The organism is Arthrobacter zhangbolii, from assembly GCF_022869865.1.
Classification (GTDB): domain Bacteria; phylum Actinomycetota; class Actinomycetes; order Actinomycetales; family Micrococcaceae; genus Arthrobacter_B; species Arthrobacter_B zhangbolii.
The window spans coordinates 3,319,830-3,432,077 of sequence record NZ_CP094984.1; the positions used below are offsets into that span (position 1 = coordinate 3,319,830).

113 protein-coding genes and 1 tRNA gene (2 of these 114 running past the window's edge) are annotated in these 112,248 nt (G+C 66.0%); 43 read left to right on the forward strand and 71 right to left on the reverse strand.

All coding sequences use genetic code 11. The annotated features are described in order from the left end of the window. Together MUK71_RS15495 and ald are read left to right on the forward strand one after the other, a co-directional pair. Positions 1–230: the 3' portion of a helix-turn-helix domain-containing protein gene (locus MUK71_RS15495; protein WP_227902980.1), read on the forward strand. Its footprint begins 208 nt before the window's first position; 230 of the gene's 438 nt are visible here — the last part of the coding sequence; the start codon falls outside the window, past its left edge; the stop codon is at positions 228–230. A 108-nt stretch (positions 231–338) separates the two neighbouring features. After that, positions 339–1,457, forward strand: coding sequence for an alanine dehydrogenase (ald, locus tag MUK71_RS15500; RefSeq protein ID WP_227902981.1), 1,119 nt, complete (start codon positions 339–341; stop codon positions 1,455–1,457). Between the two features lie 64 nt (positions 1,458–1,521). On the opposite strand, the gene MUK71_RS15505 is transcribed toward ald, so the two are convergent. Next, the gene (locus MUK71_RS15505) at positions 1,522–2,856 is read right to left on the reverse strand and encodes an MFS transporter (protein WP_227902982.1); all 1,335 of its coding nucleotides are present in this window, start codon (positions 2,854–2,856) and stop codon (positions 1,522–1,524) included. A 423-nt stretch (positions 2,857–3,279) separates the two neighbouring features. On the opposite strand from MUK71_RS15505, the gene MUK71_RS15510 reads away from it, so the two are divergent. Further along, entirely contained in the window at positions 3,280–3,645 is a 366-nt protein-coding gene (locus MUK71_RS15510; protein ID WP_227902983.1) for a hypothetical protein, read from the forward strand. A 157-nt stretch (positions 3,646–3,802) separates the two neighbouring features. After that, on the forward strand, positions 3,803–4,360 hold the full coding sequence (locus MUK71_RS15515; protein WP_227902984.1) for an NADPH-dependent FMN reductase: 558 nt from the start codon (positions 3,803–3,805) through the stop codon (positions 4,358–4,360). 150 nt (positions 4,361–4,510) lie between these two features. Here MUK71_RS15515 and MUK71_RS15520 read toward each other — a convergent pair whose 3' ends face one another. Next, positions 4,511–4,699: a hypothetical protein gene (locus MUK71_RS15520; RefSeq protein WP_227902985.1), complete on the reverse strand. Its 189-nt coding sequence runs from the start codon at positions 4,697–4,699 to the stop codon at positions 4,511–4,513. Between the two features lie 31 nt (positions 4,700–4,730). Beyond that, complete coding sequence (locus tag MUK71_RS15525; protein ID WP_227902986.1) at positions 4,731–5,690, reverse strand: lantibiotic dehydratase C-terminal domain-containing protein; 960 nt, start codon at positions 5,688–5,690, stop codon at positions 4,731–4,733. 476 nt (positions 5,691–6,166) lie between these two features. On the opposite strand from MUK71_RS15525, the gene MUK71_RS15530 reads away from it, so the two are divergent. Together MUK71_RS15530 and MUK71_RS15535 are read left to right on the forward strand one after the other, a co-directional pair. Continuing rightward, positions 6,167–7,135, forward strand: a complete 969-nt coding sequence (locus MUK71_RS15530; protein WP_227902987.1) for a helix-turn-helix transcriptional regulator — start codon at positions 6,167–6,169, stop codon at positions 7,133–7,135. Positions 7,136–7,241: 106 nt separating this feature from the next. Further along, a complete protein-coding gene (locus tag MUK71_RS15535) occupies positions 7,242–8,546 on the forward strand; it encodes an aminotransferase-like domain-containing protein (RefSeq protein WP_227902988.1) in 1,305 nt (434 codons plus the stop codon). 14 nt (positions 8,547–8,560) lie between these two features. On the opposite strand, the gene MUK71_RS15540 is transcribed toward MUK71_RS15535, so the two are convergent. From MUK71_RS15540 to MUK71_RS15555, 4 genes are all read right to left on the reverse strand, one after another. Continuing rightward, entirely contained in the window at positions 8,561–10,030 is a 1,470-nt protein-coding gene (locus MUK71_RS15540) for a dihydrolipoamide acetyltransferase family protein (protein ID WP_227928253.1), read from the reverse strand. 72 nt (positions 10,031–10,102) lie between these two features. Continuing rightward, positions 10,103–11,080, reverse strand: coding sequence for an alpha-ketoacid dehydrogenase subunit beta (locus tag MUK71_RS15545; protein WP_227928251.1), 978 nt, complete (start codon positions 11,078–11,080; stop codon positions 10,103–10,105). Continuing rightward, positions 11,077–12,288, reverse strand: coding sequence for a pyruvate dehydrogenase (acetyl-transferring) E1 component subunit alpha (gene pdhA, locus MUK71_RS15550; RefSeq protein ID WP_227928249.1), 1,212 nt, complete (start codon positions 12,286–12,288; stop codon positions 11,077–11,079). The genes MUK71_RS15545 and pdhA overlap by 4 nt, the downstream gene beginning before the upstream one ends. Before the next feature lie 144 nt (positions 12,289–12,432). Further along, positions 12,433–13,572, reverse strand: a complete 1,140-nt coding sequence (locus tag MUK71_RS15555) for a histidinol-phosphate transaminase (RefSeq protein WP_227928248.1) — start codon at positions 13,570–13,572, stop codon at positions 12,433–12,435. Between the two features lie 41 nt (positions 13,573–13,613). Between MUK71_RS15555 and MUK71_RS15560 the strand changes: the two genes are divergently transcribed. Next, complete coding sequence (locus MUK71_RS15560) at positions 13,614–14,027, forward strand: phage holin family protein (RefSeq protein WP_227902993.1); 414 nt, start codon at positions 13,614–13,616, stop codon at positions 14,025–14,027. Positions 14,028–14,134: 107 nt separating this feature from the next. Here MUK71_RS15560 and MUK71_RS15565 read toward each other — a convergent pair whose 3' ends face one another. Beyond that, positions 14,135–15,580: a hypothetical protein gene (locus MUK71_RS15565; protein WP_227928247.1), complete on the reverse strand. Its 1,446-nt coding sequence runs from the start codon at positions 15,578–15,580 to the stop codon at positions 14,135–14,137. Beyond that, positions 15,564–15,815 carry a hypothetical protein gene (locus MUK71_RS15570; RefSeq protein ID WP_227928245.1) on the reverse strand — a complete coding sequence of 84 codons (252 nt, stop codon included), beginning with the start codon at positions 15,813–15,815 and terminating at the stop codon, positions 15,564–15,566. The genes MUK71_RS15565 and MUK71_RS15570 overlap by 17 nt, the downstream gene beginning before the upstream one ends. Before the next feature lie 258 nt (positions 15,816–16,073). Between MUK71_RS15570 and purB the strand changes: the two genes are divergently transcribed. Then, entirely contained in the window at positions 16,074–17,495 is a 1,422-nt protein-coding gene (gene purB, locus MUK71_RS15575) for an adenylosuccinate lyase (protein ID WP_227928243.1), read from the forward strand. Positions 17,496–17,645: 150 nt separating this feature from the next. Here purB and rlmN read toward each other — a convergent pair whose 3' ends face one another. After that, positions 17,646–18,890 (reverse strand): dual-specificity RNA methyltransferase RlmN, encoded by a 1,245-nt coding sequence (gene rlmN / locus MUK71_RS15580; RefSeq protein ID WP_227902997.1) that lies wholly within the window; start codon positions 18,888–18,890, stop codon positions 17,646–17,648. 246 nt (positions 18,891–19,136) lie between these two features. On the opposite strand from rlmN, the gene MUK71_RS15585 reads away from it, so the two are divergent. Further along, complete coding sequence (locus tag MUK71_RS15585) at positions 19,137–19,571, forward strand: GNAT family N-acetyltransferase (protein WP_227902998.1); 435 nt, start codon at positions 19,137–19,139, stop codon at positions 19,569–19,571. 20 nt (positions 19,572–19,591) lie between these two features. Here MUK71_RS15585 and MUK71_RS15590 read toward each other — a convergent pair whose 3' ends face one another. Together MUK71_RS15590 and soxR are read right to left on the reverse strand one after the other, a co-directional pair. Continuing rightward, the gene (locus tag MUK71_RS15590; RefSeq protein ID WP_269436317.1) at positions 19,592–20,077 is read right to left on the reverse strand and encodes a nucleoside deaminase; all 486 of its coding nucleotides are present in this window, start codon (positions 20,075–20,077) and stop codon (positions 19,592–19,594) included. 128 nt (positions 20,078–20,205) lie between these two features. Further along, positions 20,206–20,760, reverse strand: coding sequence for a redox-sensitive transcriptional activator SoxR (soxR, locus tag MUK71_RS15595; protein ID WP_227928241.1), 555 nt, complete (start codon positions 20,758–20,760; stop codon positions 20,206–20,208). A gap of 301 nt (positions 20,761–21,061) precedes the next feature. Here soxR and MUK71_RS15600 point away from each other — a divergent pair, with 301 nt between their 5' ends. Further along, entirely contained in the window at positions 21,062–21,535 is a 474-nt protein-coding gene (locus MUK71_RS15600) for a VOC family protein (RefSeq protein ID WP_227928239.1), read from the forward strand. A gap of 3 nt (positions 21,536–21,538) precedes the next feature. On the opposite strand, the gene MUK71_RS15605 is transcribed toward MUK71_RS15600, so the two are convergent. After that, positions 21,539–22,420 (reverse strand): alanyl-tRNA editing protein, encoded by an 882-nt coding sequence (locus MUK71_RS15605; protein WP_227928238.1) that lies wholly within the window; start codon positions 22,418–22,420, stop codon positions 21,539–21,541. Positions 22,421–22,512: 92 nt separating this feature from the next. On the opposite strand from MUK71_RS15605, the gene MUK71_RS15610 reads away from it, so the two are divergent. From MUK71_RS15610 to MUK71_RS15635, 6 genes are all read left to right on the forward strand, one after another. Beyond that, positions 22,513–22,589 (forward strand) — tRNA-Met (locus tag MUK71_RS15610). A gap of 154 nt (positions 22,590–22,743) precedes the next feature. Continuing rightward, on the forward strand, positions 22,744–23,364 hold the full coding sequence (locus MUK71_RS15615) for a (2Fe-2S)-binding protein (protein ID WP_227903002.1): 621 nt from the start codon (positions 22,744–22,746) through the stop codon (positions 23,362–23,364). Beyond that, on the forward strand, positions 23,361–24,440 hold the full coding sequence (locus tag MUK71_RS15620) for an FAD binding domain-containing protein (protein ID WP_227928236.1): 1,080 nt from the start codon (positions 23,361–23,363) through the stop codon (positions 24,438–24,440). The genes MUK71_RS15615 and MUK71_RS15620 overlap by 4 nt, the downstream gene beginning before the upstream one ends. After that, positions 24,437–26,521 carry a xanthine dehydrogenase family protein molybdopterin-binding subunit gene (locus MUK71_RS15625; RefSeq protein WP_227928235.1) on the forward strand — a complete coding sequence of 695 codons (2,085 nt, stop codon included), beginning with the start codon at positions 24,437–24,439 and terminating at the stop codon, positions 26,519–26,521. The genes MUK71_RS15620 and MUK71_RS15625 overlap by 4 nt, the downstream gene beginning before the upstream one ends. 51 nt (positions 26,522–26,572) lie before the next feature. Next, positions 26,573–27,220 (forward strand): GNAT family N-acetyltransferase, encoded by a 648-nt coding sequence (locus MUK71_RS15630; RefSeq protein WP_227928233.1) that lies wholly within the window; start codon positions 26,573–26,575, stop codon positions 27,218–27,220. A 59-nt stretch (positions 27,221–27,279) separates the two neighbouring features. After that, complete coding sequence (locus MUK71_RS15635; protein ID WP_227928232.1) at positions 27,280–28,437, forward strand: alpha-hydroxy-acid oxidizing protein; 1,158 nt, start codon at positions 27,280–27,282, stop codon at positions 28,435–28,437. On the opposite strand, the gene MUK71_RS15640 is transcribed toward MUK71_RS15635, so the two are convergent. The 3 genes from MUK71_RS15640 to MUK71_RS15650 all read right to left on the reverse strand — a co-directional run bounded on the left by MUK71_RS15640 (position 28,434) and on the right by MUK71_RS15650 (position 30,882). After that, entirely contained in the window at positions 28,434–29,135 is a 702-nt protein-coding gene (locus MUK71_RS15640) for a TetR/AcrR family transcriptional regulator (protein WP_227928230.1), read from the reverse strand. The genes MUK71_RS15635 and MUK71_RS15640 overlap by 4 nt on opposite strands. A gap of 99 nt (positions 29,136–29,234) precedes the next feature. Next, positions 29,235–29,969, reverse strand: a complete 735-nt coding sequence (locus MUK71_RS15645) for a glucose 1-dehydrogenase (RefSeq protein ID WP_227903008.1) — start codon at positions 29,967–29,969, stop codon at positions 29,235–29,237. A 97-nt stretch (positions 29,970–30,066) separates the two neighbouring features. Next, positions 30,067–30,882 (reverse strand): DUF1295 domain-containing protein, encoded by an 816-nt coding sequence (locus MUK71_RS15650; protein ID WP_227928228.1) that lies wholly within the window; start codon positions 30,880–30,882, stop codon positions 30,067–30,069. 132 nt (positions 30,883–31,014) lie between these two features. On the opposite strand from MUK71_RS15650, the gene MUK71_RS15655 reads away from it, so the two are divergent. Both MUK71_RS15655 and MUK71_RS15660 read left to right on the forward strand, forming a co-directional pair. Continuing rightward, a complete protein-coding gene (locus MUK71_RS15655; protein WP_227903010.1) occupies positions 31,015–31,542 on the forward strand; it encodes a GNAT family N-acetyltransferase in 528 nt (175 codons plus the stop codon). Between the two features lie 110 nt (positions 31,543–31,652). After that, the gene (locus MUK71_RS15660; protein WP_227928227.1) at positions 31,653–32,492 is read left to right on the forward strand and encodes a formate/nitrite transporter family protein; all 840 of its coding nucleotides are present in this window, start codon (positions 31,653–31,655) and stop codon (positions 32,490–32,492) included. Here the strand turns inward: MUK71_RS15660 and MUK71_RS15665 are convergent. Beyond that, entirely contained in the window at positions 32,489–33,652 is a 1,164-nt protein-coding gene (locus MUK71_RS15665; RefSeq protein WP_227928225.1) for an MFS transporter, read from the reverse strand. The two genes, MUK71_RS15660 and MUK71_RS15665, sit on opposite strands and share 4 nt — an antisense overlap. A 50-nt stretch (positions 33,653–33,702) precedes the next feature. Between MUK71_RS15665 and MUK71_RS15670 the strand changes: the two genes are divergently transcribed. The 4 genes from MUK71_RS15670 to MUK71_RS15685 all read left to right on the forward strand — a co-directional run bounded on the left by MUK71_RS15670 (position 33,703) and on the right by MUK71_RS15685 (position 38,022). After that, positions 33,703–34,281, forward strand: coding sequence for a TetR/AcrR family transcriptional regulator (locus tag MUK71_RS15670; protein WP_227928223.1), 579 nt, complete (start codon positions 33,703–33,705; stop codon positions 34,279–34,281). A 281-nt stretch (positions 34,282–34,562) separates the two neighbouring features. Beyond that, positions 34,563–35,075, forward strand: coding sequence for a CarD family transcriptional regulator (locus MUK71_RS15675; RefSeq protein ID WP_227903014.1), 513 nt, complete (start codon positions 34,563–34,565; stop codon positions 35,073–35,075). A 552-nt stretch (positions 35,076–35,627) separates the two neighbouring features. Continuing rightward, positions 35,628–36,989 carry a hemolysin family protein gene (locus MUK71_RS15680; RefSeq protein ID WP_227903015.1) on the forward strand — a complete coding sequence of 454 codons (1,362 nt, stop codon included), beginning with the start codon at positions 35,628–35,630 and terminating at the stop codon, positions 36,987–36,989. After that, positions 36,982–38,022, forward strand: a complete 1,041-nt coding sequence (locus MUK71_RS15685) for a hemolysin family protein (protein ID WP_227928222.1) — start codon at positions 36,982–36,984, stop codon at positions 38,020–38,022. The genes MUK71_RS15680 and MUK71_RS15685 overlap by 8 nt, the downstream gene beginning before the upstream one ends. A gap of 3 nt (positions 38,023–38,025) precedes the next feature. On the opposite strand, the gene MUK71_RS15690 is transcribed toward MUK71_RS15685, so the two are convergent. The 3 genes from MUK71_RS15690 to MUK71_RS15700 form a co-directional block, all read right to left on the reverse strand. After that, positions 38,026–38,616, reverse strand: a complete 591-nt coding sequence (locus tag MUK71_RS15690; protein ID WP_227928221.1) for a DnaJ family domain-containing protein — start codon at positions 38,614–38,616, stop codon at positions 38,026–38,028. Between the two features lie 90 nt (positions 38,617–38,706). Next, the gene (locus MUK71_RS15695; protein WP_227903018.1) at positions 38,707–39,282 is read right to left on the reverse strand and encodes a hypothetical protein; all 576 of its coding nucleotides are present in this window, start codon (positions 39,280–39,282) and stop codon (positions 38,707–38,709) included. Between the two features lie 15 nt (positions 39,283–39,297). Next, on the reverse strand, positions 39,298–40,443 hold the full coding sequence (locus MUK71_RS15700; protein ID WP_227903019.1) for a zinc-dependent alcohol dehydrogenase: 1,146 nt from the start codon (positions 40,441–40,443) through the stop codon (positions 39,298–39,300). Between the two features lie 462 nt (positions 40,444–40,905). Between MUK71_RS15700 and MUK71_RS15705 the strand changes: the two genes are divergently transcribed. Next, complete coding sequence (locus tag MUK71_RS15705; RefSeq protein ID WP_227928219.1) at positions 40,906–41,856, forward strand: lantibiotic dehydratase C-terminal domain-containing protein; 951 nt, start codon at positions 40,906–40,908, stop codon at positions 41,854–41,856. Between the two features lie 61 nt (positions 41,857–41,917). Further along, positions 41,918–42,649, forward strand: a complete 732-nt coding sequence (locus tag MUK71_RS15710) for a GAF and ANTAR domain-containing protein (RefSeq protein ID WP_227928218.1) — start codon at positions 41,918–41,920, stop codon at positions 42,647–42,649. 20 nt (positions 42,650–42,669) lie between these two features. On the opposite strand, the gene MUK71_RS15715 is transcribed toward MUK71_RS15710, so the two are convergent. Both MUK71_RS15715 and pstS read right to left on the reverse strand, forming a co-directional pair. Next, positions 42,670–42,870 (reverse strand): hypothetical protein, encoded by a 201-nt coding sequence (locus MUK71_RS15715; protein ID WP_227903022.1) that lies wholly within the window; start codon positions 42,868–42,870, stop codon positions 42,670–42,672. 123 nt (positions 42,871–42,993) lie between these two features. Next, positions 42,994–44,109, reverse strand: coding sequence for a phosphate ABC transporter substrate-binding protein PstS (gene pstS / locus MUK71_RS15720; protein ID WP_227928216.1), 1,116 nt, complete (start codon positions 44,107–44,109; stop codon positions 42,994–42,996). Positions 44,110–44,344: 235 nt separating this feature from the next. On the opposite strand from pstS, the gene MUK71_RS15725 reads away from it, so the two are divergent. Continuing rightward, complete coding sequence (locus MUK71_RS15725) at positions 44,345–44,728, forward strand: DUF1304 domain-containing protein (protein WP_227928214.1); 384 nt, start codon at positions 44,345–44,347, stop codon at positions 44,726–44,728. On the opposite strand, the gene MUK71_RS15730 is transcribed toward MUK71_RS15725, so the two are convergent. The 4 genes from MUK71_RS15730 to MUK71_RS15745 are packed head-to-tail and all read right to left on the reverse strand — an operon-like array spanning position 44,725 to position 47,480. Continuing rightward, positions 44,725–45,714, reverse strand: a complete 990-nt coding sequence (locus MUK71_RS15730) for a DNA-3-methyladenine glycosylase family protein (protein ID WP_227928213.1) — start codon at positions 45,712–45,714, stop codon at positions 44,725–44,727. The two genes, MUK71_RS15725 and MUK71_RS15730, sit on opposite strands and share 4 nt — an antisense overlap. Beyond that, positions 45,711–46,397 carry an alpha-ketoglutarate-dependent dioxygenase AlkB family protein gene (locus MUK71_RS15735; protein ID WP_227903026.1) on the reverse strand — a complete coding sequence of 229 codons (687 nt, stop codon included), beginning with the start codon at positions 46,395–46,397 and terminating at the stop codon, positions 45,711–45,713. The genes MUK71_RS15730 and MUK71_RS15735 overlap by 4 nt, the downstream gene beginning before the upstream one ends. Beyond that, positions 46,394–47,017, reverse strand: a complete 624-nt coding sequence (locus tag MUK71_RS15740; protein WP_227928211.1) for a methylated-DNA--[protein]-cysteine S-methyltransferase — start codon at positions 47,015–47,017, stop codon at positions 46,394–46,396. Before MUK71_RS15740 ends, MUK71_RS15735 begins: the two co-directional genes overlap by 4 nt. After that, positions 47,004–47,480, reverse strand: coding sequence for an RNA polymerase sigma factor (locus tag MUK71_RS15745; RefSeq protein ID WP_227903028.1), 477 nt, complete (start codon positions 47,478–47,480; stop codon positions 47,004–47,006). Before MUK71_RS15745 ends, MUK71_RS15740 begins: the two co-directional genes overlap by 14 nt. A gap of 121 nt (positions 47,481–47,601) precedes the next feature. Between MUK71_RS15745 and MUK71_RS15750 the strand changes: the two genes are divergently transcribed. Continuing rightward, complete coding sequence (locus MUK71_RS15750; RefSeq protein ID WP_227928210.1) at positions 47,602–49,152, forward strand: long-chain-fatty-acid--CoA ligase; 1,551 nt, start codon at positions 47,602–47,604, stop codon at positions 49,150–49,152. Positions 49,153–49,176: 24 nt separating this feature from the next. On the opposite strand, the gene MUK71_RS15755 is transcribed toward MUK71_RS15750, so the two are convergent. Then, a complete protein-coding gene (locus tag MUK71_RS15755; RefSeq protein ID WP_244802799.1) occupies positions 49,177–50,157 on the reverse strand; it encodes an EamA family transporter in 981 nt (326 codons plus the stop codon). Between the two features lie 392 nt (positions 50,158–50,549). On the opposite strand from MUK71_RS15755, the gene MUK71_RS15760 reads away from it, so the two are divergent. The 3 genes from MUK71_RS15760 (at position 50,550) to MUK71_RS15770 (ending at position 54,213) form a co-directional block, all read left to right on the forward strand. Further along, a complete protein-coding gene (locus MUK71_RS15760; protein WP_227928209.1) occupies positions 50,550–52,985 on the forward strand; it encodes a trypsin-like serine protease in 2,436 nt (811 codons plus the stop codon). 85 nt (positions 52,986–53,070) lie between these two features. Further along, positions 53,071–53,715 (forward strand): hypothetical protein, encoded by a 645-nt coding sequence (locus MUK71_RS15765; RefSeq protein WP_227928208.1) that lies wholly within the window; start codon positions 53,071–53,073, stop codon positions 53,713–53,715. Between the two features lie 99 nt (positions 53,716–53,814). Next, entirely contained in the window at positions 53,815–54,213 is a 399-nt protein-coding gene (locus tag MUK71_RS15770) for a hypothetical protein (RefSeq protein ID WP_227928207.1), read from the forward strand. Here the strand turns inward: MUK71_RS15770 and MUK71_RS15775 are convergent. From MUK71_RS15775 to gap, 4 genes are all read right to left on the reverse strand, one after another. Then, a complete protein-coding gene (locus MUK71_RS15775) occupies positions 54,160–54,474 on the reverse strand; it encodes a helix-turn-helix domain-containing protein (protein ID WP_227928206.1) in 315 nt (104 codons plus the stop codon). The two genes, MUK71_RS15770 and MUK71_RS15775, sit on opposite strands and share 54 nt — an antisense overlap. Then, positions 54,474–54,965, reverse strand: a complete 492-nt coding sequence (locus tag MUK71_RS15780; RefSeq protein ID WP_227928205.1) for a DUF2975 domain-containing protein — start codon at positions 54,963–54,965, stop codon at positions 54,474–54,476. The genes MUK71_RS15775 and MUK71_RS15780 overlap by 1 nt, the downstream gene beginning before the upstream one ends. Before the next feature lie 197 nt (positions 54,966–55,162). Continuing rightward, positions 55,163–55,330, reverse strand: a complete 168-nt coding sequence (locus tag MUK71_RS15785) for a hypothetical protein (protein ID WP_227903035.1) — start codon at positions 55,328–55,330, stop codon at positions 55,163–55,165. A 148-nt stretch (positions 55,331–55,478) separates the two neighbouring features. Continuing rightward, positions 55,479–56,486, reverse strand: coding sequence for a type I glyceraldehyde-3-phosphate dehydrogenase (gene gap, locus MUK71_RS15790; RefSeq protein WP_227928203.1), 1,008 nt, complete (start codon positions 56,484–56,486; stop codon positions 55,479–55,481). A 98-nt stretch (positions 56,487–56,584) separates the two neighbouring features. Between gap and MUK71_RS15795 the strand changes: the two genes are divergently transcribed. Further along, positions 56,585–57,787, forward strand: a complete 1,203-nt coding sequence (locus MUK71_RS15795) for an ROK family protein (protein ID WP_227928202.1) — start codon at positions 56,585–56,587, stop codon at positions 57,785–57,787. A 133-nt stretch (positions 57,788–57,920) separates the two neighbouring features. On the opposite strand, the gene MUK71_RS15800 is transcribed toward MUK71_RS15795, so the two are convergent. From MUK71_RS15800 to MUK71_RS15815, 4 genes are all read right to left on the reverse strand, one after another. Continuing rightward, positions 57,921–58,442: a hypothetical protein gene (locus tag MUK71_RS15800; RefSeq protein ID WP_227928201.1), complete on the reverse strand. Its 522-nt coding sequence runs from the start codon at positions 58,440–58,442 to the stop codon at positions 57,921–57,923. Between the two features lie 75 nt (positions 58,443–58,517). After that, positions 58,518–59,810, reverse strand: a complete 1,293-nt coding sequence (locus MUK71_RS15805; protein ID WP_227928200.1) for a sensor histidine kinase — start codon at positions 59,808–59,810, stop codon at positions 58,518–58,520. Then, complete coding sequence (locus MUK71_RS15810) at positions 59,807–60,475, reverse strand: response regulator transcription factor (protein ID WP_227928198.1); 669 nt, start codon at positions 60,473–60,475, stop codon at positions 59,807–59,809. Before MUK71_RS15810 ends, MUK71_RS15805 begins: the two co-directional genes overlap by 4 nt. A gap of 92 nt (positions 60,476–60,567) precedes the next feature. Beyond that, positions 60,568–60,795: a hexameric tyrosine-coordinated heme protein gene (locus MUK71_RS15815; RefSeq protein WP_227903041.1), complete on the reverse strand. Its 228-nt coding sequence runs from the start codon at positions 60,793–60,795 to the stop codon at positions 60,568–60,570. 198 nt (positions 60,796–60,993) lie between these two features. On the opposite strand from MUK71_RS15815, the gene MUK71_RS15820 reads away from it, so the two are divergent. Together MUK71_RS15820 and MUK71_RS15825 are read left to right on the forward strand one after the other, a co-directional pair. Next, on the forward strand, positions 60,994–62,499 hold the full coding sequence (locus MUK71_RS15820; protein ID WP_227928196.1) for an acyl-CoA synthetase: 1,506 nt from the start codon (positions 60,994–60,996) through the stop codon (positions 62,497–62,499). A gap of 36 nt (positions 62,500–62,535) precedes the next feature. Then, complete coding sequence (locus MUK71_RS15825) at positions 62,536–63,879, forward strand: MFS transporter (protein WP_227928195.1); 1,344 nt, start codon at positions 62,536–62,538, stop codon at positions 63,877–63,879. Between the two features lie 63 nt (positions 63,880–63,942). Here MUK71_RS15825 and MUK71_RS15830 read toward each other — a convergent pair whose 3' ends face one another. Next, the gene (locus MUK71_RS15830; protein WP_227928194.1) at positions 63,943–64,395 is read right to left on the reverse strand and encodes a MarR family winged helix-turn-helix transcriptional regulator; all 453 of its coding nucleotides are present in this window, start codon (positions 64,393–64,395) and stop codon (positions 63,943–63,945) included. Positions 64,396–64,567: 172 nt separating this feature from the next. On the opposite strand from MUK71_RS15830, the gene MUK71_RS15835 reads away from it, so the two are divergent. The 4 genes from MUK71_RS15835 to MUK71_RS15850 are packed head-to-tail and all read left to right on the forward strand — an operon-like array spanning position 64,568 to position 68,186. Beyond that, on the forward strand, positions 64,568–65,518 hold the full coding sequence (locus tag MUK71_RS15835; RefSeq protein WP_227928193.1) for an SDR family NAD(P)-dependent oxidoreductase: 951 nt from the start codon (positions 64,568–64,570) through the stop codon (positions 65,516–65,518). Between the two features lie 17 nt (positions 65,519–65,535). Beyond that, on the forward strand, positions 65,536–66,477 hold the full coding sequence (locus tag MUK71_RS15840) for an amidohydrolase family protein (RefSeq protein ID WP_227928191.1): 942 nt from the start codon (positions 65,536–65,538) through the stop codon (positions 66,475–66,477). After that, positions 66,474–67,670: an acyl-CoA dehydrogenase family protein gene (locus MUK71_RS15845; protein ID WP_227928189.1), complete on the forward strand. Its 1,197-nt coding sequence runs from the start codon at positions 66,474–66,476 to the stop codon at positions 67,668–67,670. Before MUK71_RS15840 ends, MUK71_RS15845 begins: the two co-directional genes overlap by 4 nt. Positions 67,671–67,709: 39 nt before the next feature. Then, positions 67,710–68,186 carry a MaoC family dehydratase gene (locus MUK71_RS15850; RefSeq protein ID WP_227928188.1) on the forward strand — a complete coding sequence of 159 codons (477 nt, stop codon included), beginning with the start codon at positions 67,710–67,712 and terminating at the stop codon, positions 68,184–68,186. Positions 68,187–68,226: 40 nt separating this feature from the next. Here MUK71_RS15850 and MUK71_RS15855 read toward each other — a convergent pair whose 3' ends face one another. Further along, a complete protein-coding gene (locus tag MUK71_RS15855; protein ID WP_227928186.1) occupies positions 68,227–68,784 on the reverse strand; it encodes a hypothetical protein in 558 nt (185 codons plus the stop codon). 116 nt (positions 68,785–68,900) lie between these two features. Between MUK71_RS15855 and MUK71_RS15860 the strand changes: the two genes are divergently transcribed. The 3 genes from MUK71_RS15860 to MUK71_RS15870 all read left to right on the forward strand — a co-directional run bounded on the left by MUK71_RS15860 (position 68,901) and on the right by MUK71_RS15870 (position 73,268). Then, the gene (locus tag MUK71_RS15860; protein ID WP_227903043.1) at positions 68,901–69,770 is read left to right on the forward strand and encodes an SDR family NAD(P)-dependent oxidoreductase; all 870 of its coding nucleotides are present in this window, start codon (positions 68,901–68,903) and stop codon (positions 69,768–69,770) included. Positions 69,771–69,831: 61 nt separating this feature from the next. Beyond that, the gene (locus MUK71_RS15865; RefSeq protein WP_227903044.1) at positions 69,832–71,001 is read left to right on the forward strand and encodes a serine hydrolase domain-containing protein; all 1,170 of its coding nucleotides are present in this window, start codon (positions 69,832–69,834) and stop codon (positions 70,999–71,001) included. A 23-nt stretch (positions 71,002–71,024) separates the two neighbouring features. Then, on the forward strand, positions 71,025–73,268 hold the full coding sequence (locus MUK71_RS15870; RefSeq protein ID WP_227928185.1) for a cytochrome P450: 2,244 nt from the start codon (positions 71,025–71,027) through the stop codon (positions 73,266–73,268). A gap of 38 nt (positions 73,269–73,306) precedes the next feature. On the opposite strand, the gene MUK71_RS15875 is transcribed toward MUK71_RS15870, so the two are convergent. From MUK71_RS15875 to MUK71_RS15920, 10 genes are all read right to left on the reverse strand, one after another. Continuing rightward, positions 73,307–73,891: a TetR family transcriptional regulator gene (locus MUK71_RS15875; RefSeq protein WP_244802801.1), complete on the reverse strand. Its 585-nt coding sequence runs from the start codon at positions 73,889–73,891 to the stop codon at positions 73,307–73,309. A 104-nt stretch (positions 73,892–73,995) separates the two neighbouring features. Further along, positions 73,996–74,778 (reverse strand): ABC transporter permease, encoded by a 783-nt coding sequence (locus tag MUK71_RS15880; protein ID WP_227903060.1) that lies wholly within the window; start codon positions 74,776–74,778, stop codon positions 73,996–73,998. After that, positions 74,778–75,596 (reverse strand): ABC transporter permease, encoded by an 819-nt coding sequence (locus tag MUK71_RS15885; protein WP_227903061.1) that lies wholly within the window; start codon positions 75,594–75,596, stop codon positions 74,778–74,780. Before MUK71_RS15885 ends, MUK71_RS15880 begins: the two co-directional genes overlap by 1 nt. Then, complete coding sequence (locus MUK71_RS15890; RefSeq protein ID WP_227928175.1) at positions 75,593–76,408, reverse strand: ABC transporter ATP-binding protein; 816 nt, start codon at positions 76,406–76,408, stop codon at positions 75,593–75,595. The genes MUK71_RS15885 and MUK71_RS15890 overlap by 4 nt, the downstream gene beginning before the upstream one ends. After that, a complete protein-coding gene (locus MUK71_RS15895; protein ID WP_227903063.1) occupies positions 76,409–77,482 on the reverse strand; it encodes an ABC transporter substrate-binding protein in 1,074 nt (357 codons plus the stop codon). Between the two features lie 131 nt (positions 77,483–77,613). Then, entirely contained in the window at positions 77,614–77,985 is a 372-nt protein-coding gene (locus tag MUK71_RS15900) for a hypothetical protein (protein WP_227903064.1), read from the reverse strand. 60 nt (positions 77,986–78,045) lie between these two features. Next, positions 78,046–78,621: a DUF308 domain-containing protein gene (locus MUK71_RS15905; RefSeq protein ID WP_227928173.1), complete on the reverse strand. Its 576-nt coding sequence runs from the start codon at positions 78,619–78,621 to the stop codon at positions 78,046–78,048. A 58-nt stretch (positions 78,622–78,679) separates the two neighbouring features. Further along, on the reverse strand, positions 78,680–80,047 hold the full coding sequence (locus tag MUK71_RS15910; protein ID WP_231709861.1) for an MATE family efflux transporter: 1,368 nt from the start codon (positions 80,045–80,047) through the stop codon (positions 78,680–78,682). A gap of 1 nt (position 80,048) precedes the next feature. After that, positions 80,049–81,311, reverse strand: a complete 1,263-nt coding sequence (locus tag MUK71_RS15915; protein WP_227903067.1) for an MFS transporter — start codon at positions 81,309–81,311, stop codon at positions 80,049–80,051. Then, positions 81,308–82,252 carry a DUF4031 domain-containing protein gene (locus tag MUK71_RS15920; RefSeq protein WP_227928171.1) on the reverse strand — a complete coding sequence of 315 codons (945 nt, stop codon included), beginning with the start codon at positions 82,250–82,252 and terminating at the stop codon, positions 81,308–81,310. The genes MUK71_RS15915 and MUK71_RS15920 overlap by 4 nt, the downstream gene beginning before the upstream one ends. 178 nt (positions 82,253–82,430) lie before the next feature. Here MUK71_RS15920 and MUK71_RS15925 point away from each other — a divergent pair, with 178 nt between their 5' ends. Together MUK71_RS15925 and MUK71_RS15930 are read left to right on the forward strand one after the other, a co-directional pair. Then, positions 82,431–83,534 (forward strand): WD40/YVTN/BNR-like repeat-containing protein, encoded by a 1,104-nt coding sequence (locus tag MUK71_RS15925; protein ID WP_227928170.1) that lies wholly within the window; start codon positions 82,431–82,433, stop codon positions 83,532–83,534. Then, entirely contained in the window at positions 83,524–83,901 is a 378-nt protein-coding gene (locus MUK71_RS15930; RefSeq protein WP_227903070.1) for a MoaD/ThiS family protein, read from the forward strand. The genes MUK71_RS15925 and MUK71_RS15930 overlap by 11 nt, the downstream gene beginning before the upstream one ends. A 102-nt stretch (positions 83,902–84,003) precedes the next feature. Here the strand turns inward: MUK71_RS15930 and MUK71_RS15935 are convergent, their stop codons facing one another. The 8 genes from MUK71_RS15935 to MUK71_RS15970 form a co-directional block, all read right to left on the reverse strand. Beyond that, complete coding sequence (locus MUK71_RS15935) at positions 84,004–84,732, reverse strand: transglycosylase family protein (RefSeq protein WP_227903071.1); 729 nt, start codon at positions 84,730–84,732, stop codon at positions 84,004–84,006. A gap of 487 nt (positions 84,733–85,219) precedes the next feature. Then, positions 85,220–86,470 carry a multiple monosaccharide ABC transporter permease gene (mmsB, locus tag MUK71_RS15940; RefSeq protein ID WP_227928168.1) on the reverse strand — a complete coding sequence of 417 codons (1,251 nt, stop codon included), beginning with the start codon at positions 86,468–86,470 and terminating at the stop codon, positions 85,220–85,222. A 2-nt stretch (positions 86,471–86,472) separates the two neighbouring features. After that, complete coding sequence (gene mmsA / locus MUK71_RS15945; RefSeq protein WP_231709860.1) at positions 86,473–87,981, reverse strand: multiple monosaccharide ABC transporter ATP-binding protein; 1,509 nt, start codon at positions 87,979–87,981, stop codon at positions 86,473–86,475. A gap of 94 nt (positions 87,982–88,075) precedes the next feature. Continuing rightward, positions 88,076–89,197, reverse strand: coding sequence for a multiple monosaccharide ABC transporter substrate-binding protein (gene chvE, locus MUK71_RS15950; RefSeq protein WP_227903074.1), 1,122 nt, complete (start codon positions 89,195–89,197; stop codon positions 88,076–88,078). A 41-nt stretch (positions 89,198–89,238) separates the two neighbouring features. Further along, positions 89,239–90,753, reverse strand: a complete 1,515-nt coding sequence (gene araA / locus MUK71_RS15955; RefSeq protein WP_227928164.1) for an L-arabinose isomerase — start codon at positions 90,751–90,753, stop codon at positions 89,239–89,241. Between the two features lies 1 nt (position 90,754). Further along, positions 90,755–91,480, reverse strand: a complete 726-nt coding sequence (locus MUK71_RS15960) for an L-ribulose-5-phosphate 4-epimerase (RefSeq protein WP_227928162.1) — start codon at positions 91,478–91,480, stop codon at positions 90,755–90,757. Next, positions 91,477–93,162: a ribulokinase gene (gene araB / locus MUK71_RS15965; RefSeq protein ID WP_227928161.1), complete on the reverse strand. Its 1,686-nt coding sequence runs from the start codon at positions 93,160–93,162 to the stop codon at positions 91,477–91,479. The genes MUK71_RS15960 and araB overlap by 4 nt, the downstream gene beginning before the upstream one ends. A 166-nt stretch (positions 93,163–93,328) precedes the next feature. Further along, entirely contained in the window at positions 93,329–94,369 is a 1,041-nt protein-coding gene (locus MUK71_RS15970; protein WP_227928159.1) for a LacI family DNA-binding transcriptional regulator, read from the reverse strand. Between the two features lie 201 nt (positions 94,370–94,570). Between MUK71_RS15970 and MUK71_RS15975 the strand changes: the two genes are divergently transcribed. Then, complete coding sequence (locus tag MUK71_RS15975) at positions 94,571–96,574, forward strand: APC family permease (protein ID WP_227903079.1); 2,004 nt, start codon at positions 94,571–94,573, stop codon at positions 96,572–96,574. A 96-nt stretch (positions 96,575–96,670) separates the two neighbouring features. On the opposite strand, the gene MUK71_RS15980 is transcribed toward MUK71_RS15975, so the two are convergent. From MUK71_RS15980 to MUK71_RS16045, 14 genes are all read right to left on the reverse strand, one after another. Further along, positions 96,671–97,312, reverse strand: coding sequence for a cell division protein CrgA (locus MUK71_RS15980; RefSeq protein ID WP_227928158.1), 642 nt, complete (start codon positions 97,310–97,312; stop codon positions 96,671–96,673). 56 nt (positions 97,313–97,368) lie between these two features. Continuing rightward, positions 97,369–98,751, reverse strand: coding sequence for a replicative DNA helicase (gene dnaB, locus MUK71_RS15985; RefSeq protein WP_227903081.1), 1,383 nt, complete (start codon positions 98,749–98,751; stop codon positions 97,369–97,371). Positions 98,752–99,359: 608 nt separating this feature from the next. Then, complete coding sequence (gene rplI, locus MUK71_RS15990; protein ID WP_227903082.1) at positions 99,360–99,809, reverse strand: 50S ribosomal protein L9; 450 nt, start codon at positions 99,807–99,809, stop codon at positions 99,360–99,362. An 18-nt stretch (positions 99,810–99,827) separates the two neighbouring features. Continuing rightward, entirely contained in the window at positions 99,828–100,067 is a 240-nt protein-coding gene (gene rpsR / locus MUK71_RS15995; RefSeq protein ID WP_007269381.1) for a 30S ribosomal protein S18, read from the reverse strand. 149 nt (positions 100,068–100,216) lie between these two features. Then, entirely contained in the window at positions 100,217–100,777 is a 561-nt protein-coding gene (locus tag MUK71_RS16000) for a single-stranded DNA-binding protein (RefSeq protein WP_227903083.1), read from the reverse strand. A gap of 36 nt (positions 100,778–100,813) precedes the next feature. Beyond that, on the reverse strand, positions 100,814–101,164 hold the full coding sequence (gene rpsF, locus MUK71_RS16005; protein ID WP_227903084.1) for a 30S ribosomal protein S6: 351 nt from the start codon (positions 101,162–101,164) through the stop codon (positions 100,814–100,816). A gap of 201 nt (positions 101,165–101,365) precedes the next feature. Next, entirely contained in the window at positions 101,366–102,646 is a 1,281-nt protein-coding gene (locus MUK71_RS16010; protein ID WP_227928157.1) for a M18 family aminopeptidase, read from the reverse strand. 157 nt (positions 102,647–102,803) lie between these two features. After that, positions 102,804–103,679 carry an ABC-2 transporter permease gene (locus MUK71_RS16015; RefSeq protein ID WP_227903086.1) on the reverse strand — a complete coding sequence of 292 codons (876 nt, stop codon included), beginning with the start codon at positions 103,677–103,679 and terminating at the stop codon, positions 102,804–102,806. A 4-nt stretch (positions 103,680–103,683) separates the two neighbouring features. After that, positions 103,684–104,637, reverse strand: coding sequence for an ABC transporter ATP-binding protein (locus MUK71_RS16020; RefSeq protein ID WP_227903087.1), 954 nt, complete (start codon positions 104,635–104,637; stop codon positions 103,684–103,686). Between the two features lie 115 nt (positions 104,638–104,752). After that, positions 104,753–105,742 (reverse strand): ABC transporter ATP-binding protein, encoded by a 990-nt coding sequence (locus tag MUK71_RS16025; protein WP_227928156.1) that lies wholly within the window; start codon positions 105,740–105,742, stop codon positions 104,753–104,755. Between the two features lie 15 nt (positions 105,743–105,757). Then, positions 105,758–106,603 carry an ABC transporter permease gene (locus tag MUK71_RS16030; protein WP_227903089.1) on the reverse strand — a complete coding sequence of 282 codons (846 nt, stop codon included), beginning with the start codon at positions 106,601–106,603 and terminating at the stop codon, positions 105,758–105,760. Further along, positions 106,600–107,667, reverse strand: coding sequence for an ATP-binding cassette domain-containing protein (locus tag MUK71_RS16035; protein ID WP_227928155.1), 1,068 nt, complete (start codon positions 107,665–107,667; stop codon positions 106,600–106,602). The genes MUK71_RS16030 and MUK71_RS16035 overlap by 4 nt, the downstream gene beginning before the upstream one ends. Positions 107,668–107,734: 67 nt before the next feature. Continuing rightward, positions 107,735–108,952, reverse strand: coding sequence for an MFS transporter (locus MUK71_RS16040; RefSeq protein ID WP_227928154.1), 1,218 nt, complete (start codon positions 108,950–108,952; stop codon positions 107,735–107,737). Positions 108,953–108,966: 14 nt separating this feature from the next. Further along, a complete protein-coding gene (locus tag MUK71_RS16045; protein WP_227928153.1) occupies positions 108,967–110,649 on the reverse strand; it encodes an ABC-F family ATP-binding cassette domain-containing protein in 1,683 nt (560 codons plus the stop codon). Positions 110,650–110,734: 85 nt separating this feature from the next. Between MUK71_RS16045 and MUK71_RS16050 the strand changes: the two genes are divergently transcribed. Next, a complete protein-coding gene (locus MUK71_RS16050) occupies positions 110,735–111,055 on the forward strand; it encodes a putative quinol monooxygenase (protein ID WP_227903093.1) in 321 nt (106 codons plus the stop codon). 2 nt (positions 111,056–111,057) lie between these two features. Here the strand turns inward: MUK71_RS16050 and MUK71_RS16055 are convergent, their stop codons facing one another. Both MUK71_RS16055 and MUK71_RS16060 read right to left on the reverse strand, forming a co-directional pair. Next, complete coding sequence (locus tag MUK71_RS16055; RefSeq protein WP_227903094.1) at positions 111,058–111,327, reverse strand: hypothetical protein; 270 nt, start codon at positions 111,325–111,327, stop codon at positions 111,058–111,060. Between the two features lie 61 nt (positions 111,328–111,388). After that, positions 111,389–112,248: the 3' portion of a hypothetical protein gene (locus MUK71_RS16060; protein ID WP_227928150.1), read on the reverse strand. Its footprint extends 376 nt past the window's final position; the window shows 860 of its 1,236 coding nt (coding positions 377–1,236); its start codon lies beyond the right edge, outside the window; its stop codon occupies positions 111,389–111,391.

Below are 112,248 nucleotides of genomic sequence, written 5' to 3' on the forward strand. Positions count from 1 at the left end.
CGCCCCTTCCTGCCGGGCCGGTGCCGCTGCTGACCACCTCGCAGGCCGCCGCCGCCGCCGGAATTTCACACACCTACCTGCGGAACCTGACCGACGCCGGCATCATCCCGGTGCAGTACCGCGGTTCGCACCGCCGCATCCGGATGGAAGACATCCAGGCCTGGCTTGAATCCCAAAGTGCCGCCAAAGCGGCGCGCGAAACCGCCGGCCCGGGCGGAACGGACAGCTGAGCCGCCAACCGGCAGCGGACGCATATGCCCGCAACGGTGCCCGGGGATCTATGCTGGGGCTGTGTCGGCGGACACCCCGCCGGCTGACCCTACTGACGGAGCAATACTGTGATCATCGGTATCCCCAAGGAAATCAAGAACAATGAATTCCGCGTAGCAATCACTGCCTCGGGAGTGCACGAGCTCCTTACCCACGGCCATGAGGTGCTGGTACAAAGCGGTGCCGGCACCGGTTCAAATATTTCCGACGCGGAGTATGCCGCGGCCGGAGCGCGGATCCTGGACTCAGCCGACGACGTCTGGTCCCAGGCCGCCATGATCCTCAAGGTGAAGGAACCCATCGCCTCCGAATACCGCCATTTCCGGCCGGGCCTCATTCTCTTCACCTACCTGCACCTCGCTGCGGAGGCGGAACTGACCTCTGTCCTGCTGGAATCCGGTGTCACCGCCATTGCGTATGAAACCGTGCAGCGCGGCAGGGCCCTGCCACTGCTTGCCCCCATGTCCGAAGTTGCCGGGCGGCTCTCGGTCCAGGTCGGAGCCCAGTCCCTGATGGCTCCCGCCGGCGGTCCCGGGCTGCTGCTGGGCGGCGTGCCGGGAGTCCGTCCCGCCAAGGTGGTGGTGCTGGGCGCCGGAGTCGCCGGCACCAATGCCGCTGCGGCCGCCGTCGGCGCCCATGCCGACGTCACCGTGCTGGACATCAATATTGACCGGTTGCGCGAACTTGATGCCCAGTACGCCGGGCGGATCAAAACCGTGGCATCCAACGCGTTTGAAATCGAGCGTGCCGTGCTGGACGCGGACCTCGTGATCGGCTCCGTGCTGATCCCCGGTGCCAAGGCCCCCAAGCTGGTCACCAATGCCATGGTGGCACGGATGAAACCCGGCAGTGTCCTGGTGGATATCGCCGTGGACCAGGGCGGCTGCTTCGAGGACAGCCACCCCACCACACACGAGGAACCGACGTTCCGGGTGCACGGATCGCTGTTCTACTGCGTGGCAAATATGCCCGGCGCAGTGCCGAACACGTCCACCTATGCCCTGACCAATGTGACGCTGCCCTACGCAGTGGCCCTGGCTGACCGCGGCGTCACCGGCGCTTTCGAGCGGTATCCCGAGCTGGCCCACGGCCTGAATATCGCCGGCGGACGGGTCACCCACTCCTCCGTGTCCGCGGCACATGGCCTTGAGCTGGCTTCGGACTGGCCTGAACTGGTCAACTCCTAGGCTCCGCCGCACGGTTCTGCTTCCGTCCCGGAAACAGAACCGTGCGGCGCCTTCGCGTGCGGCCTTAGTGGACCGGGATGTCCGCCTTGGCGGCGGGTCCGCGCAGCACCGGCTTGCCCAGCAGCGAGATGACGACGGCGCCCAGCGCCATGGGAATCACGAACAGGAAGTACAGGTCGCCGGGGGTCCAGCCGCCGTCGATCAGGGCACCGGCCAGGATCGGGGACACGATGGCACCCACCCGACCCATACCAATCACCAGTCCCAGCGCAGTGCCGCGCACGTCACTGGTGTAGTAGGTGGGGCTGATGGCCAGCATGCCGGCGATGGGCGCATTGGACCCGAAGCCCACCAGCGCCGCGGCAAACAGTGCCCAGCCGAGTGAACCGGTAGTGGAATTGGCGAACACCACAAACGTTGCCGCACCGATCACGAAGAAGACGGCCAGCACCTTCCGCATGGGGAAGCGGGCCCCAAACAGGCCCAGCATGACCGCGCCCACGATGGCGCCCACGCTGAAGAGAATGCCGGCATTGATCCCGTCCTGGGCCGAGAAGCCGCTGGCGGTGATCAGTTTAGGCGTCCACGAGTTCGCGAAGTAGAAGCTGGCCATCAGGATGAAGTAGGCCAGCGCCAGCAGGATGGTGCGCCGGGCGTTGTAACCGGTGAGGATGTCCGCAAAGCGGGACTTGTGATGCTGCTGGTGCACCCGTTCGGGCAGCACGTCCACGGCGGGCTGGCCAATGGCACGCAGGCTCCGGTTGACCCGTTCCAAGGCACCGGCCGGGCGCCGTACCAGCAGATAGTCCACGGATTCCGGGAAGACCTTCATCACCAGCGGAATCATCAGGAAGGTCACGACGGCGCCGAACATAAACGCTGACCGCCAGCCGTACTGGCTGATCAGCACCCCGGTGACTATGCCGCCAAGAACACCGCCGATCGGCTGGCCGATGCTGACAATGGCCAGCGCCGTGGAGCGGCGCTTGGCGTTGGAGAACTCGGAGGCAAAAACATTGATGGTTGCCTGCAGGGTTCCAATGGCTATGCCGGTCACAAAACGCAGGGCCACCAGCACGGCATAGCTGGGGGCAAAGAAGGAGGCCAGCATGCCGAGGGCAACGATGCAGACGCCGATCAGCAGGGTCTTCTGCCGGCCGATAATGTCGGCCACGGTCGAGACGAAGATCGACCCGACGGCCATTCCCACCAGTGCGGCGCTCAGCAGGTAGCCCAGTTGCGCGCCGTTCAGCCCCCACTCCGCCTCCACGTGGCTGGCAGTGAATGCCATGACCAGAACGTCAAATCCGTCGATCATGTACAGCATGGTGCAGATGGCAATGATGGCCACCTGCCGGGGACTCATCCGGGCTTCTTCGATCCGGTCCTTGATGTGCATCAGATAACGCTAACTGAGAGAAGGGCCACATACAGATTCGATGTCAATCTGTGTCAGTTTCCGCCGCTGCGGCCCGGATGGAGCGATTGGCGGGGAGAGCGGTTTCGCTCTACTATTTCCCTTGGTCAAGACGTGGCCGAAGGTCTTTGCCTCTCCCGTACCCTGCCTTCACGAGGAATCCGTGCCGTACTCCCACGTCTGCCCTGCTGACGCACCCCGAAGGTTTCTTCCCGGTGCATTTCCCGCCCCGGCCTGCCCCGCCGGCCACCGCACCCGGTTACGGGCACTGTGAACAACGAACCGGGCACCGCGTCGGGCACCGCTCCGGACAACGAGCCGCAGATGCCGGACACTGATGGTCCCGCGCAGGACCCCGCACCCGCTCCCGGATACTTTCCTCGCCTACTGTCGGCAGCTGCCCACGTGACCCATCTAGCCTCCGACAGTGTGCTGGAACGGTTTGACCTCACCCGCGACCGGTATTCCCTGCTCAACCGCCTCGCCCTGTCCACAGCCGATGACACCGCCCTTGCCGCCACCACCGGGCAGCCGGCTTCCCTGGACAGTGACCTGGCGTCCCTGCATTCCTCGGGGTACGCCTCGCGTAACGGGCAGGGCCTGTGGTGCATCACTGACGCAGGCCGTCAGGTCATTGAGTGCGCAAAGCTGGCGGAGGCCGAAATAACACTCGACGCCGAGGACAGCCAGGAGCTGCGCAAGGCGCTTCGCTCCCTGATTTCCTCCCTGCGGCTCGACCGGCCGGACGGGACCGGGAACCGCCGGCCCTAGCCCGGCGTCCCACCCGGTCGGGACTTCCCGTCACCCTTCGTGCGGTAAATGCAAGCCCTTTCGGGAATAAATTTCCGTGCTGGCCCGTTTAGGGGGTTGAAACGTTATTCGTGTCCGCGCCCCAGTCAGAGTGCGCGGCCAGACAGGAGTTCCAACCTTGAGCACCACAATCTTGACCCTCGTCGGCAGCCTGCGCGCCGGTTCCGTTAACCGCCAGCTCGCCGAAACTGCCGCAGCGGGCGCCCCGGAAGGCGTCGAGGTTCAGATCTTTGACCGGCTTGGCGAGATCCCCTTCTACAACGAAGACATTGACGCCGAGGGAACTATTCCCGAGACGGCACAGGCCCTTCGCAACGCTGCCGCCGCCTCCGACGGCCTGCTGCTGATCAGCCCCGAGTACAACGGGACCATGCCGGCCGTCCTCAAGAACGCCATCGACTGGCTGTCCCGTCCGTTTGGCGCCAGCCCCATCTCCGGAATGCCCACCGCGGTTATCGGCGCTGCCTTCGGCCAGTACGGCGGCGTTTGGGCCCAGGATGATGCCCGCAAGTCGGTGGGAATCGCCGGCGCCCGCGTGGTCGAGGAAGTACGCCTGGCCATCGGCAGCTCGGTAACCCGTTACGCCGAACTGCACCCGAAGGACGATGCAGAGACCGTGGCCCAGCTGGACGAAGCCCTCCGCGTGCTGGCCGACGCCTCTGTTTCCGCCGTCTAGTTTCCGCCGTCTAGTTCCCGCCGTCCAGGAGAATCCCGGCGGAGAGCAGTCAGCACCCGCACAACAGGGAAGGGACGGACCGGTACCGGTCCGTCCCTTCCCTGTTCTACGTTCTACCTTCTACGCGTTGCCCCGCCTAGTACCAGGCCCTTAGTACCAGACCTGGTCGGCCCAGGCTGCGTCGCGCAGGTACTCCCGCGCCGGGCCGACATTCCATGCCTCCCCAAAGGGTTCAAGGACGCCGCTGTCCCTCATATCGGCAAGTACATCTTCGGAACAGCCCAGCACTGAGCCCAGCTCATGGGCCTGCGCAACAACTACCTCTTCTTGATCGGCCACGGTACGGGCCCCCTTCCCTTGATGCGCCGGATCAGCGCTTGTCGAGCAGAACCGATTCGCGTTCAGGGCTCCATGTGCGTGCGTACAGTCCCATGGCAGCTTCCTCGCGCAGGCTCAGACCGAGCCGGTTCAGGAGCATGTGTGCCTGATAGACAGTCAGGTGCTGTGCGCTTCGGCTAAGCCGGGCCTTGTCCGCCCGGTACAGGTAGGTATCGATTCCCCGGAACCAGCGGCGCCGCCAGTTTTCGACGGCCGATTCCGCCGCCGTCGCCGCCATCAGCCGGTGGGTCGGCATCACCTTGGCGCCCACCTGCACCGACATTGCCTGGCGCACACCCGCTGCGCGCGGGCCGAATCCGGCGGTGCAGCTACGCAGGTGGCTGTCCCAGTAGTAGTCCCAGGAGAGCCTCCGGCGGTCCGGCCAGGCCGATGCCCGCGGGCCCTTCATCATGCTCCGCGCTGCATCGAAAAGCAGCAGTGACCCGAGGGCCCAGCGGTTCTGGACCTTGGGAAAGCGTGCCGTTGCCCAGCTGGCCAGATCCGAGGAAAGCTCAAAAACCTCTTCGGCGAGGGACAGGCCCTCCACGCCGCCGTACTTGGCCAGGTCCGCCTCCACGCGGGGGTCCTGCGGTTCACCGCCGCCGGGGCTCAACCGGTCCGTAGCGGGTTCGGTGATCTGGTGGCTGGTTTCCAGATGGCCCAGAACACCGCTGGACTGGTCCTGCAGCGCCGCCAACAGCGACTGCAGCCGGTCCAGGGTGTCCATGCCGGCCAACACTTTCAGCTTTACGTGAGCGTGGGCCGGGTCGGCACATCGGGTGTAATACCAGCGCTGCGCGCCCAGGATCTGGGCCTGAGCCGCCAGCGGGGTAACCAGCTCTCCAATGATGCCGTCCGCTACATCGAAGCCCCCGGTGTGGATGGAGAGAGACCACCAATGAGTGCCGGTTTGCGTCCGTGAGGCTGGTCGAACTGCAGCTAGCTGACTCATAAGCGTCTTTCCCCTCGGGGTATTGGTTACCGCCGCTGGAGCGGCCTTGCATTGTTGTTATCTGTGGTCAGCCCAATTGGGGCCGACGGTTAGAACCAATCCCAGCTCTTCATCATGATGGCTATCCCCCTTGTGTCTCTTCTGGCTGAAGCTCAGCCGGCGCCTTGATTGACTCCGAAAGCTTCCCCCGCGGTCACGCGGACTGTAAATACCCTCCGGTGCCCGGTTCCGGACATGTCCGCTTCCGGCACACGGGTCAGCCGTTTTTTCTCCGATTTCTGTGGCAGTGCGGCGTATTAGCGGCCCTCCTGCGGATGGACGAGCCGGGTGCGTATGGTGGCATTAACCGGCCATGTCCAACATTTCCTAGTGTGTTGTAGACACAAAACACTTTCGTCACGAGCGGCCCACACTTGCCGCCCGCTGGGTAGGGTGTGCATGGGGGAGGTCAGCTTGCTGCATTGAAAGGATCCGCCGTGCTGTCTCATGCTTCTCTGGATGTTTACCGATTTGCCGTCAGCCGTCCGGGGTGGACGGCTGAAGAGGCATCGGAAGCCCTGGGGTATACGAGCCGGGTCATCGATGCCGCAATAGCGGAGCTCACCTCGCGCTGCCTGCTGCTCAAGCAGGCTGCGGACTGCCCCAGCTACACGGCCGTTTCCCCGGAGGTGGCCCTTGCTGAACTGGTGGATCCGGACGAGCGGGCGCTGTTGGAACTACGCGGAAGAATCAATGCCCGACGCCGGGAAATGGCCGCACTGACGCCGGCCTATGCCGAGGCCCGCAAGCGTCTTGCCGCGGATTCCTCGGTGGAAGTGGTGGAGGACCAGGAGAAGGTCCAGCGCGTGCTCATCGAATACGGTCGCAGTGCCACGGACCGCGTTCTGATTGCGCGCCCGGGGCAGGGCGCCAATGCCGACATTCACGAGGACAGTGTGCAAAAGGACCTGGATCTGCTGCGCAGCGGCGTCCGGCGCCAGACGCTTTACCATTCCAGCACCCGGGACCACGTTCCCACCCGCAAGGCCGTGGAAACCATCACCGAAGCGGGCGGACAATTCCGCACGCTGCCCTATATGCCCCTGCGCACCCTGATCTTCGATGAAAAAGTGGCAGTGGTGGCCCGGCAGCTCCATCCCGGCGACATGGCAGGGCTGGTAGTACGGGATCCCAACCTGATCCGCATTTTCAGCCTGCTCTTTGAGTTCGCCTGGGGGCTGGCGGAGCCCTTCCTCACCGAAAGCCCGGGCCGGGAGGAACTCACCAGCACGCAGCGCTCGGTTCTCACCGCCCTGGCCGCGGGGCATTCGGACGAGGCCATTGCGCGCCGGGTCGGCATCAGCGTCCGGACCTGCCGCCGGCACATCGCCTGGATGCTGGAGGAACTGGGCGCCGAAAGCCGGTTCCAGGCCGGGATCAAGGCACACAAAGCGGGCTGGATTTAGTCGGTCCTGCCGGAGGTGGCACCTTTTATGGGCCGGTCCGACACCCCTGCTCGATTAGGCAACAGCTGTTGCCTAACAGTTAACCCGCAGGGTTAGCATTGAGGGCATGACCCGCGAGGAATTCTCCAATGCAGTAGAACTACCCGTTGACACCATGGCCGCACTGGAGCGTGCCGCCGAATCCCACCGGCACGAAATGCTCTTTTCAAACCGCGCCTTCCACATCAAGCAGTCGGCGGTGCGGGATGTCTTCGACATCTCCATCCAACCCGGCCTGATTTCCCTGGCCGGCGGCAGCCCGTACCTGAAGTCGCTGCCGCTGGAGGACCTGGGCAGGACGGCCCAGCGGATCATCAGCGACCACGGCCTGGAGGCGCTGCAGTACGGCGGCGGCCAGGGCATGGAGGAACTGCGCCGGCAGGCCTGCGAGGTCATGGCCGCAGAAGGGATTACCGACGCCGATCCGGCGGACATTGTCATCACCACAGGCTCCCAGTCAGCGCAGGACGTCGCAGCCAAGGTGTTCTGCGATCCCGGGGACGTCATTCTCTGCGAAGATCCCACATACGTCGGCGCCCTCAACGCCTTTGAAGCCTACGAAGTGGACGTCCGCACCGTCCCGATGGACGCCGACGGCCTGGTTCCGGAGGCCCTGGAGCAACAGATCCGCGCGCTGCAGGCGGAGGGCAAGACCATCAAGCTGCTGTACACCATCCCCAGCTTCAACAACCCCAGCGGGGTAACCCTCACCGAGGCCCGGCGCCAGGCCGTGGTGGATATCTGCAGCCGCAACAACATCCTCATCCTCGAAGACAATCCGTACGGGCTGCTCCGCTTTGACGGCCGGCCACTGCGGCCCATGCGCGCATCAAACCCACAGGACGTGCTGTACCTTGGGTCCTTCTCCAAGATCTTTGCGCCCGGAGTCCGGCTGGGCTGGGCACTGGTGCCGCGGCACCTGTACCGGCGCTTCTACCTGGCCTGCGAGGCGGTGGTCCTGTGCCCCTCCCCGCTGACCCAGATGCTGGTATCCGCATACCTGCGCGAGTATGACTGGATGGGCCATATCCGGGACTCCCGGGAGCTCTATGCCGAACGCTGCTCCACGATGCTCGCCGCACTGGAGGAACATCTGCCCGGGGACGTTTCCTGGACCCGCCCCGAGGGCGGCTTCTTCATCTGGGTGACCCTGCCGGACGGGGTGGACACCTATCCCCTGCTCTACGAGGCGATCGACGCCGGCACCGTCTTTATCCCCGGCGCGGCCTTCACACCCGGTGAAGGGCCCTCAAACAAGCTGCGGCTGGCCTTCAGCGCCGTGTCGCCGGAGGACATCCGGGAGGGTGTCCGCAGGCTGGCACCGATACTGAGGGCCGCCGTCGACAAGGCCAAGGTGCGCCGCGCCGGTTAAGGACGCGGGCCCGGCTAATCCAGGAGCAGGGCCGGTTCCTCGAGAATTGCCGCCACGTCGGCCATGAACCGTGCGGAGAGATCGCCGTCGACCACGCGGTGGTCAAAGGAGCCGCCGAGTGTGGTGATCCAGCGCGGAACCACTTCCCCGTCCACCACCCACGGTTTCTGCTTGATGGTGCCAAAGGCGACAATCGCCACTTCGCCGGGATTGATGATGGGGGTGCCGGTATCAATGCCCAGCGAACCGATGTTCGTGATGGTCAGGGTTCCACCCTGCATGTCCGCCGGCGGCGTCCTGCCTTCCCGCGCGGTGGAGGCCAGGGAGTTCAGGGCAACCGCGAGTTCCTTCAGTGAGAGATCCTGCGCGTCCTTGATGTTGGGCACCATCAGGCCGCGGGGCGTTGCCGCGGCGATGCCGAGGTTCATAAAGTGCTTGATCAGGATTTCGTCGCCCGCCCAGGACGCGTTGACGGAGGGGTTGCGGGCTGCGGCCCAGATGACCGCCCGGGCCAGGATCAGCAGCGGGGAGACCCTGATGCCCTCAAAATCCTTGGATGTCTTCAGCCGCTTGACGAACTCCATGGTGCGGGAGGCATCCACGTCCACAAAGATGCTCACGTGCGGTGCACTGAAGGCGCTGGACACCATGGCCTTGGCCGTAGCCCGGCGGACCCCCTTCACGGGAATCCGCTCAATCCGGGACTCCTTTGCTCCCGCTCCGGGAGTCCAGAACTGTGGCGCTGATTCCCGCTCCGCCTCCCGCTGGGCCTGATAGCTGATGAGGTCCTGCTTGGTCACCTCACCGCCGGCCCCGGTCGCGGGGACGTCCGCCAGGTTGATGCCCAGGTCCTTGGCGGCCTTCCGCACCGGCGGCTTGGCCAGTACCCGCTGGATCAGCCGGTTCACCCGGTCCTGGACAGCAGCCGCTGCTGCGGCTGCCGGGGTTGGTTCCGGGCCGGCCTGCGGTGTCCGGGACGGCTGCGTCCGCTCCGGGGACGCTGCTCCCGGGGTCTGAGTCCGGGGTGCAGCCGGGGCGTCGGCGGCGGGTGTAGACGGTGCTGCATCCGCCGGCACGGTGGAACGACGCCGCGGGCGGCGTTTGACGGCGTCCGGCTTGGGTCCGGTGCCGGTCAGGGACGCGGACGGCGCTTCGGGCGAGGAGTCCGCGGGAGTCTGTTCCGGTGTCCGTGCCGCGGGAAGCGCATCATCAGTGCCATCGCGGTCAGCGCCGGCCGCCCCGCCGTCGACCGCCACGCTGATGATGGGCGTGCCGACGTCGACGGTTTCGCCCTCGCGGACCAGGAGTGATGCCACCGTACCGGCGTAGGGAGAGGGCAGCTCAACCAGGGACTTTGCGGTTTCAATTTCGACGATGACGTCATTGACGGCAACTGTGTCGCCCGCCTTGACCTTCCACTCGACGATGTCGGCTTCGGTCAGGCCTTCGCCCACGTCCGGCAGGTTGAATGTCTTTTCAGTCATGGCTTCTCGATCTTCAGGGCTCTGGATGGGGACGGTGGGCAAACGGCGGGGCCGCGCTCAGGCGAAGGACGCTCAGTAGGCGAAGGAACGGTCCAGCGCCTCGAGCAGCCGGTCAATGTCCGGCAGGTAGTGTTCTTCGACCTTGGCCACCGGATAGGGCATATGGAAGCCGCCGACACGCAGCACCGGCGCTTCCAGCGACAGGAACGCCCGCTCGGCCACTCGGGCGGCAATCTCGCCGCCAATGCCGCCGAACGTCGGTGCCTCATGCGTCACGATCAACCGGCCCGTTTTCTTCACCGAGTCCGTGATGGTGTCGAAGTCGATGGGCGATATGGACCGCAGGTCCACTACCTCCACGGACCGGCCGTCCTCCTCCGCGGCAGCTGCTGCGGCCAGGGCCACGGGCACCAGGGGCCCGTAGGTCACGATGGTGGCATCGGTGCCTTCGCGGACAATCTGCGCGGAGAACGGATCCGAGGTGGGTGCCGAGGTGTCGACGTCGCCCTTGAGCCAGTACCGGCGCTTGGGTTCAAAAACGATCACCGGGTCCTTGCAGGCCACGGCCTGCTGGATCATCCAGTAGGCGTCCTGCGGGTTCGACGGCGTGATGATGCGCAGTCCGGCCGTGTGGGCAAAGAGCGCCTCGGGCGATTCGGAATGGTGTTCGATGGAACCGATGCCGCCGCCGTAGGGAATCCTGATGACCACCGGGGCACTGAGGTTGCCCTCGCTGCGCGAGTGCATCTTGGCCAGCTGCGTGGTGATCTGGTTGAACCCCGGGAAGACAAAGCCGTCGAACTGGATTTCACACACCGGCAGGTAGCCGCGCAGGGCCAGTCCGATGGCAGTTCCGATGATGCCGGATTCGGCCAGCGGGGTGTCCATCACGCGGTCGGCGCCAAAATCTGCCTTCAGCCCTTCGGTGACCCGGTAAACGCCGCCGAGGGAACCGATGTCCTCGCCCATCAGCAGCGAGTTCGGATGGGATTCCAACGCTGCGCGCAGGCCGGCGTTGATGGCCTTGGCCATGGTCATGGTGGTGCTCATGCAGTGTGCTCCCGGGAAGCGGCGGTGGGATCGGCGTCGGAATCGGCAAACCCGGCCTCGTACGCGCGGTGGGCGTTCAGCTCCTCGCGGACCAGCGGGTGGGCTTCGGCGTAGACATCCGTGAAGGCGTCCTCAAACCCGGGCGCTTCCATGGCCTGGACGTTCTCGCGCAGCCGGACCGCCATGTTGCGGCCTTCCTCGCGAAGATCCTCAAAGAACGCATCGTCCACCAGATCCCGGCTCCGCAGGTGTTTTTCCAGCCGGAGCAGCGGATCCCGGTCCAGCCAGGCTTCCTCGTCGGCACTGAGACGGTACTTGGTGGGGTCATCCGCGGTGGTGTGCGCGCTCATCCGGTAGGTAAACGCCTCGATGAGTACCGGGCCGCCGCCGGAGCGGGCGTGTTCGAGCGCCCACCGGGTCACGGCATGCACTGCCAGCACGTCATTGCCGTCCACCCGGATTCCGGGGAATCCGTAGCCCCGGGCGCGGTTGGCCAGCGGAACCCTCGACTGGACCTCGGTGGGAACGGAGATGGCCCAGTGATTGTTCTGGCAGAAGAAGACCACCGGCGCGTTGTAGGAGGCGGCGAAGACCATGCCTTCGTGTACGTCGCCTTCGGAGCTGGCACCGTCACCGAAGTAGGCCACCGTGGCGGCTTCCGGAAGCTTCGGGTTCACCAGCCGGTCCCGGGCCATTCCCATCGCGTAGCCGACGGCGTGCGGAACCTGGGCGGCAAGGACCAGGGTGTAGAGGTGGAAATTCGCTTCCCTGGGATCCCAGCCACCGTGGGAGATACCGCGGAAACGCCGCAGCAGATGCGAGAGCTCGAGTCCGCGGGTGTAGGCCACGCCGTGTTCACGGTAGGTGGGGAAAACGTAGTCCTGCGGCATAAGTGCCCGGCCCGAGGCAATCTGGGCGCCCTCCTGGCCGGTCATCGGCACCCACATCACCAGCTCGCCCTGCCGTTGCAGCGCCGTCGCTTCCTCATCGAACCGGCGGACCAGGAACATGTCCCGGTAGAACCCGCGCAGCTCATCTGCCGTCAGGTCCGCGACGTAGCTGCTGTAGGTCGGGTCATGACGGACTTCCCCGTCGATGGTGAGCAGCTGGACCATGTCGGGGACAGGGTTCTCCTCGGGAGACCCCATCAGGGTCTGCTCGAATCCGGCCGAGTCGAATTCACTGGCCGGCAGGTGTCCTACGTCCATGCCTACTCCTCGCCCGGGCGGCCAAAGGCCACTCCGGCGCTAGAAATATGCCTTGCGGGGAATACATTCCCCGTTCCGCATATATGTGGAAGTTACTTTCCACAGCCTAACGACGGCGCGGCCTTCGGCCCTACCTAGGACACGCTAGGAAACCCGCGGGCCTTTTGTATAAGTCGCACATATTGACAGGAAACGGGTGTTCGCTTCCTCCTCACCAATGGTGACTCTCACACCTTCGGTGCCGAAGGCCCTCACAGCCAGGGCCTTCTGCTCCGCCAGCGCCGCAAACTCGGGGGTGTTCTCCCCCAGAGCCAGCCAGACGAAGTTCCCCTGCGCGTCCGGAACGAACCAGCCCAGTGCCTCCAGTCCCTCCACCACGCGGGTCCGTTCGGTCACCAGTGCTTGTATTCTCTCCACAAGTTCGTCGTGATGGCGCAGGGATGCCACCGCCGCCTGTTCGGCGATGGTGGATACGGCGAACGGCACAGCTGCCACCCGCAGGTACTGGGTGATCGGCGGATGCGACACCGAATAGCCGACCCGGAGACCGGCGAGGCCGGCACCCTTGGAGAAGGTACGCAGGACAACCACGTTGGGGTGCTTCCGGTACATCTCGATGCCGTTGACCGCGTCCGGATCGCGGACGAAGTCCTCATACGCCTCGTCGATCACCACGATGACGCGGGAGGGGACCTTGGCCAGGAAGTCTTCCACCTGAGCGGTGGTCAGCGCCGGGCCGGTGGGGTTGTTCGGAGTGCAGAGCAGGATGACCTTGGTCCGCCCCGTGACCGCAGCGGCCATGGCGTCCAGATCATGGGTGCCGTCAGCCCGGAGCGGGACCTTGACGCTTTCCGCCCCGGCGAGGCCAACGCTGATGGGGTAAGCCTCGAAGGACCGCCAGGGGTAAATGACCTCATCCGCGGTTCCGTCCGCATTCCGGCCGGCATAGGTGGCCAGCAGCTGGTTCAGCGCGCCCAGGCTTCCCCCGCCAGTCACGATGTCTTCGGCGGGCACGTCCAGGAAAGCGGAGAGCTCAGTGCGCAGCGCGGTGGAAAGCGGGTCCGGATACCGGTTGACGGTCGCGTGGTCCGCGATAGCCTTCACTACCGAAGGGAGCGGCGGATAGGGGTTCTCGTTGGAGGACAGTTTGTAGCTTTGCAGGCCGTCGATAACCACCGGAGGCTTGCCCGCCCTGTAGCGGGGCATTTCATCCAGAGCGGGTCTGGAGGAAATGCCGGGAGCGGGAACTTCAGCTGCGTTGGTGTCATTCACGGGTATGGTCATGGCGTTAACACTAAACGCCGCGTTTCTGCCAGCATGGGAGCATGCTCTCATTTGTCCTGCGGATTGCCGTCAACGCGATTGCCCTGTGGGTAGCCGGCTGGCTTCTGCCAGGGCTCACACTGACCAGCTCCACCGGGTCCATGACCGGCAACCCGACACTGGATACCGTCCTTGCGTATCTGTTTATCGGGTTGATTTTCGGTATTGTCAACGCCCTTGTCCGGCCCATCGCCCAAGGCCTGACGCTGCCTTTGGCCATTCTCACGCTGGGGCTATTCCGGATCATTATCAATGCGGCCATGCTGGAGCTCACTGCCTGGCTCAGCAGCTACACACCTATTCAGTTCGAGGTTGAGTCCTTCTTCTGGACAGCCATTCTGGGTGCGGTAATTATCAGCCTTGTGTCCATGGTTCTGGACGGTGTCACCGGCAGCCGCAGGCGAAGCCGGCAATAAACGGACCCCACGCCGCAGGACCTCCGGGACCTCCTCCCCCGGCACGCTATGGCAGGGGCAGCCCGCTGTTTACGAGGCACTCCTCTGTCAGCGGTCCGGGCCTGCCGTCAGCGGGGCAGCGGGTCGGTGCAAACGGCCCGGCGGGCGCTGGGTTCCACGTCCGGAACCACCGGAGCCCCTGCTCCGGCCACCGGACGGAATCCGGGAGCCACGGGCAGCGAGGGCCCCGCTTTAGCTACAGGCATTGACGGCCCGGCGTGGCGCAACGGCACCTGCGTCAGCGGTTCCCGGCTGAACCGGTACAGGTGCCGGGTGGCCACCGTTGCCGTACCAATGGCCGCGCCGAGGGAACCCAGTACCGTCCGCAGGGAGGCATCGTCACTGGCATCGGCCATCGCCGCAGCCTGCTGGTAGTGGTCCAGCCGGTGCCCCGGGCCGAGGCCCACATCCTCTCCGGCGGGCGTGGTCACCGGGTCAAGCCGGGTCAGGGTCACCCGGTCCGCAGTGTCCGGATTCGCGATGCTGTCTATACCCGGCACCCAATCCTGGACATGCTCCAGATGCAGTGCCGGCAGGCCGGGAGGCAGGTCGGTTGCACCCGTGGGGCTGCCGGCGGTCAGCAGGAAATCCACGTCGTATTCACTGTCCCTGCCCAGTTCCGCCGCAACGTTGGCGGCATGGTCACCGCCCTGACTGTAACCGGACAAGATGACGGAGTCCCCGGCCTCCGCTTCCGCCTGGCGCAGCGCCTCCGCCACCCCTGCGGCGACGTAGCGGCTTTCCTCCAGCCGCGATTCTCCGTTTCCGGTGAATCCGAAGGGGTTGGATCCGTTTGCGCCGTCCTGGGTGCCGGGGATAGTGACCACAAAAATGCTCTTCCCTGCCTCGTCTATGCGCAGGATCTCCACCACCCCCTCACGGTTCTCACGTTTCAGCACCTCGGAACGGGACAGGATGGAGCGTGCCGTTCCCTCCACCTGCACCAGCTCGGGTTTGCCCGGCAGGGCCGTGACCGTCACCGGGCGCGGTTTCCCGAACCCCATTTTCCGAACCACCCACATGGCCGCTGCCATGGCCCGCTCATCCGCCGGAGAGGCCAAAGCGGACTCGGTCTGCGGCAGGGTGGGAAACCCGCCGGCCCTGGGCCCGGGAATGATCCAGGGGGCCAGCGGAAGGGGGCCGAGGGAGGGCAGCATCAACTGGATCCGGCCTTCGGTTGCAGCGTACTGCCGCGCGCTTTCCCGAACACCGTCTACCAGCCGGTCCAGCGCGGCGGCACAGAGCGCGAGATTGCCAACCGCACCGGCCAGGTGCACCCTGATCCGGTCCGCCGGGAGGCTGGTTCCGACGCCGGGCTCCTGCCAAAGCTCCGCGGCCTGTTCCCGCAGGCTGTGGAGGCGCTCCGCAGCCAGCTCCATCCGGCCGGCAATCCGGACAAGGTCCTCGTACTGCACCAGGAGACCCGCGGCCCCGCCGGCCACAATGTAGACGGGCTTGTCCCCTGCCGTGTCGGCCGCACCCAAGGCTCCCACGATGTCAGCTTCCTGCAGCACAAATAAGCGGAATCGCCCGCAATTCCCCTACCGCGGCATGCAGGTGGCGGACGGCAGGCGGGAGGTCCGCTATCGCTGCGATAAGACCGTGCCGGAAGGCATCGGCGGCCGGAGACTCCCACTGGACATTTGTCGCACTGGCGACCTCCGCCTCGATTTCGTCAATTTCCGCGGCCAACGCAAGAAGCGAGCGTTCCATCTGCTCAGCGCGCGCAGCGGTCAGCAATTGATCCACGGATTCCTCCCTAGGAATGTCGTTTGTCCAAATCTACGCAGGTGAGGCCGTAAGGCCAGATCTCCGTTCCAGCCGGCCGTCAACCGCGGCTCTCTGTCCCTGTCAACGTAGTTCAGGGCGGGCCGGGCACGGTCAGCGCGTTAAAGCTTGGTGGACGGATAGTTCCGCCCGCTGTGGGGAACCGCACTGTGGAGGGGCAGTGACCCAGCAGGAAAGTCACACACGCGGCGGCAGGCGGCGGCATGAAAGAATTGCCGCATGGCCGAATCCGCATCTGCTCCCCGTGTCTCCCTCGCCTCCGTGACCCCCGCCATCGCGCTGGGCCCCCTGGACGGCCGCTACCGCAGCGCCACCGCCCCGCTGGTGGATTACCTCTCCGAAGCCGCCCTGAACCGGGACCGGACCCACGTGGAGGTGGAGTGGCTGATCCACCTGACCTCCAACTCGGTCCTGCCCGGCACCAAGCCCCTGAGTGAACAGCAGCAGCACCAGCTCCGGGAGATCGTCAGCAGCTTTGACGGAAACTCCGTTGCTGAACTCGGCGAGATTGAAAAGCGCACGGTGCATGATGTGAAGGCCGTGGAGTACTACATCGCCGACCGGCTGGCCGCCATCGGGATCGAGGACCTGAAGGCCCTGGTCCACTTCGGCTGCACCTCGGAAGACGTTAACAACCTCTCCTACGCGCTGGGCATCAAGGGTGCCGTGGAGAACGTGTGGCTCCCGGCAGCACAGGACCTCGTGAACCGGATCGCTGCCATGGCGGAGGAAACCCGCCACGTTCCCATGCTCTCCCGCACCCACGGCCAGCCTGCCACGCCCACCACGCTGGGCAAGGAACTGGCGGTCACCGTTCACCGCCTCTCCCGCCAGCTGCGCCACATCCGCAACACCGAATTCCTGGGCAAGATCAACGGGGCCACCGGCACCTATGCAGCACACTACGCGGCTGTGCCGCAGGCGGACTGGCAGCAGGTGGCCCGCAGTTTCGTCGAGGGACTGGGCCTGACCTGGAACCCGCTCACTACGCAGATTGAATCCCACGACTGGCAGGCGGAGCTTTACGCCGATATGGCCCGCTTCAACCGGATTCTGCACAACTTCTGCACCGATGTGTGGAGTTACATCTCCATTGGCTACTTCGCGCAGGTTCCCGTCGAAGGTGCCACCGGCTCCTCCACCATGCCGCACAAGGTCAATCCGATCCGGTTCGAGAACGCCGAAGCAAACCTGGAGATTTCCAACGGCCTGCTGGACACGCTCGCCTCCACCCTGGTGACCTCCCGGTGGCAGCGGGACCTCACCGACTCCTCCTCCCAGCGCAACATCGGCGTTGCCGTCGGCCATTCACTGCTCGCCATCTCCAACGTGGCCAAGGGCCTTGAACGCCTGGATGTGGCCGAGTCCGTGCTGGCCGCGGATCTGGACACCAACTGGGAGGTTCTTGGCGAAGCCATCCAGATGGTGATGCGCGCCGAGGCCGTCGCCGGCACCCCCGGCATGGAAAACCCCTACGAGCGGCTCAAGGACCTCACCCGCGGCCACCGCGTAGACGCCGCACGGATGCAGGAGTTCATCGCCGGGCTCGGCCTGCCGACCGAAGCGGAAGCACGCCTCCAGGCGCTCACGCCCGGAAGGTACACGGGCATCGCGGACGAACTGGTGGACCACCTGAAGTAGCCGCAGCATCCCTGCCGGTGAGTCGGCGGTGCCGGGAGCAGTCCTCCCGGCACCCCCGGCTGCCGGCACCGGACCGGCACCCATAAACGACGACGGCGGGAGGCGGGCACACAGCCCGGCCTCCCGCCGTCGTCGTTTGTGGTGGGAAAACTAGTCGGCGGCGGCCAGCTGGCCGCAGGCACCGTCAATTTCCTTGCCGCGGGTGTCACGGACCGTAGTGGGCACACCGGCGTCGATCAGGTGGTTGATAAACTCCTGGATGACCTCCGGTTCCGGGGAGGTCCAGATGGAACCGGGCGTGGGGTTCAGCGGGATCGGGTTGACGTGCACCCAGCCGCGGCCGCGGGAGTTCAGCTTCTTGGCCAGCAGGTCCGCACGCCAGGCGTGGTCATTCATGTCCTTGATCAGGGCATATTCGATGGACACACGCCGTCCGGTGACCCGGTAGTAGTTGTACGCAGCGTCCAGCGCCTCGTCCACCTTCCAGCGGCTGTTGACCGGAATCAGCTCGTCGCGCAGCTCGTCATCCGGGGCGTGCAGGCTCAGGGCGAAGGTCACCGGGATGTTTTCCTCGGCCAGCTTCTTGATGGCCGGCACCAGTCCCACCGTGGAAACGGTGATGTTGCGGGCACTCATGCCGAGGCCTTCGGGGACGTCGGCGGCCATCCGGTGCACGGCATTCATCACCCGCTTGTAGTTGGCCAGCGGCTCACCCATGCCCATAAACACGATGTTGGTGACGCGCTCGGCGTCGTGGCCGCCGTCGCGCCGCTTGCCGCCGAGGCCGCCTTCCTTGATGACGCGGTTGGCCTGGACAATCTGGTCCAGGATTTCCGCGGCGGACATGTTCCGGGTCAGGCCGGCCTGGCCGGTGGCACAGAACGGGCAGTTCATGCCGCAGCCGCACTGACTGGAGACGCACAGCGTGATCCGGCCGGGATAGCGCATCAGCACGGACTCCACCAGGGAGCCGTCAAAGAGGCGCCAGAGGAACTTGATGGTGTCGCCGTTATCCGTGGTCAGGCGCTTGACCTCGGTGAGCAGTGTGGGGAACATCTCGGCGGCAAGCTCGGCACGGCGTTCCTTGGGCAGGTCGCTCATGGCCTCGGGGTCCGTGGTGTAGTGCTGGAAATAATGCACGGAGAGCTGCTTGGCGCGGAAGGCGGGCAGGCCCAGGGACTTCACCTTCTCCTGGCGTTCGGCCAGCGTCATATCGGCCAGGTGGACCGGCGGCTGGGATACGCGCGGAGACTTGAACTGCAGCAGCGGGCGGCCGTCCGGCTCCTTGGCCTGCTCCCACCCCTCCGTGGCAGGGCGGACCTGCGGTGCGGTGGCAGACGGAAGCGTGCGGGCGGTACGCGGCTTTTTGGCGGGGGGAGTATCGAGGGTTGACATCGCCACTATTCTCGCACGGTTCGCACGTCCGGAACATTCCTTTTGCGCCGCTGCCACACCGCTGAAACACCGCGGAAACCCGCCGCCCGTAGCGTGGAGGCACACTCCCCGCCCACTGGAGGCAGCATGTCGGATTTGCGACCTTTTTCCGGAGTTTCCGGAGTTTCCGGAGTTTCCGGAGTTTCCGGATTCCGTCCGTACTCAACCCCGCACCTGATCATCCGTGAAGTCCCGTGGAGCAACCCCGTGGGCGCGGATCTGCGTGAGGCACAGCAGGCTGAACTGGATGCCCGCTACGGGACCGTACATCACGACCCGCATCCGCCGCAGGCTGCGGAATCCGCCGTGTTTCTGATCGCCTACGAGCGCAGCAACGGACAGCCGCTGGGCTGCGGCGGCCTGCGCCGGCTGGATACCTCGACGGCGGAGATCAAACGGGTCTATGTGCTCCCCTATGCCCGCGGGTCAGGGGTGGCCACGGCCATCCTTGCGGCGTTGGAGGCAAGGGCACGGCAGATGGGTTTCGCCGTCCTGACCGCGGAGGCAGGCTCCGCCCAACCGGACGGGCACCGGTTCTATGAGAACGGCGGCTACAAGGTGGTGCCCAACTTCGGCCCGTACATCACTGCCGCCGGCTCCACCTGCTATTCAAAAACCATCGGCGCCGCCCTGCCGCTGTAGGACGGGTGCCGTGGGGCAGCCTAATAGTCGGTGCGGTTGGCGTCCGAGGTCCAGGCATCAAACGGCGCCATGCTCGGGGTGCCGTCCACGGAAAGCTGGGTGACCTGCATGGACCGCTCTTCCAGCGGGGTTTCGAAGTACTCATAGAACACGGCGTCGTCGAACCCCGCACTGGCCGCGTCGTGCCGGTCGGCGGCGAACACCACCCGGTCCACCCGCGCCCAGAGTGAGGAGGCCAGGCACATGGGGCACGGTTCGCAGCTGGTGTACAGGACGGCGCCGGTGAGGTCGAAAGTACCCAGGGCGGCGCAGGCGTTGCGGATTGCCGTCACTTCGGCGTGCGCAGTGGGATCGTTGTTGGCCGTCACCCGGTTCACGCCCTCGAAGGCGGCACCCTCGGCAGTGACAACGACGGCGCCGAACGGGCCGCCGTCTGCCGCGACGTTTTCGGTGGCGAGGCGAATGGCCTGGGCCAGGTAGGTGCTGTCCATATCCGAGGTGCTCATTGGCTTCTCCCTTGGTTCCCGATGCAGTGTTGTTGCAGGTGTGCCAGGTAGATGACCGGTGCATTTCCGGCCCGCCTTCGCAGCAGCGAGGTTAGCAGTTTTTCCGGCCACAACGAATATGGGCCACGTCACGAAGGGACATTGCCGGCTGCGGAGATTTCCCGTGCGCGGCGTTCCCACCGCGAGCCGGGGCCTTCAGCAGCGGCCTCATCCCCGGCGTTGAAGATCCCGCACCGGTCCAGTGACAGGCAGCCGCAGCCGATGGAGCTGTCCAGGGACTGCTGCAGTGCCTGCAACCCGCGGATCCTTCCCGCCACCATGGCGGACCAGTCTGCGCTCATGGCCGACCATTCGGCCCGGGTGGGCGCCCGGTCCGCAGGCAGCACGGCGAGGGCATCCCCCACTTCCCGGAGCGAAAGGCCCATCCGTTGTCCGGCGGAGATAACGGCCAGCCGGCGCAGGACATGGCGAGGAAAGCGGCGCTGGTTGGCGCTTGAGCGCTGGGACCGGATGAGCCCGCGCTCCTCGTAATAGCGGACGGCCGGCACGGAGATGCCGGCACGTTCGGCTACCTCACCAATGGCGAGCAGGTTGCGCGGTTGGGCAGGTTCAGTGACTAGTTCAGTGTCGCAGCGCGCACGTCGCGGCCGGTGACTGTGACGCGTATTTGACCTCCAGCGCACTTGAGCACGTTTGCTCAGTGCAGGGGCTGCCATCCGGGCGCCCGGAGGAAAGGACCGCACATGTTCCGCAGGCAGGCAGCACGGGAAACACTGGAAAACCGCTGGAACCTTACCGGGGCGGCGGGGAGCGCAGGTGCGCCCCGGCGTTCTTCCCCAAACGCCGGAAATACCCTGGCATCAATGCTCCCGGAGACCGCACACCTGTTCTTTCCGCCCCGCTGAGAAGCGCTTCCGGCTACCCATTGTCACCGGCCCGCCGCGGTGGGAACGTAAAAACCATCCGTCTTTGAAAGGACCAGCCATGGAACGCATGATCTTCCCGAATCTTCCGGTTGCGGACCTGAAAGCGGCCGAAAGGTTCTACCTGGGCCTTGGCTTCACCAAGGATCCGCAGTTCAGCAATGATGACGCCGCTGCGATGGTTATCTCCGACAGCATTGTGGTGATGCTCCTGCAGCAGGACTTTTACCAGGGGTTCCTGCCCCAGGGCGACACCCCGCATCTGGGGTCCTCCGGCAAGGAAGTCCTGAACTGCATAAGCTGCGAGAGCCGTGACGAGGTGGACCGGATATTGGCTGCCTGCCAGACGGGCGGCGGCGCCGTTTACGCTCCTGCCGAAGAACGCATGCCCGGCATGTACAGCGGTTCCGCCACCGACCCGGACGGTCACGTCTGGGAATTTATGTGGATGGACCCGGCCGGCGTCGAGGAGCCGGAACGGACATTCGAGGTATCCTCCAACGCCACCGTGCAGGAGCAGAACCAGGCACTCTGACGGTTACCCGGCAGGAGCACCCGAGGTTTCCATCACCATTTCAGCAGCCCCGTCGGCGGTTTTGAGGCTCAGCCGGACCTGGATGCCGGAGAACCGGGCCAGGGAATCCGAATGGGTGCCGCCACAGGGAATGCTGACAGTGCCGTCGGGCAGGTCGCAGACCCACCGGCGCATCCCGGTCAGCAGTTCCGAGTCCCGCTCAATGCGGACCGCGGCGCCGGAGGCCACCCAGCCGGCCAGGGTCCGGTTCACAGCCTCCTCCACGACCTCAGGTGAGGCCAGCAGGGCATCCGGCAGGAACCCCTTGCGGCGCAGGGACTTACCCAGCCGGTAGAGGTCCCGGGAACCGAATTCGGAAATGGTGGACGTCTCGATGGCCAGCGCATCAAAATTGGGATTGCCGGCGGCGTCGGCCTGAACGTCCTTTTTCCAGGCCTCGGCCAGCGCCTTGTTCAGCGCCAGGGATGCCAGGTGGCAGGCAGTGTGCCCGGCGGAAAGGGCTGCCCGGTAGCCGTTATCCACCTGGAACCGCACCTCGGAGCCCTCGGCCGGGACGGTCCCGGCGGGCAGGACGTGGACCACGGTAAAGACCCACCCCTCTGTGCCTTTTCGGACCGGGATGTCCCGGCCCAGGAAAAGCGAGCTGCCGTCCGTAGCGCCGACAACGCAGTCTTCCACGGGCACTTCGGTACCGTCCGCGGTGGTCAGCGTGGCCCGGTCCGCCCCCTGGTCCGGCCATCCCGCGTCCACCGGATGCACCGGGGTGCTGTCGGTCAGTACCGCCGGGCGTCCGTCCGGAAGCGTCTGCGTGTAAAGGACAGTTCCGGTGCCGGCAACGGCGCCTGCGGGGTAGGTAACGGTGGTATCGACGGTAGGCAGGCTCATCCGCCCACCCTACCGAAACCGGAGCATGGAACTGTGACGGGGGCCACGGGATTACACTGCGGGGAAGATCTGCGGTAAAGTCGTAATCACGCCGCGGGGTGGAGCAGTTCGGTAGCTCGCTGGGCTCATAACCCAGAGGTCGCAAGTTCAAATCTTGCCCCCGCAACCACGTAGAAGAATCCCGATCCGGATCACCGGATCGGGATTTTTTGTGCGCTCCCACCCTGCCGGCAATGCCCGATGACAGCCTGCTTAGTTGTTTCCTCCATGCCTCCTCCGATAAGTTGCGAGGACCAACCGGCAATGGAGAGGTGGCCTGATTCATGGAAGCCCGAATATCCCTGCAGGTGGACGGGGCCCAGCGCACCCTCACCGTCGACACCCGCACCACGGTCCTGGACGCCCTGCGGGACCGGCTGGGCGTGACCAGCCCCAAGAAGGGTTGCGACCACGGCCAGTGCGGCGCCTGCACGGTACTCCTGGACGGCCGGCGTGCGAATTCCTGTCTGACGCTGGCGGTGGCGCACGACGGCGCGGAGATCGTCACGGCGGAGGGATTGGCGGGCGGCACGGCGGACGGGGAACTGCACCCGGTCCAGCGCGCCTTCCTGGAACAGGACGGTTTCCAGTGCGGCTACTGCACCCCGGGCCAGGTCTGTTCCGCGGCCGGAATCATTGAGGAAGCCGCCGCCGGGCACCCTTCGGCCGCCACCGGCGATCTGCAGGCGGAGGGCGGAATCGACCTGACGGATGCGGAAATCCGCGAGCGCATGAGCGGAAACCTGTGCCGCTGCGGGGCGTACGCCAACATTGTGGCCGCAGTGCGTCAGGCCGCCGTCGCAGCAGCAGCCCGGCGCGGCGGTGCGGCTGATCCGGAGGAACCGGAAGTCGAGGACTCACCCACAGCGGAATCCATGCCGTCGCACCCGGAGGAACGCCCATGATCCCCTTTGATTACCGGCGGGCCGAGGACGCGGCGTCGGCTGTTGCACTGGTTTCCGGCAATCCGGACGCCGCTTATCTGGCCGGGGGCACCAACCTGGTGGACCGGATGAAGCTCGGGGTGGCTAAACCCGCCATGCTCGTTGATATCAGCCGGCTACCGCTGGACGCCGTCGAGGTCGAAGATGACGGCCGGGTGCGGATCGGAACCAACGTCCGCAACGCCGATCTGGCCGCCAACACGTTCATCCGCCGCCGCTACCCTGCGCTGTCCCAGGCGCTGCTCGCCGGAGCATCCGGACAGCTGCGCAACCTCGCCACCACGGGCGGAAACCTGCTCCAGCGCACCCGCTGCGTGTACTTCCAAAACCCCACCACGCCCTGCAACAAACGCGAACCCGGTACCGGCTGCTCCGCCCTGGACGGGTACACCCGCTACCACGCGATCCTCGGCGCCTCCGAGGACTGCGTGGCCACCCATCCATCGGACATGGCCGTCGCCCTCGCTGCCCTGGACGCCTCCGTAGTGGTGCTGGGCCCGGCTGGGGAACGGATCATCCCGGTCAGTGACTTCCACCGGCTGCCCGGCAGCGAGCCGCAACGTGACACCGTGCTTGAGCACGGCGAACTCATCACCGCCGTCGAACTCCCCCCGGCGCCGGCCCGATCCGCCTACCGCAAGGTCCGGGACCGTGCGTCCTATGCCTTTGCGCTGGTTTCCGTAGCGGCAGCCGTGGAGCTGGAGGACGACGGCGCTAATCCCCCGGTGATCCGGGACGTACGCATTGCCCTGGGCGGGGTGGCGCACAAACCCTGGCGCGCACTGCAGGCCGAAGCGGTACTGCGCGGCGCCCCCGCCACCGAGGAGAACTTCCGCGCCGCCGCCGACGCCGAGCTGCTCTCCGCCCGGGCCCTGAGGGAAAACGGCTTCAAGATCCCCATGGTCCGCAACACGCTGGTGGCGGTCCTCCGTGACCTCACCGGCTCGCCGTCGCCGGACGCGAGCGCCGAAGGAACAGATCACCCCGAGGGTCCGGACGGACCCGCGGATGCCGGCTGGGAGGAACTGGACTCATGAGCAACCTGCTGCCTGCTTCGGCTATCGGCACCGCATTCGAACGGCTCGATGGCGAACTCAAGGTCACCGGAACCGCTCCGTACGCGTATGAGCAGCCGGTGGACCACCCCGTTTACCTGTATCCGGTGCTCTCCACCATTGCCCGCGGGGCCGTGGAACGCGTGGACACCGCCGATGCTGAAGCCATCGAGGGTGTCCTGACCGTCCTGACCGCGGAAACCGCGCCGCGGCTGGCGGATGCCTCGGACCGGGAACTGGCCGTGCTGCAGGACACCACGGTGGGATACCGCGGGCAGATCGTGGCAGCCATCCTGGCCGAGACGCCGGAGATTGCCCGGCAGGCAGCGGATACGGTCCGGGTGAGCTATGCGGAGGAACCTTTTGCCGCCCAGCTCCGTGCCGACGATCCCGCCCTCTACGCCCCGGAGGAGCTGAATGCCGGCACCCCTACGGACAGCAGCCAGGGGAACGCGGACGCGGCCTTCGACACTGCCGCACTGAAGATCGAACAGACCTATTCCACCCCCGCCGAGCACAACAATCCGCTGGAACCCCATGCCACCGTGGCGCAGTGGGACGGCTCCGTGCTGACCCTGTGGGACTCCACCCAGGGTGTGCATGCCGTCAAGGGCACCCTGGCCCAGGTGCTCGGACTGGAGCAGGAGCAGGTACGGGTGATAGCCCCGCACGTGGGTGGCGGGTTCGGCTCCAAGGGCATGCCGCACGTACACGTGGTGATGGCGGCCCTCGCCGCACAGTGCACCGACGGGCGGCCGGTGAAGTTCCCGGTCAGCCGCCAGCAGATGTACAGCCTCACCAGCCACCGCACCCCCACCATCCAGCGCATCCGGCTGGGCGCCGCCGACGACGGCCGGCTGACCGCCATGTCCCTGGACATTGTGGAACACACCTCCCGCATCAAGGAGTTCGCCGAACAGACGCCCGCGCCGTTCCGGATGATGTATGCCTCCCCCAACCGGAGCACCACCACCCGGCTGGCTCCTCTGGATATTCCGGTGCCGTCCTGGATGCGGGCGCCGGGTGAGTGCCCGGGCATGTTCGGTCCCGAGGTGGCCATGGATGAACTGGCCGCCGCTGCCGGGCTGGACCCCATCGAACTGCGCCGCCGGAACGAACCGGTGGCGGATCCGGAGACCGGCAAACCCTGGTCCAGCCGGCACCTGATGGAGTGCTTCGATCTGGGCGCCGAACGGTTCGGCTGGGACCGGCGGGTCACCCGGCCGCGCTCGGTGCAGCAGGACGGCTGGTTGGTAGGCCTGGGCACGGCCAGCGCCGTGTATCCCTTTATGCGCCAGCCCGCCAATACGGCGCGGATCAGCTATGAACAGGACGGGATCTACTCAGTGCAGATCGGCGCCGCGGACATTGGCACCGGTGCGTGGACGTCCCTGACACAGATCGCCGCCGATGCGCTACGGGTTCCGGCGAACCGGATCCGGCTCGGCATCGGCGATACCCGGTTCCCCGCGGCCAGCGTGGCCGGCGGGTCCTCCGGCACGGCCAGCTGGGGTGGCACCATCATTGCTGCAGCCAAAGCCTTCCGGGCCGACCACGGTGAACACCCCTCCCCCGGCGCCACCACCGAAGCGGACGCACCCGAAGACGCCGAAGCGCAGAACTTCGCCCTCTACTCCTTCGGTGCACACTTCGCCGAGGTGCATATCTCTGCCGATACCGGGGAGATCCGGGTGGCCCGGATGCTCGGGGTCTTTTCCGCAGGGCGGATCATCAACCCGCGGACCGCCCGTTCCCAGTTCCTTGGCGGAATGACCATGGGCCTGGGCATGGCCCTGCACGAGCAGAGTGTCCTGGATCCGCGGTTCGGGATCTTCGTCAACCACGATCTGGCCGAATACCATGTCCCCACCAATGCGGACGTGCTGGACATGGATGCCGTGTGGATTGAGGACCGGGACGAGCACGCGGGGCCGCTGGGCGCCCGCGGCATCGGGGAAATCGGAATTGTGGGCAGTGCCGCAGCCATTGCCAATGCTGCCTACAACGCCTCGGGTATCCGGGTGCGGGACCTGCCACTGACCCCGGACAAGTTCCTGGCGTAACGAAGCGTTCCAGCACGGGGCGGACGGTTCCGGATGTGCAAAACTGGCGCCATGACCGCCGTGCGCCCTCTTCCCGCCGTCCTGACCGGCCGGTGGGTCCGGCTTGAACCGCTCACCGCTGACCTGCTGCCGGAACTGCACCGGGCCATCGCCGTCCCCGAGGTATTTGCGGGCGGCTACGGTGGCGGACCCGCGGGGCTCCGGGAGGACCTTTTCGGGTTCACCGAGTGGGCGCGGACGTACTACCGGTGGAACGAACTGCCGTTTGCTGTCCGCCTGCTGACCGGGGAGGACGCCGGTCCTGTGGTAGGCACCAGCAGCCTGGCTGATCTGGACCCGGGAACCGAATCGGCCCAGCTGGGCTGGACTGCGTATGCCCCCTCGGTCTGGGGTACCGCCGTGAACGCAGAGACCAAGCTCCTGCTGCTGGGCCATGCGTTCGCCTCCGGGATCGGCCGGATCACCATCCAGGCGGATTCCCGCAACGAGCGGTCCCGGGCCGCGATCCTCGGCATCGGCGCGGTTTTTGAGGGCATCCGCCGCCGTGACAGGCGCCGGGCGGACGGCAGCTGGCGGGACACAGCGGTGTACTCGGTCCTCTCGGAGGAATGGCCACAGGTCCGGGCACTCCTCGAACACAGGGTGGCGGGGTTCGCGGCCCCAGCGGGTCGCGGCGCAGCGAAGATGACCCGGGAGTAGCATTTCGCCCACAGGTATCCCGGCGACGGCGCCGGGAACAGGAAGGAACGGGGACCAACATGGGCGCGAACTTCGGGGATTACCAGCTGGGCATCTACATGAACGGAGCCCAAGGCGTGGTCCCTGAACTGCCGATGGGCTTTGCCGCCACGGAGGAGTTGGCGCAAACCGTGATGGACCCCCGGGTCCTGGGTTACGTGGCCGGCGGCGCCGGCAACGAACACACCCAGCGGGCCAATGCCGCTGCCTTTGACCGGTTGGGCATCATGCCGAGAATGCTGGTCGGTGCGGCACAGCGCGATCTGGGAATCGACATGTTTGGCCACCGGATGCCGTCGCCCCTCTTCTTCGCCCCCGTGGGCGTGCTGGGCGCAGTGGCGGACGACGGCGACCTGGCCACCGCGGCGTCGTCGTCCGAGCTGGGCGTACCCATGGTGGCGTCCACGCTGGCCTCCGCCCCGTTGGAGCAGGTCCGCGCATCGGCCGGCGGAACGCCCGGGTTTTTCCAGCTCTACCCGCCGGCGGACCGTGAACTGACGGAATCCCTGGTGCACCGCGCCGAAGCGGCCGGTTACACGGGCATAGTCATCACCCTGGATACCTGGGTGAACGGCTGGCGCCCTCGGGACCTCAGCGCCGCCTACCTGCCCATGCTCTCCGGGCAATGCCTGGCCAATTACCTGACCGATGACCGTTTCCGGAAGCTGCTGGCCGAGCAGGGCTCCACCGACCCGGCGGCCGTGGTGATGCTCTGGGCCTCACTGTTCGGGAATCCCACCATGACCTGGGAGGACCTGGCCTGGTTCCGGTCCCTGACCAGCCTGCCCATCCTGCTCAAGGGCATCTGCTCCCCCGAAGACACCCGGCGCGCCCTGGACGGCGGGATGGACGGGATCTACTGCTCCAACCACGGCGGCCGGCAGGCCAACGGCGGCATTCCCGCCATCGATTGCCTGCCCGGCGTGGTGGAAGCGGCCGACGGCGCGCCGGTGCTTTTCGATTCAGGGGTGCGTTCCGGCGTGGACGCGCTGCGGGCACTGGCCCTCGGGGCCACCGCGGTGGGGATCGGACGGCCCTACGTGTACGGGCTGGCCGTGGGCGGGCAGGCCGGGGTGTCCCATGTGATGCGCAGCCTGCTTGCCGAGGCGGACCTGACCATGGCGGTCAACGGCTATCCGGACCTGGCCTCGCTGCGGGGAGCCCTGCACCGGCTCTAAGACTGTCCGGGCTCTAGGGCTTCCGTGCTTCGGGCCCCCGCCGCGCCGGATCCGCGTCCGGGGACCGGCTGGGGTGCGGGCGGAAAACCTTCCCTTGGCCACCAAACGGGAAGAAGGTTCCGCAGCGAACCGAGCCAGGCTTCGACGTCGTCGTCGTCACTGATGACCCACTGCTCGAACCAGGACGCGTAAGCGCCGCCCAGGTACCCGGCGGTAGCCTCCGGATCAAGGTCCGGCAGCACTCCGTGCGCCTGCCACACATCCATGGCCAGCACAAAGCGCATCCGCAGGTCCTCGACCAGGACGCCGAGGAACGCTTCGGTGTGGAACAGGGCCCGGTACACCCGCTGCTCGTCCTTGGTGTGCTGCAGGATCTGCCGGATGGATTCAACGTAGAGTTCGCCGATTTCGGCGACGGTACGCCCCGTCCCCCGCTGGTCCAGGTCCACGGTGCCCAGCCGGTCCACGAGTCCGGCGTAGACGGAGGCTGCGAAGTCGAAAATGTTCCGGTGATGCCCGTAGAAGGTGGTCCGGTGCACTCCGGCCACCTTGCAGAGCGCGGAGACGCTGATTTCCGCCAGTTCATGCTCACGCAGGAGCTCCCATAGTCCGGCTTCGAGGGCTTCCCGGGTCCGGGCAGTCCGGGGTTCCTCCGGAGAGGGGCGCCGTGGCGGCTTGGGCTCTTCCGGTGCAGACATAAACCTAATCTTCGCAGATACACGAAAGGACCCCGCCGAAGCGGAGTCCTTTCATGCCGCGGCGCAGGGGGACGCCGCAAGCTTGTATGCGCAGGGGCCTTAGTGGTTGGCCAGGCCTGCGGTTTCGCCGCCGTCAACAACGAACTCGGCTCCGGTGGAGAAGCTGGAATCGTCGCTCGCGAGGAAGAGGACCATCCGGGACACTTCCTCCGCCTCACCCATGCGGTGCAGGGCGACGTGGTTCATGGGGTTCTCCATGCCCTCGGTCATCGGCGTCTTGATGACGCCCGGGTGCACCGAGTTCACGCGGATGCCGTACTTGCCCAGATCCAGGGCCACGGACTTGCTCAGGCCGCGCACCGCGTACTTGGTGGCGGTGTAGCCCGGCAGTTCCACGAAGCCCTGCAGGCCGGCAGTGGAGGAGATGTTGATGATCGAGCCGCCCTTGGATTCCTTCAGTGCCGGAATCGCTGACTTGATACCCAGGAAGACGCCGTTGAGGTTGATGTTTACAATCGCATTCCACTGCTCAACGCTGTAATCCTCGATGTGCCCGAAGTTCGCGATGCCCGCATTGTTGACCAGCACGTCCAGGCCGCCGAATTCGGTGACGGCGGTCCGCACCGCAGCTTCCCAGTCTTCTGCCTTGGTCACATCCAGGTGGACGTAACGGGCGTTGTCGCCCAGCTCCGCGGCGGTCTGCCGGCCGTCGTCGTCGAGAATGTCGCCAATAACGACCATGGCACCTTCTTCGACCAGCAGGCGGGCATGCGAGGCACCCATGCCCCGTGCACCTCCGCTGATCAGTGCCACTTTGCCGCTCACGCGTCCCATTACGTTCCCTTCGTTGTGATTACATCCTGCCCTATTCAACACATGTAGAAGAACTCGGCATTCCGAAAACACGGAAATGTGACGCGGCGAACATTTATCAGAGGGGCTGCTCCTGCTGCCGGCGCGGCGGCAGCGGGATGATCGGGGAGGTGTGCTGTTCATACCGGCGGTAATCCGGATACCTGCTCCGGGAGATGCTCTCGGTAAAAACAGTGGAACCGATAAACAACAGCGTCAGGAGCACCGGTCCGGCCAGGGTCCAGTGCAGCCACGCGCCGGATGCCGTGATGGCAAACCCGTAGAAGAGCCACCACTGGACCTGCTCGAAGAAAAAGTTCGGATGCCGCGAGAACCGGAACAGCCCCGTGTGGACAAACCCCGGCGCCGGGGTTCGCCCGGCAGCGCGCTGGGCCTTTTTCCACTGTTGAAAGTTCCACTGCTCCTGATCCGCCAGCGTCTCTCCGGCCAGGGCCGCAAGGAACAGTACCGCCAGCAGCCAGTCCCCCGGGGTCAGCGGGCCCGGGTGTTGGTACACAGTAAGCACCGGCAGGGTGATCAGCCAGATAATGGCGTTCTGGTACACGCTAATGAACCCGAGGTTGAAGAGCTGGAACTGCCAGGGCCGCAGCCGCTGCTGCAGTATCCCCCACCGGTAATCCTCCCCGCCCGGCCGGTACCCGCCCTTCCGGGCGAAATTGAACGTCAGCCGGGCGCCCCACAGCGACACAAGGACCGCCATCAGCACTATCCGCGGCTCACCCCCGGACGCGGCGGCAAAGACCCAGAGATAAACCACCGGGGTCACTGACCAGATCCGGTCGGTCCATGAGTACTCCCGCGTCAGGAGCGAAAAAACCCACGTTCCGGCGGCAGTGGCAAGGAAAATCCAGAAGCAGGTGCGAACCGGGTCCATTCTTGTCAGGATACGGACGCCTGTTTCCAAGCGGGAGCCCTCCGGCCCGAAGCCGGGACACACGGGCAGACCCCGTGCCACACAGCCCGGCAAATAAAGGGCCCGTCGCCTACGCAGGCATAGTATGTCCGGATGGCCACCCTGATCACCCCGCATGCCCGTTTCCGTGAAAGCTGGCTTGCCGCCGCCGAAGAGTTCGGCGGCGAGCACATGGACGGTTCCGGCGTGTACGGCGGGAACCCGCTCAAGCGGATCCGTACGGAAATAGCCGCGGATTTCCCCGGTTTTGTCGACGGGCTGGTGGCGGAGCGGCTGCCGGAGACGCCCCGACCGCCTGAGTTTGTGCCCTGCACATATCTTTGGCTGGCCGAAGAGGATGAATTCCTCGGGTCCCTGGCCATCCGGCACACCCTGAACGACTTCCTGTTCGAACAGGGCGGGCACATCGGTTACAGCGTGCGGCCCTCGGCCCGCCGGCAGGGACACGCCGTCCGTGCCCTGCATGATGCCCTGCCGGTTGCCCGCGGGCTGGGAATCGAGCGGGTGCTCGTCACCTGCGCCGAGGACAACACCGGCTCCCGGACGATCATCGAGAAAAACGGCGGCGTGTATGAGGACTCACGGGAAGGTGCCCGGCGGTACTGGATCGAGTTGCCCTAACCGGGCGTTTCCCTGCGGCAGGATGGCAACCTGCCTACCCCTGATGGTCAGCAGGCTTATGGTTCTTATGGTTACTTGTCACACCATCAAGCAGCGCCGAAGGGGACGCCATGAGCGAGGAACGCCGCAGGGAAATCGGCCAGTCCGATGCACCCGTTGAAGACGAACTTCACGAATCATTTGAGAATACGATCACCGAAGGCGGGGAACGGCTGCACCGGACGGGTCGCACCATTCTGATCACCGGCTTTTTCGGCGGCCTCGAAGTGGGACTCGGTGTGATGGCCTACTTGGCGGTTATGCATGAAACGGGCGACCACCTGCTGGCCGGCATTGCCTTCAGCGTCGGGTTGATCGCCCTGTTCCTTGCCCACAGTGAGCTCTTCACCGAGAACTTCCTTATGCCCGTTGCCGCAGTTGCCGCCAAAGAAGGCAGCGTTAAGCAGTTGGGCAAACTGTGGGGCGGAACCCTGGTGGCCAACCTTGCTGGCGGCTGGGTCTTTATGTGGATTGTCATGCAGGCGTTTCCGCAATGGGAGCCAACGGTGGCGGAATCGGCACGGCACTTCACCGACGCGCCGTTTTCCCTCCAGACTGTTGCCCTGGCCATTCTGGGCGGCAGCACCATCACCCTCATGAGCCGTATGCAGCAGGGCACCACCTCTGACCCGGCCAAGATCGTGGCTACGGTAATCGGCGGGTTCCTCCTCGCCGGCCTGCAACTGTTCCACTCAATCCTGGATTCCCTGCTCGTGTTCGGCGCCATCCAGTCCGGCGCCGGGATCAGTTACCTGCAATGGCTGGGGTGGTTCGGATACACCCTGCTGTTCAACATGATCGGCGGCCTGGTCCTGGTGACGGCGCTGCGTCTGCTGCGCACCAAGGAACTGGTGGCCCAGCGGCGCAGGGAGGCACCTGATGACCCGGACGCCGCCCGCAAGGATGCCTAGGGACTCCGACGGGCCAGGCCGGCCAGGCCGCCGGCGGCACACAGGGCGGCAGCCAGAGCCGCCGGGAGCGCCGGACCCCAGAGGTCCAGTGCCACGCCGAAGCCCGCCGATCCGGCAGCCTGCCCGGTAGCCAGGGCAATAAAGAGCATGGAAGTGCCCGCCCCGGCATGGTACGGCCAGACGGACCGTGCCCATAGGATGAGCACGGCCGACATACCCATGTATCCGGCGCCGAAGACGGCCAGCCCGGCATAGGCGGCCCAGGGATTGCCCGTTACGGCGGATAATCCGACGGCGGCTGTCGCCACGGCCAGAGACCCGGCGCAGAGGACCCATCCCGCCCGGAGGCCAATGCGGTTCACCAGCTTCCCGGTCAGCGTGCCAAACAGGCCGCCGGCCCCGAGCACGATCCAGAGCCACCCCACTTGCCCCCCGGCCACCGCTCCGCCCTGGCTGACCAGCAGCGGACCGAAGGTCCACGCAAGGGCGGAGCCGGCACCGACAACCACCGCAGCAGCACTGGGAATACCCAGAAGCTTCCAGGAAGCTGCACCCGGAGACCGGGCGGCTGGGCGACGGGCGCCGGAGAGTGCGGCCGGATGGCGGACGGGGTACCAGGCAGCAGCTGCGGCCGCGGCACAGATCAACGCCATGAGCAGCCAGGCGAAACCGACCGAGGGCGCCGCGAAGGCTATGCCGCCGGCTCCGATGACTCCCACCGCGGTCCCGGCATTGGCAACGGACTGTGCCGTGCCCGCGGATCCCGGGTCCGTCACCGCGTCAATGACCGGCACCAGGGCCGGGGAGGCAAAGCCGCCGCCCATGCCACCGATCAGGACGGCCAGCACGAACATCAGCGGTTCCGTTGCCACGGCCACCCCGATGCAGCCGGCCGTTGCCGTGGCCCCGGCCAGCAGCAGTCCGGTACGCGGGTGCCGATCCACGAGCCGGGCGGCGGCAAGCGCCGCCAGGGAATAGGACGTGAACTGCGCCGCTGCGGCCCAACCCAGGGCTCCAACCAGCTCCGGACGGACGGCCGCCAGCGCGGGGGCAAACAGACCCACCCCAAACCGGGCCATCCCGTACGTGGCGGCGATGAGCAGCATGCCGGCAACAGCGATCCCCGGACCTGCGGCGGAGCTGAGGCGTGTCTGGCTCATGACCACCTGCTTAACGATCGTTTCACTGTAACGAACGTTACACTATAGGCATGGCACCCCCGCAGGACACCCAAACCCGGCTGCTCGATTCGGCGGAAAAGCTGTTTTTCCAGAACGGCATCGCCGTTTCGGGGGTGGACTCCGTGGCGGCCGACGCCGGCGTCTCGGTGGTGACCCTCTATAAACACTTCAAGTCCAAGGACAACCTCCTCCGCCAAGTCCTCGCGCGCAGGCTCAGCGACTGGACGGGACACTGGGATGCCGCCATAGCCGCTGCCCCGTCGCCCGCCGACCGCCTGCTGGCGGTTTTCGATGCGGTTGAGACCTTCCGCGCGGCATCCGGTCCCACCCAGTGGTGTTGCTTCCTTGCCACCGCCTCGGAGCGTCCCATCCCGGCCGCGGGGGCATCCGACCCGGTGCAGGCACTGCTGGAGACGGACAGCCGGCTGGTCAGTGAACGGCTCGGGGAACTGGCCCGGGCGGCTGGCTGCCGGCAGCCTGCTGCCACTGCCTCGGCCCTGCTGCTGATCTACAACGGCGTTCTGGCCAGCCTGCTGCGCGGCCTGCCGGCGGACCCGCTTGTCAGCGCCCGCGCAGCGGCCCGGGCGCTGGTGCGGGCCGAAGCATAGGGACTCTCCGGCCCCGTTCACGGACCGCACGCCGTGGCGGAGCCGGGAGCACTTGCCCCGGGAGGATATGCTGACGGCACAGCGTGGGACTGCGGAACCGCTGGCGGCGGTTGCTACCGGCGCCAGGCACTATCCACACACCCCGCGCCTGGGACTTGACTCCTTCTCTATTGCCCGCGGTCCAAACTGCCACGGCCGTGCGTGAGCGGCCTGTGCAGGTCAGTGCGGTCTTTGGGAGCCCCGCTTCCGAAGCATGCCTACCTGAACAGAGGGACGTCATTTTGAAATTCACCGTCGGCCAGACCCTGGTATATCCGCACCACGGCGCCGTCACAGTCACAGATATCTCCCCCATGACCATCAAGGGGGTTGAGCGGGAAACCCTTACCTTCCGCGTGCACGCCACGGAGCTGACCATCAAGCTCCCCGCGGACAATGCCGAGGACGTGGGGGTGCGCAGCGTCATTAACGACGACGGCGTTCAGGCCGTGTTCTCCGTGCTGCGCGGCCCGGCAGGCCTCGAACCGGACAACTGGTCCCGCAGGTTCAAAGCCAATGAGGGCAAGATGAGCACCGGCGAGCTCCACCTGATTGCCGAAGTTGTCCGCGACCTGTGGTCCCGGGAACGGACCCATCCGCTGTCCACCGGCGAAAAACGGATGCTCCTCAAAGCCCGGCAGCTGCTGGTTTCCGAACTTGCCCTGGCCCGCCAGGCCACGGCGGAAGAGGCAGGTGAACTCCTGGACTCCGTGCTGATGGAGGCCGCCGGGGAACCGGAGCTGGCCAGCAGCTGACCCCGCCGCCGGGTTCCCTGCCGGACCGCAGCGGCGCAGGGAATCCGGGGGTCCCGGCAGGCCCGTTTCGGCCCCGGGACACCGTTTTGAAACCGGGCAGCCCTGCGTTGTATCACGGTATATAGGACGGTTCCAGCCCCCGGGGCAGGCACCGTCCAACGGATCAAAGAGAACTTCGAGGGCCTTGATGCCTGGGCCCGGAAAGGCGCCCGTGAACTTCCCCTGCACCTGCTTTTACCAGCCTGTGCCCGGAACGGGCCGGCTGGGCATTGAAATGTATGATCCGTTCTGCCTGGTGCGGCAGCACCGGGTCGCCGGGTCCACTAACCGTGAACCCACCTATGGGCACGGCAGACGCTAATCCGTCCGGGCAAGGGGGCCTCTGCCCTCGGCTGGGAGAATCCTTGGAAGCGGCTTCAGGCAGGTCATGTATTATCTCTTGGACTATGGATGACCCTCCCTCACATAAACCCTTGCCCCTCCCCGTCCTGACCGACGTGCAGTCCGTGTTTACCCCGGCTGCACCGGCTATCACGAGAGAGGGGCAGCCCCATGTATGAATGGCTCATGGTCGGCGTAGGCTTGCTCCTCACCGTCGGCACCGGACTGTTCGTCGCCTCCGAGTTTTCACTCGTCAACCTGGACCGCACGGAGCTTGAAGCCCGGCGTGACCGTGGTGAGAAGCGGCTGAACCCCACGATCAACGCACTGAAGATCACGTCCACGCATCTTTCCAGTGCCCAGCTCGGCATTACGCTAACCACGCTGCTGACCGGCTACACCTTTGAACCCGCAATCAGCTCAATGCTGAGTTCCCCGCTTACCGCCCTGGGCGTTCCCGAGGCAGTAGTGCCGGGCGTCGGCGCGGTGATCGGCATCTTCCTGGCAACCATCTTCTCCATGATCATCGGTGAACTGGTTCCCAAGAACTTTGCCCTGGCCCTCCCCCTGGCCACCGCCAAACTGGTGGTTCCCTTCCAGTCGGTGTTCACCACCGTGTTCAAACCCGTCATTCTGCTGTTCAACAACACGGCCAACGCGATCATCCGGTCCTTCGGCATTGAGCCCAAGGAAGAGCTTTCCGGTGCCCGCAGCGCAGAGGAACTCAGTTCCCTCGTACGCCGCTCCGCACTGGAAGGCCTGCTGGATCTGGACCACGCGGTCCTCCTGAACCGCACCCTGCGGTTCGCTGACCATTCGGCCGCAGACGTTATGACGCCCCGTGTGCGGATGAAGACCGTCCATGAGGCGGATACTTCCGAACAGGTGGTGGCCCTGGCCACCTCCACCGGCTATTCCCGGTTCCCTGTGATCGGCCGGGATTCCGATGACATCCTGGGTGTCCTGCACGTCAAGCAGGCCTTTGCAGTGCCTTTGGCCTCCCGCGGCTCAGTAACCGCTGCCGAGCTGATGGTTGAACCGCTGCACGTGCCCGAGTCCATGGGCGTGGATACCCTGCTGGGACTGCTGCGCGCCCAGGGCCTGCAGGTGGCCATTGTCTCCGACGAGCACGGCGGCACAGCGGGCATCGTCACCCTCGAAGACCTCGTGGAAGAGATTGTGGGCGAGCTGGAGGACGAGCATGACCGCGCCCGGGTGGGTGTGGTCCGCACAGGCCGCGCCATCACCTTCGACGCCGCACTGCGGCCCGACGAACTCCTGGACCGCACGGGCGTAACCGTTCCGGACGGCGAGGAATATGACACCATTGCCGGGTTTGTCACCGACGAGCTGGACCGCATTCCGGAACTGGGCGACGAGGTGGAGATCAACGGCGGCACGCTCCGGGTGGAGCGTGTGGTCCGCAACCACATTGAACGCCTCCGGTTCACACCTTCCGGCACCTCGGAAGCTCCGAAGAGCGCCCATGACCGCATTGTTGACTCTCTGACCAAGGAACTGACCCATGAGTGAATACCTGCCCGGAATCATCTGGCTCGTAGTGCTGCTGGCGGTCAACGCGTTTTTTGTCGGCGCTGAATTCGCGGTCATCTCGGCCCGGCGGTCACAGATTGAGCCGAAGGCGGAAGCCGGGAGCAAGGCTGCGAAAACCACACTGTGGGCCATGGAACACGCCACGCTGATGCTGGCCACGGCCCAGCTGGGTATCACTGTCTGCTCGCTGGTCATCCTGAATGTCTCGGAGCCGGCCATCCACCACCTGCTCGAGATACCACTGGCACTGACGCGGCTGTCTCCGGACGCCATTGGTGTTATTGCCTTTATCGTGGCGCTGCTGCTGGTGACCTTCCTGCACGTGGTGGTGGGCGAAATGGTGCCGAAGAATATTTCCTTCTCGGTGCCCACCCGCGCCGCCCTGCTGCTCGCGCCGCCCCTGGTGCTGGTTTCCCGTATTGTCCGTCCGGTGATCTGGTCCCTGAACGGGATAGCCAACAGCGTACTGCGCCTGTTCAAGGTGGAACCCAAGGATGAGGCGACCAGTGCGTACACCCTGGACGAAGTGGCCACCATTGTTGAGCAGTCCACCCGTGAGGGTGTACTGACCGACCGCAGCGGAACACTGACGGCCGCTTTCGAATTCACCGAGAAGAGAGTGGCCGACGTCGAGGTTCCCATTGCCCGGATGGTGCTGTTGCCGGAAACCGCCTCGCCGGCGGACCTGCAGCAGGCCGTGGATATCCATGGCTACTCGCGGTACATCCTGACCAACGAGGCCGGGGATCCCGACGGTTACCTGCACCTGAAGGACGTTATGGACCTGACCTCCCCGGATGAGTTCACCGCACCCGTGCCGGCCAAGCGCATCCGCCGCCTGGCCTCGGCCTACCGCGAAAGCGAACTGGAGGATGCACTGGCCACCATGCGCCGCACCGGCGCCCACGTGGCGCGGGTCTTCGATGCCGAAGGCAATACCACCGGCGTGCTGTTCCTCGAGGACATCATCGAAGAGCTGGTGGGCGAAGTCCAGGACGCCACTACCGTCTAGGGCCTAGCGTTTCCGTCTCCACCATGGCCGCCGCCGCTCCTCTTCCGGGGCGGCGGCGGCTGTGCTTTGCGCCGCCGCTTTCCGTTCCCGCCAGCGTTGCAGCTCCAGTTCCACGTCCCGGGTGGGGGTGATGACCGGAGGGCCGCCCTCGAGCTGGCGCCGGGCGTCGATCACCCGGGCATTGAAGTCCTCGAGGATTTCCCGCACCTGCCTCTCGCTCCACCGGGTGTCCAATCTGGCATCCAGTTCCGCGTCCTCGGTACGCAACAGGATGGCCCTGGGACCCAGGCCGGTGACGTTTTCCCGCTGGAGCAGGCCCTTGATCCACCAGTCCGGATCATGGGCATCACCCAGTCCGGGAATGGGTTTGCCGGCGTACTTCAGGTTGTCGAACTCGCCGCGGGCCATCGCATCACGGACAAGGTAATCCGCCCGCGCAGCGTCGTCGAACTGGCGGCGCTGGTGCTGCAGCTCTTCCTCCGCCGCCACGGCCCTGGCATCTTCAGCGTCGAGTTCCCCGCCGGCCGCGGCCGCCCTGAGCCGGGCTGCCCGTTCCATCCGGCGCCGATACTGCTCCACTCCCCTGCCGTCCATGCCCGGCCACCGCCTTACCTGCCTTGCTTTCGCATCCGACTCCACCAGTATTCCCACCGCCTGGGGCGGCCTGCAACGCACTCACGGTTTTTACTTCCGCAGCCGCCGGGCCGCTGCGCCAATGGCCGTGGCCAGGCCCGCACCGGCAAGCAGCCACGGGCCGCCCACCAGGAGGGGATCAATCCACTGATGATTGGTGTCCGCCCGTTTCCTGCCGGCGCGGGACGCGTACCCGTGCCGGGAAAATTCGCTGAGCACCCCTGTCTCGGTGACCGGATTGTCCGGACGCAGGCTCACGAAGGATGCCAGGTGGCTTTCCACCGCATCCACCCGGTCCGCCGCCAGCAGGATCAGCCAGTGCGCAGCCCGGGCCTCACTGTAACGGCTGTAGGCATAGCGTCGCATCACGCCCGATAATCCCTTCGGCGGACAGGAGGTGCCGAAAACGGGAGTGAGGAACTTGTGCTCCATGGACCGTTCCCGCGGATACTTTTCCTCCTGGCGTTCCGGAAACTCCCAGTGGGCGCCGCTGAGCGTCGGATCGAACTGCAGTTTGGGCACTGCGGGCCGGTCCTTCGGGTCCAGGTCCGCGCCCCATCCCGGGATCCGTGCACGCAGCTCCTCACTGCTCGGCGTCAGGGCGGGCTTCTGCGGTGTGTAGGCCATGACCGTGTCCTTTCTTTAGGATCCGGGGACAATGACGGGCTTGATGCAGTTATCCAGCTTCGCCGAGAACATGTGATAGCCCTCAGCGATGTGTTCCAGGGGGATCCGGTGCGTGATGATTTCACTGGGCTTCAGGTACCCGGCACGGATATGTTCAAAGAGCCGCGGCCACTGCCGCTTCATCGGAGCCTGGTTCATATTCAGGGTCAGGCCCTTATTCATGGCGTCGCCGAACTTCACGGCACTGAACATGGGGCCGTAGGCGCCCATCACCGAGACAGTCCCCGCCTTCCGTACCGAGTCGATCGCCCAGTTCAGGGCCACCGGGGATCCGCCCTGCAGCTTGAGCTTGGCCCCGGTGACGTGCTGCAGGAAATTACCGTCAGCTTCCGCCCCCACCGCGTCGATGGCTACGTCGGCACCGAGATGGTCGGTGATCTGCTTCATGTGCACCACGATGTCCTGATGCTCGGTGAAGTTGTAGGTTTCCGCATGTGCGAAGGTGCGCGCCTTTTCGAGCCGGTAATCCAGGTGGTCTATCACGATGACCCGCCCGGCGCCCATCAGCCAGGCCGACTTGGCAGCGTAGAGGCCCACGGGGCCTGCTCCAAAGACCACCACGGTATCGCCCTCGACAATGTCTCCGAGCTGCGCGCCAAAGTATCCCGTCGCCAGGGCGTCGGTGCACATCAGTGCGTCTTCCTCGTCCATCCAGTCGGGGATCACGGAGGGCCCGACGTCGGCAAACGGCACGCGCACATACTCGGCCTGGCCGCCGTCGTACCCGCCGGTGGTGTGCGAATACCCGTACAGGCTCCCGACGGCGGTGGCGTTCGGGTTCACGTTGTGGCAGTTCGAGTACATTCCGCGGGCGCAGAAGTAACAGGAACCGCAGTAAATGTTGGCGGGAACCATCACCCGGTCCCCGACCTTCAGGTTCTGCACCGAGGGGCCTACCTCTTCCACCACTCCAATGAATTCGTGGCCGAAGGTGTGCCCGATCCGGGTGTCCGGCATCAGCCCGTGGTACAGGTGCAGGTCGGAGCCGCAGATCGCAGCCAGGGTGACCCGGATGATGGCATCGTTGGGATGCTCTATGGGCGGGCGGTCCTTTTCCTCAACCCGCACCTTGTAGGGTCCTCGGTACACCATCGCTCGCACAGGCCTGCCTCCTCGTCTCCGCGGATTCCGGGTCCGGGCGGGGCCCCCGGACGACCCTGCCCGGCGAGGCCCTCACCCCAAGTCCCTTAACCATAAGCAGACTTAGTAACTTTGCAAATGTTGCAGGTCCGGCGGGTGCGCCGATCAGCGGCGCAATCGGCGCCGATTATGGCACTGCCCGGACCATTGCGGAAGTGCAGCAGCAGGCCTGGATCCCCTCCAAGGGAACCCTCCCGGGACGGGCCGAATGCCAAGGGATAGTACTCCACTTCGGCAGGATGGCGAGGTCTTCCGACAACCTTTCCGAACAGGTTCCGGGGACGGTGGACACGGCCGTTTGACTGGGGAAGACTTCCTACCCGGGACGCCCTGAAAAAGGGCATTCCGGACGGGGTGGTCCAGCATGAGCAGTCCTGAGTGGAATCACGAGTTATCCCGCACAGACAGCACGAAAGGATGGCTATGAGCCAGCCAACCACACTTCGCACCCCGTTCCGTTCCGCCCCGCATCCGGTGTGGTGGAACCTGTCCGTAGAGGCCGGCGGTTTTGAGCTGGCGGACCGCATTATCGGGGAATTGGTCACCCCGCTTGTTGCACAGGCTCGCAGATGGGGGGCCCAGCGATGGTTCTATACCCGGCGAATGCAGCCCGCGAACGCCCAGGTGCGGCTCAGGGTCCTCGCCCCGTCGGAAACCCTGGACAGGCTTAAACCCCTGCTGGGGGCGCTGCAGGACCAGTCCGGGGACCCGGTGCGCAGCATGCCGGTGGGGCATGAGTTCAGCGACCCGGTCCTGGACCGCACTGTGGGAACCGATCCGCTGCTGCCCTGGGTCGAAGCCGACCTGGCGCGGTATGGCGGCGTGGAAGGCCTGAGCCTCGCGGAAGAGGTCTTCGAGCTTTCCTCTGATTTGTGCCTGTGGGCAACAGCCCGGTTTCCCAAGGCACAAAACCGGTCCGCGCTGGCCTCGCTGCTGCTCTTCGATTCCGCCTACGCGATGATGAAGGGGCCGCGCGCCTCCACGTGGCCGGACCGGCGCCGGGTGTCCTGGGAATACTACTGGGACAGCCACCTGCACAGCTGCACCGCCTCGGATCCCCGGGCGGCCGGCGTGCAGAAAGCCACCGGCGCACAGGCACAGGCCCAGCTGATGCCGGTCCACCGCCTGATGATGGCCACCGCCTCCGAGTCGGCGGTAGCAAACTGGCGACGGCGCTGGCTGCGGGCCATAGACACCTATTTGTACCGGGCGGACAAGGCAGGGGCGAGCCGCAGCGCACAGCACCTCACCGTCTACCAGGCGCACGGATTGCTCAACCGGCTCGGGTTCACGCTCCGGCAGGAAGCCCTGATCGGGGTCTACGCCAGGACGTGGAGCCGGGAGAAGGAAACGGAACTCACAGACTCGCTTTAAGTCCGTCCGGCCGGCGCCGCCGAACCAGCGGGAACGGCGGCGTCGGCGATAGACTCGCATCATGAAACTTGCCCCGCAGCAGCATTCGGTCGCAGCCGAACTGCAGGCGTTAATCCTCGAGACCGAATCGATGGAGTACTTCCTGGAGGCGTTTGCGGCCCGTGCCGCCGAGCTTTTCAGTACGGACGCAGACATCCTGGTGGGCGTGACCCTGCTCCGCAATAAGCAGGGCGCCACGGTCGCCAGCAGCAGTGACGCCGCCCGGGTGCTGGATGAGGTCCAGTACGGTTACGGCGACGGCCCGTGCCTGCGTGCGGCGCGAACGGGAAAAACGGTGCTGATCCAGGATGTGAGCACCGACCCCCGCTGGCCGGAATACGCGGACGTTATACGCGACCGCGGTTTCCATTCCATCCTCGGCGTACCCCTGGTTCTCGGCAACGACGGCGGGGCGGGGCTAAATCTCTATGCCCCTGAAGCGGAGTACTTCACTGAAGAGCGGATCGCGGCGGCGGAAGCCTTTGCCGGTGAGGCCAGCTCAGCACTGCAGCTGGCCGTGGAGATTGCCCGGCACAAGAACACGGCAGAGCACCTGCGGGCGGCCATGGAGGCTCGAACCACCATCGACCTTGCCGTGGGCATTGTCATGGCGCAAAACAAGTGCAGCCAGGACGCGGCCTTCGAGATCCTGCGGCGGGCCTCCAGCAACCGGAACGTGAAGCTGCGGGACCTCGCGGAGCGTGTGGTGGGCTCGATTACCTCGGAGTCCGTGGAAACGCATTTCGTGAACTAGTCGCGTTCACGGAGGTTCGATCACTCGACAGTCTGGGAGTCCAACTCGATGAAGGCCCAGTCGGGTTCGTTCAGAATGGGATCCATGACCGGCCCGCCGGCCTCCGCAATCCGGTCCTGCACCCTGGGCGGCAGGCCGTCCTGGCGCAGGTTGTGCCTCAGCCAATCCTTGGCCGAACCGTCCAGGTACGGCCACCATCGTTCGATTCGGATAGGTTCCACAGCAGCCCCCTTCAGCGTCGCGTAAATCCACGGTGACACCGGTGTGCAGGCGGCGCAAGAGTGCGCCCAAAGAGCGGCAACCGAAGATGCAGCTAACTGCAGACCGCCTCGATTGCAGTACGCCTAGTCGCGCACGGTAATGGATTTCACCGCGGCGAGGGTATCTTCGGCAAGTGCCGGCGGGATCGGTGCGCTCTTCGCGGCATCGGCGGAGGCGGCCTGTCCGGCCTCGCTGACCACGTACTCCCCGAAGGCCTTGACGCGTTCCACCAGGGCGGCGTCGTCGTAGGAGCTGCAGTAGATCTGGTAGGAGACCAGGACCAGCGGGTAGGCACCGGGTTCGGTGGTCTTCCGGTCCAGGTGCAGCGCAATATCGTGCTCGCTGCGCCCCGGTACCCGGGTGGACTGTTCGACGGCGGTGCTCGCCGCTTCGGCGCTGATCGGGACGAATTCCTCCCCGACCAGCAGGTTGGCGGTGCCCATGGATTCGTCGATCACCGAATCATCGGCGTAGGTCACGGCGCCTTCGGTCCGCGTGACGGTGCTGACTACACCGGAGTTACCCTGTGCGTTCTCACCTTCGAGGCCTCCCGGCCAGGTTCCCGACGGCGCATCGGGCCATGCGTCCGGTGCCACCTCGTGCAGGTACTCAGTGAAGTTTTCCGTGGTGCCCGAGTCATCGGCGCGGCTCACGGGGGTGACGCGGGTGGATGGCAACGCGACCCCGGGATTCAGGGCAGCAATGGCCGGATCATCCCAGGTTTCAATGCTGCCGCGGAAAATGGCCGCGATGGTCGCAGCGTCCAGATTCAGTGATTCGAAGCCTGGCAGATTAAACGCCACGGCAATCGGTGAAATGTAGGCCGGGATGTCCAGTGCGCCCTCCGGTCCGCAGACTTCCCGGGCAGCAGCCATTTCCTCTTCCTGCAGGTACGCATCCGACCCGGCGAAATCCACGGCGCCGGCCAGCAGCGCGCTGCGCCCGGCACCCGATCCGTCCGGAGAGTACTGCAGCTGCACCTTCGGATGCAGCGTCCCGAACCCGGCGATCCACGCGTCCATGGCGGGACCCTGGGCACTTGATCCGGCCCCGGACAGCACACCGCTGAGGGTCGAGTTGCTGTTTTCGGCGGCCTCGCGCTGGGCGTCGCCAAGAGGATAGTCGGATCCGCAGGCGGTGAGGGCAAGGGATGCCAGCACCACCATGGCCAGGGAACGGGCGGGGCGGATTGGGCGCAATGGGTTTCCTTCCGGGAAAGCGGCAGCGGCGTCCAACGCCGGTAGGGTGAGGGCCGGTACAACGGCCGCTCATTCAAGGCTAGCTCGCTTTTGGCCGCGCCCGCCAACCGAAACAGACACGCGGCCTTGAGGGCGGGACCGTGGGCTGTCAGGATTGACCGCACCGGCGGAGGTTACCGTCCCCGGCGCGGCAGTGCCGGACGGCTCTGCCCGGGCAATGCCAAGGGAGCCCCCCGTGCTGATAATCGCAGCCATCCTTGCCGTGGTCGCCGCTGCTGTGGCCTTCTACCTTTTTATGCTCGAATCCCTGAGATGGACGGACCCGGGGACCGTTGCGATCTTTCAGCTTCGGGGTACAAGTTCCGCAGCGGCGACGGCACAGCTGGCCTACAACCTGGGTTTCCACAACCTGTTCCTCGCCGTGGGTGCCTGCCTCGGCGTGGTGCTGCTGATCGCCGGCAACGCGGTGGCAGGCCTGACGCTTATGAGCTTCAGCACGGCGTGCATGCTGCTGGCCGCCGTCGTCCTGGTGCTTAGCGACCGCAGGCTCGGCCGGCTGGCCGCGGTGCAGGGAGGCCCGGCAGGCGTCTCGCTGATGTTCTCCCTGCTGGGAGCCTAACCCGCGGCTTTGCCGACGGCGGCCTTCCCGACGGGAGCGTACGCAGCGGCGGTCCAGAGGTGGAACAGGGCATAGGACCGCCAGGGACGCCACGGCTGGGAAAGCAGTGCGGCCTCCCGTCCGGTACCGACGCCCAGCGCACGCTTGAGCACCAGGTCATCCGCCGGATAGGCGTCGCGGTCCCCGAGCACGCGGACAGCCAGGTAGTCCGCGGTCCAGGGACCGATCCCCGGGAGCGCCAGCAGTTCCCGCCGTGCCGTATTCCGGTCAGCGCCGGGGTGCAGTGCCAGCCCTTCCGCGGCAGCCCGGGCCACTGCGGATACCGTGCGTGCGCGGGCGTGGGGAATCCGGACGGCAGCCTGGATATCTTCGGCAGGCACGGCGGCCAGAGACTCAGGTGTCGGGAAGGTGGAAAGTCCGGCCGGCCCGGGGCGGCCGAAGGAGGCAACCAGGCGCGCCCCGAAGGTCCGGGCAGCGGCGAGGGTTACCTGCTGTCCCAGGACGGTGAGTACGGCAGTTTCGAAACCGTCAGTGGTACCCGGTACCCGCAGCCCGGGATGGCACCGCACCAGCGGTTCCAGGAGGTCAAAGCGGGACAGGAACGGATCAATCACCGTGTGGTCCGCCTCCAGGTCCAACCAGGAACGGACCCTTGCGGTCAGTTCGGCGTCCTCCGCGTCCGGCAGTTGCGGACGGGCCAGCACCACCTCGCCGTCCGAACGGAAACGGACGGCGATCTCCACGGGACCGGAGGGCAACGTCAGAAGCCGTTCCACCGCGGCGCCGTCGCTGCCGCGCGTGACCCGTTCCAGTCCGGGCACGGCGTGGGCGGCGAGGGCGTTGACCAGCGGCTCCCGCGCCAGCGGCCCCCGGTATGCCAGGGAGTCCTGCCGCACGGCACCGCCGCCGGCTCGGGGCACCGCGCCGTTTTGGACAACTGCGCCGTTTTGGACATCGGGCACTGCGCCGGGGCCGCTCGGGCTCATCCGCTCAGGCCGGTCATCCGGAGGGTGATGTTGATGCGGCCGGTGGCCAGCCCGCCCGCCGGGTCCGCGGTACCGGCATGGGTACGGGGTACTCCGTGATAGGCAAAGCGTGAGGGCCCGCCGAAGACAAACAGGTCCCCTCCCTCCAGTTCAAGATCCGTATACGGCCGGTTCCGCGTTTCCGGGTTGCCGAAACGGAACACGCATGTGTCACCAATACTGATGGATACCACTGGGGCGCTGGATTTCTCGTCCTTGTCCTGGTGCATGCCCATATGGGCGCCCTCGGCGTAGTAGTTGATCAGTGCAGTGTCCGGCGTGTAGTTTTCCGGCCGGTAGTCATCCCGCTCATAGCTGCCGTCCGGCCGGCGGTACGCAGCACGCAGCGCATCGCGTCCCAGTTCGACCAGCCACTCGGGCACGTCCGCGACGCGGCCACCACCGACGTCGTCGGCGGTTCGCGTGTACTTGTACGGCTGCCAGTGCCAGCCCAGGCAGACGGTCTGGACGGACATCGGGTGCCCGCCGGGCAGCACCGCCGATCGCATGGGAACCGGCCCAACGGCCCACTGCCGGCAGGCATCCACTATCTCGCGCTGGCGCTGCGCGGGCAGCCAGCCGGGAACATGCACGGCCCCCACGGCCGGTTCTGTCCGTTCGCGGGGAAAGAGGGAGTTGCTCATGCTGCGGCTTCCAGATCGAGGAGAATCTTTTTCGCGGCCGGTCCTCCGCGGTACCCGCCGGTGGTTCCGTCCGAGCGCAGGACCCGGTGGCAGGGAATCACCAGCGGCAGCGGATTGCGGCCGCAGGCGGTGCCCACCGCCCGCACGGCACCGGGGTTGCCGGTGAGTGCGGCTATGCCTGCATAGGTCACCGTGTGTCCGTAGCCGATCCCCTGCAGGACCTGGACCACGGTGCGCCGGTAACCGGATGTCAGGCGGAGATCCAGGTCCAGGTCGAAGCTGTGCCGGGCGCCGTCGAAATACTCCTGCAGCTGCGCCACGGGAACGGCAAGCCGCTCCGGCGCCTCCAGGATCCGCGGGCTGATCCGGTCGCTGAGCACCTGCAGCACCTCGTCGACTCCCTCACATTCGAAGGCCACCCTGACCAGGCCGGCGTCCGTTGCGGCCAGGATCAGCCTGCCCACCGGGCTGTCCATCACCGTATACGCGAGGTCCAGGACTCCGGCGGACCCGGCGTCGGCGGCCAGGCGGGAATGCAGCCGCGCCAGGACCGCTGCGTCCGGCTCTCCGGCCGCCATGCCGGCCAGGAGGCCCGCTTCGGAAAGATCAAAGGATGGCATTGCGGTCCTCCCTGTACAGCGTCCGTAGTTTCTTCATGCCATCTGCCGCCGAGCGCCGGCAGGCCGCTTCGCTACCGCCCAGCAACAGTGCCACCTCGGCGTACGGCAGCCCTGCCAGATGGTGGTACGCCAAGGCCTCACGCTGACGCACGGGCAGGGTTTTCAGCGCATGCCAGAGTCCGTCCAGCTCGGCGGCTCCCCCGGCAGGGGGCGGTTCCGGCAGCTGCTCCACCGGCAGCGGATTCCTGGCTGCTGACCGGTGCTGGTCGATCGCTTTCCGTTTGGCAATGGTGACCAGCCAGGCCTGGATGTTGGCACCCTCCGGCAGAGCAGGGTAGGCGCGCAGCGCGGCCAGGAATGTTTCCGACCACGCGTCTTCCGCGTCCTGCGGACCGAGCACGGCACGGCAGACCCTCAGCACGGCCGGGCCGTGCTCCTGCACAATCTGCTCAAAGGGTTTCACTTCCACATACGGTAGACGGTTTTGGGGAAACGTTCGTGAGCCGGTCCGGCAAAAAAGCTCGGCAGCACCCGTCCGCTGTGGCTAGACTGCCCACAACGTTGCACGATCAAAGGAGATCCCCATGGCCAACCTCGCCCGCGTCCTTACCGACACAGTTGCCCGTGTTCCGGAGCGGACCGCTCTGAAACTGGATGAGACCGTAGTGACGTACGCGGCGCTGGAGGCCATGAGCGCAAAAGTGGCGGGTGTCCTGGCTGCACGGGGCGTGGCTCCCGGCGACCGCGTGGGGCTGGTGATGCCGAACATTCCGCAGATGCCGTTCATCTATTACGGTGCGCTGCGGTACGGAGCCGTTGTGGTGCCTATGAATCCGCTGCTGAAGGCCCGGGAGATTGCCTATCACCTGCAGGATTCCGGGGCACGGATTGTTTTCGCCTGGGAAGGGGTGGCTGCGGAGGTAACCGCCGGAGCCGAAGAGGCCGGGAATGTGGACGTAGTTTCCGTGGACTCGGTGGAGTTCCTCCAGCTGCTGGCTGCCGCGGATTCCCGCCTTGAGGTTGCCGACGTAGATGATGAAGACATCGCGGTAATCCTCTACACCTCCGGGACCACCGGCCGCCCCAAGGGTGCGGCGCTCACCCACTGGAACCTGCTGAGCAATGCCCAGGTCTCACGCTCCCTGCTGGACACCCTCGAGACCGACGTCATCTTCGGCGGACTGCCGTTCTTCCACGTGTTCGGCCAGACCGCCGCCCTCAATTCCGCCGTTCTTGCCGGTGCATCCATCAGCTTGCTGCCCCGGTTTGATGCCGGCAAGGCACTGCAGATTATTGAGCGTGACGGCGTGACCATTTTTGAGGGGGTCCCCACCATGTACGTGGCGATGCTGCGCCACCCGGACGTGAAAACCACCGATCTGTCCTCGCTTCGCGGTGCCATCACCGGCGGCTCCGCCATGCCGCTGGAAATCCTGCATGAGTTCGAGGACGTTTTCGGAACCTACCTGCTGGAGGGGTACGGGCTCTCCGAAACCTCGCCGATTGTTTCCTTCAACCTTCCGGGCGGCGAGCGGAAGGCGGGGTCCATCGGCCGGCCGGTTGACGGCATGGAGGTGCGGATACTGGATCCCGAAGGCAGGGACGTGCCAACCGGTGAGATCGGAGAGCTCTCCATCCGCGGCGAAGGCGTGATGAAGGGGTACTGGCACAACGATGACGCCACGGCTGCCGCCATTCCGGACGGCTGGTTCCGCAGCGGGGACCTTGCCCGCCTGGATGAGGAGGGCAACATCTACATTGTGGACCGGAAGAAGGACATGATCCTGCGCGGCGGGTACAACGTGTATCCCCGCGAGGTCGAGGAGGTGCTCTACGGGCATCCGGCAGTGGCTGAAGCGGCGGTGATCGGTGTCCCCGATGACCTGCACGGCGAGGAAATCGTGGCCGTGGTGGGCCTGCGTGAAGAATCCCGGCCGGCTGATGACAGCGCCCGGGACCAGCTGGTGGCGGAGATTGCCCAGTTCGCCAAGGACCGTCTGGCGGCCTACAAATATCCCCGCCGGATCCAGCTGACCGATGCCCTGCCCAAGGGGCCTACGGGCAAGATCCTGAAGCGGGAAATAACGGTGGAGCCGGTGGAAGCGCCGCTGGTAGGCGAGGCTCCGGGCGCCTGAGCGGCGCACCGGCGTCGGACCCGCTCAGGCGTAGGGTTCGACGTCGGCCGCTGCCTCGCCGGGCAGTCCCGCCGGCTCATCGGAGCGGACCAGCACCACCCCTGCCACAATCAGGGCTCCGCCCGCCAGCTGCACCGGACGCGGCAGCTCTGCAAGCAGCAGCCACGCCCACAGAACCGCGAAGAGGACTTCCGTCAGCGAGACAAAGGACGCCACGCGTGAGCCCAGGCCGCGGGCAGCGATGATCCCGGTGACGTAGGCCAGAACGGTGGAGAACAGCACCAGGCCGGCCACCGGCACCCACCACGGGGTCCGCCAGCCGCCAAGATCCACATCGGCGGCGCTGAACCCCAGCGGCAGAATGCCCGTGAGGCCCAGAACCGCCATTGTTGCTCCGCCAACCAGCATGCCTCCGGTGGCCAGCACCAGCGGCGGCAGGGAATCATTCTGTTTGGCGGTAATAAAGAAGTACATGGCCAGGCACACGGCTGCCGCCAGGCCCCACAGCACGCCGATCGGATCAATCCGGGTGCTGCCGCCAAGGTCAAGCACCAGGACCAGCCCGGCAATTGCCGCCAAAGTCCCCAGCACGGTCCGCAGGCCGGGCCGGCGCCGGGTGGCTGCCCAGATCCAGAGCACCATCAGCACGGGGGCCAGGAACTCCAGCAGCAGCGCCACTCCCACGGAAAGACGCTCCACTGCGTTGAAGTAGAAGAACTGGCATCCGGCCACGCCGATAAACCCGAAGAGTGCGATGGTGCGCCAGTTGTCCCGCACCTGGTGCCAGCGGCCGCGAAGTGCGATCGCGGCGGGAACCGCGAGGACCAGCGCTGCACCAAGCATCCGAACCGCCACGGCTCCGGTGCTGGTCCATCCGGTCTCCAGCAGCGACTTGGCAAACGAACCGGAGAGGCCGAACACTGCCGAGGACGCGAGCGCCACCAAAATTCCCCCGGCCCCTGCCTGTGCCGCGCCGGAACCGGCACCTGTACGCCCTCGTCCCACGTTTCTCCTTGGATCCGGGGCAGCGTGCGCGCCGTGGCTGGCATTGTCAATGTGACGCTACCCGGGCCGTGCGGCGGGATCAATATGTGTCCCCCGGCTCTGCCCGTCCACCCTTGCTATCTCCTCCCGGGGCCGCTATTCTCTCGAGTGCCTCCCCGTATGATCTATGTCATTAACATTTTTGGGCGTGGGAACCGCGGCGGGCAGGAGTTATTCGGTACTATCACTGGCGTTTTTTTAATCAGTTCACTGAGTAAAACCCGGCTACGGGCAGTTTCCGCATCACTCGCAGTAAACATTTGCAGTTCACAGTCTTGTCCCCTCCGCACTTCCAGCACCGCATTAGCGCCCGCATGGAAAGCCGGAGGCCAACGTCTATGGGGGAAAATTTCATGCAGGAAAGTCCACGCCCGCTCTACGCACGGGCAGGTGCCCTTGGCGCCGCCGCCCTTCTGGCGGTGAGCGGCGCCTTTATCGCCGGACCGGCGATGGCAACCACGGGGGAAACCCCGCAGCCGGCCGCCACGGAGGCACCGGCCGTTCCGGCTGTTGAAGGCACCGAAGCGCCTGTCGAGGACGGTGCGGCAACACTGGCCCCCGGCCTGAGCGAAGCGCTCCAGCGCGATCTGGGAATGACGGTCGAGGAGTTCCTGGCGGCCGGCGAGCTCGGCAAGAAGGCCTCCGACGCACTTGACCGGCTCAAGGCCACCGATGGCTTTGTCAGCATCGAGCTCGTTGACGGCGCCCTGGTCATCACCGGCAGCGGCGAGGACCTGCAGACGCTGGCCACTGAACTGGATGCCACGGTGGTGGATCCCGCCCCGGCAACCGAAGCACCGGCCGAAGAAGCGCCGGCCGAGGAAGCACCGGTTGAGGAAGCGCCGGCACCGGAGCAGACCGAAGCTCCGGCACCCGCTGAGAACACCACTGAAGCCCCCGAGGAGGAAGCCGCTGCACCCCTGAAGCGCGCCTCCGACCTGCGGAGCCTCCTGAAGGATTACGCTGACGCCACTGGTGCCGCTGACAAGCTGCAGTCCGTGACCGGGAACGCAGGCAGCGGCTTCGTGCTGACCGTCGGTGAGCCGGCTACGGAGCTCGGCGGAGCCCAGGCCCGCGCCATGGCTCCGTCCACGATCGCAGAGGAATTCGCCGCCACGTACGAGAACGTGAGTGTCGAATCTGCCACGGGTATGCCGGAGAACTTCGCGGAGACCGATATCCCGAACGGTTCCGGTTACCTCTTCGAGAGCGGCGACGGCCTGGCTGCCGCCTGCTCCATTGGCTTCAACGGCTTCAATGCCACCGGCGACGACGCTGTGATCAGCGCCGGTCACTGTGCAGAGGGAGCGGCCGGCCCGCTCACCATCCTTGAGCACGCCGACTACGAGTTGGGCATGTTCGGCACGTACTCCTTCGAGGGCACCGAAGCTAACCCGGGCACGGACATTTCCGTGATCGACAACATCAACCCCGAGCTGACCCTGCTGCCGGAAACCCTGCAGTGGGCGAATGAAGAGGACCTGGAAGCAACCACAGTCCAGATCACCGGCTCCACCACCCCGGTGGTTGGCGCGCCGATCTGCAAGTCCGGCCGGACCTCCTTCTGGACCTGCGGATTCATCCTCGAGTCCGATGTCCTCTTCAACGCTGAAGGCACCTGGACTGAAGGTTTCCAGGCTGAGCTGGACGCCGCTCCCGGCGACTCCGGCGGCAGCATGATCTCCGGCAGCCTGGCCGTCGGCCTCATCAGCGCCGGCGTCCCCGGATCCGGCAAGGTTTACGGCGTGGACCTGGCCCGCTCCATGGCTGCCATTCCCGGCTACTCCGTGGCGATCCACCTGGCCGCTCCGGCACTGACCAGCCCGGCGGACGGCGGCACGGTGGAAACCGATGCGCCCATCACCGGAACGGCTCCGGCCGGCAGCACCGTACAGCTCTCGCTCAACGGCGAAGAGTCCGAGGTAGTGGCAGGTCCCGACGGGATCTGGTCCACCAAGGCTCCTACGCTGGTTCCCGAGGGCGCGAAGCTGGAAATCACGGCACAGGCCGTGAACGGTTTCAACAAGTCGACCGTCAGCGAATTCGAGCTGACTGTCAAGGAAGCACCGCTGCCCGTTCCGGTGTTCACCACTCCCGCCACGGTCCTGAACTCCCTCAGCAGCATTGAAGGCACCGGCGTAGCCGGGGCCACGGTGTCGGTGTCCATTCCGGATGACCAGGTGGAGAACTTCGCCACCCGCACCGTAGAGGTTGATGAGGAAGGCAACTGGGCGTACACGCTCGAAGAGCCGCTGAGCTACGGCGTCTACGAAGTAACTGCCCGCCAAGGCGGCATTGAAGGCAAGGAAGATTCCGCTGCCGCCGAGCTGAACCTGACGGTTGCTCCGGAAGCACCGGTCATCACCAACCCGGCCGACGGCTCGGAGTTCACGCAGAGCGAGCTTCCCGACACCGTAACCGGCACGGCCAAGCCCGGCGCCCTGGTGCTGGTCAGCTTCGACGGCCAGCCGGCCGTGGAACTGCAGGCTGACGACAACGGCAACTGGTCCGCCCCCATGGGCGACCTGGCGGTCAGCAGCCACGGCGTGGAGGTCACGCAGGTATACCAGGGCGCTCCTTCTGCAGCTGCCTTCGTCTCCTTCATTGTCAACGCTGATCCGGCGCCTGTCGCACCGGTCGCACCGGCAGGAAACCCGGGAACGGGCGGACTGCCTGACACCGGTGCTTCCAACATCGCACTGCTGGCCGGAGGCGGAGCTACCCTGCTCGCCGCCGGTGCTGCTGCAGTGCTCTACACCAAGCGCCGCCGGGTACTCGCGGACGCGTAAGTGCACTAGCGAATAGTGGAACGGGTCCCGGCCAGCGGCCGGGACCCGTTCCGGTTTAGGCTACAGTCACGCCGAGGAGGGAACCATGGAACCGAACACCCGTCAGCTCCACCCCAAAGCACGGTCACTGGCCGCGGCCGTCCTGGCAGTAGCAGTCCTCACCGCACTTGGCGGCTGCGGAACGGATTCCGGCACGCGCCCCGACAACGCCCCTACGGCCGATCCGTCCGCGGCTTCATCATCCGCTGCGGCGTCCCCCGGTATCGGGGCAACACCGGCGGGCCCCGCCACCGGACCGGAAGGAAATATGGCCACGGACGAATACACCACACAGCTGCTCCTGCTGCATGAGCAGCTCAAAACCCAGCTGGGCCCGGCGTACTCGGATGCCTGGGTCGACGGCGGTGTGCTGCACGTAGCGGTCACGGATTCCGCAGCGGAAGCCACCGTCCGCGACGCCGGTGCCGTTCCGGTGCTGGTGGGCTTCAACAGCACCGAGCTGCAGCAAGCCAAGGCGCAGGTCCGGACCTGGCTGGCCCAACAGCCGCTGCCGGCTTTGGAGGTCCATGCCATCGCAGCCAGCGGCCGTGACGGTGCAGTGATCGTCGAAGTACCGGCAGATCAGGTGACTGCCCTCCAGTCGGCAGCCGCTGATCAGGCGCCGGCCGGAGAGGTTCCGGTAATTGTGAAGGAATCCCCCGGAATGGCAACCCCCTACTCCACGAAGTAGGGACAACCTCCGCAGAACCGCAAGCGGGCCCCGTGAATGGCCTAGGGTTGGTGCGTCGAGAAGACGGCACCTTCCTCCTTTCGCCCAGGAACATTCACCATGGAGCAAAAGATCCTCTCCTTCGTCAGCCCCCGAACGGCCTGGATTGTCCTTGCCGGCTGCGTGGCCTTCTGGCTGGCCTCAGCCGCCGACCTTTTGGAGGCGCCGCCGGGCACCCCGCCGACCATGACGTTCCTCTGGCTCTACGCCAACCTGATGCTCGCTCTGGCCAGCACTCTGGTTGCCGTCGGAGCGGTGGCGGTCCTGGTGCTGCACCGGAGGGCTGCGGCCGGAAACCAGCCGACTGTAAATATCCCGGCTGACGAGGATGCTGAGCCGTCAGATTCAGCGGACGCCCCCTCCGCAGTGCAAGCGGCCGTCCTGCCCGCTGGAGAGCACACCCCGTCAGCGCCTTTTCGCCTCGCCTCCCGCCTCAGGGACAGGGCCCAGCGCCGCTGAACCGGGCGCGACGCCCTCGGGGGCTCCATCGGCTGCCGGCTGATGGCTCCCGTTCGGATCCGGCTCCCAGCGCAGCAGGTCTCCGGGTTGGCACTCCAGCACTTCACACAGCGCAGCCAAGGTGGTGAACCGTACTGCCTTCGCGCGACCGTTTTTGAGCACTGCCAGGTTCGCCGGGGTAATTCCGATGCGCTCCGCCAGCATCCCTACGGGCATTTTCCGTTTTGCCAGCATCACGTCGATGTCCACGATGATCGGCATCAGATCACGCCGCCGAGTTCGTTGCGCAGCTGGTGCGCTTCCGCTGCAGTGGCGACGGCGGAGGCCAACAGCGCCCGCATCACCAGGACCAGCAGCGCGCCGGCGGCGACTGTCACACCCATGCCGCCGATGAGCAGGACAACGCCGGGTGCCACGCTTTCGCCCGGGGCCAGCACGGCTCCGAGGGCGAACAGCAGCAGCGCGGCTGCAGACAGCGCTCCGATGACGACGTCCACGTAGCGGAAGGCTCCGGCGGAGAACACGGTCCCCCGCCGGACCAAGGTCAGCAGGCACCAGACGCACACCAGGCAGACCTGGAAGGCGAGGATACCGAGCACCACTATGGCAAGCACTGGCACCCGCACCGGCTGCGCACCGGCCTCTGCCAGGTCGATGGCGAACAACGGCACCAGGACCGCTTGGACAAACAGGGTGCCCAGGAGCACCAGGACCAGCACTATCCGTAACGCCAGAACGGCTGCATTTCCCATGGCACACTCCCTGAGGGACCTCGACCCCCACCTGCTTCTATCGACGGACAGTCAATACTTATCGACAATCGAGAGGCCTTGCAAGGGGTTCCCGAAACCAGGAGCAGAACTTCCCACGCACTGTGACTGCTGTTTCAGAAGGGACCACACTGGCAACACAGGTATCAAAGCGTGGGAACTCCCGCCCGCAGGTTCCCCTAGGGTGCCGAATCCACCACCGAGGTGGTGACGGCGGTCCAGCAGACGGCTGACCCGGCCGGGATGCTGCCCTGGTCCTCGAGCAGGATTTCCCGTTCGCCGATCAGCTGGCCGGTGGAAGGGTCAATGATCAGCTCCTTCCGGGCCTTGTACCCTGGGGTCTCCATCCCCAAGGAGATGCCTGTCCGGCCGTCCAAAGCAGCTTCCCGATCCATCACGGTGACCGTGTTCAGTGGACACCGCATTAAACGACGACGGCGCCGCCCGGACTCGCAGGGAGTCCGGCGCGGCGCCGTCGGGCGGTTTTTCCGAAGACTAGAGCTTGGAGGCAACCAGGCCGGTGAGGTCCACCAGGCGGTTGGAGTAGCCCCACTCGTTGTCGTACCAGGCAACAACCTTGACCTCGTTGCCCATCACGCGGGTCAGGCCTGAGTCGAAGATGCTCGAGGCCGGATCGCCCACGATGTCGGAGGAAACAATCGGATCCTCGGTGTAGGTGAGGATGCCTTCCCAGCGGGGATCCTGTGCAGCCTTGGCGTAGGCGGCGTTGATCTCCTCAACCGTGGCTTCCTTTTCCAGCGTGACCGTCAGATCGGTGACGGAACCGGTGGGCACGGGGACGCGGATGGCGAAGCCGTCCAGCTTGCCCTTCAGCTCCGGGAGCACCAGGCCGATGGCCTTGGCGGCACCGGTGGAGGTGGGCACCATGTTCAGGGCTGCGGCGCGGGCGCGGCGCAGGTCCTTGTGCGGGCCGTCCTGCAGGTTCTGGTCTGCGGTGTAGGCGTGCACGGTGGTCATCAGGCCCTTTTCGATGCCGAAGGCGTCGTTCAGGACCTTGGCCAGCGGGCCCAGGCAGTTGGTGGTGCAGGACGCGTTGGAGATGATGTCGTGCTTCTCGGCGTCGTAGTCGCCGTCGTTCACGCCCATGACCACGGTGAATGCGTCGCCCTTGGCCGGTGCGGAGACCAGGACCTTCTTGGCGCCGGCGGTGATGTGCTTGCGGGCATCCTCGGCGTTGGTGAAGAAGCCGGTGGATTCAATCACGATGTCCACGTTCAGGTCAGCCCACGGCAGGTTGGCGGGATCCCGCTCTGCAAACACCTTGACGGTGTGCTCACCGATGATGAGGTTGCCGTCTTCCACGGTGACCTTCTCCGCCAGGCGTCCGGCAACGGAGTCGTATTTGAGCAGGTGGGCCAGCTGCGCGGGATCGGCGAGGTCGTTGATGGCAACTATCTCAAAGCCTTCACCGTGCTGCAGGGCCGCCCGCAGGTAATTGCGGCCAATCCGACCAAAACCATTGATTCCGACGCGTACCGTCACTGCGGCCTCCTAGAAGCTAGAGTAAATTTAGAGACTAAATTTAATGTCTTCTACAATTATTATGCTGTTATTGCCGCCACACGTCAAAGGCCACTTCCATGGACGCCTCCGCAAACACCCCGCAGCTGCTGCGCCGAACCAATCTGCGCGCCGTGCTCGAAGTGCTGCGCTCCGTCCCGTCCGTCACCGGCACGGACCTGATCAATGCCACCGGACTGACCCGCGCAACGGTCATTGCGGTCTGCGATGACCTGATTGCCCGCGGCTGGGCCCGCGAAACCCCCTCCCTGCGCACTGACCGGCAAAAGGGGCGGCCCGCCCGGCGGTTTGAGTTCAACGAAAGTGCCGGGTACGTCCTCGGTCTCGACGTCGGCATTGCCACTGTCCGTGTGCTGGCCGCCGATCTCTCCGGCGCCGTCGTCGGCGGATCCGAGGCACGGTTCCCGCGCCACGGGGGACAGCCGGAGGAGCGCCGGGACGTGGTTACGGCCGCCGTCGACGCCGCACTTGCCGACGCCGGGATTGAGGCTTCGGCGGTCCTCTGCACCGGAATGGGGATCGCCGCGCAGGTCACGGGAAACGGCGACGTCGCCCCGGGGCAGGAAGTGGCACCCATGTTCGATTTGGGGCTGAGCCGGGAATTCGGCGACACGAGGGGGTGGCCCCTGCTGGTGGAAAACGATGCCAAGCTCGCGGCTCTGGCAGAACGCTGGCGCGGAGTGGGTGCCGGGGAGGAGAACCTTGCCGTGATCCTGGCCGGCGAGCGCCTCGGCAGCGGCATCATTGAGTCCGGCCGGCTGCTGCATGGCGCCTCGGGGGGCACCGGCGGCATGGGTGCCCTGCAGCTGGTGGAGGGCGTGGGCAACGAGGACGGCATAGCCAAGCTGGCCCGGCTGTGGGGCAGCGCCGCCCTCAGGGACGGGCACAACGGCAGAATCCGGGAGCTTGTGGGACCGGATACCAACCGGGCCTCGGCACGCCTGGTATTCGAAGCAGCAGCCGCGGGAGATCCGGTGGCCGTGGAGATCCTGAACCGCATAGCGGCCCGCATGGCCCGGGTGCTGGCGCTGGTGTCCTCCTTCTTCGATCCGCGGCTGATTGTCATCGGCGGTGCCGTTGCGGCATCGGCCACCGCCCTGCTGCCGGCCATGACGCGGGAACTTGCACACTATGTGGCGGAGCCGCCGCGGCTGGCTGTCTCGGACCTGGGCAAAATGCTGGTCCCCACGGGCGCGGTCCGCCTGGCCCTGGATTACGTGGAGACCCACCTGCTGAACCTGGTTCCCGAGCCAAAACGCTAACGAGGGTGCTCCGCCGGCGTTGAACCGGAAGGGCGGCCGCTGACAGGAAAGGGCCGGGCGCGTATGCGCCCGGCCCTTTCACCTCCGGTTCCGGTGCGGAGTCCGCTCCGGGGCCGGCTAGGACCCTGCAGGATTATCCGTCGGTTTCGCCGTCTGCGGTGTCCCCGTCGGCGGCGTCGTCCCCATCCCGGGGACCATCGTGCCGTTCATCGTGATGATCCCCGCGTCCGCGGTCCTCCCGTTCGGGCCGGCCTTCACGTCCGTCGCGGTCCTGGTCATCCTGGTCCTGGCCGCTCTGGTTCGGGTCATCCTGGTTCTGGCCGTCCTGGTCCTGGCCGTCCCGACTCTCATCATCTGGACCCTCGCCGTTGTGCCCCGGGCCCTTATGCTCCCGAGCCTCCCGGCCATCCTGGTCCTGATCCTGGTCCTGACCCTGATCCCGGTCCTGATCCCGGTCCTGGTCCTGCAGCTCCCTGCCGTCCCGGTCTTCGGCGTCCCGGGTGTTTTCCTGTTGCGTCGTGGAACCTGCCTGCTCCAAAGCATCGTCCCCGCCAACGGCGGTACCGGCGAAAAAGCTGCCAACCAGCAGTCCGGCTCCGGCAAGGGCACCGGCGGTCCAGATCACGACCCGCTTGGCCTTGCTACCCAAAGCCATGGGTGTCTTCACCTCCATCAAGTGGTTTGCTGATAATTCAATCCTGACGCCGGATTCTTCGAGATTTCTTAGAAGTTATGCCTGGGAGCCAGGCGCGGACAGCGGCAGCCGGACCCTCAGGGATGTCCCGGCCCCCGGGCTTGATTCGGCCCGGATGGACCCGCCGAACCGGGCCGCGATTTCCGCCGCCAATGCCAGGCCCAGACCGTAATGCCGCTGGGGGCCGGCTCCCTCCGCCGGGTCCACCGGACTGGCTGCGCGGACGGATGAGAACCGCTCGAACAGGCGTCCTTCAAGTTCCGGCGGCAGGCCGGGTCCGTCGTCGGCCACCGTCAGCACCGCCTCCCGGCCGACCGGCTCCACGGTCAGCCGCACCGCCGATCCGGCGTAATCCACCGCGTTAGCCAGCAGGGAGGTCACCAGCCGCTGGAACGCCGCCCGCACACCGCGGACGGCCACCGGACCCTGAGGTGCCCGCACCTCCAGCTGAAGACCGCGCTCCCCCGCCATCGATTCGAAACTATCCGCAACGTCGCGGACGACGGCGGTCAGATCCACGGGTTCCACGGTTTCATTCCTGCGCGGGTCAGCGGAGACCAGCAGGTCCTCCAGGATGCCGGTCAGCACGCCGGCATCGGAGACGATTTCCGCCAGCCCGTCCTGCAGCCACTTTTCCGGCTCCGGGCCTGTCCCGGTCCCGGCCCCGATTCCGGCACCCGAACCTCCCCCACTGCTCCCGCGGTCCAGACGCCGGCGCAGCAACTGTGCGCGGGTGCTAAGCAGGGTCAGCGGGGTACGCAGTTCATGACTCGCATCGGCAACGAAACGCCGCTGCAGCGCCAGCGCCCGCGCGAGAGGCCTGATGGCCGCACGTGCCGCCAGCACGGAGAAGGCCGCAGCGATCACCGCCGCGCCCAGGATGGTTCCCACCAGCACCAGCACCAGCCGCTGCAGTTCATTGCGGGATTCGCGGGTATCCACTGCCGCCTGAACCACGTCATTGCCCCGGCGGACGGTGAGCACCTGGTACGTTGCACCGCCCACCGAGACCGTCTCCTCACGGCTTCCGCCGCCGGCGGAAACCTCGGCGAGGGCGTCTTCAACCGGCAGCCCGGCGGGCATGTCACGCGAAACCGCCAGCCTGCCCCGGTCATAAACGGCCAGGAAAACATCAAGCGGAGCGTCCCGGGCATTCGAGAGGTCGACGGCGTCCTCCAGTGTTTCGCGCGCGGCAGCGGTGGATCCCGCGGCAGCGAGCGAATACACCAGCACCCCCACAAGGGAAAGGAGGACCACGATGAAGGCGGTGAATTGAAGGGAAAGCCGGATGGTCGCCCTCTGCAGTTCGGAGCTGTCCCGCCGGCTCATGGGCTCCTGCCCAGCCGGTAGCCCACCCCGCGCACCGTCATCACCACGGGGCGGCCGAGTTTCCGGCGCAGATAATGCACATAGGTGTCCACCACGCCGTCGTCGTCCGCGTCCGGGAACACCAGGTCCTGGAGCTCCACGCGGGGGTAGATCCGGCCCGGATGCCGGGCCAGGACCTCCAGTAGTTCCGCCTCGCGTTCGGACAGCTGGACGGCCTTGCCGGTATCCGCGGACACCGTCCTGGCTTCCGGGTCAAAGGTCCCGCCGGGAACGGGGAGCACCGGAATACGTTCCAGAGTGCGCCGGCGCAGGGCCCGCAGCCGGGCCAGGAGTTCGTCCATGTCGAAGGGTTTGGCCAGATAGTCCTCGGCACCGCGGTCCAGCCCCTCCACCCGGTCCGATGGGTTGCCCAGCGCCGAGAGCACCAGCACGGGGGTCAGCACGCCGCGGCTGCGCAGCCGGGCCATAACGTCGAGGCCCTCGATGGCGGGCAGCCCACGGTCCAGCAGCAGCACGTCGAAGTTCCCGGTGAGTCCCTCATGCAGTGCCCGCTGCCCGTCGTGGGCGAGAGTGACGGCATAGCCTTCGTCTTCCAGGATTTCAGCCAGCATCCCGGCCAGGCGCCGGTCATCCTCCACCACCAGGATCCGGGGTTGGTCCTCCATCCGTGAAGTATAGGACCGCGCGGGCGGGACGCTCCCGGAGGGGAACCGAATCTGAACCCCAAAGGGGAGATTCAGCTCACCGTCATCGCACCTTAGCGCCAGTAGTCATTGGCCGCGGCAATGGTCGCAAATTCGGTGGCCACCACCTGCGAGGCGGCAAGCAGGTCTTCCGGATTGTTCGCGTACGTAGTGCGGATAATCTCCTGGACGTGTTCGTCCGGCTGCATGGCAAAGGACGTCTGCAGCGCCAGGCTGATCGCCAGCCGGCGGCCGTCCTCAGGAGTGGTGCATTTCAGGGAATTGTTGGGAACAAGCTCCATGATGTCCGTCCTATCGACTGCGTCGCGGGCCGGCGCCCGTCCGGGCCGCCAGTTTCATTGTGGGCAGGGCATATTCCCGGCACAACCCCTGCACGCAACCGGAACTACCCGTGACATCTATAACCATTGACTTTGTCAATAGAACGCTGTTTCAATGGTTATAGAAAATGTGAAGTGCATCACGACAGAGGAGTCACGGTGAATCTCGGAATCGGTTCCTGGCCGGCACGGCGCGCAAAGGTGCGGCCGGACGATACTGCCATCACCTTCGAGAACCGGGAATGGACCTACGCCGAGGTGGACCGGCGCGTCCTGCGCCTGGCCAACGCCCTCCGCGACGCCGGCATCCGCAGTGGTGACCGGGTGGCCTACGCCGGTTTCAACCACCCTGCACTGCTGGAGACCTTCTTCGCCGCCGGACTCATCGGGGCGGCCTGCGTGCTGGTAAACCCGCGGCTGCGCGCTGCCGAGGTGGACTACATCCTGCGCGACTGCGGAGCGCGCGCCGTGGTCTTCACCGAAGAGCAGCGGCCAAATGCCGAACAGCTTTCCACCGGACTCGACGGCATCCAATGGCTCAGTGTCGACGGCGGCGGACCGGGCACGCTATTTGAGGATTTCCTGGCCGGCGGCAGCACGGCGCCGGTGACCGATGAGGTGGATCTGGAAGACCTCGCGCTGATCATGTACACCTCGGGCACCACCGGGCGGCCCAAGGGTGCAATGCTCTCCCACCGCAACCTCTTCTACCAGTACGTCAACGCCCTGATCGGCCAGGACCTGCGCCAGGATGAGGTCCATCTGGCCGTTGCGCCGCTGTTCCACATCGCCGGGCTGAACATGGTCACCCTTCCCACCTTCACCCTGGGCGGGCGGATCATCATCCACCGGTCCTTCTCGCCGGACACCGTGCTGCGCGAAATCGCCGAATCCGGTGTCACCTCCGCCTTTATGGTTCCCGCCATGCTGGATGCCCTCAGCCAGCATCCCGGATTTGCATCCGCGGACCTGGGCTCCCTCCGCGGGCTGATGGTGGGCGGCTCACCCCTGCCGGAACGCACCATCCGCACCTGGGCGGAAAAGGATGTGGCCATCATGCAGGGCTTCGGCATGACCGAAACGGCACCCGGCGTGTGCATGCTCGAGTCCCGGGACGGACTTGCCAAGGCGGGCTCGGCCGGGCGGCCGCACTTCTTCACCGAATACCGGCTCGTGGATCTGGACGGCAAGGACGTTCCCCCCGGCGTCGCCGGCGAAGTGGTGATTCAGGGCCCCAATGTGATGTCCGGGTACTGGAACAAGCCCGAGGAATCCGCAAAGGCGCTCGACGGCGGCTGGTACCACTCCGGCGACGTCGCGCTCCGGGACGAGGACGGTTACCTGTACATCAAGGACCGGATCAAGGACATGTACATCTCCGGCGGAGAGAACGTCTACCCCGCCGAAGTGGAAAACGCCCTGTTGAACATTCCGGGCGTGCTCGACGCCGCCGTCATCGGCGTCCCCGACGAAAAGTGGGGAGAGACCGGGCAGGCCTTTATCACCCTCGCCGAAGGGGACCCCCGCGGCGGCGAGGATTTCCGCGCCCTGCTGCGGGAACGCCTGGCAACCTACAAGCTTCCGCGCGAGATCCAGGTGGTGCGCGAACTTCCCCGCACCGCCACCGGCAAGATCCAGAAACACATCCTCCGCTCCGGCGCCTAGGCACCGATTCCCATCACCCACCCTCAAGGAACCGCCATGTCCGTAACACCCGACGCCCCCGCGCCATCGGGGCAGCGCACCCAAAGGAATGAAGCCCGACGGGTCATTCTTTCCAGCTACCTTGGCTCCACCATTGAGTTCTACGACTTCCTGCTTTATGCCTCGGCCGCAGCCCTGGTCTTTCCGCACGTCTTCTTCACCGATCTCGATCCATTGGCGGGGGCGATCGCCTCCTACGGCACGTTCGCCGCCGGCTACCTCGCGCGCCCCTTGGGCGGCGCCATCTTTGGACACTTCGGAGACCGGCTGGGCCGGAAGAAGATGCTGATCCTCTCCATGCTGATCATGGGCATTGCCTCAACACTTATCGGCCTGATCCCGGGCGCGGACATTATCGGATCCTGGGGCGCCGTCATCCTGATCCTGCTGCGCGTCTGCCAGGGCATCGCCGTCGGCGGCGAATGGGGCGGGGCCGCACTGATGGCCCTGGAGCACTCCGCAAAGGGCAACCGCGGGTTCGCTGCCTCGTTCACCAACGCGGGCGCTCCCACCGGCGCCGCCCTGGGTACCTTCATTCTGGGGCTTTTCGCCGCCATGCCTGAGGATCAGTTCCTGGCCTGGGGCTGGCGGATACCGTTCCTGCTCTCGGCACTGCTGCTGGGCGTCGGCATCTTCGTGCGCTCCAAGGTCTCGGAAAGCCCCATCTTCAAGGAAGCCGTGGAGCGGGAGGAAGCCAACAAGGCTGCCAACAGGACCAAGCCCAAACTGCCCATCCTGCAGGTCCTCCGCCGCCCGAAGGCACTGATCTTCACCATGCTGGCCGGAGCCTCAGGCTTCGCCCTCCAGGTTTTCCTGGCTACCTTCGCGGTGAGTTACGCAGTGGAAAACGGTGCTGAGCGACAGGCTGTGCTGTATACCTTCGCGATTGCCTCCATCCTCAGCGTGGCCTTCGTAGTGGGCATGGGCAGGCTTTCGGACCGGCTGGGACGCCGCCCGGTGATGCTGGCCGGCCTGGCGCTGTTCATCGCGCTGATCTTCCCGATGTTCAGCTGGCTCGCCACCGCCAACTCCTGGCTGATTTTCACCACTTTTATGGTGGGCCTGCTCTGCCACGCGGCAATCTACGGCCCGCTGGCCGCGTTCATTTCGGAGCAGTTCGGCACGTCCTCCCGTTACACCGGAGCGTCCCTGGGCTACCAGTTTGCCACTCTGCTCGGAGCCGGATTCACGCCGAGCATCCTGTCCTCCATCTACGCCTCCAGCGACCGGTCCACCGGTCCTGTGGTCTGGTACCTGGCCGGGATGGCACTGGTCAGCGCCATCTTTATCCTGCTGACCCGCGAGTCCAAGGACTACGATCTGGCGACCCACGAGCACTGACGGAACGGCGCGTTGTGGCCGCTTCGGATTCCCGCAGATCCGAAGCGGCCACTGGCGTAAGCGCTAGAAAGCCACCCGCTGCAGCAGCCGGGACAGTTCCTGCCGCTCCGCCGCGGAGAGCGCTGCCAGGGAGGATTCAGTGGCTCCTGCCACCAGTTTTCGCGCCTGTGCGTAGAGCTCCCGGCCCCCTCCGGTGGGCATGATGACCTTGGAACGGCGGTCCCTCGGGTCCGTCCGGCGCTCGACGGCGCCGCGCTGTTCCAGTTCATCCACGATGGCCACAATCTGGCTGGGGTCCAGCACCAGGAACTGGCTCAGCTCCCGCTGCGTGGGCGCTCCGCCGCTGCAGGCCAGCGAGAGTACCGAATAGTGCCGCACTTTCAGTCCCAGCTCGGCAAGGCTCCGGTTAGCCTGCGCGGATCCGATCGAGGCCGCGCGGGCCATCAGGAACACCGGTTCCGCACCGAGGTCGGATTCCGTGAAACGCACGGCGGGGCCATCAGGGGTGGTGGTCATGGGGAGGTGTCCTTCGGCGGAGTTGGATATGGGCCCACAGCGGCTGTTGCCCCCAGTATAGGTGAGAAACATAACCGTTGACATTTTCAACGATATGGCGTGGAATAGGAGCACGTCGCCGCCAACGTGGCCGGAGTCACAACAGGCCCCGGCCCAGCAGAAGGAGCAACACATGAGCAACGAATCCGCAGGTGCACTGGCCGGCAAGGTCGCCGTCGTCACCGGATCCGGACAGGGCCTCGGCCTGGCCTACGCACAGGAACTGGCCCGCCACGGGGCGGCCGTAGTGATCAACGACGTTGTGCAGGAGACCGCCGAACGTGCCGTTGAGGCCATCACCGCCGCCGGCGGCCGGGCGGTTGCCGTGGTGGCCCCGGTCGGAAGCACTGAAGCTGCCACCGCACTCGTCGAGGGCGCCGTCGCCGCCTTCGGACGCCTCGACATCCTGGTCACCAATGCCGGCGTACTGCGTGATAAGTCGATACTGAAGATGACCGATGAAGACTTCGACCTGGTCATTCAGGTACACCTTCGCGGCACCTTTACCTGCGCCCGGGAGGCATACCGCCACTTCAAGGAAAACAACGTGGCCGGGCGCATCATCACCATCGGCTCCCCCACCGGACAGTACGGCAACTTCGGGCAGACCAATTACGCCGCCGCCAAGGCCGGCATCGTGGGCATGGTCCGCACCTGGGCACTGGAAATGAAGAAGGCCGGCGTCACTGCCAACGCCGTCATTCCGGTAGCGGCTACGGCCATGACCGAAACCGTGCCGTTCTTCCGCAGCGCGGTGGAGGCGGACCGCCGGGGCGAACCCATGCCGGACTTCTTCCGCAAGGACCTCGGTTTCGGCACCGCGAACGACGTCGCCGGCCTAATCGCCTACCTGGCTTCCGACGAAGCCGCAGATATCACCGGCCAGGCCATCGGCGTCGGCGGAGACCGTCTGCAGATCTTCTCCCACCCGCAGCCTGTCGTGACCGAATACCGGGACGGCGGCTGGGATTTCGACAGCCTGCGCGAACAGTTCCCGGCCGCCGCCGAAGGAAACCTGCAGCGCGTGGGCGAGAAACTGCCGCCGCTGCCCGAGGAACTCCAGACCGCACCGCAGGCACGGTAGGAAAAGGGAAAATTCACATGGTTTACGAATACGGGCTGGATCTGGCCACCCTGGATGCGATCGACATGCACGTCCACATCGAGTGTTCCGACCACGGACATGCCTCCCTGCCCCCGGCCCTGACCGAGGCATCGGCCAAGTACTTCAAGTCAGAGGACCGCAGTCCGTCCCTGGACACCATTGCCGAACGCTACCGCGAATGGCGCATGGCCGCCGTCGTGTTCACCGTGGACGCCACCACCGCACTTGGCCACGAGCCGAACCCCATCGAGGAGATCGCCGAGGGGGCAGCCCGCAACAATGACGTGCTTATCCCCTTTGGATCGGTTGATCCGCTGCAGGGTGCCAGGGCCGTGGACCGTGCCCGGATGCTGGTGGAGGACTACGGCGTAAAGGGCTTCAAGTTCCACCCCTCCCTGCAGGGTTTCGACCCGTCGGATCCGCAGTTCTATCCGATCTATGAGGCCATCCAGTCCCTGGGCGTACCTGCCCTCTTCCACACCGGGCAGAACGGCATGGGCGCCGGGCTGCCGGGCGGGTACGGCATTAAGCTCGCCTACTCCAACCCGATGCTGCTCGACGCCGTCGCTGCAGACTTTCCCGAACTCCAGGTGATAATGGCCCACCCCTCCGTCCCATGGCAGGACGAGGCGAACTCCATTGCCACCCACAAGGCCAACGTGTGGATTGATCTGTCCGGGTGGTCCCCTAAATACTTCCCCGAGTCCCTGGTCCGCGCCTCAAACTCGATGCTGCAGGACAAGGTCCTCTTCGGCACGGACTATCCGCTGATCTCCCCGCAGAAGTGGCTCGGGGCCTTTGAACAGCAGAGCTTCAAGGACGAGGTCCGGCCCAAGATCCTCAAGGAGAACGCCATCCGCCTGCTCGGACTGGATGCACTCCCCGGGCCGGCCGCCCCGCAGGACGCACTGGGCACGGCAGGCGGTCCGGTGGCATGACGGCCCTAACCACAGATGAACGGCTATACCCGGACTGCGACCCCCTGAATGTCGAAGGCCGGCTGACCGAGGAGGAAAAGGCCCCGCTGCGCCGCCTGCGCCGGATGCTCGACGAGACGGCACGGCCCCTGCTGGAGGAGTATTGGGAAGCGGGGGAATTTCCCCACCAGCTGGACGGCCCGCTGCGGGATTTGAACCTCATGGCACCGGAGGAGCTCACCGTCGGCGGCGGCGAGCCCCGCGCCCTGTACCACGGCTTCCGGATCTTCGAGCTGGCCCGCACGGATGCTTCACTGGCCACGTACTACACCGCGCAGGCCGGGCTGTTCCGCACCGCCTGCCGGGTGGGGGGAACGGCCGAACAGTTCGCGGCCTGGGATCCCGCCATTACCACCTTCGAGATGACCGGCGTCTTCTGTCTGACCGAGCCGGAGCACGGCTCCGACATTGCCGGCGGCCTGGCGACCTCTGCCCGCCGTGAGGGAGACGAATGGATTCTGGATGGTGCCAAACGCTGGATCGGCGGCGCCTTCAGCGCCGATTACCTGGCCGTCTTTGCCCGGGATACCGCCGACGGCCAGGTCAAAGGCTTCCTCGTGGAGCGCGGGGCCGAGGGAGTACATCTGGAAAAAATCCGCGGAAAGACCTCGCTGCGAATGATGCAAAACGCGCACATCACCCTCGACGGTGTCCGGGTACCGGAAAGCCTGCGGCTGGGAAACGTCAATTCATTCAAGGACGTTGCCGCCATGCTGCGCGCCATGCGCTCGGACGTCGCGTGGATTGCCACGGGCATCCAGGCGGGAGCGTATGAAGCCGCACTGCGGTACGTGCGCAGCCGCGAACAGTTTGGCCGGTCCCTGGGCAGCTTCCAACTGGTGCAGGAGAAACTGGCCCGCATGCTCGGCAACGTCACCGCGTCACTGAGCCTGGTGGCCGGACTCGCGGAACGGCAGCAGGAGGGGATTTTCCGGGATGAGGATTCAGCCCTGGCCAAGATGTGGATCAGCCTGCACATGCGCGACACCGTGGCGCTGGCCCGCGAAGTGGTCGGCGGCAACGGCATCACGCTCGCTACCGACGTCGCCAGGTTCCACGCCGACGCCGAGGCGGTCTACTCCTACGAGGGAACCCACGAAATCAATGCGCTGGTGGTGGGCCGTTCCATCACCGGCAAAAGCGCCTTCGCCTGACACCCATCAGCACACCCAACAGCAACCAAGGAGATACCCATGACTGCAGCAGCATCCCCGGCCAAGACCGTTGTCGACTTCAGCGAGGTACCCGGCCTCGTAGGCCGGAACCTCGGCTACTCCGAGTACCGGGTCGTCACCCAGGGCCAGGTGGACACCTTCGCCGATGCCACGGATGACCACCAGTGGATCCATGTGGACCCCGAACGGGCCAAGGACGGACCCTTTGGCGCACCCATCGCCCACGGCTTCCTCACCCTGTCCCTGCTGATCCCGATGTGGACCGAACTTTTCGATGTCACCGGCGCCGGGACCAAGGTCAATTACGGCCTGGACAAGGTCCGGTTCACTTCACCGGTGAAGGTCGGTTCCCGCATCCGCATGACCGTCACCATCGCGGATGTCCAGGAGGTCAAGGGCAACGGACTGCACGTGGTGGCCGATGCCACCATAGAGATCGAGGGCGAAGAGCGGCCCGCCGTCGTGGCCCGGTTCCTCAGCCGGCTGTACCCCTAACCTCCCGGCTTCCGTTCCGGCGACTGCCGGGACGGAAGCTCTAGTCCCGGCGGCTGCGGGACCGCTCGTAGTTAAGCGCGTGGATGCCCAGCAGGGCGAGGGCGCCTGCCAGGCCGAACGGCAGCAGGTTGGGACCCATCATCTGGAAGTTGACCATCACCATGCTCTTCCGTGTCATGACCTGCGTGTTGACACCGTACAGAGAGTCCATCTGGAGGCTGCCGAAAAACCAGAGCAGCCCAACGCCAAGCATCAGCGCCACCACCGCCCAGGCCCCACAGAGATAAGGGTTGACCCGCCGCGAGTCCGGGGCGCCGGCCGGCAGAAAACCAGGGCTTTCCTCCCCGCTGCCGCGCGGATCCTCTTCCCTGACGGTTTCCCCGGAGACCCGGCCGACCCCGGCCGCTGCCGACATTGGCCCGGTGCTGTGCCGCCGCAGCCCGCGCGCACCGGCATCCGCTGCAGTACCGCCGTCGTCGTCAGCCCACGTCCCGGCTTCGGTGCTGCCGGCCTGCCCCGCCCAGCCGCCGCTGCCGCCCGCCTCGGGACGGGCATAGAGCCGGTAATCCGCTTCGTGTGTGTCTCGTCGCTTCCCCATGTCCGGAGCCTACTGGAGACCTGGCGTCTGGTCATCCGCCCAGCCGGGAATACCGCGCATGCGCAGGTTCAGAGACAAGACCCGAATTTCACTAGACACCTGTCCAGTGAAATGGCATGATGTGGATCACATTCATGGACCACACCGCCGTGGTCGGAGCAAAAGGGGTACCCGTGCAACTGCAGGACAAAATCGCCGTCATCACCGGAGCCGGCTCGGGCATGGGGCTCGCCGCAGTGCGGACCTTCGTAGCCGAAGGCGCCACCGTCTACGCCCTCGACATATCCCAGGCCGCCCTGGACCGCGAACTGGCAGACCTGCCCGGGGCCACGGGCATTGCCGTTGACATTGCCGATTCCGCTGCCGTCAACGCCGCGTTCAAACGCGTTGCCGATGAACACGGCCGGCTGGACGTACTGATCAACGCCGCCGGCGTGAACACCCCCCATCGGCAGGCGACGGAATGGCTGGACGGCATCAACCACAGGATGCTGGACGCCATGAAGGCCGGCGAGCCGTTCACCCCCGAATTCATCACCGAAATCCCGGACGAGGACTTTGACCGGGTCATGCGCATCAATGTGTACGGCACGTTCTACTGCCTGCGCGCAGCCGTGCCCCTGCTGAAGGCAGCCGGCGGCGGCGCCGTCGTCAACTTCGCTTCCGTGGCCGGCCTGGTGGGCCTGCCCATGCCCACCTACTACCCCGCGTCCAAGGCCGCCGTCGTCGGCATGACGCGCACCACCGCCGGTGAACTGGCACCGTTCGGGATCCGGGTCAATGCCCTGGCCCCCGCCGGAATCAACACACAGCTGATGACCCAGTCCGGTGAGGACCATGTCCAGGCCCTGCTGGCACTGCAGCCGCTCAAACGTCTGGCCGAACCGGAGGAAATCGCCGGAACCCTCGTCTTCCTGGCCTCCGACGCGGGCGCCCACTACACCGGCCAGGTGCTCTCGCCCTCGGGCGGGGCCCTGATGTCCTGACCCGCCCTCTCCCCGCAGTTCACCGGCGTTTCCCGCCGCAGCGCCCACCCCGAAAGGCACCATGATCACCAATGTTGAGGGCCTAAACCCCGCAGCCCTGCAAACCCTCGAAGACACCATCGCAACGGATATTGACCGCCGCAGCTACGACGGAGCCAACATCATCGTCGCCCGGCACGGCCGGATCGGACTGCAGGGCAGCTACGGGTTCGCCGACCGGGCCGCCGGCCGGCGCACGGACCGCGGGGATGTTTACCGGATCCTGTCCATGTCCAAGGCCTTCACCAACACCCTGGCCTACCGTGCCCTGGGCGAAGGGAAACTCGCACTGTCCACCCGCGTAGTGGACCTGATTCCGGAGTTCTTCGGCACCGACCGGTTCCGGGCCGTGCGCAAGGACAAGATCAACCTGGGCCACCTGCTCACGCACCGCTCCGGAATGCCCGCCACCCCCGATCCCGGGCTGCCCGCGGACCGGTTCGGTGTACTGGCTGACGTGATCGAGGCCCTGGGCGGCGTGGACGTAGTGAACGAGCCGGGCAGCAACCTCAACTACGCACCCTCCATCAACCACGCACTGATCGGCGAAATGGTCCGGCGCGCTTATGGCTACGACCATTTCCGGGACCTGGCCCGGGATCTGGTCTTCACTCCGCTGGGCATGGGCGACACAGCCTTCGGGCTGCCCGCCGACCGCGCCGAACGGGCTGTTCCGCTGAAGGTCTATGTTCCCGAAGACGGTTGGCTCTCACCCGAGGACATTGAGTGCCTGAACACCTACATCACCGAAGACGCTGAAATGCCCTGGGTGGGGGCGACCTCCACCGTTGACGATGTGTTCCGCTTCGCCGAAATGTTCCGCAACCAGGGCCGGGCCGACGGGGTCCAGTTGGTGGCCCCGGCGGTGGTGGATGCAGCCACCACCCTGCAGACAGGGGACATGCCCAATGACCTGTATTCGGGGATCGCCGCCATGCGCGGCTGGGAAGCGCCCAACGGCAACTTCGGCCTGGGCTTCTCCCTCTCCGGCACCGGCACCGCGCCCACGTTCTTCGGTCCGTTCACCAGCCCGCGGACGTTCGGCAACTACGGTGCCGGGTCCACGCTGTTCTGGGTGGACCCCGTCCGGGACCTGACCTTCGTATTCCTCTCCTCCGGCGTCATGGACGAGGGCGAGAACGTAGCCCGGTTCCAGAAGCTCTCCACCCTCGCCGTCGCCGCAGCACTCTAAACCCCCTTTCAAGGACGCCCCCCATGACCGCCACCAGTTCCGCCCCCGCCAAATGCCCCGTGGCCCACGGCTTCGATGCCATGGGCGATGCCTACTACCGTGACCCTGCCGCGCACTTCGCTGAAGTGCGCGACGCCACGCCTACCTTCTTTTACCCGCACCTGAATGCCTGGATTGTCACCCGACGCGAAGACGCACTGACCGTGCTCTCGGACTGGCAGAAATTCTCCTCCGCCTCCAACGGCGGCCTGATCGAGGTGCCCGAGGAATACCGGTCCACCATTCCAGCGGAACTGATGTCCCGCATCCTGGTCGGGTCCGATCCGCCCGGGCACACCACGGCGCGCGGCGTGGCCCAGCTCGGCTTCCTGCAGGAACGGATGGACGCCCTGCAGCCGGAGATCGAAGCCCGGGCACACCGCATCATTGACCGGTTCGAGAACAACGGTGCCGGCAACCTGCTGGAGGACTACTGTCTGGAGCTGACCACCCAGACGCTCATGGCGCTGATGGACCTGGACTACGAATACGACCCGATGATGCGCCAGCTGCGCGACGATTTCTTCCAGATCCTGGCCTCCGCGCAGGAGCCGTTCCCGGAGCCCCGGCGCTCCGAGGTATGGAAGCGCTACACCGAGGCCAACCTGGTACTGCGCGGCATCATTGAATCCCGGCGCACCTCGGAGGCGGAGGACCTGATTTCCGTGATGGCCTCGGCCCGCGACGAGAAGGGAAACTATGCCCTCGGTGCGGACCAGATTGCCATCCACCTGACCGAGTTCGCCGCAGCGGGCACCGATACCACCGCCCAGGCCATGGCCAACGCCGTGCTGTTCCTGGACGGCAGCCCCGAGGCCCGCAGTGACGCGCTGGCCGAACCGGAACTCTGGCCGCGGGTCTTCGAGGAAACCGTCCGGCGCCGACCCTCCTCCACCTTCGCGTCCCGGCGCGCGAACATCGACATTGAACTCGGCGGGGCGCAGATCAGGGCCGGGGACATGGTCTGGCTTGCGCTGGCGGCAGTGAACACCGATCCCGACTACGTGGAGCACCCCTTCACCTTCGACATCCACCGCACCGACCCCGCCGACCACCTGGGCTTTTCCACCGGGCGGCACAAGTGCCTGGGCAATCCGCTGGCGCGGGTGCAGGGTGCTGCCGGGCTGAAGGTCCTCTACGAACGGCTGCCGTCCCTGCGCCCGGATGACGCCGAGGCGCTGGACTTCGTCCGGTTCGCGCTGCTGCCCGCCCGCCGCTCGCTGAACGTACACTGGGACGTCGCCGACGTCGCCCGTTCCAAGGAACGCGCCGTGCGCACCTTGAACCTGCGGGTGCTGCAGCGCCGCGAGGAGTCCGACGGCGTGGTCTCACTGCTCCTGGGCCACCCCGACGGCGGGGAGCTGCCCCGCTGGAAGGCCGGGGCGCACATTGACCTGCACCTCCCCGGGGAACCGGAGCAGCTGGTGCGCCAGTACTCGCTGTGTTCGGATCCGGAGGACACCACCGCCTACCGGGTAGGGGTGCTGCGTGCCGACGCCGGCCGCGGCGGCTCGCTGGCGGTGCACCGGACCCTGCGCGAAGGTGCAGCGGTCACCGTGTCCTGGCCGCGGAACAACTTCCGCTTCACCGCCGCCCGGAAGTACCTGTTTATTGCCGGCGGTATCGGCGTCACCCCCATCCTCGCCATGATCCGCGAAGCTGAACGGGCGGGCGCGGACTGGGAGCTGGTCTACGGCGGAAGGACCCGCAGTTCCATGGCCTTCCTGGATGAGCTGGCACCCTACGCGGAGCGGGTGACCCTGGTGCCCCAGGACACCCACGGGCTGATGGACCTGCCGAACCTGCTGCGCGAGCCGCGGGAGGACACCCTGATCTACTGCTGCGGTCCCGAGCCGGTGCTCCGTGCCGCGGAAACCCTGTCCGCGCACTGGCCCAAGGGGTCCCTGCGCCTGGAGCGCTTCGCCGCCAAGGAAGTGGAGATCACCGGACCGGAGCACGGTTTCGAGGTGGAATTCGCGGCATCCGGAGTCACCGTGCAGGTGGGCACCGGCGAGAGCATTCTTGACGCTGCGGAGCGTGCCGGGCTGCCGGTCATCTCCTCCTGCAAAACCGGCACCTGCGGCACCTGCGAAACGCGGCTGCTCTCCGGGCGGGCCGAACACCGGGACTCGATCCTCACCGCCGACGAGCAGGACGCCAATGAAACGCTGATGATCTGCGTTTCCCGGGCCGAGCGCGGCTGCCCGCGGCTGGTCCTGGACCGGTAGGCACCCGGCGCCAGCGTGCCGGCGGACCCGCCGGCACGCTAGCGCGGTTCGAACAGGGTCAGCAGCTGCCGGGCCAGGGCGTCCAGTACCAGCTCATGCCGGTCCTGGTGGCCCCGGACATAGAGGAAGTAGAAGTTGCGGTCCAGGCTCATCATGAAGGTGACCAGGTGGGTCTGGCGTTCCTCGCGCTCCTGTTCCGAGGCGCAGGTGGAATACAGCCGCTGCATGGATCCGCTGACCCGGCGCAGCATCCCCAGCCACTCATCTGCCACCGCCGTGTCCGCGGCCATCGCCTGTTCCATGGCGGCGAACTCAATGGAGTAGGTATCCCACAGCTCCCGGATCTCGACCAGCCAGGCGCGCAGGACGGTGAAGTCGTAGCCGGGCAGCGCGTCCAGCCGCCGGTACCCGGCAGCAATTTCATCTTCGATGTCGCGCATTTTCGCCATGACCAGTTCGGGCTTGTTGCGGAAATGCAGGTACAGGTTGGCGCGGCTGCCCCCGGCAGCCGCGGCAATCTGGTTCATGCTGGTGGCCGAAAACCCGTTATCCAGGAACAGGCGCATGGCGGTGTCAATGAAGCGCTGCCGTGTCTCGCTGCGCTGCTGCTCACGAAGATTCATTGCCGGACCGCCGCGCGGCAGGAGGCGCTGCCCGCGGCGGCGGAAAGCGAAGGGGCGGCGGTGCAGATGTCCATACCCTGACCTTATCCGCAGCCGCGCGCCACCTACGTCCCCGTCCGCCGCTTCACCGCTGCCTCCACGGCCGAGACTGCGGCGTAGAGTAGGATCGAGGCCAGGGTCACCACCACGACGCCGGCCCACACCTGGTCATACCGGGCCCGGGACACGGCGGAGACAATTCCGTAGCCGATGCCCTGCCCGGTGGCCAGCCATTCGGCCAGCAGCGCGCCGGTGAGTGCCCCGGGGATGGAGACCCGCAGCGCGGTGAACAGCGCCGGTGCCGCAGAGGGCATGGCCACCTTGCGGAAGGCGTCCAGCCGGCTGCCGCCGTAAACCTGCACCACCTCCAGCATGGCCGGCGAGGCCGAGCGCAGCCCGAAGACGATGGTTACCAGGGCCGGAAAAAACACCACTATCCCGCCCATGGCCGCCACTGCCGCTTCCTGGCGTCCAAAGACCAGGATGATCATCGGGGCCAGGGCCACCAGCGGCACGGACCGCAGCAGCATCGCCACCGGCATCAGGGCATGTTCCACGCCCCTAAAGAGGGTGAAGAGACAGGCCGCGGCGAGCGCGGCCGCCATGCCGGCGGAGAACCCCATGCCGGCGTCGAGCAGGGTCTGCCCCAGCTGTCCCAGCACCAGGTCGCGGTGGGCGGCGGCCTCCGGGTCCCGTATCAGGTAACTCCACACGTCCAGGGGGCCCTTGCCAATGTAGGAGGAGACGTTAAAGACCTGAAGCAGGCCCACCCACAGCACCCCGACGACGGCCAGGGAGAGTGCCAGCCCGAGCAGCGTCCGCGCGGCGGACTGCAGTGCCGCCCCCATCAGAGGCTCCCCGCCCGGACGCCGGATGCCCAGGGCGCGGCGATCCGGGACACCAGTCCCAGCACCGCGTAAGCCGCACCCGCCAGGAGGGCGCAGGCAAACGCCACACCCCACACCCGGGCCACTTCCAGCGTCTGCTGGGCGTTGACCATGGCCGGTCCGAGGCCGCGGTCCACACCGCCCACGTATTCACCAAGGATCGCTCCCAGCAGTGCCGCCGGGGCGGCGATCTTCAGGGCCGCGAGGACGGCCGGCAGCGCAGCAATCAGCCGCACCTTGACCAGCTGGTGGATCCGCCGTCCCCCGAACACCGTCACAATGTCCAGGCAGGCCCGGTCGGCAGCCTTCAGCCCGGCCAGGGCGCTGACCATGGTGGTGAAGAAAACGGACAGCGCGGCCAGGGCGACGGCGGTGCCGGAGGATTCCCCGGAACGCGGCGGCCCCAGCACAATAAAGATGACCGGACCCACCGCCACTACCGGCAGGCAGTAGGTAATCACCGCCAGCTGGGTGGCAAGGCGTTCCAGGCCCGGCAGCAGCAGCACCACAAACGCCAGGATCAGGGCCAGGGCATTACCCCAGGCATATCCGGCTCCGGCTTCCGCCAGCGTCACGGCGGCATTGCGCCAGTAAAAGCCGGCGCCGTCCGCCCCCATCTGGCTGAGCACCTGCCACGGCGTGGGGATGGCCCCGGGCCCGCCGCCGGGCGGTGCACCGATTCCGCGCAGGAACGTGGCGGCGCCGATCCACCACAGGGCCAGCACCGCCGCCGTGCCCGCTGCTCCTACGGCCCAGGGCGGCACCCTGCGCCCGTTCACCGCGCGTCCAGCCCGGCCGGTGCGGCAGCCTGGCGCGGACTCTCCGGCCCGGCGAACAGCAGTTCGGATGCGTGGTCATGCAGGGCGTGGAACTCGGGGCTGCGCATCATGTCCGGTGTGCGCGGGCGGGGCAGGTCCACGTCAATGACTTCCTTGATCCGGCCGGGCCGCGGGCTCATCACCGCCACGGTGTCGGAAAGAAAGATCGCCTCGGAAATCCCGTGCGTGACCATCAGCGTGGTGGCCGGTTTCTCTGTCCAGATCCGCAGCAGCTCCAGGTTCAGGCGCTGCCGGGTCATGTCATCCAGTGCCCCAAACGGCTCATCCAGCAGCAGCACCGAGGGTTTGAGCACCAGTGCCCGCGCAATGGACACACGCTGGCGCATGCCGCCGGAGAGCTGCGCCGGACGGGCCTTTTCGAAGCCCTCCAGCCCCACCAGCGCAATGAGTTCGCGGATGTATGCATCATCGGCGGGCAGTCCGGATACCTCCAGCGGCAGCCGGATGTTCGCGTAGACACTGCGCCAGGGCAGCAGGGCCGAGTCCTGGAAGGCAATGCCCAGTTCATGGCCGCGGCGCAGGTCCTGCGGGGTCTTCCCGTCCACCAGCACGTCTCCGGTTGTGGGGTTCTCCAACCCGGCCAGGATGCGCAGCACCGTGGACTTACCGCAGCCCGAGGGGCCCAGCAGGGACAGGAAGGAGCCGCGGTCAGTACTCAGGTTGGCCGCTTCCAGGGCCACTACCGGGCTGCGGCCGGCAGCGTAGGTTTTGCCGAGGTTCTGCAGGCTGATCCCGCTTCCGGTGCGCGGCATCTATTTCAGCTCCGGGTTTTCCTCGTAGACCTCCGCCAGCAGGCTCATGTCAAAGACCTCTTCGGCTTCCAGGTCATATCCGGCCAGCTTGAGGATGGACAGGTTCTCCTGGATCAGCTCATCGCTGACCGTGAAAAGCCCGTTGGCGTCCGTCTCCGCGGAGACCACCAGCTTGGTGTTCTGTTCCTCCGCCTGGCGGATTTCCTTGGCCATGTCCAGGTTCAGGTCCGAGCCGTAGACTTCCACGGCCAGCCGGGCGGATTCCTCGGGATCCGCCACTGCGTCCTGCCAGCCCCGCAGGGTGGCCCGCAGGAAGGCCTTCAGTTCTTCGCGGCGGGTCTCAATGGCCTCATCGGTGGTGACAAAGCTCTCGGCAATAAACGGCAGTCCGTTATCGGCGAACGGCAGCACCGCGGTGGCATGCCCGGCCTGCTCCAGGGTCAGCACCTCATTGGTCAGGTAACCGAAGAAACCGTCCACGTCACCGTTGACCAGCGGCTGCGGATCGTATTGGACCGGAACCTTCTCCACGGAACCCGGATCAATGCCGTTGACCTCCAGCAGCGCGTCGAAGAGTGTTTCGTTCACGCCGGCCTGTACACCGATCCGCTGGCCGGCTAGCTCCGCGGGCGTGGTGATGGGATTACCGTCCAGGGAAATGATGACGAACGGGTTCTTTTGATAGGTGGTGCCGATGATCTTCAGCGGCGCGTCTTCCTCCGCGATGACCGGTGCAACCCCCATGGGGCTGGAGGTGCCTACCAGTGCGCCGCCGGAGAGGACCATGGTCTCGGTGGAGGTGCCGCCCGGGCCGCCCGCAATCAGGTTGACGTCGGAGAACCCGGCTTCCTTGTAGTAGCCGGAGGCATCCGCAAAATACTCGCCGGCAAACTCCGCGTTTTTGATCCAGGACAGGTTCAGGTCCAGGGTGCCGTAGTCAGCGGTGCCGCCGCCGGTGTCAGCCTCGGTGGATCCTCCGCACGCTGTGACCAGCAGGACCCCGGAAAGAGCCAGGGTTCCCGCGAGGATCCGTGCCGACGTCGAACGTGCCCTGAGGCGGGTGCTAAGGCTCATGGGGACCAGCGCTTTCAATAGAAACGGGTGAATACCCAGAGCCTAAAAAGGCATTGTTTCTATCGGCGGCACCGGTTGTTACGGTGCGGTAAATCCGGGAACCGGACCCGCGGTCCGGCTTGTGGTGCGGCTCAGTTCGTGGGATCGGCCGGGCGGGACGTGCCCGGATCCTCATCGCGCGGGGCGGACGACGGCGCCGGCTTGCCGACGCTGCCTGCTCCCCCGGGGATCTTGGCCGAGCTGCGGTGGATACCCGAACCCTCACTGAGGTAGTCCGGGTTGGGCTTTTCCGTCATCAGCAGCAGGGAGGAGATCAGCAGGGACGCGATGAAGGCGATTCCCATGGCCGTCAGGCCCAGATCAACCCGGAGTTCCTTCTCGGCTCCGCCGGTGGCGAAGATCATGGTGCAGACACCGGCGACCACCGCCAGCACAGCGGAGAAGATCAGCGGTGCCTTCACGGAGTTCCGCCTCTGCGGGCCGCCGGTTGAGCTCTTCGCCACGTTAGATCCTCCTGCTGGGTTGGGGTTGCGCGGGTTGGTGCCGAATGCACTGCCGCGTCTCTAGTTTACGGCCTTTGCGGGATCCCCCTGGGCGCTGCGGGCATCATGCCGGGCCCCCAGGGCCGAAAGCGCCAGGATCACGGCAATGATGATTGCGGATCCGCCGGTAACCCCGAGCAGGGCGCGGGGGCCCAGGTCCTGGAACACCAGCACCAGCACACCCGCACCAGCGGCCGCTGCGCCGGTGATGAGCCCGTCACGGACCGGCAGGAAGGTCTTCCGGTCCCTGAACCACAGGAACAATTCAATGGCGCCGCCGACTATCAGGGCGGTGGACGCCGCCGCCGGGAAGGCCTGCATGGTTCCGGCCGCAGCCGGAACCACGGTGAGCGCACCTGCCAGCACGTAGAGAACGGCCTCGGCCGACAGGAAGGTTTTGGTGCTGCCGTGGCCGCGGGCCGTGCCGGCCAGGAGCAGGAGCGCGGCACCGGTCAGCAGCAGATAAGCACCGCCGGCATAGGCCAGGACGGAATCATCGGGTTCCTGCCAGAAGATCGTCAGCACGCCGTAGACCGCCGCTACCGCTGAACGCAGCAGCATGGGTACCCATGGTGCTCCGGTGTTGGATGCGCCCACTGCAGAGCCTCCGCTTTCATTTCGCCGTCATGGAGTAGCCGGTTGGCCACCGTCCAGCTTAGTCGCTGGCTGTTCCCGATGCCGCACCGGTAACCATCCAGGCATCCTGCCGTACGCGCCAGGAGAGCGTGGCTGCCCGGGCACACATGTAGCCCAGGGCGAAGGCAGCCCACAACCAGGCGATGCCGACGGAACCTGCAAGCTGCGAGGCATGCACCCAGATCAGCAGCGGCAGGTAGACCGCCAGGTTTATCAATCCGGTCAGCGCAAGGTAGCGGGCGTCCCCCGCCCCGATCAGCACACCGTCCAGGACAAACACCAGCCCGCAGATCGGCTGGGACACGGCCAGGACCCACAGGCCGGCCGTCATGGCCTGCTGCACGCCGGTGTCGCCGGTGAAAAGCACGCCGGCCACCGGGGCGGCAATCGCCAGCAGGCCGCCGGTAATGACGCCGAAGCCCACGCCCCACACCACCATCCGGCGTGTCAGGGCACGGGCCAGCGCGGTGTCCCCGGCCCCCAGTTCCTTGCCGATCATGGCCTGCGCGGCAATGGCCAGGGCATCCAGGGCAAAGGCCAGGAAGGTAAACACGGTCATCACCAGCTGGTGGGCCGCCAGGGATTCCGGGCCCTGCGCCGTGGCAACCAGCACCGTGGCCAGCACGGCTGCCCGCAGGCTGAGGGTGCGCAGCATCAGCCAGGACCCCACGTGCGCGGTGTTGCGGATCCCCGCCGCCGTTGGCCGCAGCGGCACGCCCCGGGCACGGGACATCCGGGCCACTGCCGCAAGGTAGAAAACGGCCATGCCCCACTGGGCGATGCTGGTGCCCAGTGCGGAACCCGCCACCGAGAGGGAGAAGCCGTACACCAGAAGGTAGTTCAGCCCAATGTTTGCGGCGAAGCCCACGGTGGCAACCACCAGCGGTGTCCGGGTGTCCTGCAGTCCGCGGAGCACACCCGTAGCGGCGAGGACCACCAGCATGGCGGTGAGTCCCGGCATGGAAAAGCGCAGGTAGTCCACGGCATACCGGTGCACATCCCCGGTGGCGCCCATAACGGTGCACAGTTGCGGCGCGAAGATGTAGCCGGCCGTGGAGAGCACCGCGCCCAGCCCCAGGGCCAGGGCTATTCCGTCCCGGCCGGCGGCGAGCGCGTCCGCGTGCCGGTTGCCGCCGAGGTAGCGGGCAACGGTACCGGTGGTGGAGTAGGCGAGGAAAACCATAAGTCCGACGGCGGTCTGCAGCACGGTGGAGGCGAGGCCGACGCCGGCCAGCTGGTTCACGCCCAGATGGCCGACAATCGCCGAATCGGCGAGCAGGAAAAGCGGCTCCGCAATCAGCGCGCCCAGCGCCGGCAGGGCCAGGGCCAGGATCCGCCGGCTGAGCCGCCGTGAGGAAAGGTCGGCTGGGGTATTCACAGCATCCAGCCTACGTTTTCACCGGCCCGGCCGCGGCGTTTCCACCGCCGTCGTCGGCGCGCAGGACCAGACCGGCCACCAGTGCCGCCGCCAGCAGCAGCGCACCCACAAACAGCACCAGGGCCGGCCAGCCGTTGTGTTGGAAGCAGTAGCCGCCGGCCCAGCCCAGCACGCTGGAACCGGTGTAATAAAAGAGGTTGTACAGCGAGGATGCCTGGGCGCGGCCCACCGGGGCCAGCAGCGGCGTCCAGCCCGAGGCAATCGCGTGGGCACCGAAAAACCCTGCGGTGAATACCAGCAGACCGGCCACGATGGCCGCCAGATGATCGGCAAGGGTCAGGGCCAGGCCGGCCCCCATGGCCCCCGTGGAGAGCAGCAGCACCAGCTTGCGCCCGCCGCGGCCTGCCAGCCGGGCCGCCAGGGTGCCGGCTGCCCGGGAGGACCAGGTGCCGGCGAGGTAGGCCAGGAACAGGGCGCTTGCCAGGGACTGCGGCAGCCCGAAGGGCGGGCCGCCCAGCCGGAAGCCGAGGTAGTTGTAGACCGCAACAAAGCCGCCCATCAGCAGGAAACCCTGCAGATAGAGGGCCAGCAGGCGGGGGTTGCGGAGATTTGTGCCCAGCCGGGCCGCCAGCTCGCGGCCGGGAGCGGCAGCCCGTTCCGGAACAAACCCGTGCTGGCGTGGCGCGGTCAGCATAAAAACGACGGCGGCGCACGCGGCGAGAATACTTACGGCAGCCACACCGGCCCGCCAGTTGATCAGTTCGGCCACGGGGGCCGCCAGGATCCGGCCGGCAAGGCCGCCGAGGGTAGTGCCGGAGACGTAGGTACCCGCAGCCACCGCAGCGTGGAGGCGGCTCACCTCTTCGCTGAGGTAGGCCAGGGCCACGGCGGGAATGCCGCCCAGGGCGGCGCCCTCAAGGAAGCGCAGCACCAGCAGGACCGGAAGGGTGGGGCTTAGCGGCACCGCCAGTCCCAGCACCACCGCAGCCAGGATCGCCACCCGCATTACCGGCAGCCGGCCGAAACGATCCGCCGCTGCGGACCACGGAATCACCGTCACCGCGAGGCCGAGCGTGGCGGCGGAAACGGTGAGGGCGGCCGACGACGCCGAAATTCCCATCCCGGCCGCAAGCTCCGGCAGGACGCCCTGCAGGGAATACAGCTGGGCGAAGGTGGCCACGCCGGCCGCGGCCAGGCCCACCAGCACCCCCCGGTAGCCGCGGGTCCCTTTGGCGTGCCCGGTGAAACCGGCGGGCCCGGCCGGCACGCTCATGGCCGGTCCCGGCGGGGTGCGCCGGGGCCCGGCCTACCTTCATTTCCCTGGCCGGCGGGAGCGGTTCCCTCCAGCATCCCGGTGAGTTCCGCGCGGAGGTTTCGGCGTGCCTGCTCTTGCCAAAGCTTTCGGCCGGAGGCCGTGCGGAACAACGGATCCGCGGCCATGAACTGCCGTATCACCCGCTCACGGCCCGCGGCGAATTCCTGATCCGAGAGGTGGGCATACTCGGCGCGGACCTCCGTTACGTAGGCGCGGTACCGGTCCGGCTGACGGGCCAGCACCGAGAGGTCGGCGTCGGCCAGGAGCTCGCCGTGCCGGTCCCCGGGCCGGGGATCATGCCCCGCCGTGAGGCGGACCAGGCGGGCACATTCGGCGGTATCTGCCGCGGTCACGCCCGCAGCAGGCAGCAGGGCCTCAGCGAGCCGGGCAGAGGCTTCCTCATCCTTACCCGGAGCCCCGGAATAGACGGCGTCATGGAACCAGGCGGCAAGGGCCACCGGGACCGGAACCCCGGAACCGGCAAGCAGGTCCAGGGCCTCCAGCACCTGCAGGAGGTGGCGGCGGTCATGGTAGCGGCGGTGCGGTTCATTCCAGTGCTCCAGCAGGCGCTCCCCCAGGTCCGGGGCGCCGGGCAGCAGCCGGTTCCAGCGGTGCATCAGGGGCCGGGCGAGCGCTGAGGGCCGGTCCCGTGCCGGAATCCGGAGTCCGCTGGCAATCAGGATGCGCACCAGGTTCCCGCCGGTGACGGGCACCGCGCCGCGCCGGACCAACGCGTCGTAGCGCTGCTGCGGGACGTCGTAATGGTCGCCGTCGAACGCACGCGGCGAGATACCGGCGGCCCGGGCAAATGCGTGCAGCTCGCCCAGCCCGGCATCGGAAATGAGGTGGGAGAAAAGGGTGTTGTGTGCCGGCCACATCGGCGGATCGATGTAGATCATGGGTCCATGGCGTTCAGTGGCAACAACTGCATCGTTTATGTGTATCGCACGCGCGGCCCCCATTTCCATGTGGGAGCTGGACGGGGTGCCCCGGCATACCGGGCAGGACGCCGGTCCGGGTACGGGAAACTTCAGGAACCCCCTTGTTCTGCCTGTGCCGCAATGCTGCAATAACGGCATGGATGAGGTCACAGCCGGTCACCCCGTGCCCGCAGTGGTTGCCATAGGAACCCGGAAGGGCCTCTGGCTTGCCACCAGCAGCGACCGCCGGAACTGGACGCTGAGCGGGCCGGAATTCGCGATGGCCGAGGTTCCCTCCCTGGCCTTCGATACCCGCACGGACACTCCGCGGCTGCTGGCCGGGGTGCGGTCGGAGTGGTGGGGCACCAACGTTGCCGTCTCGGATGATCTCGGCAAGACCTGGCAGGAACCCGAGGCCCCGGCCATCGCCTTCCCCGCGGACACCGGGGCCACACTGGAGCGGATCTGGCAGCTAAGGCCGGACACCGAAGACCGCCCCGGGGTGGTCTGGGCCGGCTGCGAGCCCATTTCCGTGTTTCGTTCCGCGGACGGCGGGAAGCACTTCGAGCTGGTCCGCGGACTGTGGGACCATCCGCACCGGACCCGGTGGGGTGCAGGGTACGGCGGTCCGGCGGCGCACACCGTACTGCCGAGCCCCGCGGATGATTCCGTCCATGTGGCCATCAGCAGCGGCGGCGTATACCGCTCCGATGACCGCGGCGAGAGCTGGGATGCCTTCAACACCGGGATCATTGCCGATTTCATGCCGGAGCATTACCCCGAATTCGGACAGTGTGTGCACAAGGTGGCCCGTGATGCAGGCAATCCGCAGCGGCTCTATGCGCAGAACCACGGCGGGGTCTACCGCAGCGACGACGCCGGCGGGCAGTGGGTGTCCATTGCGGACGGGCTGCCTGCGGATTTCGGTTTTGTGATGCTCGCCCACCCCACCCGTCCGGACACCATCTGGACCATCCCGCTGGGTTCCGCCGGTGAGCGCAATCCTCCGCAGGGGCATCCGGCGGTGTACCGCAGCACCGACGCCGGCAGCAGCTGGGAGCGGCACGACGCCGGCCTTCCCGCCTATGACTTTAACGCGGTGCTGCGCGATGCCGCGGATGTGGACCGGGCGGATCCGGCGGGCATCTACTTCGGCACGCGCGGCGGCGAGGTGTACGCCAGCTCCGATGAAGGGGAAAGCTTCAGCCTGCTCACCGCCAACCTTCCGGATGTGCTCTGTGTCCGGGCGCTTGCCCTCTGACGCGCAGGGCGCCGCCTCCGCCGTCGAGCTTCTGCTGCCGGCGGCGCTGGCTGAGGCTGCCGGCGGCAGCCGCAGCTTGGTGTTCCGTCCCGGCTCCCCGGGCCATTCTGCCGGGACCGCTGGCGGTGCGGGCGCTGGCGGTGTGGGTGCTGGCGGTGACCGGGCCCCGACCATCGGCGTGCTTTTGGAACTGCTGCGGGACCGGCATCCCGGGGTGTACCGGCGCATTGTGGACGACGCGGGAGACATCCGCCGGCACGTGAACCTGTATGTGGACGGTGATGACATCCGGGACCTGGCCGGTTCCTCAACTGTGCTGGGCCCCGGTGCCGTGGTGCTGGTGCTGCAGTCGATTGCCGGCGGCTAACCGCGGTTAAACGCGTGCGGGCGCCCCGCTTGGTAGCGGGGCGCCCGATGCGTCGGCAGCCGGCCGTCGTCGGTCCGGTGCCGAAGCTGTGTACTCCGGTGGTTAGGCCGGCAGCTGCAGGGTCTGACCGGTGAAGATCAGGTCCTGGTGAATCACGGTGTCGGCGTTGGCGTTGTACAGCGCCTGCCAGCCGCCCTCAATGCCCAGCTTCTCGGCAATGGTGGACAGCGTGTCGCCGGCCTGGATGACGTAGGTCTCGCCGGACAGGGCCGGGGCAGGAGCCTGCACCGGTGCAACAGCCTGGACCTCAACGTTGGTCGGGGCCGGCAGCTGCTCCGGAAGGGCCTGCGGCTCAACATAGGTCGGTGCCGGAGCGGCTTCAACCGGAGCGGTTTCAACCGGGGCGTAGGTCTGTGCCGGCGCCTGGGTTTCCACCGGGGTGGTCGCGGGGGCCGGGGTGGCGGCCTGCGGGTTGGCAGTGGCACCGGTCAGGCCCAGCTTGGCAGTGCAGGCAGGCCATGCGCCGGGACCCTGTTCGGCCAGGACCCGCTCAGCTACGGCAATCTGCTGCTCGCGGCTGGCGTTGGCCGGGTCACCGGTTCCGCCGAAGGCGGCCCAGGTGCTGGGGGTGAACTGCAGGCCGCCGGAGAAACCGTTACCGGTGTTGGTAGCCCAGTTTCCACCGCTTTCGCACTGTGCAAGCGCGTCCCAGTCCATTGAGCTGGCGTTGGCTGGTGCCGCAAGGCCTGCGAGGCCGGCAGCGCCGACACCGGTGAGGGCAGCGGTGGCCAGTCCACGACGTACGATACGACGGATCTTCTGGTTCTTCATCGGTTCTTGTGCTCCCAAGGGTTCCACCTGCGCTCAACCCGTCCCCGGGCTTCCGCGCGCCGTCGCCTACCCCGACTGATAGAGGTCTTTTTCGGTACCACGCAGCGGCGACGTACAGTGGACGCGTGGTACTTAGTGCGATTCATGCATCGGCCGCACCAGCTTTGGGTGCCGACCGCGCCGGCCTTCGAAACGGCCGGCAGTCCAGCCCTCGATCCGGGCTCATAAACAACCTAAGGCAGTCATTTGTCGAGATCAAATCGCTACCTAATCGAAACCTAATCGTTACCGGCCGCGATCCGCGCCAATAAGCCGATCGAGGCGGGTCTTGTAGGGTTCATCACAATCAGTTCCGGGTAACGCTGGACACACGTCAATTTGCGTTCTATCTTGCTTTCTGCGTCGACGCTCACAACCGGATTCGGCAGCCCTTAACGAACGGTGGCGGGCCCCCTCCCGGGAACCCGCCGCCTGTTTTATGCGTGGTTCATTTCAAGGCATTGGAGGCCTTGCGCTTGTTGAAGACGTCGAAACCGACCGCAAGCAGCAGGACCAGGCCCTTGATGAACTGCTGATAGTCGATCCCCACGCCCATCAGGGACATTCCGTTGTTCAGGACGCCCATGATCAGGCCTCCGGTGATCGCGCCGACAATGGTCCCCACTCCGCCGGTGACAGCGGCGCCGCCGATGAATGCCGCGGCAATCGCGTCAAGCTCGAAGAGGTTTCCGGCACCCGGGCCCGCCGAGTTCAGTCGTCCGGTGAAGATCAGTCCGGCAAGTGCGGCCAGCACGCCCATGTTCACGAAGAGCAGAAAGTCCACCCGTTTGGTGTTGACGCCCGAAAGCTGGGCCGCCTGCAGGTTCCCGCCGCGCGCATAGACATGGCGGCCAAAGACCGAGCGGTTCATCACGGCACTGTAGGCCACCACCAGCACCCCCAGGACAACGAGCACTATGGGTGTTCCGCTCCTGGAGCTGGCAAGCAGGTAGGTCAGTCCAAGGACAACGACGGCGCTGAACAGCAGGCGGGTGAAGAACCATGCCTTCGGTTCGTCATCCAGGTTCAGCTTCATCCGGGCAGCCCGTCCGCGGAGCTGGCTGAGGACCAGCAGGATAGTGGCCAGCAGGCCGAGTCCCACGGTGGTCCAGTCCAGCAGGTTGGTTTCCGCCGGGAACAGCCCGGGAAACAGGGACCCTCCGCCGAGCTGGCGGTATTCCTCCGGGAAACCGGTGATCCGCTGGTTCCCCAGGATGATCTGGGTGAGGCCGCGGAAAACGAGCATGCCGGCCAGTGTGACGATGAAGGCGGGGATCCCTACGTACGCCACCCAGAATCCCTGCCAGGCGCCGACCAGCGCACCCACCACCAGGGAGGCCACCAGCGCAGCCCACCATGGCATTCCCCAGTCGCGGATCATGATGCCGGACATGGCGCCCACAAAGGCCGCGACGGATCCCACGGACAGGTCAATGTGGCCGGCCACGATGATCATGACCATACCGATGGCCAGCAGCAGGATGTAGCTGTTCTGCACAATGATGTTGGCCACGTTGTCCGGCTGCAGCAGGGCGCCGCCGGTCAGGACCTGGAACAGGGTGACGATCACCAGCAGGGCCAGGAAGATGCCGATCTGCCGCAGCCGGCCGGCCAGGAACCGTCCGGCGTCGGCGAGCGGGGACGGTTTGGGGGTCCTGGTGCCGAGTGCCGGATCCTCACCGGCGAGAGTGGTAGCCATGGCTATTCCTTTTCCTGTGTCATGTGCTGCATAAGTCGTTCGGGGGTTGCCTCGGCAATCGGAACCTCGGCGGTGATGCGGCCCTGGGCAAGGGTGTAAATGCGGTCACAGATGCCAAGGAGCTCCGGAAGTTCGGAGGAAATGACAATCACCGCCTTGCCCTGTGCCGCGAGCCGGTTGATGATCGTGTAGATCTCGTATTTGGCTCCGACGTCGATCCCCCGGGTGGGCTCGTCAAGGATGAGGACATCCGGATCCGCGAACATCCATTTGGAGAGGACCACTTTCTGCTGGTTGCCGCCGGACAGCTTGCCCGCAACCGCACTGACGGACGGGGCCTTGATGTTCATGCTGCGCTGGTAGTCCTGCGCCACCACGGTTTCCCGGCCGCCGTCCACCCACCCCCGGGTGGCGAGCTTGGTCAGGGCGGAGGCTGAGACGTTCCGCTTGATGTCCTCGATCAGGTTCAGGCCGTACCGCTTCCGGTCTTCGGTGGCATAGGCGATGCCGTGCCGGATCGCCTCCTGTACGGTGCGCGCGGTGATTTCCCGTCCGTTCTTGTACAGCGTGCCGCTGATGCCGGTGCCGTAACTGCGTCCGAAAATGCTCATGGCCAGTTCGGTACGCCCGGCGCCCATCAGCCCGGCGATGCCGACAATCTCCCCGGCGCGCACGGACAGGTGCGCCCTGTCGATCACGACACGGGCGTGTTCCGCGGGGTGGTGCACGGTCCAGTCCTCCACCCGCAGCACCTCCTCGCCAATCTCGGGGGTGCGGTCCGGGTAACGGCTGGTCAGTTCCCGTCCCACCATGCCCTTGATGATGCGTTCCTCGGTGACGGACCCGTCATCGAGGCTGAGCGTCTCGATGGTCTGCCCGTCCCGCAGGATGGTGACCGAGTCGGCAATGGCCCGGATTTCGTTGAGTTTGTGGCTGATGATGATGCAGGTGATGCCGTCCTCGCGCAGGCCGCGGACCAGGCCCAGCAGGTGGGCGGAGTCCTCATCATTCAGCGCAGCCGTGGGCTCATCCAGGATCAGCAGCTTCACGTCCTTGGACAGCGCCTTGGCAATCTCCACCAGCTGCTGCTTTCCCACGCCGATGTCCCCGGCCCGGGTAACCGGGTTCAGGTCGAGTCCGACCCGGCGCATCAGTTCTGCCGCGCGGACATTGGTTTCGTTCCAGTTAATGAAGCCGCGGGCCGAGCGTTCATTGCCCAGGAAGATGTTTTCGGCCACGGAGAGGTACGGCGAAAGCGCCAGTTCCTGGTGGATGATGACGACGCCGCTGCGTTCGCTGTCCTTGATGTCCCGGAAGGCAACGGGCCGGCCGTCCAGCCGGATCTCGCCGTCGTAGCTGCCGTGCGGGTAGACACCGGACAGCACTTTCATCAGGGTGGACTTGCCTGCCCCGTTCTCGCCGCAGATGGCATGGACCTCTCCGCGGGCCACGGCAAGGGTGACGTCCTGCAACGCCTTGACGCCGGGGAATGCCTTGCCGATCCCGGTCATTTGGAGAATGTAGTCACTCACGCGGACCTCCCTGTCCTGGACTTTCGATGGTGGTACAGGTGGCGGCCGGTACCGGGCCGCCACCTGCCGGGTGTTACTTAAGGTCGGAGGCCTCGTAGTAACCGCTGTCCACCAGGACTTCCTCATAGTTGTCGACGGTGACGATCTGGCTTTCGAGCAGGTACGCCGGCACTACCTTCGCGCCGTTGTCGTAGGTCTCCTCGTCATTGGTTTCCGGTTCCTCGTCCTTCATCAGGGCATCAACCATCAGCACGGCGCGTTTGCCGAGCTCGCGGACGTCCTTGAAGATCGTGGAGTACTGCTCGTCGCTCATGATCGACTGCACCGAGCCCACTTCCGCGTCCTGGCCGGTGATCACGGGCAGGTTCTCCCCGGAGTAGCCGCCGGAGCGCAGGGCGGAGATGATGCCGATGGACAGCCCGTCATACGGGGAGAGCACGCCGTCGATCTGTGCACCGCCGCCCACGGTCAGCAGGTCCTCCATCCGGTCCTGGGCGGTATCCGGCAGCCAGCGCAGGATGGCAGCCTGCTCGAAGGCGGTCTGCCCGCTGGGGACCTTCAGGGTTCCGTCATCAAGGTAGGGCTGCAGGGTGTCCATGGCGCCGTCCCAGAAGAACGTGGCGTTGTTGTCATCCGGGCTGCCCGCGAACAGTTCGACGTTGAACGGACCCTTTTCCCCGGTCGGCTGCCCGGCGTCGTCCAGGACGCCCAGACCGGTGAGCAGTGAGGTGCCCTGCTGCACCCCCACCTCGTAGTTGTCGAAGGTGGTGTAGTAGTCCACGGTGTCGGATTCGTTGATCAGCCGGTCATAGGCGATCACCGGGATGTCCTGGGCTTCGGCGGTATCCAGCACACCGGTCAGCGTGGTGCCGTCAATGGAGGCAATGACCAGGGCCTCGGCGCCGCCGTTGATCATGTTCTCGATCTGGGAGACCTGGGTGGGGATGTCATCGTTGGCGTACTGCAGGTCCACCTCGTAGCCAAGTTCCTCAAGCTGGGACTTGACGTTCTCACCGTCGGCGATCCAGCGTTCGGACTGCTGCGTGGGCATGGCGACGCCGATCTTGGCGCCCTCGTTGGAGTCCCCGCCGGCGTCCCCGCCGCCGCGGTTGCCGGCGCAGGCGCTCATGCTGAGGGCCAGGCTCAGCGAGACTCCGCCGATAAGTACCCGCTTCAGTGTGGGTTTGCGTGTCATGGTCATGCCTTTCGTGGTTGCCGTGCCTTGGTGAGGTGGGTTCAGAGTTTCTGGGCGAGCCGGTAATAGGCCGCATTCCAGCGGACTTCCCGCTGGAAGGCGCGCAGGTCCGTGGTGTTGTCGATCAGCAGCAGTTCCACGCCGGACATCTCCGCGAAGTCGGTGAGCACGTCCGCCCCGAGGGCGGTGCTGAGCACGGTGTGGTGGGCGGCGCCGGCGGTGAGCCAGGCGGCCGCGGAGGTGGCGAGATCGGGATGCGGCTGCCAGACGGCGCGGGCCACGGGGAGGTTCGGCAGCGGGGCGTCCGGAGGAACCACGTCCACCGTGTTGGCGGTCAGCCTGAACCTGTCGCGCATGTCGGACATGGCCAGGACGACGCCGGGGCCCGGGTCTGTGTTGAACACCAGGCGGACTGGGTCTTCCCGTCCGCCGATGCCCAGCGGGTGTACTTCCAGGCTGGGTTTGTCCGTGGTGAGGCTGGGACAGATCTCGAGCATGTGTGCGCCAAGGATTTTCTCCTCGCCGGGCACCAGATGGTAGGTGTAGTCCTCCATCAGGGAGGCGCCGCCGGGCAGGCCGGCGCCCATTACCTTGGCCGCCCGCACCAGCATGGCGGTTTTCCAGTCCCCTTCGGCGCCGAAACCGTAGCCGCTGAACATCAGCCGCTGGACGGCGAGTCCCGGCAGCTGCCGCAGTCCGCCCAGATCCTCGAAATTGGTGGTGAAGGCGCCGAAACCGCCTTCTTCAAGGAACTGGAGCAGGCCAAGTTCCTGCCGCGCCCCGTAGCGCAGGGATTCGTGCCGGCTTCCGCCGGGCCGCAGCTCCGGGGAAACGTCATAGATGTCTTCATACTCAGCGATCAGTTTGTCCACGCTGTCCTCGGACTGCGCGTCCATCACCTCCACCAGGTCATTGACCCCCCAGCTGTTGATGGAGACGCCAAAGCGCAGTTCGGCTTCGGTCTTATCCCCTTCGGTGACGGCAACGTTGCGCATGTTGTCGCCGAAACGGGCAACCCGCATGCCCTGCATGGCTGCCCGGCCGGCACAGGCACGCTGCCAGGAGGCAATCTGGGCAATAACGGCGGGGGCGGAAACGTGCCCGACGACGGTCTTGCGGGGCACGTCCAGGCGGGTGGAGATATAGCCGAATTCCCGGTCCCCGTGCGCAGCCTGGTTCAGGTTCATGAAATCGAAGTCGATCTCCGCCCACGGCAGTTCCACGTTGATCTGCGTGTGCAGGTGAAGAAGCGGCTTGCGCAGCGCGTCCAGCCCGCGGATCCACATTTTCGCGGGGCTGAAGGTGTGCATCCAGGCAATCACGCCTATGACGTTTTCCGCCGCATTGGCGGCGAGCGCTGCCGCATGGATGGAGCCTGTGTCCGTGAGTGTCGGTTTCCAGACCGGGCGCAGCGGCAGGCCGGCGTCGTCGAGCATGCCGACAATGGCCTTGGACTGTTCGGCTACCTGGTGCAGCGTGTCTTCTCCGTAGAGGTCCTGGCTGCCGGTGAGGAACCAGACCTCGTAGGGTTCGAGCGTGGTGTTGAGGGGACTCACGTCAGTGCACTCCTGAACTTGATGGGGTTGCTGCCGGCTGCTGGCCGTACACGTTCTGGTATCGCTCGAACAGGGCGTCGATGTGCGCCGGTTCGATGGGCAGGGGTTCCCCGAGCTGGCGGGCGAAGTGGACCGTGCGGGCAACGTCCTCGAGCATGACAGCTGCCTTGACGGCGTCGCGTGCGTCCCGGCCGATGGTGAAGGGACCGTGGTTCCGCATCAGGACTGCGCGGGACCGGTGGCCCTGAAGGGTGGAAACGATGCCGCGGCCAATCGAGTCATCGCCGATGATGGCGAAGGGGCCCACGGGGATCTCCCCGCCGAACTCGTCAGCCATGGCGGTAAGCACGCAGGGAATCGTTTCACCGCGCGCCGCCCAGGCCGTGGCATACGGAGAGTGGGTGTGCACTACTCCCCCGGTTCCGGGCATGTTGCGGTACACGTAGGCATGGGCTGCCGTATCGCTGGACGGAGACAGGCCTGCGTCCTGGCTTCCGGCCACGGGACCCCCGTCGGGGTCGCACAGGATCAGGGATTCCGGACTGAGGTCCGCATATCCGACGCCGCTGGGCTTAATGACGAAGTATCCGGTGCCGGGAATCCGGCCGGAAACGTTTCCGGCCGTCCACGCCACCAGCCCGTACCGCACCAGTTCGCCGTGCAGGGCTGCCACCTCTGCGCGAACGCGTGCAACTGCCTGCTCGAAACCGTTCCCTGGAATACTCATGCGCTCACCTCACGGACCAGGCGGGCTGAGCGGCGTATGGCCTTCAGCTTCCGCATGACGTCGTTGCCGCCCCGGCCGAAATAGTCATGCAGCGCCGTGTATTCCGCGTACAGCGCGTTATAGGCCTGCGAACGCTCCGAATCCGGCAGGAACTCGTTGCGGTGCACCCTCCCCATGGCAGCCGCGGCGTCCCGCACGTGCGGGTACGCACCGGCGGCCACGGCAGCGTGGATGGCGGAGCCGAGTGCCGGGCCCTGGTCGCTGCCAATGACGGAGATCGGCATGCCGAGGACGTCGGCGTAGATCTGCATCAGGAACCGGTTCCGAACGAGTCCCCCCGCCGCGACGAACTCCGTCACCGGAATGCCCGAGGAGGTGAAGGCCTCCACAATGGTGCGGGTGCCGAAGGCCGTGGCTTCCAGCAGCGCCCGGTACACCTCGTGCGGGCGGGTTGCCAGGGTCAGTCCCACGAGCAGGCCGGAAAGCTCATGGTCCACCAGGACGGAGCGGTTCCCGGACTGCCAGTCCAGGGCAAGGAGCCCGTGGGCGCCTACCTCCTGCCCTGCAGCCTGTTCGGTGAGCAGATCATGCACGCTCATCCCGCGGTCATCCGCCTCCCGGGTCAGTTCGGCGGGGACGAAGTGTGCGGTGAACCAGCCGAAAATGTCTCCGACACCTGACTGGCCGGCCTCGTAGCCGTAGAGGCCCTCGACAATGCCGCCGTCCACCACGCCGCACATTCCCGGCACGTCGCGCAGGATTTCGGCGTTCATCACGTGGCAGGTGGAGGTGCCCATTATCGCGACCATCCGGCCCGGGCCGGCCACCCCGGCCGCCGGCGCACACACATGGGCGTCCACGTTGCCGACGGCCACCGGAATTCCGGCCGGCAGGCCGGTCCAGGCCGCTGCCTGCTCGCTGAGCGTCCCGGCGGCTGAGCCCAGGCTGCCCACCGGGTGTTCGAGCTTCCCGGAAACAAACCCGGAAAAGTCCGGGTTCAGTGCCGCCAGGAAATCCCGGTCCGGGTATGCGCCGTCCTGCAGTATGCCTTTGTACCCCGCTGAGCAGGCGTTTCGCACATAGTTACCGGTCAGCTGCCAGACAATCCAGTCCGCGGCTTCCACCCAGTGATCCATCCGTTCGTACAGCTCGGGGTCCTCTTCCAGCAGCTGCAGCCCCTTGGCAAATTCCCATTCGCTGGAGATCAGCCCGCCGTAGCGCGGCAGCCAGGAAACGTTGCGCTGCCCGGCGAGTTCGTTAATCCGGTCCGCCTGCGCCTGCGCCGCGTGGTGGCGCCAGAGCTTCACGTAGGCGTGCGGACGGTCCTGGAGCCCGGGAAGCTCATTCAGCGGGGTGCCGTCCTTGGTGACGGGAACCATGGTGCACGCGGTGAAGTCGGTACCCACCCCAATGACTGATGCCGGATCGATGCCCGCAGCCCGGATGGCCGCCGGTACCGCGTGCTGCAGGACCTCTATGTAGTCCGCCGGGACCTGCAGCGCCCAGTCGGGCGGCAGTGGTGCACCGGTGGCAGCCAGGTTCGTGTCCATCACTCCGTGCCGGTAGGGGTGCACCGCGGACCCGAGTTCGGCGCCGTCATCCACCCGTACGACGACGGCCCGCCCGGAGAGGGTGCCGTAGTCGATGCCCACTACATGGGCGGGATCATTCCTCTGCTGCACGGTGACCTCATTGTCGTAGACCGGTAGACCCGTGACCGTGGCCGGAACCGTGGAGGTCCGTTAATGTGAACGGTCACATTTCGTTGTTGCAGTTACGCTACTCCCGAAAACGTGATGGGGGACACTAAAGTTGGTAACGGTTTGGTAACGCCCGTGCAGGTGGTCTTTAGGCAAAAGACGCCGGCGGCGCCGCAGTGGAACCGCGGCGCACCAGTTTCGGCGCCACATCACCGGTCTTTACCGGATCCCGGCCCTGCAGCTCGCCCAGCAGGACGGCAACGCAGCGCCGGCCCAGTTCGGGGAAGTCCTGCCGGACGGTGGTCAGCGGAGGAAGGAAGTGCGCTGCCTCGGGCACATCATCAAAACCAACCACGCTCACATCTTCGGGGACCCGCAGTCCGGCCTCAGCGAAGGCATGCACCAGACCCAGGGCAATGTGGTCATTCCCGGAGAACACCGCACTGAACTGCAGGCCATTGCGCAGTTCAGCGCCTACCCGGTACCCCGACTCCGCGGTCCACTCCCCTGCCGAAACAACTGCGGGCGCGAGGCCCCATGCCGTCATCTCCTCCAGGTACCCCTGGCGGCGGGCTTCGGTTTCCACCCATCCTTCCGGCCCGGGAACATGGACCACCTTCCGGTGCCCCAGTTCCAGCAGAGCGCGGGTGGCCAGCCGCGCCCCCGCGAGCTGGTCCACTGACATACGGTGGTCCTCGCTGTGCAGCGAATGCACGGTGACAAACGGAATCCGGATGGAGAGCTGTTCAATCACTTCCAGTGTCCTGGACTGCGGGGCAAGCAGCACCAGCCCTTCGACGGCATGGCTCATCAGCCGGTCCAGCGCTTTCTCAATGGAGGAACGGTCTGCGTTGTCGATGTGCACGGCGTCCACCACGTACCCGGCCTCATTCGCCGCATTCTGGACCGCCTGCAGGGTGGCCGTCGGCCCGTACTCCGCTCCGGATGCCACCAGTGCGCCGATAATGCGTGATTCCCTGGTGACCAGGGCACGCGCAGCACGGTTTGGCCGGAACTGGAGCTGCTCCATCGCCTCCAGCACCCGTTGCCGCGTCGAGTCCCGCAGGCTCGGGTGTCCGTTGATCACCCGTGAAACGGTCTGATAGGAGACTCCGGCAGCTGCTGCCACGTCCCGGATATTGGAGGCACGCCGAGGGGATAGGGAATCCGTCCTGCCCTCATTGGTCATAGTCAGAACCGTACTGCACCGGCGGCCCGGGCGGCATCCAACGCTGCAGGACCGCGTTCTCCGGCGCACCCCGGCACGCCGCCGGATCCACGGATCATCCGCTTGGAAACCGGGGCGCCCGTTCCGCCCCGGCGGAGCCCGCGGGCGCCCGCGCGGGAACTTCTGGACAGTGCCCGCAGCGCGGGTCTAACGTTGGACCTCGTGCTCACATTCTTCAATGCGTTCAAGCGCATTTTGGTCGGGCGTCCGTACGGGAACGAGCGCCTCGCGCACACCCTTCTTCCCAAACGGATTGCGCTTCCTGTTTTTGCCTCGGACGCTCTTTCATCGGCTGCCTATGCACCCGATGAAATTCTGCTGACCCTGGCCCTCGCCGGCGTCACCGCCGTAACGGTCTCACCGTGGGTGGGACTGGCGGTAATGGTGGTCCTGCTCACCGTGGTGGCCTCCTACCGGCAGAACGTGCACGCGTACCCGTCCGGCGGCGGCGACTACGAAATTGCAAGCGCCAATCTCGGAAAGTCCGCCGGCCTGACCGTCGCTTCCGCGCTACTGGTGGACTATGTGCTCACCGTGGCCGTGTCCATGTCCTCGGCGGCGGCCTATCTGGTTACCGCGGTTCCCGCCCTGCACGGCAACCAGGCAACCATTGCGGTGATCGGCGTTGCCCTGCTGGTACTGATCAACCTCCGCGGCATCCGGGAGGCAGGGTCCGTGTTCGCGCTGCCGGCCTACATCTTCATGGCCTCAGTGCTGGGCATGTGCGTCACGGGTGCCGTCCAGTTCTTCTCCGGAAACCTCGAACAGGCGCCCTCCGCGGCCCTTGACCTCGTGCCGGAGGCCGGACTCGACAGCGGCCTGGTGGGCCTGGCCGGTGCCTTCCTGCTGCTGCGCGCCTTCTCCTCCGGCGCGGCAGCGCTGACCGGGGTGGAGGCCATCAGCAACGGGGTCCCCACCTTCCGCAAACCCAAGAGCACCAATGCAGCCACAACACTGCTGCTGCTGGGCGTGATTGCCACGGCCATGCTGGCGGGAATCCTGGCCATGGCCAACCTCACCAAGGTTCATGTGGCACAGGACCCGGCCACACAGCTCACCCTCAACGGTGAACCGGTGGGCGAGGGGTATGTGCAGCACCCGGTGATCAGCCAGCTGGCGGAGACCATTTTCGGGGGCGGCAGCATCCCCTTCTACATTGTGGTGGCAGCCACCGGGCTGATCCTGGTGTTCGCCTCCAATACCGCTTTCAACGGTTTCCCGGTCCTCGGCTCCATCCTGGCCAGGGACGGCTATCTCCCCCGCCAGATGCGCACCCGCGGGGACCGCCTCGCGTTCAGCAACGGCATCATCTCCCTGGGACTGGGCGCCCTGGTGCTGATTGTCGCCTTCGACGCGGATGTGACCCGGCTGATCCAGCTCTACATTGTGGGAGTTTTCGTCTCCTTCACCGCCAGCCAGCTGGGCATGATCCGGCACTGGACGGGGAAACTGCGCACGGAACGGGACAAGGACGTTCGACGCCGGATGCAGCGTTCGCGGGCCATCAATGCCCTCGGTTTCGGGATGACGGCCCTGGTGCTGCTGATTGTCATCATCACCAAGTTCACCCACGGTGCGTGGATTGCCCTGCTCGCCATGGCGGTCCTCTACGCGATCATGTACAGCATCCGCGTCCACTATGACACCGTGGCCCGGGAACTCACGCTCCGGGAGGATGAGCACGGACTGGCCCTGCCGTCCCGGGTGAACGCCGTGATCCTGATTTCCCAGATCCACAAGCCGGCACTGCGGGCCATTGCCTATGCCCGCGCCTCGCGCCCGTCCAGCCTGAATGCCATCACCGTGGATATTGATCCGGAAGAGACCCGGCGGACCATGGCTGAATGGGACCGCCTGCAGATTCCCGTGCCGCTGACCGTGCTGTCCTCCCCCTACCGAGAGACCATCTCCCCCGTGCTGGCGTATCTGCGCGAGGCCCGCCGCAACGCGCCGCGGGAGCTGTTCGTGGTGTACATCCCTGAATATGTGGTGGGCCGCTGGTGGGAGCAGCTGTTGCACAACCAGACCGCCCTGCGGATCAAAGCGCGGCTGCACTTCGAACCCTCGATCATGGTCGCCAGTGTGCCGTGGCAGCTCGCCTCCAGCCATGACGCCCAAGGGGAGCCTGCCGGCGGTCCCGGCGCGGGCCCCGGAAACCGGGGTTAGCCGGGCCGGCCGGAGCTAGCCGGGCGCCGCGGTCAGCCGGGCGCCGCGGTCAGCCGGGGCTATTTGAGACCAGGGCTACTTTGGGGCCGTCCGTGGTTAGTCCAGGGCAGTTCCTGCGGGTCCGGCGGTATTCCGGCCCGCCAGCACGGAACGGTAGGCGTATTCCGTCAACCTGCCGTCCTGTACCGCCTGCTCCACGGCAGCGAAGGAACGCGGGCCTTCTTCTGCGTAGGGGAAGTGGATGAGCTCGGCAATGAGCTCCCATTCTTCCGTGACCGAATCGATCAGGTCCGCCGGCGTCTCCTCCTGGGAGGGGCCGCCGTTCAGGACCGTCCAGGCGCCCTCGGGCACCCGGAAGGCCTCGAGCCGTTCCAGGTCCGCTTCAAGCTCGGCCAGGGTCGCGTACTCGGTCTGGGCATCCGGCGGCACGGAGCCATCCGGGGTGGCAAGCTGCGCCACGAAGGTTGCCTCGGAGGACGGGTAGACGGAGGTGGGGACCGGTTCCCCTTCCTCCAGGTAGGCCGGCAGCTGCGAGGGCATCCAGTACCAGGCATCGCCCTGGTCCGGGCCGCCGGGCTGGTCCCGTTCGCTGATCCAGCCGCGGGCGGTCAGCAGCGCCTCTGCCTCGTCGCTGAAGTACACGGTTTCCCCGCGAAGCATGGCGTTGACTTCGTGCTCGGCCCGGCGGGCCTGCTTTTTCTTGCTGACGGCCTTCTTGCGGGGCTTGGATTTGGGCACGGCTGATCTCCTGGGGCTGTGGGGGGGGAAAGGCGGCTGGAACTGCGGAACCGGGGTTAGAACCCGCTTCCGCCTTCCACTGCCATATTCGAGAATCGGGAGTAATGGCCCTGGAAACCAACAACGATGGTTTTCGTGGGACCGTTACGGTGCTTGGCAACAATCACATCGGCCTCGCCGGCACGCGGGGATTCCTTGTCGTAGATATCCTCGCGGTGCAGCAGGATGACCATGTCGGCGTCCTGCTCAATGGAGCCGGATTCACGGAGGTCCGAGACCATCGGCTTTTTGTCAGTGCGCTGCTCGGATCCGCGGTTCAGCTGCGACAGCGCGATGACCGGGACTTCGAGCTCCTTCGCCAGCAGCTTCAGCGCACGGGAGAACTCGGAGACTTCCTGCTGGCGGGATTCCACGCGCTTGCCTGAGGACATCAGCTGCAGGTAGTCCAGCACCACGAGTTTGAGGTCATGGCGCTGCTTCAGGCGCCGGCACTTGGCGCGGATTTCCATCAGTGACATGTTGGGGCTGTCATCAATGAACAGGGGCGCGTCGTTCATGCGGCCCATGGTGGTGGCAATCTTTCCCCACTGCTCATCCTTGATGGTGCCCTTGCGCAGATCCTGCAGGCCAATGGTGGCCTCGGCAGACAACAGACGCATGGCAATCTCGTTCCGGCCCATTTCCAGCGAGAAGAACACCGTGGTCATGTTGTTCTTGATGGCCGCGGAACGGGCAAAGTCCAGCGCGAAGGTGGATTTACCAACGGCGGGGCGGGCCGCGATGACGATCATCTGGCCCGGGTGCAGGCCCTGGGTGAGCTCATCGAGTTCATAGAAGCCGGTGGGAACCCCGGTCATGCCCTCCCCGCGGTGCCCGGCGGACTCAATCTCGTCCACGGTGCCTTCGATGATGTCCTTCAGCGGGACATAGTCCTCAGCGGTGCGGCGTTCGGCCACTGCGTAGACTTCCGCCTGGGCAGCGTTGACGATGTCATCAACTTCCATGCCGTCATTGGAGTAGCCCAGCTGGACAATCTTGGTGCCCGCATCCACGAGCCTGCGCAGCACGGCACGTTCGCGCACAATCTCGGCGTAGAACCCGGCGTTGGCTGCGGTTGGAACCGACTGGATGAGCGTGTGCAGGTAGGCCGGTCCGCCAATGCGGCTGATTTCCCCGCGCTTGGTGAGCTCATCCGAGACAGTGACGGCGTCCGCCGGCTCACCGCGGCCGTAAAGGTCAATGATGGCCTCGTAGATGGCCTCGTGGGCCGGACGGTAGAAGTCGATGCCCCGGAGCACCTCGACACAGTCGGCGATGGCATCCTTGGACAGCATCATGCCGCCAAGCACCGACTGTTCGGCAACCAGGTCCTGGGGCGGTGTCCTCGCGAAATCCGGACTTGATGATGATGCCTTGGAGTCCGTATGCGTGAGCGACACTGTGACCCTTTCCGTTCCTGCGTAAGACGTTAGATCCCTGCCCTGCCGGAGCATTGGATTATCTCTATCAGCCGGCTCTGACATCCGTGGGGAGCCTGCTGAACTGATTGATCCGGATTCGGCGGGCATGCGTCTGATGAAGGGATTCACCGCAACGTTATGCCCACCCGCACCGGCTCGACAAACGAGTTATCCACAGCTCCTGTGGATAGTTTGTGCATAACGCGGCGTGTCTTGTGCACAGGCTGGGCATAAGGGTGTGGATAAATAATTAGTTTTGGCCCAAACATGGCTCTGACTAGGACAAATGCTTGTCCACACCTGTGTAAACAGACTATTTTTCCGGCGCGCCCGGTGAGCGGCCGCGTGTTGACAGCTCGGAAAAACAGGCATAAGGGGCTGCACTATCCACATTCGGTGCGCGGGATATCCACAAGACGGAGGTATTCAGCTGTGGACAACACACATCCGCTGCTGCCTGCCTCCGATCAGTGCTCTGTTGGGCCGGGTGAAAGCACCCGGCCGGTGCCGCCGGCACGCCGCCCTGACAATAAAAAACACCCCCCGGTCCAAGGACCGGGGGGTGTTTTATCCGTCTGCGTCAGACGCTAGCCGGCAACGACCTGAAGGTCGATGACAGCTGCGACGTCGTCGTGCAGGCGCACGTTGGCCTGGAAGGAACCAACCGACTTGATGTGAGTCGGCAGTTCAACCTTGCGCTTGTCGATGGCGCCGAGACCGGCAGCTTCGACAGCAGCAGCAACGTCGGCGGGCTTGACGGTACCGAAGAGGCGTCCGGACTCGCCGGCCTTGACGGTCAGCTTGACCGGCTTGGCGGAGAGAGCTGCAGCCTGCTTCTGAGCATCTTCCAGGGAAGCGTGCTCACGGGCAGCGCGGGCAGCCTTGATGGATTCAACCTGCTTCTCGCCACCCTTGGTCCAGGTCAGAGCGAAGCCGCGGGGCAGGAGGTAGTTACGTGCGTAACCGTCCTTAACCTCGATGACGTCGCCGGCAGCGCCGAGACCGGTTACTTCGTGGGTCAGAATGAGCTTTGCCATGAGTTAGGTTCCTTTCCTTTAGCCGCGGCCAGCGCCGGAGTACGGCAGGAGAGCAACTTCGCGGGCATTCTTGATTGCCTGGGCGATCTTGCGCTGTTCCTGCACGGAAACGCCAGTTACGCGACGAGCGCGGATCTTTCCGCGGTCGGAAATGAACTTGCGCAGCAATGCTACGTCCTTGTAGTCGATGACAGTGATGTCAGCGGCCTTCAAGGGATTGGACTTTGGTTTGGGCTTGCGAAGTTCAGCCTTAGCCATCGTGGAGCTCCTTATGTCTGGTGGAGCCCGTGGATACATTTCCACGGGATGGGCTCGACGGCGGTTGCCGTCTGAGGGTGGCGCCCAAGGGCGCCGGGTGAAGGGCCGCTGCCACCCGGAAGGGGAAGCCGCTCTTCGGGTGAAGAGGTTTAGAAGGGCGGATCGTTCGAATCCGGACCGTTGCCCCATCCGCCGGAGTTGCCGCCCGCAGGGGCGCCCCAGGGATCGTCAGCGGGTGCGGACTGCGTCTGCTGCTGCTGGCCGCCGCCCCAACCGGAGTTGGAGTTGCCGCCGAAGCCGCCACCGCCGCCGCTGTTGCCGCCGAATCCGCCGCCACCGCCGGAGCGCTGGGTGCGGGTGACCTTGGCAGAGGCATAACGCAGCGAGGGGCCGATTTCGTCGACCTCAAGCTCCATTACGGTGCGCTTTTCGCCTTCTTTGGTTTCGTACGAACGCGACTTCAGGCGGCCCTGGCAAACTACGCGGGTTCCCTTGGTGAGGGACTCGGCGACGTTTTCAGCAGCTTCACGCCAGACAGACGCGCGGAGGAACAGCGTTTCGCCGTCCTTCCACTCGTTGGACTGACGGTCGAAGGTCCGCGGGGTCGAAGCAATGGTGAAGTTCGCCACTGCCGAACCGGACGGAGTGAACCGCAGTTCCGGGTCGTTGGTTAGGTTACCGACGACGGTGATTGTTGTCTCGCCTGCCATGAAAGCCTCCTGATATCTGTACGGGTTGTCCGAAAATTACTCTGCGGAAACCTTTGCAGCGTCCTTTGCGGCCTTCTTGGCATCCTTCTTCGAGATCTTCTGCTCTTCCGGGCGGATGATCTTGGTGCGCATGATGGTCTCGTTCAGGCTCAGCTGGCGATCAAGCTCGGCTGCTGCTGCAGGCGTACCGGTGAAGTTAACCACCGCGTAGATGCCTTCAGACTTCTTCTGGATTTCGTAGGCCAGGCGACGACGGCCCCAGATGTCTACCTTGTCGATGGTTCCACCATCGTTGCGGACGACATTGAGGAACTTATCGAGCGAAGGCTCGACGGTACGCTCTTCGACCTCGGGGTCGATGATTACCATCAGTTCATAAGCACGCATTTGTGAACCCACCTCCTTTGGGCTGTACGGTCACGGTATTTCCGTAACAGGAGGTTCTTTTGCGTTGTCTCCCCATCGCATGCGGCTGATCCGCAGCGAGGGGGAATCTGCCGGCCGAAGCCGACAGCACAGACTTTCCTATCCTATCCGATTTCCGCAGGCGGAAATGACACGCCGGTGTCGGCCGGGCGGGACACTGCCCTACGAAGCTCCGGCAGCGAAGAACAGTTCCGCGACAGTTGCCAGCCGCAGGGGGTCCTGGACGCCGGCCATTTCGCGTGCCGAGTGCATGGACAGGACGGGCATTCCGACGTCGATGGTCCGGATGCCGAGCCGGGTGGCGGTGAGCGGGCCGATGGTGGATCCGCAGGGCACCGAGTTATGTGAGACGAACTCCTGGTAGGGCACACCGGCCGCTGCGCAGAGGCGTGCCCACTTCGCGGTTCCCGGGGCGTCCGTGGTGTAGCGCTGGTTGGCATTGATCTTCAGCAGCGGGCCGCCGTTGAGTACCGGGTGGTTGGCGGGGTCGTGCCGCTCGGCGTAGTTGGGGTGGACGGCGTGCCCGACGTCGGCGGAGATGCAGAAGGACGCGGCCAGGGCGCGGACCCGTTCCGCCGTGGTTGCGCCGAGTCCGTCGCCGATGCGCAGCAAAATGTCTTCCAGGAATGGTCCGGCGGCTCCGGACCGGCTGCCACTGCCTACCTCTTCATGGTCGAAGGCTGCCAGCACGGCAACGGGTGCTCCGGGCGCAACGTCCGCGGCGATCAGGGCGGCTACGCCGGCGTGGACCGAGGAGAGGTTGTCCAGCCTGCCGGAAGCGAAGAACTCACCCTCGGCGCCGAAGACCTGCGCCTCCTGGGTATCTGCGGCCACAATGTCATAGCCGCCGATCTCTTCCGCGGCCAGGCCGGCTTTGGCAGCCAGGAATTCCATCAGGTCCGCGGTGGACGGGTCCCCCTGTCCCCAGACGGGGTTCATGTGCTGCTGCTTGTCCAGTTTCAGGCCGTCATTGACGGCCCGGTCCAGGTGGATGGCCAGCTGCGGGAAACGCAGCAGCGGGCCGGTTTCCACCAGGTGTTCCGTGCCGTCGAGGGTCACTATGCGGCCGGCCAGCTGGAGCTCGCGGTCCAGCCAGGAGTTCAGCAACGGACCGCCGTAGACTTCGACGCCGGCCTGCAGCCAGCCGTCGCGGCCGGTGGTGGGGCGGGGCTTGAGCTTGAAGGTGGGCGAATCAGTGTGCGTACCGAAGATGGAGAACCCGGTGGTGGGACCGGCGTCCTCGGGAGCCACCCACGCAATGAACGCACCGTCGCGGACCACGAAGTATTTGCCGGCGGTCCGCGGGAAATCCTCCGTTTCAGCGACTTCGGAGAAACCTGCCCCGGCAAGGCGGCGGGCGCTTTCCCGGACGGCATGGAAGCTGGAGGGCGAGGCGCTGACAAACGCGCCGAGATCTTTTACGTGGGCCAATGCGTCAGACATGCTCCGATTCAATCAGAGGAGTCCGGACAGGCGTAACCGGCGTCCGGCTGTAGACACAAAAATCCCCGGCAGCGGTGCTGCCGGGGATTGTGGAGGAGATGTCCGGTGAAGACGCCGGCGGCCGTTCTTCCGCCGCCGCCCTCACCGAAGTCTTTGGCTAGACGTCGCGGCGCTTGGTGACGACCAGGGAGATGATGAGCAGCACCAGCGCCCAGGCTGCGAGCACCAGTCCGCCCTCGAGCTGGGTGAGTGCTCCGTCCGCGACGGTCCCGGCGGTTACCAGCTGGGTGCCGGCGTTGCTCGGCAGGAAGCGGGCTGCGTCGGGGATCCAGTCGGCGATGCCCTCGACAATGCTGACCACCAGGGGCAGCACGAAGATGATGCCGATGGCGGTCACCACTCCCCCTGCCGTGTTCCGCAGCAGCGTACCGATCGCCATGGAGAACACGGCAATCAGTGCCAGGCAGGTGCCGGTGTTCAGGATGCTGGCAAGGACACCCTGGTCATCCAGCGACAGGCTGAGGTCACCGCTGTTCAGGATCGGCTGGGCTACGAGATAGGAAATGAACGCGGCGCCGGCGCCGATGACGAAGGAGATGACGGCGATGACAAGGTTCTTGGCCAGCAGCGCAGGAATCCGCTTCGGGACGGCGCTGAAGGTGGAGCGGATCATGCCGGTGCCCCATTCCGAGGCAATCAGCACTACCGCCAGCGAAGCGATCAGCAGCTGGCCGAAGAACAGGCCGCTGGCCGGGATTTCCGGGATCAGATCCTGGTATATCTGCGGGTCGCCGAAGGTCATGGCCTCTTCGGGGGTGCTTGCTCCCTTGATCATGTCCAGCACAACCACCACCTGCCAGGCGGCGAGGGCTGCCAGTCCGACCATCACGACTACGGTGATGGCCAGCAGGATGACGGTGGAGGGGACCGTGTTGACCTTGATCCATTCGGACTTCAGGACGCGCATGAAGTTGACGCCGGTGCCGGCCGGAGCGGGGGTGCGGTGGTTTTTGGATGTTGTTGCGGTACTCACGCTGCTAGTTCCCCTTCCCGGAGGCGGTTCCCGCAGGAACAGGTTCCTGCACCAGGTCCTGGGACCGGTATTCGACGTCGTCTCGTGTCAGTTCCATGTAGGCGTCCTCCAGTGACACCTGCTGGGGTGTCAGTTCGTACACCAGGATCCGCCGTTCCAGCGCCGTTTCGGCGATACTGCGCGGATCCGCACCGGTGATTTCCAGCAGGCCGCCTTCCTTCTCGACGCCGGCAACGCCGGGCGCGTCCAGTGCCAGAAGGAGATCGCGCGGGTTGTCCGTGCGCACCAGCGTCCGGATCTTGTCCTGGCCGGCGATGATCTCAGTGATCGGGGCATCGGCAATGATCCTGCCGCGGCCGATGACGATCAGATGATCGGCTGTCTGTGCCATTTCGCTCATGAGGTGCGAGGAGAGGAACACGGTGCGGCCCTCCGAGGCCAGGCCCCGGGCCAGGTGGCGGACCCAGAGGACACCCTCGGGGTCCAGGCCGTTGACCGGTTCATCCAGGATGACGGTATGCGGATCGCCCAGCAGTGCCACGGCGATGCCGAGGCGCTGGCCCATGCCGAGGGAGAAACCGCCCACCCGCTTTTTCGCTACGGGACCAAGACCGGTCAGCTCAATAACCTCGTTGACCCGCTTGGCCGAAATACCGTGGGTGGCCGCCATCGCACGGAGGTGGTTGTAGGCACTGCGCTTGGTATGCACGGCCTTGGCGTCCAGCAGGGCCCCCACCTCGCGCAGCGGTGCCTTATGCCGGGCATACGGCTGGCCGTTGACCAGCACCTTGCCGGAGGTGGGCCGGTCCAGGCCGACAATCATCCGCATGGTGGTCGACTTACCTGCGCCGTTCGGGCCCAGGAAGCCGGTAACTTTACCCGGCTGGACAGTAAAGGAAACATTGTCGACGGCGGATTTGGCGCCATAGCGTTTCGAGAGGCCGTGTGCCTCGATCATGGTGATCCTCACGTAGGAACGGAAAGCAGGTTCTGGGGGCTGTCTCCAGACTAGGCCAGCACGGCGGGTCCCGGACCGTTCCAAGGGATGATTCAGGCTAAATCAGTAGTCCCCCTTAGGGATGACTCGGGGTTTCCCCTGAGTCATCGGGGGCATTGGCGGCCGCCCGCCGCGGCGATCGGGCGGGTCCCGCGTCCCGGCCGGGGCGTTGTGACTCGTATTCCACTTCTCCCCGGGTCAGTTCCATGTAGGCGTCCTCCAGGGATTCCTGCTGCGGGGTGAGTTCGGTGACCAGGATCCTGCGGGCGAGGGCGGTCTCGGCAATGGCCCGCGGCGGCAGGCCCAGGACGTCCAGCAGGCCCGGCGCGGTCCGGCGGACCTCCACGTCCGCGGAACCGAGTGCGGCCGCCAGGGCGTCGGCGTCGTCGGTGCGGACCAGTGTGCGTATCCGGCCGCCGCCGATCACCTCCTGAATGGGTGCGTCCGCCAGGATCCGGCCCCGCCCGATCACAATCAGGTGGTCAGCGGTCACTGCCATTTCGCTCATCAGGTGCGAGGAGATGAACACGGTGCGGCCCTCGGCGGCCAGGCCGCGGACCAGGTGCCGGACCCACAGCACGCCTTCCGGGTCCAGGCCGTTGACCGGTTCGTCGAAGATCAGGGTCTGGGGATCCCCCAGCAGCGCCACTGCGATGCCCAGCCGCTGCCCCATGCCCATGGAGAAGCTTCCTACGCGCCTGCGTGCCACCGGCCCCAGGCCGGCGATGTCGATAACCTCGTTGATCCGCCGGTTCGATATGCCGTGGGTGGCCGCCATGGCCCGCAAATGGTTGTACGCCGTGCGTTTGGGGTGCACCGCCCGGGCTTCCAGCAGTGCGCCGACTTCATGCAGGGGTGCCTTGTGGCTGGCGTAGGGACGGCCGTTGACGGTCACCGCGCCGGCGGTGGGGTGGTCCAGCCCCACGATCATGCGCATGGTGGTGGACTTCCCGGCACCGTTGGGGCCGAGGAATCCGGTGACCTTCCCCGGCTGGACCGTGAACGTGACGCCGTCGACGGCGGTCTTCTCACCGAACCGCTTCGCGAGATCTGCTGCCTCAATCATGGTGTCCTTTCACAGCTACCGGGAGCTGACCGAGGCGAATTTGCGCACGGACAGGGGAACGAAAACAACCAGCAGCACCAGTGATCCAATCACCACGGTAGGGATGGCGTGCTGCATCGGCCAGGTGTCCGGGACGGGAGCGGTGCCCAGATTGCCAAACAGTTCACGGGCCGCCTGTACCAGCGCGGACACCGGGTTCCAATCAGCAAAGATCCGCAGGGGTGTCGGCAGGGTGGAACTCTGCACAAAGGCATTCGAAATGAACGTGATGGGAAACAGGATGATGAAGGACGCGTTGTTGATGGTCTCCGGCGACCGCACGCTCATGCCCAGCAGGGCCATCACCCAGCTGAAGGCGTAGGAGAAGAGCAGCAGCAGGCCTACGGCCGCCAGGAAGGACGCGAAGTTTGTGTTGACCCGCCAGCCCACGAGCAGCCCGGTGCCCATCATGATGAGCATGGAAATTCCGTTCAGCGCCAGGTCGGAGTTAGTCCGTCCGATCAGCACGGCTGAGGGGCTCATGGGCAGGGTCCGGAAGCGGTCAATGATGCCTTCCTTCAAGTCCTGGGCCATGGCCGCCCCGGAAAACGTGGAACCAAAAACCACGGTCTGGGCAAAAATCCCGGCCATCAGGTACTGGGTGTAGTCCGTGCCCGCCACACTGATGGATCCGCCGTAGACCTGGCTGAACAGCAGCACAAACATGATCGGCTGCAGCACGGCAAAGACGATCATGTCCGGGGAGCGCTTGATCTTGATCAGGTTGCGCTTGGTGACGGTCCAGCCGTCGTCGACCCAGTTAAGCGCCGACGACGGTCCGCGGCCCGTCGCCGCCGGAAGACCGGTGGCGGTGGCGCTCATCGGTGCGCCCCTTCTCCGGCTTTCGCCGTTTTCCCGGTGCCGGCTCCTGCTTCGGCGGCCTCCGGGGCAGGTTCCTCCTCGGCCGGGCGGCCGGTGAGCTGGAGGAACACGTCGTCCAGGGTGGGCCGGCGGATACCGGCGTCGTGCAGGCCGATGTGCTGTTCCTGCAAATCGGCGAGGACCTGCTGCAGGGACGCCGGTCCGTTCTGGACGGCGACCTCCAGGGTCCTGCCGTCATCGGAAGTGTGCGGGGATCCCGCGCCGTGCAGGGTGAGGATGGCCCGCGCGGCACCGGCATCGTTGCCGTCAATCAGGGCCACGGCAACGCTGTGCCCGCCGATGCGCGATTTCAGCTGGTCCGAGGTGCCTTCGGCGATCACCACCCCGTGGTCGATCACCGCTACCGTGTCAGCGAGCTGGTCGGCTTCCTCCAGGTACTGGGTGGTGAGCAGCAGGGTGGTGCCGCCCGCAACCAGGTCCTTGATGACCTGCCACAGGGCCAGCCGGCTTCGCGGATCCAGTCCGGTGGTGGGTTCATCGAGGAACAGCACCCGGGGACTGTTCACCAGCGCTCCGGCCAGGTCCAGGCGCCGGCGCATGCCGCCGGAGTAGCCCTTGACGGGACGGTTGCCCGCGTCCGTCAGCTCGAACATATCGATCAGTTCCGCTGCGCGGGTACGTGCCTGTTTCGGCGTCAGGTGGTAGAGCCGGCCAACCATCCGCAGGTTCTCCTGGCCGGTGAGGTTCTCATCAACGGCAGCGTACTGCCCGGAGACACCGATGATCCGGCGGACAGCCTTCGGATCTGCCAGCACGTCAATGCCGTCAATCCGGAGGGTACCGGCGTCGGGTTTGATCAGGGTGGTGAGGACCTTCACCGCCGTGGTTTTACCGGCACCGTTGGGACCGAGCAGCGCCATCACGGTGCCTTCGGGAACCGCAATGTCCAGGCCGTCCAGGGCATGTACGGGACCGCTCTTGGACTGGTAGACCTTGGTGACCCCGTTCGCCTGGATCAGCGGAGCCCGGTCTGCGGAGGAAGGAGGCTGCAGAGAAGGGGACATGCGTCGAGAGTAGGACCGGAGGGTGCCCCGGCGCCGCCCCTTTGAGGACAATTCCGGTCCGCGGTGCTCAGGTTGTTTCGGAGACCGGCTTCCGTTCAGCAGCCGCCGGGGCAAAAACGATGGAGACGAGCATGGCCACACCCACCACCAGCAGCGCGTTCCGCACGCCCCAGAGTTCCCCCAGGAAGCCCAGCACGGGCGGGCCGAGGAAGAACGCGGTGTAGCCGATGGTGGACACCACGGAGATGCGCGCCGGTGCGTGCGCGGGGTCCTCGCCTGCTGCGGACATGCCCATCGGGAAGCCCAGTGCCGCGCCAATCCCCCACAGCACGGCACCGGTTCCTGCCATCCAGAGGTTCGGTGCCAGCACAAAAAGCAGCAGGCCGGCCAGGGAAGCGCTCATGCAGATCCGCAGTGCCCGGACACGGCCCATGCGGTCAATCAGTTTGGCGCCGAACCAGCGGGTGAGGGTCATGGCGGCCACGAAGACGGCAAACATCACGGCACCGACGGACTCGGTGGTTCCCAGTCCGTCCACGGTGGCCTTGGCCACCCAGTCATTTGCCGCACCCTCGGTCAGGGCGGCGCCCAGCACTACGACGCCGATCAGCAGGGTCCGGCCCTCACGCCAGGCTCCAAACCGGGAGACCGGGCCCGGTGCAGCGCCGCCGGGTGCTCCCTCAGGCTGGTGCGGCAGCTGCAGGAAGTTTCGGGGGACAATCAGCACGATCACACAGACCACCGTCAGGATGGCCAGCAGGTGCAGGGACAGGGACACTCCGGCGAAGGAGAGCAGCGCGCCGATCATCGCCCCGGTAAACGAACCGGCACTGAAGGCACCGTGGAAACGCGGCATGATGTTGCGTCCGAGCCGGCGTTCAACGTCGGCGCCTTCGAGGTTCATGGCCACGTCCCACCCGGCGATGCCGACACCGAACACCAGCAGCCCGGCGCCGGTGAGCGGGATGGAGCCCAGGTAGAGTCCGGCGGCGATCGCCAGGGAGGCCGCCGACGTCGTAATGCCGCCGGCGCGCACGGTGCCTGCGGTGCCGATCCGCTGCGCCACGGAACCGGCCAGCGGCAGCGCCGCCACCGATCCGATGGCCGAGAACAGCAGCAGCAGGCCGACGCCGGCCGCGCCGATGCCCAGATCCTGTGCCGCGGCCGGAATCCGGGCCGCCCAGCTGGCGAAGACCAGCCCGTTCAGCCCGAAACAGACGAAGACCGCGATCAGTGCTTTATTCAGGGATGATTCGTTGACTTCACGCACGGCAGTATTCTCCACTATCGAATTCCCTACTATCGAACCCGGTCAACCCGTTTTTCGTCCCACACCGGCGTCTCGGATTCATAGACCCTGCCGTCGGAACCGAAGACCAGGAAACGGTCAAAGCTGCGGGCAAACCAGCGGTCGTGGGTGACGGCCAGGACAGTGCCTTCGAAGGCGTCAATCGCTTTTTCCAGCGCTTCGGCGGAGTGCAGGTCCAGGTTGTCGGTGGGCTCGTCCAGCAGCAGCAGGGTGGCGCCGGAGAGTTCCAGCAGGAGGATCTGCAGCCGGGCCTGCTGGCCGCCGGACAGGGATTCATATTTTTGTTCCGAGGACGCGGCCAGGCCGTATCGGTCCAGTGCACCGGCAGCGGCTTCGCGGCCCAGCCCGGAACGGTGCTCGTCGCCGCGGTGCAGGATGTCCAGCAGGGTGCGCTCGGCCAGGTCGGGGCGCATCATGGTCTGGGCAAAGAACCCGGGCCGGATGCGGGCACCGAGTTTCACCGTGCCTTCGTGCGGAACCGGGGCGATCTCCACCTCGGACACGGGTTCGTGTTCCCGGTCCGGGTCGGTGCCGCCCAGGGCGAGCAGGCGCAGGAAGTGGGACTTGCCGGACCCGTTGGAGCCCAGCACCCCCACCCGGTCGCCGAACCAGATTTCGGTGCTGAACGGCTTCATCAGCCCGGTCAGCTCCAGCTTCTCCGCCACCACGGCGCGCTTGGCGGTCCGGCCGCCGCGCAGCCGCATCTTGACGTTCTGTTCAATCGGCAGGGCTTCGGGCGGCCCGGCTTCGAGGAATTTCGCCAGGCGGGTCTGTGCCGCCTGGTACCGGTTGGCCATATCGGAACGGAACGCGGCTTTGTTCTTGTACATGTTGACGAGTTCCTTGAGCTTGAGGTGCTCCTCGTCCCAGCGCCGCCGCAGCTCCTCGAACCGGGCATTGCGGTCCTCGCGGGCCGTCACGTAGCTGCCGAATCCGCCGCCGTGGATCCAGGCCGAGGCGCCGTTGATGCCCGGCTCCAGGGTCACGATCCGGGTGGCGGCGTTGTCCAGCAGTTCCCGGTCGTGGCTCACGAACAGCACTGATTTCCGGGACTCCGCGAGCTTGGCCTCGAGCCAGCGTTTGCCGGGTACGTCCAGGTAGTTGTCCGGTTCATCGAGCAGCAGCAGCTCGTCGGGGCCCGCGAAGAGGGCTTCCAGGACCAGGCGTTTCTGCTCGCCACCGGAAAGGGAGGCGGCCTTGCGGTACTGGGCGCGGTCGAAGGGCAGGCCCAGTGCGGCCATGGTTACCTCGTCCCAGACGGTCTCCTGCTCATAGCCGCCTGCGTCGCCCCAGTCGCTAATGGCGGTGGCGTAGCGCATCTGGGTGGGCTCGTCGTCGTGCTCCATCATGGCTGTTTCGGCGGCGTCGACCTCCCGTGCCGCGGCTGCCAGGGCCGGCGGGGCGGCGGAAACGAGCAGGTCCCTCACCGTGCTGTCGTCGCGGACCTGGCCGACGAACTGGCGCATGATGCCCATGTTGCCGGACCGGGAGACGGTCCCCTCATCCGGGGCGAGGTCGCCGGAGATAATCCGCAGCAGGGTGGTCTTGCCGGTGCCGTTGGGTCCGATGAGGGCGGTCTTGTGGCCGTCCCCCACCTTGAAGCTGACACCGTTGAGCAGCTGCCTGCCGTCGGAGAGGAAGTAGTCAATGTTGGATACGTCGAGATGCGCCACGTCTCCATACTCGCATCTCCGCCTGCCCGGCCCGGGCGCACCGGCCGCCGTTCAGGGCCATGCCTGCGGGGCATACGATAAAACCATGATTTTTATTACCGTCAAATTCCTTGTTAAGCCCGAATGGACCGAACGCTGGCCGGAGCTGACCGCCGATTTCACCGCCGCAACCCGGCAGGAGCCGGGCAACCTGTGGTTCGACTGGTCCCGCAGCCTGGAGAACCCGAACGAATTCGTGCTGGTGGAAGCGTTCAAGGACGACGCCGCGGAAGCCCACGTGGGCAGCGCCCACTTCCAGCAGGCCATGAAAGACATGGTCCCGGCGCTGGTGGAAACGCCGAAGATCATCAACACGGTCATCGACGGCGAAGAGTGGTCCCGGATGGGTGAACTCACCGTCGAATAGGACTACTTTCGATCCGGTTCGTAGCCGGCACGGCGGAGCATTTTGCGCAGGTCAACCACGGTCTGCTCGCTGATGTCCTTGCCGTGCGGGACGGACAGGTAGTCGGTCTGTCCGGCCAGGGTCACCTCGTACTTGCCGTTGTGTTCCCGGGTAGTGTCCGCCACGGTCTCCAGCAGGGAGACCACGTCCTTCCACTCGATGTTGCCGCTTGAGGGATGCCGCAGGATCCTGTCCAGCGTGTCCCGGTGGTGATTGTTCAGATGCTCGGTCATGGGGAACCTCCTAGCTATTAGTTCCCCATGACCGGCACCTGAGCGCAAGGCATACGCCGTCCTACTCGAAAATAAGCTCCAGCTTGTCGCCGTCGATCTTCGCTTCGGCGAACTCGGTGAAGGTGTCGCTCTCCTCGAACGGTTCCCATTTGCCGTTTCCGCCGCGGTTGACCTCGCAGTTCAGCGTGATCTTCATGTCCGTGGCGAGGAAGCCGAAGGTCTCATCCAGGGCGGTGGTTCCGGCTACCGGATCGATGCTCGGGCCGGAGGCCAGGGACCACTTGATGTTGCGGTACCGCTCCGGGTATTGCATGTCGGGGACATTGTTCAGGCAGCCCGGGTTCACCAGCTTGGTCGATGCCAGGCAGCTGTCCAGCCAGGCCGTCATCTCCGTCTTCAGGGCCTCGTCGGCGTCGTCGCTGAGCTTAGGCCAGTAGCTGATGATCTGCTGCGGGGAATCCAGTTCCACCTCCACGGTTTCGTTCTCCCCGTAGTTGATGAACTTGCTTCCCGCGATGGGCTCAATCCTGTAGTCACCCGGAAGCACGGCAAGATCGACTGTCTGCAGTCCGCCGTCATCCTTGAACTCCGGCAGTGCCACGGTCACGCCGTTGACGGTCATTTCCTGGGGCCGGTAGGAATTCTCCGGAATATCCAGGGTCACTGACCAGTCCATCAGGTCATCCTCGATCTTCCACTTCGGGAAGAGGAGGTTCTGCCGGCCGTCCTTCACCACGCGGATGGTGTGCTCGGCGGTGGATCCGGCCCGCGTGACATCCGCGGTGACAACTCCGCCGTTGGCGCCGTCGAACCCGGTGATCCTGTATTCGGAGATGCGGTTCTCGGCCGCCTGGTACACCTCGTTGTTGATCAGGACCGTGTCCAGCCCGTCACCCGCGGGCAGCAGTTCAACGGCCTTTT

Excerpts from the sequence above, each read along its gene's own strand:
- MUK71_RS15775 (WP_227928206.1), bottom strand. The coding sequence starts at position 54,474 with ATGCCGATCATCGTGGACATCGACGTGATGCTGGCAAAACGGAAAATG.
- MUK71_RS15735 (WP_227903026.1), bottom strand. The coding sequence starts at position 46,397 with ATGAGCAACTCCCTCTTTCCCCGCGAACGGACAGAACCGGCCGTGGGG.
- MUK71_RS15690 (WP_227928221.1), bottom strand. The coding sequence starts at position 38,616 with ATGGACGGCAGGGGAGTGGAGCAGTATCGGCGCCGGATGGAACGGGCA.
- MUK71_RS15560 (WP_227902993.1), top strand. The coding sequence starts at position 13,614 with ATGCTCTCATTTGTCCTGCGGATTGCCGTCAACGCGATTGCCCTGTGG.
- MUK71_RS15540 (WP_227928253.1), bottom strand. The coding sequence starts at position 10,030 with ATGACTGAAAAGACATTCAACCTGCCGGACGTGGGCGAAGGCCTGACC.
- MUK71_RS15650 (WP_227928228.1), bottom strand. The coding sequence starts at position 30,882 with ATGGACCCGGTTCGCACCTGCTTCTGGATTTTCCTTGCCACTGCCGCC.
- MUK71_RS15840 (WP_227928191.1), top strand. The coding sequence starts at position 65,536 with ATGGTTTACGAATACGGGCTGGATCTGGCCACCCTGGATGCGATCGAC.
- MUK71_RS15880 (WP_227903060.1), bottom strand. The coding sequence starts at position 74,778 with ATGGGGGCGGCACTGCAGTCCGCCGCGCGGACGCTGCTCGGGCTGGCA.
- MUK71_RS15680 (WP_227903015.1), top strand. The coding sequence starts at position 35,628 with ATGTATGAATGGCTCATGGTCGGCGTAGGCTTGCTCCTCACCGTCGGC.
- MUK71_RS15605 (WP_227928238.1), bottom strand. The coding sequence starts at position 22,420 with ATGAGCCTGCCTACCGTCGATACCACCGTTACCTACCCCGCAGGCGCC.
- mmsA (WP_231709860.1), bottom strand. The coding sequence starts at position 87,981 with ATGACCGGGATCGGCAAGGCATTCCCCGGCGTCAAGGCGTTGCAGGAC.
- MUK71_RS15535 (WP_227902988.1), top strand. The coding sequence starts at position 7,242 with ATGACCCGCGAGGAATTCTCCAATGCAGTAGAACTACCCGTTGACACC.
- MUK71_RS16000 (WP_227903083.1), bottom strand. The coding sequence starts at position 100,777 with ATGGCAGGCGAGACAACAATCACCGTCGTCGGTAACCTAACCAACGAC.
- MUK71_RS15630 (WP_227928233.1), top strand. The coding sequence starts at position 26,573 with ATGACCGCCGTGCGCCCTCTTCCCGCCGTCCTGACCGGCCGGTGGGTC.
- MUK71_RS15750 (WP_227928210.1), top strand. The coding sequence starts at position 47,602 with ATGGCCAACCTCGCCCGCGTCCTTACCGACACAGTTGCCCGTGTTCCG.
- MUK71_RS15670 (WP_227928223.1), top strand. The coding sequence starts at position 33,703 with ATGGCACCCCCGCAGGACACCCAAACCCGGCTGCTCGATTCGGCGGAA.
- MUK71_RS16010 (WP_227928157.1), bottom strand. The coding sequence starts at position 102,646 with ATGTCTGACGCATTGGCCCACGTAAAAGATCTCGGCGCGTTTGTCAGC.
- MUK71_RS15805 (WP_227928200.1), bottom strand. The coding sequence starts at position 59,810 with ATGAGCCGGCGGGACAGCTCCGAACTGCAGAGGGCGACCATCCGGCTT.
- purB (WP_227928243.1), top strand. The coding sequence starts at position 16,074 with ATGGCCGAATCCGCATCTGCTCCCCGTGTCTCCCTCGCCTCCGTGACC.
- MUK71_RS15960 (WP_227928162.1), bottom strand. The coding sequence starts at position 91,480 with ATGAGTATTCCAGGGAACGGTTTCGAGCAGGCAGTTGCACGCGTTCGC.
- rplI (WP_227903082.1), bottom strand. The coding sequence starts at position 99,809 with ATGGCAAAGCTCATTCTGACCCACGAAGTAACCGGTCTCGGCGCTGCC.
- MUK71_RS15590 (WP_269436317.1), bottom strand. The coding sequence starts at position 20,077 with ATGAGCACCTCGGATATGGACAGCACCTACCTGGCCCAGGCCATTCGC.
- MUK71_RS15685 (WP_227928222.1), top strand. The coding sequence starts at position 36,982 with ATGAGTGAATACCTGCCCGGAATCATCTGGCTCGTAGTGCTGCTGGCG.
- MUK71_RS15870 (WP_227928185.1), top strand. The coding sequence starts at position 71,025 with ATGACCGCCACCAGTTCCGCCCCCGCCAAATGCCCCGTGGCCCACGGC.
- MUK71_RS15660 (WP_227928227.1), top strand. The coding sequence starts at position 31,653 with ATGAGCGAGGAACGCCGCAGGGAAATCGGCCAGTCCGATGCACCCGTT.
- MUK71_RS15970 (WP_227928159.1), bottom strand. The coding sequence starts at position 94,369 with ATGACCAATGAGGGCAGGACGGATTCCCTATCCCCTCGGCGTGCCTCC.
- rpsF (WP_227903084.1), bottom strand. The coding sequence starts at position 101,164 with ATGCGTGCTTATGAACTGATGGTAATCATCGACCCCGAGGTCGAAGAG.
- MUK71_RS15800 (WP_227928201.1), bottom strand. The coding sequence starts at position 58,442 with ATGGCTTTGGGTAGCAAGGCCAAGCGGGTCGTGATCTGGACCGCCGGT.
- MUK71_RS15635 (WP_227928232.1), top strand. The coding sequence starts at position 27,280 with ATGGGCGCGAACTTCGGGGATTACCAGCTGGGCATCTACATGAACGGA.
- MUK71_RS16055 (WP_227903094.1), bottom strand. The coding sequence starts at position 111,327 with ATGACCGAGCATCTGAACAATCACCACCGGGACACGCTGGACAGGATC.
- MUK71_RS15705 (WP_227928219.1), top strand. The coding sequence starts at position 40,906 with ATGAGCCAGCCAACCACACTTCGCACCCCGTTCCGTTCCGCCCCGCAT.
- MUK71_RS16035 (WP_227928155.1), bottom strand. The coding sequence starts at position 107,667 with ATGTCCCCTTCTCTGCAGCCTCCTTCCTCCGCAGACCGGGCTCCGCTG.
- MUK71_RS16050 (WP_227903093.1), top strand. The coding sequence starts at position 110,735 with ATGATTTTTATTACCGTCAAATTCCTTGTTAAGCCCGAATGGACCGAA.
- chvE (WP_227903074.1), bottom strand. The coding sequence starts at position 89,197 with ATGACACGCAAACCCACACTGAAGCGGGTACTTATCGGCGGAGTCTCG.
- MUK71_RS15865 (WP_227903044.1), top strand. The coding sequence starts at position 69,832 with ATGATCACCAATGTTGAGGGCCTAAACCCCGCAGCCCTGCAAACCCTC.
- MUK71_RS15845 (WP_227928189.1), top strand. The coding sequence starts at position 66,474 with ATGACGGCCCTAACCACAGATGAACGGCTATACCCGGACTGCGACCCC.
- MUK71_RS15615 (WP_227903002.1), top strand. The coding sequence starts at position 22,744 with ATGGAAGCCCGAATATCCCTGCAGGTGGACGGGGCCCAGCGCACCCTC.
- rpsR (WP_007269381.1), bottom strand. The coding sequence starts at position 100,067 with ATGGCTAAGGCTGAACTTCGCAAGCCCAAACCAAAGTCCAATCCCTTG.
- MUK71_RS16025 (WP_227928156.1), bottom strand. The coding sequence starts at position 105,742 with ATGATTGAGGCAGCAGATCTCGCGAAGCGGTTCGGTGAGAAGACCGCC.
- MUK71_RS15600 (WP_227928239.1), top strand. The coding sequence starts at position 21,062 with ATGGAACGCATGATCTTCCCGAATCTTCCGGTTGCGGACCTGAAAGCG.
- MUK71_RS15760 (WP_227928209.1), top strand. The coding sequence starts at position 50,550 with ATGCAGGAAAGTCCACGCCCGCTCTACGCACGGGCAGGTGCCCTTGGC.
- MUK71_RS15620 (WP_227928236.1), top strand. The coding sequence starts at position 23,361 with ATGATCCCCTTTGATTACCGGCGGGCCGAGGACGCGGCGTCGGCTGTT.
- rlmN (WP_227902997.1), bottom strand. The coding sequence starts at position 18,890 with ATGTCAACCCTCGATACTCCCCCCGCCAAAAAGCCGCGTACCGCCCGC.
- MUK71_RS15915 (WP_227903067.1), bottom strand. The coding sequence starts at position 81,311 with ATGAGCGTGCCGGCCGGGCCCGCCGGTTTCACCGGGCACGCCAAAGGG.
- MUK71_RS15895 (WP_227903063.1), bottom strand. The coding sequence starts at position 77,482 with ATGAGCCTTAGCACCCGCCTCAGGGCACGTTCGACGTCGGCACGGATC.
- MUK71_RS15710 (WP_227928218.1), top strand. The coding sequence starts at position 41,918 with ATGAAACTTGCCCCGCAGCAGCATTCGGTCGCAGCCGAACTGCAGGCG.
- MUK71_RS15850 (WP_227928188.1), top strand. The coding sequence starts at position 67,710 with ATGACTGCAGCAGCATCCCCGGCCAAGACCGTTGTCGACTTCAGCGAG.
- MUK71_RS15835 (WP_227928193.1), top strand. The coding sequence starts at position 64,568 with ATGAGCAACGAATCCGCAGGTGCACTGGCCGGCAAGGTCGCCGTCGTC.
- pdhA (WP_227928249.1), bottom strand. The coding sequence starts at position 12,288 with ATGGACGTAGGACACCTGCCGGCCAGTGAATTCGACTCGGCCGGATTC.
- MUK71_RS15795 (WP_227928202.1), top strand. The coding sequence starts at position 56,585 with ATGGACGCCTCCGCAAACACCCCGCAGCTGCTGCGCCGAACCAATCTG.
- MUK71_RS15695 (WP_227903018.1), bottom strand. The coding sequence starts at position 39,282 with ATGGCCTACACACCGCAGAAGCCCGCCCTGACGCCGAGCAGTGAGGAG.
- MUK71_RS15860 (WP_227903043.1), top strand. The coding sequence starts at position 68,901 with ATGATGTGGATCACATTCATGGACCACACCGCCGTGGTCGGAGCAAAA.
- MUK71_RS15785 (WP_227903035.1), bottom strand. The coding sequence starts at position 55,330 with ATGGAGACCCCAGGGTACAAGGCCCGGAAGGAGCTGATCATTGACCCT.
- MUK71_RS15545 (WP_227928251.1), bottom strand. The coding sequence starts at position 11,080 with ATGAGCACCACCATGACCATGGCCAAGGCCATCAACGCCGGCCTGCGC.
- MUK71_RS15855 (WP_227928186.1), bottom strand. The coding sequence starts at position 68,784 with ATGGGGAAGCGACGAGACACACACGAAGCGGATTACCGGCTCTATGCC.
- MUK71_RS15730 (WP_227928213.1), bottom strand. The coding sequence starts at position 45,714 with ATGAGCCCGAGCGGCCCCGGCGCAGTGCCCGATGTCCAAAACGGCGCA.
- MUK71_RS15830 (WP_227928194.1), bottom strand. The coding sequence starts at position 64,395 with ATGACCACCACCCCTGATGGCCCCGCCGTGCGTTTCACGGAATCCGAC.
- MUK71_RS15770 (WP_227928207.1), top strand. The coding sequence starts at position 53,815 with ATGGAGCAAAAGATCCTCTCCTTCGTCAGCCCCCGAACGGCCTGGATT.
- MUK71_RS15825 (WP_227928195.1), top strand. The coding sequence starts at position 62,536 with ATGTCCGTAACACCCGACGCCCCCGCGCCATCGGGGCAGCGCACCCAA.
- MUK71_RS15890 (WP_227928175.1), bottom strand. The coding sequence starts at position 76,408 with ATGCCGCGCACCGGAAGCGGGATCAGCCTGCAGAACCTCGGCAAAACC.
- MUK71_RS15505 (WP_227902982.1), bottom strand. The coding sequence starts at position 2,856 with ATGCACATCAAGGACCGGATCGAAGAAGCCCGGATGAGTCCCCGGCAG.
- MUK71_RS16030 (WP_227903089.1), bottom strand. The coding sequence starts at position 106,603 with ATGAGCGCCACCGCCACCGGTCTTCCGGCGGCGACGGGCCGCGGACCG.
- MUK71_RS15525 (WP_227902986.1), bottom strand. The coding sequence starts at position 5,690 with ATGAGTCAGCTAGCTGCAGTTCGACCAGCCTCACGGACGCAAACCGGC.
- MUK71_RS16020 (WP_227903087.1), bottom strand. The coding sequence starts at position 104,637 with ATGATCGAGGCACACGGCCTCTCGAAACGCTATGGCGCCAAATCCGCC.
- MUK71_RS15810 (WP_227928198.1), bottom strand. The coding sequence starts at position 60,475 with ATGGAGGACCAACCCCGGATCCTGGTGGTGGAGGATGACCGGCGCCTG.
- MUK71_RS15740 (WP_227928211.1), bottom strand. The coding sequence starts at position 47,017 with ATGCCATCCTTTGATCTTTCCGAAGCGGGCCTCCTGGCCGGCATGGCG.
- MUK71_RS15640 (WP_227928230.1), bottom strand. The coding sequence starts at position 29,135 with ATGTCTGCACCGGAAGAGCCCAAGCCGCCACGGCGCCCCTCTCCGGAG.
- MUK71_RS15645 (WP_227903008.1), bottom strand. The coding sequence starts at position 29,969 with ATGGGACGCGTGAGCGGCAAAGTGGCACTGATCAGCGGAGGTGCACGG.
- MUK71_RS15655 (WP_227903010.1), top strand. The coding sequence starts at position 31,015 with ATGGCCACCCTGATCACCCCGCATGCCCGTTTCCGTGAAAGCTGGCTT.
- MUK71_RS15875 (WP_244802801.1), bottom strand. The coding sequence starts at position 73,891 with ATGAATCTTCGTGAGCAGCAGCGCAGCGAGACACGGCAGCGCTTCATT.
- mmsB (WP_227928168.1), bottom strand. The coding sequence starts at position 86,470 with ATGGCTACCACTCTCGCCGGTGAGGATCCGGCACTCGGCACCAGGACC.
- MUK71_RS15765 (WP_227928208.1), top strand. The coding sequence starts at position 53,071 with ATGGAACCGAACACCCGTCAGCTCCACCCCAAAGCACGGTCACTGGCC.
- MUK71_RS15780 (WP_227928205.1), bottom strand. The coding sequence starts at position 54,965 with ATGGGAAATGCAGCCGTTCTGGCGTTACGGATAGTGCTGGTCCTGGTG.
- MUK71_RS15935 (WP_227903071.1), bottom strand. The coding sequence starts at position 84,732 with ATGAAGAACCAGAAGATCCGTCGTATCGTACGTCGTGGACTGGCCACC.
- MUK71_RS15625 (WP_227928235.1), top strand. The coding sequence starts at position 24,437 with ATGAGCAACCTGCTGCCTGCTTCGGCTATCGGCACCGCATTCGAACGG.
- MUK71_RS15925 (WP_227928170.1), top strand. The coding sequence starts at position 82,431 with ATGGATGAGGTCACAGCCGGTCACCCCGTGCCCGCAGTGGTTGCCATA.
- MUK71_RS15555 (WP_227928248.1), bottom strand. The coding sequence starts at position 13,572 with ATGACCATACCCGTGAATGACACCAACGCAGCTGAAGTTCCCGCTCCC.
- MUK71_RS15665 (WP_227928225.1), bottom strand. The coding sequence starts at position 33,652 with ATGAGCCAGACACGCCTCAGCTCCGCCGCAGGTCCGGGGATCGCTGTT.
- MUK71_RS15920 (WP_227928171.1), bottom strand. The coding sequence starts at position 82,252 with ATGATCTACATCGATCCGCCGATGTGGCCGGCACACAACACCCTTTTC.
- MUK71_RS15815 (WP_227903041.1), bottom strand. The coding sequence starts at position 60,795 with ATGGAGCTTGTTCCCAACAATTCCCTGAAATGCACCACTCCTGAGGAC.